The 115,343-nt window shown below is 38.7% G+C and carries 100 protein-coding genes, 3 tRNA genes and 5 pseudogenes; 57 read left to right on the top strand and 51 right to left on the bottom strand.

Annotated elements, in window-relative coordinates; genetic code table 11:
• Nucleotides 1–256 precede the first annotated feature (256 nt).
• Both H6G06_RS16155 and H6G06_RS16150 read left to right on the top strand, forming a co-directional pair.
• Entirely contained in the window at nucleotides 257–1,120 is an 864-nt protein-coding gene (locus tag H6G06_RS16155) for a M23 family metallopeptidase (protein WP_190561875.1), read from the top strand.
• A 187-nt stretch (nucleotides 1,121–1,307) separates the two neighbouring features.
• On the top strand, nucleotides 1,308–1,910 hold the full coding sequence (locus H6G06_RS16150; RefSeq protein ID WP_190561873.1) for a peptidoglycan-binding domain-containing protein: 603 nt from the start codon (nucleotides 1,308–1,310) through the stop codon (nucleotides 1,908–1,910).
• Between the two features lie 80 nt (nucleotides 1,911–1,990).
• Here the strand turns inward: H6G06_RS16150 and wecB are convergent, their stop codons facing one another.
• Together wecB and H6G06_RS16140 are read right to left on the bottom strand one after the other, a co-directional pair.
• On the bottom strand, nucleotides 1,991–3,103 hold the full coding sequence (gene wecB, locus H6G06_RS16145; RefSeq protein ID WP_190561871.1) for a non-hydrolyzing UDP-N-acetylglucosamine 2-epimerase: 1,113 nt from the start codon (nucleotides 3,101–3,103) through the stop codon (nucleotides 1,991–1,993).
• Nucleotides 3,104–3,387: 284 nt separating this feature from the next.
• The gene (locus tag H6G06_RS16140; protein WP_190561869.1) at nucleotides 3,388–3,759 is read right to left on the bottom strand and encodes a hypothetical protein; all 372 of its coding nucleotides are present in this window, start codon (nucleotides 3,757–3,759) and stop codon (nucleotides 3,388–3,390) included.
• A 749-nt stretch (nucleotides 3,760–4,508) separates the two neighbouring features.
• Here H6G06_RS16140 and H6G06_RS16135 point away from each other — a divergent pair.
• From H6G06_RS16135 to H6G06_RS16110, 6 genes are all read left to right on the top strand, one after another.
• The gene (locus tag H6G06_RS16135; RefSeq protein WP_190561867.1) at nucleotides 4,509–5,822 is read left to right on the top strand and encodes a type IV pilus twitching motility protein PilT; all 1,314 of its coding nucleotides are present in this window, start codon (nucleotides 4,509–4,511) and stop codon (nucleotides 5,820–5,822) included.
• A gap of 387 nt (nucleotides 5,823–6,209) precedes the next feature.
• Nucleotides 6,210–6,980: a circadian clock KaiB family protein gene (locus H6G06_RS16130; RefSeq protein WP_190561865.1), complete on the top strand. Its 771-nt coding sequence runs from the start codon at nucleotides 6,210–6,212 to the stop codon at nucleotides 6,978–6,980.
• A gap of 57 nt (nucleotides 6,981–7,037) precedes the next feature.
• Complete coding sequence (locus tag H6G06_RS16125) at nucleotides 7,038–7,790, top strand: MBL fold metallo-hydrolase (protein ID WP_190561863.1); 753 nt, start codon at nucleotides 7,038–7,040, stop codon at nucleotides 7,788–7,790.
• A gap of 165 nt (nucleotides 7,791–7,955) precedes the next feature.
• A complete protein-coding gene (locus tag H6G06_RS16120) occupies nucleotides 7,956–9,515 on the top strand; it encodes a tetratricopeptide repeat protein (RefSeq protein WP_190561861.1) in 1,560 nt (519 codons plus the stop codon).
• A 146-nt stretch (nucleotides 9,516–9,661) separates the two neighbouring features.
• Nucleotides 9,662–10,231, top strand: coding sequence for a hypothetical protein (locus tag H6G06_RS16115; protein WP_190561859.1), 570 nt, complete (start codon nucleotides 9,662–9,664; stop codon nucleotides 10,229–10,231).
• A gap of 539 nt (nucleotides 10,232–10,770) precedes the next feature.
• A complete protein-coding gene (locus H6G06_RS16110) occupies nucleotides 10,771–11,439 on the top strand; it encodes a pentapeptide repeat-containing protein (protein ID WP_190561857.1) in 669 nt (222 codons plus the stop codon).
• Between the two features lie 263 nt (nucleotides 11,440–11,702).
• On the opposite strand, the gene H6G06_RS16105 is transcribed toward H6G06_RS16110, so the two are convergent.
• Both H6G06_RS16105 and H6G06_RS28145 read right to left on the bottom strand, forming a co-directional pair.
• Entirely contained in the window at nucleotides 11,703–12,695 is a 993-nt protein-coding gene (locus tag H6G06_RS16105) for a PRC-barrel domain-containing protein (RefSeq protein WP_190561855.1), read from the bottom strand.
• Nucleotides 12,696–12,845: 150 nt separating this feature from the next.
• Nucleotides 12,846–13,201 (bottom strand): annotated as a pseudogene (locus tag H6G06_RS28145) (hypothetical protein); the annotation flags it as partial.
• Between the two features lie 244 nt (nucleotides 13,202–13,445).
• On the opposite strand from H6G06_RS28145, the gene H6G06_RS16090 reads away from it, so the two are divergent.
• Nucleotides 13,446–14,204, top strand: coding sequence for a Uma2 family endonuclease (locus H6G06_RS16090; RefSeq protein ID WP_190561849.1), 759 nt, complete (start codon nucleotides 13,446–13,448; stop codon nucleotides 14,202–14,204).
• A 57-nt stretch (nucleotides 14,205–14,261) separates the two neighbouring features.
• On the opposite strand, the gene H6G06_RS16085 is transcribed toward H6G06_RS16090, so the two are convergent.
• The 3 genes from H6G06_RS16085 to smc all read right to left on the bottom strand — a co-directional run bounded on the left by H6G06_RS16085 (nucleotide 14,262) and on the right by smc (nucleotide 19,829).
• Nucleotides 14,262–14,894 carry a DUF4276 family protein gene (locus H6G06_RS16085; RefSeq protein ID WP_190561847.1) on the bottom strand — a complete coding sequence of 211 codons (633 nt, stop codon included), beginning with the start codon at nucleotides 14,892–14,894 and terminating at the stop codon, nucleotides 14,262–14,264.
• Nucleotides 14,888–16,090, bottom strand: coding sequence for an AAA family ATPase (locus H6G06_RS16080; RefSeq protein WP_190561844.1), 1,203 nt, complete (start codon nucleotides 16,088–16,090; stop codon nucleotides 14,888–14,890). The genes H6G06_RS16085 and H6G06_RS16080 overlap by 7 nt, the downstream gene beginning before the upstream one ends.
• Before the next feature lie 118 nt (nucleotides 16,091–16,208).
• Nucleotides 16,209–19,829, bottom strand: a complete 3,621-nt coding sequence (gene smc / locus H6G06_RS16075; RefSeq protein WP_190561842.1) for a chromosome segregation protein SMC — start codon at nucleotides 19,827–19,829, stop codon at nucleotides 16,209–16,211.
• Nucleotides 19,830–19,998: 169 nt separating this feature from the next.
• Between smc and H6G06_RS16070 the strand changes: the two genes are divergently transcribed.
• From H6G06_RS16070 to H6G06_RS16060, 3 genes are all read left to right on the top strand, one after another.
• Nucleotides 19,999–20,484, top strand: a complete 486-nt coding sequence (locus H6G06_RS16070; protein ID WP_190561841.1) for a GNAT family N-acetyltransferase — start codon at nucleotides 19,999–20,001, stop codon at nucleotides 20,482–20,484.
• A 49-nt stretch (nucleotides 20,485–20,533) separates the two neighbouring features.
• A complete protein-coding gene (locus tag H6G06_RS16065; RefSeq protein ID WP_190561839.1) occupies nucleotides 20,534–21,205 on the top strand; it encodes a ComF family protein in 672 nt (223 codons plus the stop codon).
• Between the two features lie 74 nt (nucleotides 21,206–21,279).
• The gene (locus H6G06_RS16060; protein WP_190561837.1) at nucleotides 21,280–21,741 is read left to right on the top strand and encodes a PPC domain-containing protein; all 462 of its coding nucleotides are present in this window, start codon (nucleotides 21,280–21,282) and stop codon (nucleotides 21,739–21,741) included.
• Between the two features lie 109 nt (nucleotides 21,742–21,850).
• Here the strand turns inward: H6G06_RS16060 and H6G06_RS27450 are convergent, their stop codons facing one another.
• The 3 genes from H6G06_RS27450 to H6G06_RS16045 all read right to left on the bottom strand — a co-directional run bounded on the left by H6G06_RS27450 (nucleotide 21,851) and on the right by H6G06_RS16045 (nucleotide 23,146).
• The gene (locus H6G06_RS27450; RefSeq protein WP_338422948.1) at nucleotides 21,851–22,015 is read right to left on the bottom strand and encodes a Txe/YoeB family addiction module toxin; all 165 of its coding nucleotides are present in this window, start codon (nucleotides 22,013–22,015) and stop codon (nucleotides 21,851–21,853) included.
• 95 nt (nucleotides 22,016–22,110) lie between these two features.
• On the bottom strand, nucleotides 22,111–22,260 hold the full coding sequence (locus H6G06_RS16050; protein WP_190561835.1) for a prevent-host-death protein: 150 nt from the start codon (nucleotides 22,258–22,260) through the stop codon (nucleotides 22,111–22,113).
• A 142-nt stretch (nucleotides 22,261–22,402) separates the two neighbouring features.
• The gene (locus tag H6G06_RS16045) at nucleotides 22,403–23,146 is read right to left on the bottom strand and encodes a response regulator transcription factor (RefSeq protein WP_190561833.1); all 744 of its coding nucleotides are present in this window, start codon (nucleotides 23,144–23,146) and stop codon (nucleotides 22,403–22,405) included.
• A 155-nt stretch (nucleotides 23,147–23,301) separates the two neighbouring features.
• On the opposite strand from H6G06_RS16045, the gene H6G06_RS16040 reads away from it, so the two are divergent.
• Nucleotides 23,302–24,387: a YheT family hydrolase gene (locus tag H6G06_RS16040; RefSeq protein WP_190561830.1), complete on the top strand. Its 1,086-nt coding sequence runs from the start codon at nucleotides 23,302–23,304 to the stop codon at nucleotides 24,385–24,387.
• Between the two features lie 68 nt (nucleotides 24,388–24,455).
• Entirely contained in the window at nucleotides 24,456–25,175 is a 720-nt protein-coding gene (hetI, locus tag H6G06_RS16035; protein WP_190561828.1) for a 4'-phosphopantetheinyl transferase HetI, read from the top strand.
• Between the two features lie 192 nt (nucleotides 25,176–25,367).
• On the opposite strand, the gene H6G06_RS16030 is transcribed toward hetI, so the two are convergent.
• Nucleotides 25,368–25,571 carry a hypothetical protein gene (locus H6G06_RS16030; protein WP_190561826.1) on the bottom strand — a complete coding sequence of 68 codons (204 nt, stop codon included), beginning with the start codon at nucleotides 25,569–25,571 and terminating at the stop codon, nucleotides 25,368–25,370.
• Between the two features lie 228 nt (nucleotides 25,572–25,799).
• Between H6G06_RS16030 and H6G06_RS16025 the strand changes: the two genes are divergently transcribed.
• Nucleotides 25,800–27,710 (top strand): ATP-binding protein, encoded by a 1,911-nt coding sequence (locus tag H6G06_RS16025; protein WP_190561824.1) that lies wholly within the window; start codon nucleotides 25,800–25,802, stop codon nucleotides 27,708–27,710.
• A gap of 151 nt (nucleotides 27,711–27,861) precedes the next feature.
• On the opposite strand, the gene H6G06_RS16020 is transcribed toward H6G06_RS16025, so the two are convergent.
• The 3 genes from H6G06_RS16020 to H6G06_RS16010 form a co-directional block, all read right to left on the bottom strand.
• Entirely contained in the window at nucleotides 27,862–28,905 is a 1,044-nt protein-coding gene (locus H6G06_RS16020; RefSeq protein ID WP_190561822.1) for a 3-deoxy-7-phosphoheptulonate synthase, read from the bottom strand.
• A gap of 243 nt (nucleotides 28,906–29,148) precedes the next feature.
• Nucleotides 29,149–30,810 carry an alpha-amylase family glycosyl hydrolase gene (locus H6G06_RS16015; protein WP_190561820.1) on the bottom strand — a complete coding sequence of 554 codons (1,662 nt, stop codon included), beginning with the start codon at nucleotides 30,808–30,810 and terminating at the stop codon, nucleotides 29,149–29,151.
• A gap of 297 nt (nucleotides 30,811–31,107) precedes the next feature.
• Nucleotides 31,108–31,485, bottom strand: a complete 378-nt coding sequence (locus H6G06_RS16010; protein ID WP_190561818.1) for a DUF1823 family protein — start codon at nucleotides 31,483–31,485, stop codon at nucleotides 31,108–31,110.
• A gap of 542 nt (nucleotides 31,486–32,027) precedes the next feature.
• On the opposite strand from H6G06_RS16010, the gene H6G06_RS16005 reads away from it, so the two are divergent.
• Nucleotides 32,028–32,324, top strand: a complete 297-nt coding sequence (locus H6G06_RS16005; RefSeq protein WP_190561816.1) for an acylphosphatase — start codon at nucleotides 32,028–32,030, stop codon at nucleotides 32,322–32,324.
• A gap of 212 nt (nucleotides 32,325–32,536) precedes the next feature.
• Here H6G06_RS16005 and H6G06_RS16000 read toward each other — a convergent pair whose 3' ends face one another.
• Nucleotides 32,537–33,322: a dienelactone hydrolase family protein gene (locus tag H6G06_RS16000; RefSeq protein WP_190561814.1), complete on the bottom strand. Its 786-nt coding sequence runs from the start codon at nucleotides 33,320–33,322 to the stop codon at nucleotides 32,537–32,539.
• A gap of 248 nt (nucleotides 33,323–33,570) precedes the next feature.
• Here H6G06_RS16000 and H6G06_RS15995 point away from each other — a divergent pair, with 248 nt between their 5' ends.
• The gene (locus H6G06_RS15995) at nucleotides 33,571–35,682 is read left to right on the top strand and encodes a M3 family metallopeptidase (protein ID WP_190561812.1); all 2,112 of its coding nucleotides are present in this window, start codon (nucleotides 33,571–33,573) and stop codon (nucleotides 35,680–35,682) included.
• Nucleotides 35,683–36,219: 537 nt separating this feature from the next.
• Here the strand turns inward: H6G06_RS15995 and H6G06_RS15990 are convergent.
• Entirely contained in the window at nucleotides 36,220–39,300 is a 3,081-nt protein-coding gene (locus H6G06_RS15990; protein ID WP_199306750.1) for a CHAT domain-containing protein, read from the bottom strand.
• A gap of 986 nt (nucleotides 39,301–40,286) precedes the next feature.
• Here H6G06_RS15990 and H6G06_RS15985 point away from each other — a divergent pair.
• Nucleotides 40,287–41,138, top strand: coding sequence for a universal stress protein (locus H6G06_RS15985; RefSeq protein WP_190561810.1), 852 nt, complete (start codon nucleotides 40,287–40,289; stop codon nucleotides 41,136–41,138).
• A gap of 122 nt (nucleotides 41,139–41,260) precedes the next feature.
• On the opposite strand, the gene psbM is transcribed toward H6G06_RS15985, so the two are convergent.
• The 5 genes from psbM to H6G06_RS15960 all read right to left on the bottom strand — a co-directional run bounded on the left by psbM (nucleotide 41,261) and on the right by H6G06_RS15960 (nucleotide 43,968).
• Nucleotides 41,261–41,374, bottom strand: coding sequence for a photosystem II reaction center protein PsbM (psbM, locus tag H6G06_RS15980; protein ID WP_190561808.1), 114 nt, complete (start codon nucleotides 41,372–41,374; stop codon nucleotides 41,261–41,263).
• Between the two features lie 117 nt (nucleotides 41,375–41,491).
• Entirely contained in the window at nucleotides 41,492–41,788 is a 297-nt protein-coding gene (locus tag H6G06_RS15975) for a 2Fe-2S iron-sulfur cluster-binding protein (protein ID WP_190562005.1), read from the bottom strand.
• Nucleotides 41,789–41,973: 185 nt separating this feature from the next.
• Entirely contained in the window at nucleotides 41,974–42,111 is a 138-nt protein-coding gene (locus tag H6G06_RS15970) for a photosystem II reaction center protein K (RefSeq protein WP_006195022.1), read from the bottom strand.
• Nucleotides 42,112–42,238: 127 nt separating this feature from the next.
• Nucleotides 42,239–43,381 (bottom strand): tRNA guanosine(34) transglycosylase Tgt, encoded by a 1,143-nt coding sequence (gene tgt / locus H6G06_RS15965; protein ID WP_190561806.1) that lies wholly within the window; start codon nucleotides 43,379–43,381, stop codon nucleotides 42,239–42,241.
• Between the two features lie 134 nt (nucleotides 43,382–43,515).
• The gene (locus tag H6G06_RS15960) at nucleotides 43,516–43,968 is read right to left on the bottom strand and encodes a hypothetical protein (protein WP_190561804.1); all 453 of its coding nucleotides are present in this window, start codon (nucleotides 43,966–43,968) and stop codon (nucleotides 43,516–43,518) included.
• Nucleotides 43,969–44,179: 211 nt separating this feature from the next.
• Between H6G06_RS15960 and cobS the strand changes: the two genes are divergently transcribed.
• Nucleotides 44,180–44,944, top strand: a complete 765-nt coding sequence (gene cobS, locus H6G06_RS15955; RefSeq protein WP_190562003.1) for an adenosylcobinamide-GDP ribazoletransferase — start codon at nucleotides 44,180–44,182, stop codon at nucleotides 44,942–44,944.
• A gap of 229 nt (nucleotides 44,945–45,173) precedes the next feature.
• Nucleotides 45,174–45,656, top strand: a complete 483-nt coding sequence (locus H6G06_RS15950) for a hypothetical protein (protein WP_190561802.1) — start codon at nucleotides 45,174–45,176, stop codon at nucleotides 45,654–45,656.
• A gap of 335 nt (nucleotides 45,657–45,991) precedes the next feature.
• On the opposite strand, the gene chlP is transcribed toward H6G06_RS15950, so the two are convergent.
• On the bottom strand, nucleotides 45,992–47,248 hold the full coding sequence (gene chlP, locus H6G06_RS15945; protein ID WP_190561800.1) for a geranylgeranyl reductase: 1,257 nt from the start codon (nucleotides 47,246–47,248) through the stop codon (nucleotides 45,992–45,994).
• A gap of 177 nt (nucleotides 47,249–47,425) precedes the next feature.
• Here chlP and yidD point away from each other — a divergent pair, with 177 nt between their 5' ends.
• From yidD to H6G06_RS15930, 3 genes are all read left to right on the top strand, one after another.
• The gene (gene yidD, locus H6G06_RS15940) at nucleotides 47,426–47,932 is read left to right on the top strand and encodes a membrane protein insertion efficiency factor YidD (RefSeq protein WP_190561798.1); all 507 of its coding nucleotides are present in this window, start codon (nucleotides 47,426–47,428) and stop codon (nucleotides 47,930–47,932) included.
• A 94-nt stretch (nucleotides 47,933–48,026) separates the two neighbouring features.
• The gene (locus H6G06_RS15935; RefSeq protein ID WP_190561796.1) at nucleotides 48,027–49,043 is read left to right on the top strand and encodes a TOBE-like domain-containing protein; all 1,017 of its coding nucleotides are present in this window, start codon (nucleotides 48,027–48,029) and stop codon (nucleotides 49,041–49,043) included.
• A 194-nt stretch (nucleotides 49,044–49,237) separates the two neighbouring features.
• The gene (locus tag H6G06_RS15930) at nucleotides 49,238–51,211 is read left to right on the top strand and encodes a WD40 repeat domain-containing protein (protein ID WP_190561794.1); all 1,974 of its coding nucleotides are present in this window, start codon (nucleotides 49,238–49,240) and stop codon (nucleotides 51,209–51,211) included.
• A 226-nt stretch (nucleotides 51,212–51,437) separates the two neighbouring features.
• Here the strand turns inward: H6G06_RS15930 and H6G06_RS15925 are convergent.
• A tRNA-Gly gene (locus tag H6G06_RS15925) sits at nucleotides 51,438–51,509 on the bottom strand.
• 361 nt (nucleotides 51,510–51,870) lie between these two features.
• Here H6G06_RS15925 and H6G06_RS15920 point away from each other — a divergent pair.
• Entirely contained in the window at nucleotides 51,871–52,746 is an 876-nt protein-coding gene (locus tag H6G06_RS15920) for an Npun_R2479 family HD domain-containing metalloprotein (protein ID WP_190561792.1), read from the top strand.
• A gap of 150 nt (nucleotides 52,747–52,896) precedes the next feature.
• On the top strand, nucleotides 52,897–54,012 hold the full coding sequence (locus H6G06_RS15915; protein WP_190561791.1) for an ABC transporter permease: 1,116 nt from the start codon (nucleotides 52,897–52,899) through the stop codon (nucleotides 54,010–54,012).
• 232 nt (nucleotides 54,013–54,244) lie between these two features.
• Here H6G06_RS15915 and H6G06_RS15910 read toward each other — a convergent pair whose 3' ends face one another.
• The 5 genes and pseudogenes from H6G06_RS15910 to H6G06_RS15890 all read right to left on the bottom strand — a co-directional run bounded on the left by H6G06_RS15910 (nucleotide 54,245) and on the right by H6G06_RS15890 (nucleotide 59,534).
• Entirely contained in the window at nucleotides 54,245–55,270 is a 1,026-nt protein-coding gene (locus H6G06_RS15910; RefSeq protein ID WP_190561789.1) for an ABC transporter permease, read from the bottom strand.
• Nucleotides 55,271–55,485: 215 nt separating this feature from the next.
• The gene (locus tag H6G06_RS15905) at nucleotides 55,486–57,144 is read right to left on the bottom strand and encodes an ABC transporter substrate-binding protein (RefSeq protein WP_242039714.1); all 1,659 of its coding nucleotides are present in this window, start codon (nucleotides 57,142–57,144) and stop codon (nucleotides 55,486–55,488) included.
• 192 nt (nucleotides 57,145–57,336) lie between these two features.
• A pseudogene (locus H6G06_RS27445) lies at nucleotides 57,337–57,636 on the bottom strand (Uma2 family endonuclease); the annotation flags it as partial.
• Between the two features lie 34 nt (nucleotides 57,637–57,670).
• Nucleotides 57,671–59,005, bottom strand: coding sequence for a coiled-coil domain-containing protein (locus H6G06_RS15895; protein ID WP_190561787.1), 1,335 nt, complete (start codon nucleotides 59,003–59,005; stop codon nucleotides 57,671–57,673).
• Nucleotides 59,006–59,177: 172 nt separating this feature from the next.
• Entirely contained in the window at nucleotides 59,178–59,534 is a 357-nt protein-coding gene (locus tag H6G06_RS15890) for a hypothetical protein (protein WP_190561786.1), read from the bottom strand.
• Nucleotides 59,535–60,162: 628 nt separating this feature from the next.
• Here H6G06_RS15890 and psbB point away from each other — a divergent pair.
• The 10 genes from psbB (at nucleotide 60,163) to H6G06_RS15840 (ending at nucleotide 69,496) form a co-directional block, all read left to right on the top strand.
• Nucleotides 60,163–61,692, top strand: coding sequence for a photosystem II chlorophyll-binding protein CP47 (psbB, locus tag H6G06_RS15885; RefSeq protein ID WP_190561785.1), 1,530 nt, complete (start codon nucleotides 60,163–60,165; stop codon nucleotides 61,690–61,692).
• A 98-nt stretch (nucleotides 61,693–61,790) separates the two neighbouring features.
• Nucleotides 61,791–61,898, top strand: a complete 108-nt coding sequence (locus H6G06_RS15880; RefSeq protein ID WP_190561783.1) for a photosystem II reaction center protein T — start codon at nucleotides 61,791–61,793, stop codon at nucleotides 61,896–61,898.
• A gap of 363 nt (nucleotides 61,899–62,261) precedes the next feature.
• Entirely contained in the window at nucleotides 62,262–63,365 is a 1,104-nt protein-coding gene (locus H6G06_RS15875; protein WP_190561781.1) for a 30S ribosomal protein S1, read from the top strand.
• A 99-nt stretch (nucleotides 63,366–63,464) separates the two neighbouring features.
• A complete protein-coding gene (locus H6G06_RS15870; protein ID WP_190561779.1) occupies nucleotides 63,465–64,199 on the top strand; it encodes an HAD family hydrolase in 735 nt (244 codons plus the stop codon).
• 385 nt (nucleotides 64,200–64,584) lie between these two features.
• Complete coding sequence (locus H6G06_RS15865) at nucleotides 64,585–64,836, top strand: hypothetical protein (protein WP_190561777.1); 252 nt, start codon at nucleotides 64,585–64,587, stop codon at nucleotides 64,834–64,836.
• Nucleotides 64,837–65,198: 362 nt separating this feature from the next.
• Nucleotides 65,199–65,921 carry a Uma2 family endonuclease gene (locus H6G06_RS15860; protein WP_190561775.1) on the top strand — a complete coding sequence of 241 codons (723 nt, stop codon included), beginning with the start codon at nucleotides 65,199–65,201 and terminating at the stop codon, nucleotides 65,919–65,921.
• A 150-nt stretch (nucleotides 65,922–66,071) separates the two neighbouring features.
• Nucleotides 66,072–67,475, top strand: coding sequence for a 3-isopropylmalate dehydratase large subunit (gene leuC / locus H6G06_RS15855; RefSeq protein WP_190561773.1), 1,404 nt, complete (start codon nucleotides 66,072–66,074; stop codon nucleotides 67,473–67,475).
• A gap of 191 nt (nucleotides 67,476–67,666) precedes the next feature.
• Nucleotides 67,667–68,275: a 3-isopropylmalate dehydratase small subunit gene (gene leuD, locus H6G06_RS15850; protein WP_190561771.1), complete on the top strand. Its 609-nt coding sequence runs from the start codon at nucleotides 67,667–67,669 to the stop codon at nucleotides 68,273–68,275.
• A 70-nt stretch (nucleotides 68,276–68,345) separates the two neighbouring features.
• Nucleotides 68,346–68,798: an EVE domain-containing protein gene (locus H6G06_RS15845; protein ID WP_242039712.1), complete on the top strand. Its 453-nt coding sequence runs from the start codon at nucleotides 68,346–68,348 to the stop codon at nucleotides 68,796–68,798.
• A gap of 464 nt (nucleotides 68,799–69,262) precedes the next feature.
• Nucleotides 69,263–69,496 (top strand): DUF3134 domain-containing protein, encoded by a 234-nt coding sequence (locus tag H6G06_RS15840; protein ID WP_190561768.1) that lies wholly within the window; start codon nucleotides 69,263–69,265, stop codon nucleotides 69,494–69,496.
• Between the two features lie 493 nt (nucleotides 69,497–69,989).
• Here H6G06_RS15840 and H6G06_RS15835 read toward each other — a convergent pair whose 3' ends face one another.
• Entirely contained in the window at nucleotides 69,990–71,414 is a 1,425-nt protein-coding gene (locus H6G06_RS15835; RefSeq protein ID WP_190561766.1) for a lysophospholipid acyltransferase family protein, read from the bottom strand.
• Nucleotides 71,415–71,543: 129 nt separating this feature from the next.
• Here H6G06_RS15835 and H6G06_RS15830 point away from each other — a divergent pair, with 129 nt between their 5' ends.
• The gene (locus tag H6G06_RS15830) at nucleotides 71,544–72,176 is read left to right on the top strand and encodes a DUF938 domain-containing protein (RefSeq protein ID WP_190561764.1); all 633 of its coding nucleotides are present in this window, start codon (nucleotides 71,544–71,546) and stop codon (nucleotides 72,174–72,176) included.
• Here the strand turns inward: H6G06_RS15830 and H6G06_RS15825 are convergent.
• Nucleotides 72,177–72,249 (bottom strand) — tRNA-Ala (locus H6G06_RS15825).
• Nucleotides 72,250–72,368: 119 nt separating this feature from the next.
• Between H6G06_RS15825 and trhO the strand changes: the two genes are divergently transcribed.
• Entirely contained in the window at nucleotides 72,369–73,268 is a 900-nt protein-coding gene (gene trhO, locus H6G06_RS15820) for an oxygen-dependent tRNA uridine(34) hydroxylase TrhO (RefSeq protein ID WP_190561762.1), read from the top strand.
• 244 nt (nucleotides 73,269–73,512) lie between these two features.
• On the opposite strand, the gene H6G06_RS15815 is transcribed toward trhO, so the two are convergent.
• Nucleotides 73,513–74,199: a Crp/Fnr family transcriptional regulator gene (locus tag H6G06_RS15815; protein ID WP_190561760.1), complete on the bottom strand. Its 687-nt coding sequence runs from the start codon at nucleotides 74,197–74,199 to the stop codon at nucleotides 73,513–73,515.
• An 81-nt stretch (nucleotides 74,200–74,280) separates the two neighbouring features.
• A complete protein-coding gene (locus tag H6G06_RS15810) occupies nucleotides 74,281–75,411 on the bottom strand; it encodes a hypothetical protein (RefSeq protein ID WP_190561758.1) in 1,131 nt (376 codons plus the stop codon).
• 224 nt (nucleotides 75,412–75,635) lie between these two features.
• On the opposite strand from H6G06_RS15810, the gene hcp reads away from it, so the two are divergent.
• The gene (gene hcp, locus H6G06_RS15805; RefSeq protein WP_190561756.1) at nucleotides 75,636–77,270 is read left to right on the top strand and encodes a hydroxylamine reductase; all 1,635 of its coding nucleotides are present in this window, start codon (nucleotides 75,636–75,638) and stop codon (nucleotides 77,268–77,270) included.
• 107 nt (nucleotides 77,271–77,377) lie between these two features.
• Here hcp and H6G06_RS15800 read toward each other — a convergent pair whose 3' ends face one another.
• From H6G06_RS15800 to H6G06_RS15785, 4 genes are all read right to left on the bottom strand, one after another.
• The gene (locus H6G06_RS15800; RefSeq protein WP_190561754.1) at nucleotides 77,378–77,644 is read right to left on the bottom strand and encodes an NIL domain-containing protein; all 267 of its coding nucleotides are present in this window, start codon (nucleotides 77,642–77,644) and stop codon (nucleotides 77,378–77,380) included.
• Between the two features lie 74 nt (nucleotides 77,645–77,718).
• Nucleotides 77,719–78,558, bottom strand: coding sequence for a sulfate ABC transporter permease subunit CysW (cysW, locus tag H6G06_RS15795; protein WP_190561752.1), 840 nt, complete (start codon nucleotides 78,556–78,558; stop codon nucleotides 77,719–77,721).
• Nucleotides 78,545–79,414 (bottom strand): sulfate ABC transporter permease subunit CysT, encoded by an 870-nt coding sequence (gene cysT / locus H6G06_RS15790; RefSeq protein WP_190561750.1) that lies wholly within the window; start codon nucleotides 79,412–79,414, stop codon nucleotides 78,545–78,547. The genes cysW and cysT overlap by 14 nt, the downstream gene beginning before the upstream one ends.
• Nucleotides 79,415–79,482: 68 nt before the next feature.
• Nucleotides 79,483–80,559 carry a sulfate ABC transporter substrate-binding protein gene (locus H6G06_RS15785; protein WP_190561748.1) on the bottom strand — a complete coding sequence of 359 codons (1,077 nt, stop codon included), beginning with the start codon at nucleotides 80,557–80,559 and terminating at the stop codon, nucleotides 79,483–79,485.
• 330 nt (nucleotides 80,560–80,889) lie between these two features.
• Here H6G06_RS15785 and H6G06_RS15780 point away from each other — a divergent pair, with 330 nt between their 5' ends.
• From H6G06_RS15780 to H6G06_RS15760, 5 genes and pseudogenes are all read left to right on the top strand, one after another.
• The gene (locus H6G06_RS15780) at nucleotides 80,890–81,969 is read left to right on the top strand and encodes a sulfate ABC transporter substrate-binding protein (protein WP_190561746.1); all 1,080 of its coding nucleotides are present in this window, start codon (nucleotides 80,890–80,892) and stop codon (nucleotides 81,967–81,969) included.
• Between the two features lie 88 nt (nucleotides 81,970–82,057).
• Nucleotides 82,058–83,221 (top strand): GuaB3 family IMP dehydrogenase-related protein, encoded by a 1,164-nt coding sequence (locus H6G06_RS15775; protein WP_190561744.1) that lies wholly within the window; start codon nucleotides 82,058–82,060, stop codon nucleotides 83,219–83,221.
• A gap of 321 nt (nucleotides 83,222–83,542) precedes the next feature.
• Nucleotides 83,543–83,887: pseudogene (gene trxA / locus H6G06_RS15770) on the top strand (thioredoxin); the annotation flags it as partial.
• A gap of 561 nt (nucleotides 83,888–84,448) precedes the next feature.
• Nucleotides 84,449–85,519, top strand: coding sequence for an LOG family protein (locus H6G06_RS15765; protein WP_190561997.1), 1,071 nt, complete (start codon nucleotides 84,449–84,451; stop codon nucleotides 85,517–85,519).
• 407 nt (nucleotides 85,520–85,926) lie between these two features.
• The gene (locus tag H6G06_RS15760) at nucleotides 85,927–87,249 is read left to right on the top strand and encodes a D-alanyl-D-alanine carboxypeptidase (protein WP_190561740.1); all 1,323 of its coding nucleotides are present in this window, start codon (nucleotides 85,927–85,929) and stop codon (nucleotides 87,247–87,249) included.
• 656 nt (nucleotides 87,250–87,905) lie between these two features.
• On the opposite strand, the pseudogene H6G06_RS28140 reads toward H6G06_RS15760, so the two are convergent.
• Nucleotides 87,906–88,025: pseudogene (locus tag H6G06_RS28140) on the bottom strand (DUF7219 family protein); the annotation flags it as partial.
• Between the two features lie 305 nt (nucleotides 88,026–88,330).
• On the opposite strand from H6G06_RS28140, the gene modA reads away from it, so the two are divergent.
• Nucleotides 88,331–89,158 carry a molybdate ABC transporter substrate-binding protein gene (gene modA, locus H6G06_RS15755; protein ID WP_199306747.1) on the top strand — a complete coding sequence of 276 codons (828 nt, stop codon included), beginning with the start codon at nucleotides 88,331–88,333 and terminating at the stop codon, nucleotides 89,156–89,158.
• Between the two features lie 326 nt (nucleotides 89,159–89,484).
• On the opposite strand, the gene H6G06_RS15750 is transcribed toward modA, so the two are convergent.
• Both H6G06_RS15750 and nifH (H6G06_RS15745) read right to left on the bottom strand, forming a co-directional pair.
• Nucleotides 89,485–89,934, bottom strand: coding sequence for a phosphate-starvation-inducible PsiE family protein (locus H6G06_RS15750; protein WP_190561993.1), 450 nt, complete (start codon nucleotides 89,932–89,934; stop codon nucleotides 89,485–89,487).
• A 209-nt stretch (nucleotides 89,935–90,143) separates the two neighbouring features.
• Nucleotides 90,144–90,253: pseudogene (nifH, locus tag H6G06_RS15745) on the bottom strand (nitrogenase reductase); the annotation flags it as partial.
• Between the two features lie 415 nt (nucleotides 90,254–90,668).
• On the opposite strand from nifH (H6G06_RS15745), the gene H6G06_RS15740 reads away from it, so the two are divergent.
• Complete coding sequence (locus H6G06_RS15740) at nucleotides 90,669–91,043, top strand: hypothetical protein (protein ID WP_190561738.1); 375 nt, start codon at nucleotides 90,669–90,671, stop codon at nucleotides 91,041–91,043.
• A gap of 58 nt (nucleotides 91,044–91,101) precedes the next feature.
• Here H6G06_RS15740 and H6G06_RS15735 read toward each other — a convergent pair whose 3' ends face one another.
• The 3 genes from H6G06_RS15735 to H6G06_RS15725 all read right to left on the bottom strand — a co-directional run bounded on the left by H6G06_RS15735 (nucleotide 91,102) and on the right by H6G06_RS15725 (nucleotide 94,838).
• The gene (locus tag H6G06_RS15735) at nucleotides 91,102–93,030 is read right to left on the bottom strand and encodes an ABC-F family ATP-binding cassette domain-containing protein (RefSeq protein ID WP_190561736.1); all 1,929 of its coding nucleotides are present in this window, start codon (nucleotides 93,028–93,030) and stop codon (nucleotides 91,102–91,104) included.
• Nucleotides 93,031–93,086: 56 nt separating this feature from the next.
• A complete protein-coding gene (locus tag H6G06_RS15730; protein ID WP_190561734.1) occupies nucleotides 93,087–93,506 on the bottom strand; it encodes a DUF1824 family protein in 420 nt (139 codons plus the stop codon).
• 483 nt (nucleotides 93,507–93,989) lie between these two features.
• Nucleotides 93,990–94,838, bottom strand: coding sequence for a prohibitin family protein (locus H6G06_RS15725; protein ID WP_190561732.1), 849 nt, complete (start codon nucleotides 94,836–94,838; stop codon nucleotides 93,990–93,992).
• A 229-nt stretch (nucleotides 94,839–95,067) separates the two neighbouring features.
• On the opposite strand from H6G06_RS15725, the gene H6G06_RS15720 reads away from it, so the two are divergent.
• Together H6G06_RS15720 and ccmS are read left to right on the top strand one after the other, a co-directional pair.
• Nucleotides 95,068–96,879, top strand: a complete 1,812-nt coding sequence (locus H6G06_RS15720) for an ABC transporter transmembrane domain-containing protein (protein WP_190561730.1) — start codon at nucleotides 95,068–95,070, stop codon at nucleotides 96,877–96,879.
• Nucleotides 96,880–96,947: 68 nt separating this feature from the next.
• On the top strand, nucleotides 96,948–97,376 hold the full coding sequence (ccmS, locus tag H6G06_RS15715) for a beta-carboxysome assembly chaperone CcmS (RefSeq protein WP_190561728.1): 429 nt from the start codon (nucleotides 96,948–96,950) through the stop codon (nucleotides 97,374–97,376).
• A gap of 152 nt (nucleotides 97,377–97,528) precedes the next feature.
• Here ccmS and H6G06_RS15710 read toward each other — a convergent pair whose 3' ends face one another.
• Complete coding sequence (locus H6G06_RS15710; protein ID WP_190561726.1) at nucleotides 97,529–98,908, bottom strand: cytochrome P450; 1,380 nt, start codon at nucleotides 98,906–98,908, stop codon at nucleotides 97,529–97,531.
• 167 nt (nucleotides 98,909–99,075) lie between these two features.
• On the opposite strand from H6G06_RS15710, the gene H6G06_RS15705 reads away from it, so the two are divergent.
• Together H6G06_RS15705 and H6G06_RS15700 are read left to right on the top strand one after the other, a co-directional pair.
• A complete protein-coding gene (locus H6G06_RS15705) occupies nucleotides 99,076–99,708 on the top strand; it encodes an AAA family ATPase (protein ID WP_190561724.1) in 633 nt (210 codons plus the stop codon).
• Complete coding sequence (locus H6G06_RS15700; protein WP_190561722.1) at nucleotides 99,708–100,265, top strand: hypothetical protein; 558 nt, start codon at nucleotides 99,708–99,710, stop codon at nucleotides 100,263–100,265. Before H6G06_RS15705 ends, H6G06_RS15700 begins: the two co-directional genes overlap by 1 nt.
• A 3-nt stretch (nucleotides 100,266–100,268) precedes the next feature.
• Here H6G06_RS15700 and H6G06_RS15695 read toward each other — a convergent pair whose 3' ends face one another.
• Nucleotides 100,269–101,156 (bottom strand): alpha/beta fold hydrolase, encoded by an 888-nt coding sequence (locus H6G06_RS15695; protein WP_190561991.1) that lies wholly within the window; start codon nucleotides 101,154–101,156, stop codon nucleotides 100,269–100,271.
• Between the two features lie 127 nt (nucleotides 101,157–101,283).
• Between H6G06_RS15695 and H6G06_RS15690 the strand changes: the two genes are divergently transcribed.
• The 5 genes from H6G06_RS15690 (at nucleotide 101,284) to H6G06_RS15670 (ending at nucleotide 106,874) form a co-directional block, all read left to right on the top strand.
• The gene (locus H6G06_RS15690) at nucleotides 101,284–101,595 is read left to right on the top strand and encodes a carbon dioxide-concentrating mechanism protein CcmK (protein ID WP_190561720.1); all 312 of its coding nucleotides are present in this window, start codon (nucleotides 101,284–101,286) and stop codon (nucleotides 101,593–101,595) included.
• 82 nt (nucleotides 101,596–101,677) lie between these two features.
• Nucleotides 101,678–102,028 carry a carbon dioxide-concentrating mechanism protein CcmK gene (locus H6G06_RS15685; protein ID WP_190561718.1) on the top strand — a complete coding sequence of 117 codons (351 nt, stop codon included), beginning with the start codon at nucleotides 101,678–101,680 and terminating at the stop codon, nucleotides 102,026–102,028.
• 695 nt (nucleotides 102,029–102,723) lie between these two features.
• Nucleotides 102,724–103,911 carry a HetZ-related protein 2 gene (locus H6G06_RS15680; RefSeq protein ID WP_190561989.1) on the top strand — a complete coding sequence of 396 codons (1,188 nt, stop codon included), beginning with the start codon at nucleotides 102,724–102,726 and terminating at the stop codon, nucleotides 103,909–103,911.
• A gap of 378 nt (nucleotides 103,912–104,289) precedes the next feature.
• The gene (locus H6G06_RS15675; protein ID WP_190561716.1) at nucleotides 104,290–104,973 is read left to right on the top strand and encodes a Crp/Fnr family transcriptional regulator; all 684 of its coding nucleotides are present in this window, start codon (nucleotides 104,290–104,292) and stop codon (nucleotides 104,971–104,973) included.
• A gap of 116 nt (nucleotides 104,974–105,089) precedes the next feature.
• The gene (locus H6G06_RS15670; protein WP_190561714.1) at nucleotides 105,090–106,874 is read left to right on the top strand and encodes a M61 family metallopeptidase; all 1,785 of its coding nucleotides are present in this window, start codon (nucleotides 105,090–105,092) and stop codon (nucleotides 106,872–106,874) included.
• A 76-nt stretch (nucleotides 106,875–106,950) separates the two neighbouring features.
• On the opposite strand, the gene H6G06_RS15665 is transcribed toward H6G06_RS15670, so the two are convergent.
• Nucleotides 106,951–107,691, bottom strand: coding sequence for a 2-phosphosulfolactate phosphatase family protein (locus H6G06_RS15665; RefSeq protein ID WP_190561712.1), 741 nt, complete (start codon nucleotides 107,689–107,691; stop codon nucleotides 106,951–106,953).
• A gap of 530 nt (nucleotides 107,692–108,221) precedes the next feature.
• Here H6G06_RS15665 and H6G06_RS15660 point away from each other — a divergent pair.
• Complete coding sequence (locus H6G06_RS15660; RefSeq protein ID WP_190561710.1) at nucleotides 108,222–108,641, top strand: BlaI/MecI/CopY family transcriptional regulator; 420 nt, start codon at nucleotides 108,222–108,224, stop codon at nucleotides 108,639–108,641.
• A 4-nt stretch (nucleotides 108,642–108,645) separates the two neighbouring features.
• Entirely contained in the window at nucleotides 108,646–109,485 is an 840-nt protein-coding gene (locus tag H6G06_RS15655; protein ID WP_190561708.1) for a M56 family metallopeptidase, read from the top strand.
• A gap of 50 nt (nucleotides 109,486–109,535) precedes the next feature.
• Here the strand turns inward: H6G06_RS15655 and H6G06_RS15650 are convergent, their stop codons facing one another.
• Complete coding sequence (locus H6G06_RS15650; protein ID WP_190561706.1) at nucleotides 109,536–109,712, bottom strand: hypothetical protein; 177 nt, start codon at nucleotides 109,710–109,712, stop codon at nucleotides 109,536–109,538.
• A gap of 198 nt (nucleotides 109,713–109,910) precedes the next feature.
• On the opposite strand from H6G06_RS15650, the gene H6G06_RS15645 reads away from it, so the two are divergent.
• Complete coding sequence (locus H6G06_RS15645) at nucleotides 109,911–110,108, top strand: NblA/ycf18 family protein (protein ID WP_190561704.1); 198 nt, start codon at nucleotides 109,911–109,913, stop codon at nucleotides 110,106–110,108.
• Nucleotides 110,109–110,317: 209 nt separating this feature from the next.
• Here H6G06_RS15645 and nifH (H6G06_RS15640) read toward each other — a convergent pair whose 3' ends face one another.
• The 5 genes from nifH (H6G06_RS15640) to H6G06_RS15620 form a co-directional block, all read right to left on the bottom strand.
• Nucleotides 110,318–111,295, bottom strand: a complete 978-nt coding sequence (gene nifH / locus H6G06_RS15640) for a nitrogenase iron protein (RefSeq protein WP_338422947.1) — start codon at nucleotides 111,293–111,295, stop codon at nucleotides 110,318–110,320.
• A gap of 1,533 nt (nucleotides 111,296–112,828) precedes the next feature.
• Nucleotides 112,829–112,900 (bottom strand) — tRNA-Asn (locus H6G06_RS15635).
• A 169-nt stretch (nucleotides 112,901–113,069) separates the two neighbouring features.
• The gene (locus H6G06_RS15630; protein WP_190561700.1) at nucleotides 113,070–113,618 is read right to left on the bottom strand and encodes an NYN domain-containing protein; all 549 of its coding nucleotides are present in this window, start codon (nucleotides 113,616–113,618) and stop codon (nucleotides 113,070–113,072) included.
• 333 nt (nucleotides 113,619–113,951) lie between these two features.
• Nucleotides 113,952–114,629, bottom strand: a complete 678-nt coding sequence (locus H6G06_RS15625) for an ABC transporter ATP-binding protein (RefSeq protein WP_190561698.1) — start codon at nucleotides 114,627–114,629, stop codon at nucleotides 113,952–113,954.
• Nucleotides 114,630–114,642: 13 nt separating this feature from the next.
• The gene (locus H6G06_RS15620) at nucleotides 114,643–114,915 is read right to left on the bottom strand and encodes a UPF0367 protein family (protein WP_190561696.1); all 273 of its coding nucleotides are present in this window, start codon (nucleotides 114,913–114,915) and stop codon (nucleotides 114,643–114,645) included.
• Between the last annotated feature and the right edge of the window lie 428 nt (nucleotides 114,916–115,343).

Genomic DNA, 115,343 nt, shown 5'->3' with positions numbered 1-115,343 from the left:
GAATGTGGTGGAAAATAATGATGTGCAAAAAATAAAACTCTATATACTTGTATATATGGGCGCACAGATTCTCATTATAATAAAAGTATAATCTCTGGTAACAAATTTGTCAAGAGGTGAATCATAAATAATACAGTTGACGATAAAATTTAGACACAACAAACTTTTAACCCTGTCACCTGGGATAACGGTAACAATTTTCCTGATGTTAGCTGAGTGATGCTGAAACAGCAAATAAAGAACTCTAGAGTTTTTTATGAAAAAAAATACTCTTTCTCGGTTGTGTACTTATAGTTTGATTGGGTTTATCTCTTTAACATCTGGTTTAAGTACCACTACATCTGCGTCACCTCAGACAGTCAAAGCTTCCCCAGTTAAGCAAACACCCTTACTTGGTATTAACCTAATCTGGCCTACTCACGGCATTGTTTCTCAAGGTTTCCGCAAACATCGACACGAAGGAATTGATATTGCGGGTGCTATTGGTACTCCTATTGTTGCGGCTGCATCTGGTACAGTAGTTAAAGCTGGTTGGGATGATTGGGGTTTAGGTAATTTTATTGAAATCAAGCATCCTGATGGTAGTGTGACAGTCTATGGTCACAATAATCGTTTGTTAGTTAGCAAAGGTCAAACGGTTACTCAAGGCCAAGTGATTGCAGAAATGGGATCTACAGGTAATAGTACAGCCCCTCATTTACATTTTGAATTTTATCGAGATCGTCGGTTAGCAGTTGATCCTATGCGACTTTTATCCTCCTCAACCACTGCCAAACTACCATTAGATAAACCTGTTTCACCTTCACAACCAATTCCCGTAACTATTGCACCTGTAAAAGCTGATGCTGAATGCGCTGGGATGACAGTGATCACAGGCGAGACTGCAAAAATTCGTGTTCAAGTCTGTGAAGAAAACGGTCAACTGTTTTACATTGGACAATCAAAGCAAGATACCAGCAAACCTGTCAAGATAGCTGCTTGGAATGTTGGTACAAACAAATATCGCGCAGATAACGGTTCTTTTTCATACTTAGTTAGTCCAGAAAAGGTAGAAGTATGGCGGAATGGTAGTCAGATTCGTTCTGATAGTTTTGATACTTTCGATAACGCTGGCAATTAAAATTACTGTTTAGTTCAGTAAGTTATGATTTCGTTAAAAATACGGTATTGTGACAGTTTAAAGGGCGGTATATGGTGTCAACAATTCTGCTAATTAAAGAGTATAAAATACATCTGGATTAAATCTAGAAAAAAGCAACATCACTGTTTGCAATATCCCAAGTATTTACATAAAGGAGCAGAAAATCATGGAATATATGGCTTATTCCTATATGTACATGGCTAATGAAGAGACTCCCGTTAATGTGGAATTGAACCTACCTAAATTGCAATTTAATTGGCAAAAATTACTGAAGTCTTCTGCTTGGTTGACTTTAGCTGGTGTAACTGTCTTGCTGGCTGCGGCTTCCCAAATGCAGCAAGCTTCAGCAGAATACGTCAGAACTAATGGTAATTGTTTATATATCCGCAGGGGTCCTAGTGCTGGTAATTCATCTGTAGCTTGTGTACCTAACGGCACAAACATTGGGAGTACAGGAAATGTAACAAATGGTTTTGCTCAAATTACTTCTGGACGTTACCAAGGATATTATGTTGCGGAAAGATGGCTGGGTATGAATCCGGGGACATCTCATGGTCGTCCTGGTACTGGTGTTGGTGGTCGAGTTTTGCTAAGACAGGGAGCTAGAGGTGAGCGAGTCAGAGTCGTTCAAAGAGCTTTAGGGATAAGAGTTGATGGTGTTTATGGACCAAATACTGCTTACCAAGTCCGCAATTTTCAAAGAAGAAATGGTCTACTTGTAGATGGTGTAGTTGGTCCTTCCACTCGCAGGGCTTTGGGTATTAGTTAGTGGGAATAGGTGAGAGGTGACAGATAATAGGAAATAGCGAAGCAAAGTTTTTCCAATCACCAATCACCAATTACCAATTACTAATCACCCATTCTCAAATAATTTCTCACAATTTCCAAAATACGTTCTGCTGCATGACCATCACCAAAGGGGTTAATTGCATTAGCCATTGCTGTATATGCTTCTGGGTTACTAAGTAACTCACTTGCAGCTGCAACAATACTTTCAGTTTCGGTTCCTACTAATTTAGCTGTACCTGCGGTGACTGCTTCTGGTCTTTCTGTGGTGTCTCTAAGAACTAACACAGGTTTACCGAGACTGGGAGCTTCTTCTTGTAAACCACCGGAGTCTGTTAATAATAGGTGCGATCGCCCAATTGCCCCTACTAATTCAGCATAATCTAATGGTTCTGTCAAGAAAATTCGCGGATGATCACCTAACAGATGCTGTAACGGTTCTCTAACGGTGGGATTCCTGTGCAATGGTAGTAATAAGGCTGTATCAGGAAACTGATTTAAAATTTGTAAAAATGATTGAGCGATCGCTTGCAGTGGTTCACCCCAATTTTCCCGACGATGCACTGTGGCCAAAATAGTCCGATATTCACCCCAGTTTAAATTCGGTATATCACAAGCTGGGTTAGTTGCAGCCACATTCAACAACGCATCAATCACCGTATTACCCGTCAGGTGAATTTCCCCCAACACACCAGAAGCTTGCAAATTCTCCACCGCGAGGGAAGTAGGAGCAAAATGTAACTGCGTGATTTGGGAAATTAACCTTCTATTAGCTTCTTCTGGATAAGGGTTAAATAAGTCATCAGTTCTTAACCCTGCTTCAACGTGACCGACAGGAATTTTTTGATAAAAAGCTGCCAAAGCTGCTGCAAAAGCAGTTGTCGTATCTCCCTGGACTATAACTAAATCTAGCTTTTGTTCTCTAAATAAAGCTTCTAAACCTTGCAAACTCCGACAGGTAATATCATTCAGAGATTGTTGTGGCTGCATAATCTCTAAATTGTGATCTGCCTTGAGCTTGAACAGTTGCATTACCTGTGCAACCATCTCCCGATGTTGTCCAGTGAGAATGACCTGCACTTCCAAATCTGGAGAACTTTGGAAAACCTGAATTACTGGTGCTAGTTTAATGGCCTCTGGACGAGTACCTAAAATAATGCCAACTTTTTTAGTCATTAGTCATTAGTTATTAGTCATTAGTCATTAGACATTAGACATTAGACATTAGACAACTGACAACAATTAAAAAATAAAAAATAAAAAATAAAAAATAAAAAATAAAAAACTTCTTCCTGTTAAGAGTTCCCTGTTCCCTGTTCCCTGTTCCCTGTTCCCTAGTCATTAGACAACTGACAACAATTAAAAATTAAAAAACGTCTTCCTGTTAAGAGTTCCCTTAAAAATGAAAAAACCCGGCTTAACCGGGCAGATGCACTGTTTGTCGAATTTAGCAATGTTAACTATTTGAGTTCACAAGTTAAAGGACAAGCAGCATAAATGGTGGACTGCACTTTGTCTGCTTCACCATGCAGCCAGCTTAACCATTTAACTTCTTTGGGATGAACACCTTTAGAAGTTAGTACACCAGCCACGATCAAAACTGTCAGAACGTTGAACATTATTAAACCACCTGCTACCAGCAACACTGCACTCACAGGCATTACAGATTGCAAGATAATCGACAACAGGCATCCGACCGTAGCCATAACAACAACCAATGGAAAACCGACAACCAACAGACATACTGCCAATGTGAAAGTCCAGATTAAAAAGCTTTTAATCATCAACAAGGAGTAGGTCTTCCCTTGATTAGAGCTTTGAGCCGAAACCATGACTTTTCCTCCCAAATTACACAGCAAAGTTTAAAGTTGAATTTCAGTTGTGGCTCGCTGTTTACGAGTTAACTGTTTTGATTCAGTGAAATCCAGTATATAGAAACCTGCGGGAAAGATGAGCATTTCTTTACTAAACTTTACACTTAATTTTTTGTAATTATGAATATCAAGTCTAATACCCGTTTCTGGAGTCAGTCTTGGTTGAGCCTATATCTTGAGGAATAGACCCTTGTGGATAGAAGAAGCAAAAGCTGATCCCCAAAACCTATGTCTCACCTTGCTTAACATTTCTTATAAAAATTAGGATTGCTTCTCATAATTCTCCAACAGGGCTGGAAAAATTATTTGCTAATGATTTTGTTGGGATTTTGAGGTGAAATAGGCAAAATATTTCTCATTTAGAGTCTTATAGCTGTAGCCAGGATAATTAGGACATGATTAGTCCTTGAAACCAGAGAATAACAAGGGTTTTACTCTTGCCTATTGCCTATTGCCTCTTGCCTTCTGCTATAAAATTCCCCTAGCTTAGATTTAAGCTGTTATGAAGTACGGTCTATTGCTACAATATTTGCGTAATGCTACTGAAGATTAACCTGTGTAAAACAAGGTTATATTGATTAAAGAATTTGTATATAACTGATAAATCCTGGAATTAGCAGCGAAACAAAACACATATGGTGTTTTCTGTAGTTCACCAGGAAATTAATTCTTGATCTAATTTTTTGCCTACCCAAGTTGAAGATAATATGACAGAATCTCAATCTCGCAATCTACCACCAGTACCACCTGCACCACCAGCGCCACCAGCCCCACCTGCACCACCAGCCCCACCAATGGTAACATCTGTTACACAACGCAATACTACACAACTGTTGCAGATACCAGCAGAGAGGAGAGCTAATTCCCCTACGAACAATGCACCACCACCACCAGGGGCAACGCAACGTCCAGTGGCACCACCGCCAATGTCAAATACTCCAGCTACTCCTCCAAAGCCTTCGGGATTAACCTTATCACAGTTGATTCATGAAGCTTTTGAGCAGGGATTTTCTGACGTTCACGTGGGTATAGGTGAAATACCCCGCTTCCGTAACAAAGGAGAAATTCAAACAACGAATTATCCAGAAGTTGATAAAGCTACTTTTATCAATTGGTTGCGGGAGATCATGACAGATGCAGAAATCCAACGCTTTCAAGACAATCTGGAATTTGACGGTGCGACTCAGTACGAGTTTGCCCGTATACGGATTAATGTTTTTGACTCCCTTCGGGGCTATGCAATGGTGTTGCGGTTAATCCCGTTAAAAATATTATCAATGGATCAATTGAGATTACCGCCAGTTTTTCGGGATATTTGCCATTATCACAAAGGGTTGATTTTGGTGACTGGCCCCACTGGTTCTGGTAAATCCACGACGATGGCGGCGATGGTTGACTACATTAATAGAGAGATGCCCAAGCACATCATCACCATTGAAGATCCAATTGAATTTGTCCACCAAAGTCGCAAGTCTTTGGTTAAGCAGCGGGAAGTCGGAATGCACACCCGCAAGTTTGACAATGCCCTGAAAGCAGCCTTGCGGGAAGACCCGGATTTAATTCTGGTGGGGGAAATGCGGGATAAAGAAACTGTGAATACTGCTCTAAAAGCGGCACAAACTGGTCACTTGGTGATGGGAACATTGCACACTAATAGTGCGGTGAAAACTATTGAACGGATTCTCAATTTGTACTCTGGTGACGAACAGGATGCAATGCGGGTGGCAATTTCTGAGTCTTTGGTGGCAGTAATTGCCCAGGGTTTGTGCCGCACGACCGATGGCAAACGAGCAGCTTTCCACGACATCCTGATTAACACTGAGGCTGTCAAAGAATGGATTAAAGATGGTAAATATGATGAAATTACGGAATTGATGAAACAAGCCAGCTTTGATGGCATGATTACCATGAATCAGTCGCTATTCAATCTTTATCAAGAAGGTCGCATTACTGAGGAGACAGCTATTGAAATGTCTCCAACTTCTAATGAAATGCAGCAATTCCTCAGAGGTCGTGTTTAATGGGTAATTGGTGACAGGAGGCAGGAGGCAGAAGGCAGAAGGCAGAAGTTATTAATTTTGACTTTTGACTTAATTTATCACCCCACCTTCCCTGCTTCCCCATCACCTCACCTCCCCTGCCTCACAGGGGTAGGTTTTTAATATTAACTGTGAAGGCAGGACTAGGAAGACAAGGATGGAAGGTAGACAAGGAAGATTTGATACGCACAATGGTATTTTGACGTACTGTTCTTGTTACCAAGAGAATTTGATTTGGTACGGTTTTCCTCCCTTATCCACTGTCCTTCCTTGTCATCCAAGTCTTGCCCTCACGACAATGTAAAATACCTACCCTTGTGAGACCTCCCCACCTCCCCATCACCCCAGTCGCCAGTCCTCAAAAGAATTATGACCAAGCTAACTACAGACAAACTATCTAAACCCCAGTTGTTTAAAGGTATTGCTCTGTTTACACCAGGGGGAGATTTAATTTACTGCATTGACCCTAGTAAGCAAGGTCGATGGCATTTGCATTTGTGTGCGGCTTTGCAAGAAATCTTAGACTTATCAGAGTCGCCACATTTTTTAGTGCCTTGTTATACAGCGACTATTGATCATTGGTTAAATCCGCGCACGCAACAGGTACAAACTTTTGCGGAGGCTTATCCGGCAGTTATGCGTCATCAGTCGGTGCTGAAGGCAGTTTTTGGGACGGGGGATCTAGTATGGCAAACAGCCCCTTGGCAGGAAGGATTGTGCGATCGCATGGTGTTGGCTACTTATCGTTCTTCATTTCCCCAACTCTGGGAAGATCATGATTTAATTGTGCGCTTAGACCGTGCAGATATGACATCACGATACCAGAAGAATCAACTGAATCTGCAACAGGAAAAAATTAATGCTCAAGGGTATGTCTTGCGTTTGTTTGTTGCTGGTCATAGCATAAATACTGAACGCATTTTAGGAAATTTACACGAATTATTAGAGCGATCGCTTGGTTATCCTTACACCCTCAAGGTAATTGATGTTCTCACCCATCCAGAACAGGCTGAAATTGATCAAGTTTCGGCAACTCCAACCCTTGTTAAGGTTTGGCCTCACCCAATTCGGCGGATAGTGGGGGATTTTGATAATGTGGAAAAACTCTTACAAATGTTAGGAGCAAAGGATAATTCATAATTTGTAATTCATAAATTAATAATAAAAATAGGCGTTACTCTTACTAAATTTTTAGCTATGTACTTCACTTGGTTAGACAGCAATAGTTGGTTGATGGAAATTGGCGGACAACGGATACTCTTAGACCCTTGGTTAGTTGATTCCTTAACCTTCAGTAATTTGGATTGGTTATTTAAAGGTTCTCGAACTCAGGATCGGCCAATACCAGCAAACATAGATTTGATTTTATTATCTCAGGGTTTGGAAGATCATGCTCACCCACCAACGCTTAAGCAGCTTGGGAAGAATATCCCAGTTGTCGCTTCTCCTAATGCGGCTAAAGTAGTAAAAGAATTAGGTTATATCAATATAACCACTCTTGATCATGGTGAAATTTTTACTTTGAATAATCAAGTAGAAATTAAAGCTCTTCCTGGTTCTCAGATTGGACCGACTTTGTTAGAAAATGCTTATCTTCTCAGAGAGTTAGTCAGTGGTTTAAAACTTTATTACGAACCTCATGGAAATCATTCTCCCCAACTTCAGCAGTTTGCACCAGTAGATGTGGTGATTACACCCATTATTGATTTGAGTTTACCTTTGGGACTACCAATAATTAAAGGTATGAACAGTGCTTTAGAAATTGCTAAATGGTTAAAACCTCAAATCATGCTCCCTACAGCTGCTGGGGGGGATATCCTGTTTGAGGGACTTTTAAACAGATTTTTGCAAGCTAAGGGAAGTAGTGAAGAATTTCAGGAGTTACTAGAAAAAAACAATTTATCTACACGAGTAATTGCACCTAAACCTGGTGAACAGGTCGCTTTTTAGTCTGGAAGTCTGGAGGAGATAGATCCCCGACTTCTCAAAGAAGTCGGGGATATGGGTATTACGTTTTTTTAATTGAGCTAGTTATTTACTCACACCAGATTTTTTAATAAAATAAGTCAATCACAAGACCGCAGAAATATCATAAATATATTAAAAATATTATAAATGGATTGGATTACCTTACTGCGATCGCTACAGTCCGATTTTATTAAAAGGTTAACATCTGGTTGTCTTCTTCACTGTGAAATACCAGGACAACATAGTGAAGTAACTATCATCTCTGGACAAAGATTAAAATCATTACGGGAATTTTGCTGGTTAATGGCAGAAAAATATAAGCGTACTTCCTCAGTTCGTGACGTTTTTATTAATAACCTCAAAGGTAAATTAGGTGAAGAAGTTGTCAAAGAACGTTTAGCAGATTATATTACAGAAGTTGATTATGAAAAACGCTTTGGTGGTGATGGCAAAAGTGATTTTACTCTCACCTCTAACCCTGCTATTGGTGTGGAAATCAAATCTCGTCACGGTACTTTTGATAAAGTTAGATGGTCAGTCAGTTCTGAAGAAGTAGAAAAAAATACAGTTATTGTTTGTATTTTAATTCAAGAAGAAGTAAATGAAGCTCAATCGGAATATCATCTTTTTTTAGCTGGTTTTTTACCCACAAAAATGATTAAGTTGAAAACTGGAAGGATTGCTTTTGGGATCAACCAATTATTATATAGTGGTGGTTTATTCTCCTATTTAGAACAGTCACAAGCTTTTATAAATCATTCGCCTCAACAAAATTTATCTTTGGATAAATTCAACAGGTATCCTCTTGCTTCCGATTTAAATCTATTGTATGAAAAATTAGGTGATGAACATTTTCAAAAAGGCGATTATGCCCCAGCAATTAATAATTACAATCAAGCATTACAGCATAAACCTAATGATGCTGATATTTATTATAAGCTAGGTTTAGTTCATCACCAATTAAATGATTTTGACACGGCAATTACAAATTATAACCAAGCAATTAAAATTAATATTAATTATGGTAAAGCTTATAATAAAAGGGGTTTAGCACATTATCAATTAGGTAATTATCAGATGGCAATTGAAGATTATAATCAAGCTATGAGAATTAATCCTGATATTGCAGTTACTTACAAAAATCGTGCTGATGCTCGTTCTCGCATTGGAGATAATCAAGGAGCCATTGAAGATTATAATCAGGCCATTAAAATTAATCCTCATTATGATATTACCCAGAAAAACAGAGAAATTGCTCCTTATCTTTTAGATGATAAGCAGAAATTAATAGCACTGATCAAAGTCAAACCTAATGATGCTACGACTTACAAAAAAAGAGGTAATACTCGTTGTAACTTGGGAGATTATGAAGGAGGAATCGAAGATTATAATCAAGCCATTAAAATAAATGCTAATTATGTAGATGCCTATTACAATCGTGGTAATGCTCATTTTGATTTAGGAAACTACGAAGCCGCAATAGATGATTTTAGTAAAGTGCTTAAAATTAAATCTAATTACATAGATGCTTATTATAATCGTGGTAATGCTCGTTTAATCATAGGAGATAAACAGGGAGCAATTGAGGATTTTCAGAAAGCAGCAGATTTATATTGGCAAGATGGAAAAATAGAAGAACATAAAGATACACAAGCTATAATTTTAGATTTAGAGATAGAAAAATCATTAGATATTTTAAATTTCTGAACTTTAACTTTTTTTGTCAGAATCAGGATTGACACGATGTAAGGATTTACAGAATTATTTGAAGAATTCAGTAATTTTCTTATTGACGAATGATTGAGGATTGTTATATTTGTAATATTATTTTGTAGTCACCCAGGTGTTTGAATATGATTTTCAATTTTAAGAAAAGCAGTGTTTTGTTAGCTTTATTTTTCCTAGTTGGTAGCAGCTATTTTCATGATATTGCTCAAGCATCGGTAAAAAATAAGCCTCAGTTAATAGCAAAAGAGCAGATTAATAATAAAACTGCTCAACCACATCCAGTTTTTAAGTCTATTCTGCCCAAATTAAAGAAAAATAGTCAAATTAAGATTTTATTACCAAACTATATTCCTGGTTTGGAAGGGGAAAACCCACTTTACGCAATTATCGAGACCGCTAACAAAGACAAGTATGATATTTTACTAGGATTTAGCCCTGATTGTACTGGGGGTACAGCTTGTCGTCTGGGTATGATTAGTGCGGAAGCTATTAATAGTAAAACCCCTAAACTCACTGGTAAAGCGGTATCTTTAGCTAAGGGTACAACTGCTTATTTTGTAGATGCTAAATGTGGTGCTAATTGTTCTGATTCTACGTTAACTTGGCGACAAAAGGCTGTACAGTACACCATTGGGTTGAAAGCGGGTAAGCAGGATGAGTTGGTGAAAATGGCCAAGTCAGTAATTTCGCCATAGTTTAAATATTGATTGAACAGAAGATTAAGCTGACTTTAGGCCGAATCTAACCAATATCTCTCTAAATCTCTCTCTATCTCTATAAAACATTTCCTTGCTGGACAGGTTCAGTGCTTATCCCTCAGTATGAAGGACTTGAAGGGGGGTCGAGAGAGACTTTAAACTTAAGTTCATGAGTGCAGATGTACTAAAAAACCTTGTCAGCCTTGCTCTTATTTGACAAGCATATTAACACTCTAAAAGATGTTTACTTCGTGTATATTTGATGTGAATTTATATAATATTATTGATGAATAACCGCGTATTCACTGTAATAATCAGTGTTGTTTCCAATAGACATATACTTACAAGGTTTGTAAATTCAGAGACACAATTCATCTCCAAATTCAGAAATTGACTATTGGAATTGTCTTCATGAGGCTAACAGTCATTTTGGGTAGGGCTTAACAATGTTTAGCTCCACCTCACCCAACCTCTAAAAAAAAGACCCATCTTTGATACTGACACAATTGCAAAAATTCACAATTTTAAGGACGAATATGAATATTACATCTTGGTTTCGTAGACTTTCTAGCATCGCCCTCTCTATTATCATTAGCTTCACCATATTTAGTTTGCCTGCTAACGCTTTTGTTGCGACAGATTACCAAAAGTTGCTGATCACAAACGCCTGTGTTAACTGCGATCTATCGGGAGCAGATCTATCGAATAGAGATTTATATGGCAGCGCACTCAGTGGGGCAAATCTGTCCAAAGCCAATCTCTCTGGTGCGCTACTCAATGATGCAAAGCTTGATGGAGCCAATCTAACTGAAGCCAATCTGTCAGAAGGTATTCTGATGGGTACTAACTTCGCGGAAGCCAATCTATCAGGAGCTAATCTTTCCCAGGCAGATTTGTATAACGCCCTCATGAATAAGACAACGTTGTTGAACGCGGATTTAACCAATGCAGATCTCACAGAGGCTATTATCTCTGATGCAGATTTGTCTAATGCCGTGGTGAAAAATGCAAAGCTTAGAGGAGCAATTCTTTCTCGATCCAATTTATCGAAAGCAGATTTTTCCAGTAGCTACATGAGAAATACCAGGTTATCAGATGCGATTCTACGGGAATCCAAGTTCTATGGCGCTGATTTGTTTAATTCGCTGATGCCTGACAGGACTACTTATAACGGAGATGTCTCCCGGTTTGGGGCTAATCAGTAAGACCTGAATCCTTGTTCATTGCTGATTGTTTAATAATCTTACTGACCGCTAATAGCTTGTAAATTATTCGTCCCAAGGATGGCAGACCATCTACTAGACAAGTTAAGTTGAGGGCTTTATGGTTAATTAAAAAAGAGCAAGGATCTGGAAAATTGAGCGCCAAATTTGGAATTCAAAACCTTTGTAATTTTTACCTTTTAGGCTGATGTTAATTAACCCCCTCTTACTCTTGGTAGAGGGGGTTTACAAAACGTTTACAAAACTTAATATCCGCCTTCTTCTTCGTATTCCACCTGTCTTTCCTTGACTTTCTTAGGAATATTCACAGGTTTCGGTACATCTTCCCAAGCATCGCCTTCTACATCATCATAATCGTCGTAGTCATCAGAGTATGCTTTGCTATAGGGCTGGGGTTCGTATTTTTTGGGTGGTGCTTGATATCTATCTTGACTCGTGGCCTCACTCCAGTTATCTTCTTCTTCCTCTTCGTATTGTATCGATTCGTAGGAACGGGCTTGCATAACCCGACGTTGTGGTCTTTCTTCTTCTATATAGTCTTCAGTCCATTCTTCCTCTTCCCGTGCTACGGGTTCAGGAGTGCGAACTTTGGGCTTAGGTGGTTGTAAAGGTACTCCGCTGGGTAGTTGGTTCGCTGGGGAAACGGTGCGGGGTGCAGAATAACCATATTCTTCTTCTGCGTCTCTTTCCCAGGGCGCTCTACCAATACCCAGCCGTTCTAAAACGCCGACTGTTAACTGGTTGACTCGTTCTTCGGCACCTTCAAAAACAATTAATCTACTCGGACCAGTGCTGACGACTTCTTCTATTGAGATTTCGTAGGTACTCAAAAATTGGTCGGGTATTTGGGGTACTCCCAAGGAGGCGATGACTATAGAGTAAATTTTACCAGTTTCGCCATTGAACTTAAAGCCTCTGACCCTGCCTAATACTTCCCCTGTTTCGGTGATGACTTCCCAGTTCATCAAGTTGCTGAGGGATTCGACTTCAATATCTTCTATGACATCTTCGTTATCAACCAGGATGACATCCCCGATTTGGTTGATACTGTTAAGATACATTTGGCGAGGCAGACCAGAGATAGAGATTAGGCTGTCTCGCAAACCAAGCGCCACAACCTCTCTTTGATCAATGTCAACCCAGATTTGACTGACGATACCTAGCCTTTTGCCATTATCGCGGGTGATTACCTGGGTGTTTAATATATCGGAACGTCTAATTACTTGTTCGGAGGTCATTATATACGGAGTCCTGTTCGCTTAGCGTGCCGTAGGCAATCTCGAATCCGGTTTATCTATAAACTATTTTTAACAGAAAATCAAGGTGATTGGTAATCGGTAATCAGGAATTGCTAATGGGTAATGGGTAATTGGTAAAGTTCTTACCTGTCACCTGTCACCTAACTTAATACCCAAAACTTGAGTATAAGCACCTCTGGCTTGAGTCACCCCAATTGTACGCTGGGTTGATTCTATCATCGGACGAGGCAAACTCACAACAATAAACTGTGCTTGTTGTGCCTGTTGTTTAATCATTCTAGCTAATCGTTCCACATTTGCCCCATCTAAAAACATTAGGACTTACGCAAGATTTGACTAAAAACCTTATTCTGGCGTAGTGGTAATTCATGAATTACCGCTACTTTGGTTCTGTTTGCGTAAGTCCTGAACATATCTACTTCGTCAAAGGCATAAAATGGGGATGGACGATAGCGTTGTAGGGAAAAAATCAAACTGAAAGCTGAATACAGCATAGGCAAATAAAAATGAATTTGCTAACAGAGCTATCAATTTCGGTGATCATTCCCGTTCATAATGGTGGTGACAGTTTCTGCCTCTGTTTGCCAAGTATTAGCACATCCCAGATTATTCATTGCTGTACTGAATGTGATGTTGTAATTTCTAACTGATTTCTTATATAATACTGAAGATGATTTTGAGAGAGCGATATCCTCAATCAGCGACGCTAACGCAGGGAGCTAATTAATCATGTATCAAATAAATCCACCATTATCTCCTCAAGAAGCATTGCCAACCATGTATGATTTACCTAGTGAAAACCAGGAGGAACCAGGGTTGCCAGATGAATTTCACCTATTACAACCAGAATTATTACGCCTTACGTTTCGTCCTCCTACATACACTGAAGATAATATATTTACAGGTAGTGATTTAAACTTATATTATGATCCCCTCCATCCCCAATGGTATAAACGCCCAGATTGGTTTGCAGTATTGGGGGTGTCTCGATTTTATCAACAAACAGAACTCCGATTAAGCTACGTCACTTGGCAGGAAGGAATAAATCCTTTCGTGGCTATAGAATTGATATCACCTGGTACAGAAGCAGAGGATTTAGGCAGAAATTTACGGGAAGTTAATCAACCTCCTAATAAATGGTCAGTTTATGAACAAATCCTGAGAATCCCCTATTATTTTGTTTATAACCGTTATACAGATGAGTTTAATTGTTTTGGGTTGGTAATGAGTCGTTATCAACCTTTGTCAATAAATGGACTAGGAGTATGGTTAGAAGAAGCAGAACTGGGTTTAGGGTTATGGCATGGAGAATATCAGGGATTAACCAGATCGTGGCTACGTTGGTATGATCGAGATAATAATTGGTTGCCTACACCTGTAGAACAAGAAAAGCAGCGTGCAGAACAGGAAAAGCAGCGTGCAGATTTAGCAGAAGCAGAATTAGCTAAATTAAGACAGTTACTAGCAGAAAAAGGAGTTAATTTGTAGTATTTCCGTAAGAATTGCTAGGGTATGGCTTACGCCACTAGGAAAAGCACTAGGCTATTATTCATCTGGTAAATATCGGATTCTTGATTTTAGAGTATTAAATAGGCGATCGCAATAAGGGGAAGATTGACGAACCTTAGTGACATCTAACAATTCTAATAGTTTAGAGGCGTGCTTGATTTTGTGATATTCACCCTTGGTAGTTTTACCACTGGAAGTTTTGAGAATACGTTCTAAATTATCTTTTGGAATAGTTTCCACATTATTAGTTTTGGGAATACCATTTTCTTTAAAACCTTGTCCATAAAATTCTTTCAGAGTTGCAATATCCGCAATAAACCACGCTTCCATTGTTTGTACCATCAAATGGCAGTTATCATCATCAACTCCTGCTGGTTTATCCCAGTTATCCCTTAATTTTAAATGTTCCCAAGGAGAATCTTTTGTGACAGGTGCTTCTGCATCAACCAGCAAAATATTAAAAGCATCAGAATGAGATTTTAAAGCAATTTTAAAGTCACGAAAAGCATCATTTCTCTTCCCACACATAGTTATATTCAGTGTAAAGTTTTCACTTATTACTGTATCTAGCAATTTTTTAAAAAACTTACTGAATCCTGCTCTAAGTGCAGATAAAGTTCTTGTACTATCTCCACCACCTTCTATATAAATTCTAATTTCTTTTACCATCTATTTCCCCCTATTTCACCCATCCGCCATAAATCACCTAAAGTATAATTTTCTAACCAATCTTTCAGTTTACCAGGTTCTAATCTCCTCAAATGAGTTCCTGTATTATCTCTTTCACAAACTACCACAGATTCAGGATATTCACTCAACGCAGAAACCAAAGCATCAGAATGAGTAGTTACAACTAATTGGGTTCTTTGTGATGCTTCAATTAACAATTCTGCAATAGTTGGTAAAATATCTGGATGTAAACCTATTTCTGGTTCTTCAATACAAATTAGTGGTGGTGGAGTAGGATCTAAAAGTAAAGCCATTAAAAACAAATAACGCAGTGTTCCATCAGATAAACGAGTTGCAGGAATTGGTTGAATTAACCCTTTTTCCCGAATAAATATTTGTACTGTACCACCATATATTCTTACATCTACGTCCTCGGCTTCTTCATAGAACTTTTCTAGATATTCAATAGTTTTTCTAAGACCCAATTTATATTTTAAGTTGTTTAAACATAAACCTAAATTACTGCCATCTTCCAATAAAGGATGTTCAGGTAAATCCGTTTTTTGGGCATTTCTTGGTTCTGAATTTCGTCCCATTTGCCAATGACGATATAAACCTATTTTATGAAATTCTGTACTTACATAAGAAAGTTCAGGATATAAGTCAGGATCTTTTCTTTGAGATAAAACTGACTGATCTAAAATTAAATCTTCTCTGCGAAGAGTTCTTTTAAATCTTTCACTATCATCTGTAATTTTATTAATATTTAAAACCGGACGACCATTTTGATAACGATAATAAAAATAGACATCTTCCTGTCCTTCATAAGCTTGTTCATTTTCCAGAAATTCATCTACTAATTCTAATCTTTGTCCTACTTCTGTTATGCTTAATTTGTAATGTAGATTGTTTCTGTGTCTTTCTGAATAATTTAATATAACGTCTATATTAGCTATAGAATTACTTCCCTCACCTTTCCATAAAAATTCATTAATACCTCCACCTTGACGAAATGGTGCTGGTAAATCTGTGGGTGTTGCTTTTAAAATACTAATAGCTTCTATTAAATTAGATTTCCCTGCACTGTTACGTCCAATTAACACATTTAGAGGTTGTAATTCAGTTTCTTCCCCTTCACTTCCATAGGAGAGAAAGTTTTGTAATTTGATTTTATGAATAAATCTTTTACCTTCCATTTACTTCTCCTAATTTTAAATAAAACTATATTTTTGCTAATATTTTGGGTAACTTTACTCTAGTGAATAAATAATTATTGATCTTTTGCGATCGCTCTCTTAGTTATTCTAAACTAATTCAATGGTCAGATGATTTCAATTTAATCCCCAAAACTTGAGTATATGCACCTCTAGCTTGAGTTACACCAATTGTTCTCTGTGCTGATTCTATCATCGGACGACGCAAACTCACAACAATAAACTGTGCTTGTTCAGCTTGCTGTTTAATCATTCTCGCTAATCTTTCCACATTTGCGCCATCTAAAAACATATCAACTTCATCAAAAGCATAAAACGGTGATGGGCGATATCTTTGCAGTGAGAAAATAAAACTTAATGCAGTTAAAGATTTTTCTCCCCCAGACATGGAAGCTAGACGCTGTACGGGTTTTCCTTTGGGGTGTGCGACTAGGTTTAAACCGCTGTTAAAGGGGTCTTCTGGGTTATCCAGTTGTAAATAACCGTCACCGTCTGATAAGGTGGCAAAAATTGATTGAAAGTTCTCATTAACTGCGTCGAAAGCTTCTTTAAATGCGGTTTGACGTAAGGTGGTAAAGTTTTCAATTCTTAATAATAATTCGGTTCTTTCCCCTTCTAAGGTTTGTAATTTTTGGGTAAGTTCTTGTAAACGACTTTCTACTATTTCATAATCAGTCAAAGCTAACATATTTACAGGTTCCATTGCCTGTAAGCGTTTGCCTAAACTGCGTAGTTCTTTTTGCAATTCTTCTAAATCAACTTTATCCGGTACTTCCGGTAAAGGACTGGGTAAGTCTGCTGCTAAAGTTTGCAGATTTATTTTTAATGCGGTTAAGTCTTCTCTGCGTTTTTCTTGGGTTTCTTGCAGTTTCTCAAGTTCCCATTTTAATTGTTGTTGACGCAATAATAGCGATCGCACTTCCTGTTCTGTTGCATCTCGTTTCTTTTTCTCTTCACCTAAATTTTGCTCAAGTTCCCGTAAACTAGCTTGAGTTGCGGTAATTTGGGTGTTGAGTTCTAAAAGCTGACTGTTAACGGTTGACTGTTGAATGCTAACTGTTGCTTGTTCTTGTTGATATTCAATAACTCGCGTCTCTGATTCGGTAATTTTTTCTTGTAAACGTTGTTGTTGATTTTCAAGATTTTGCAATCTTTGTTCTACTTCCCTAACAGCAGTTTCTTTTTGTTGTAATTGCTGCTCCTGAATTTTAATGGTAGCTTGGATTTCCTGCCATTCACTAGGAGTTTGAGAAGATTCCAACTCAGCTAAAGTGTGTCGTAAATGTTGCAGTTGATTTTCCTGTCCTGGTAATTCCCGATCCAAAACTTCTAACCGAGTTTGAGCATTGTTGAATTTTCCGTTATTTTGGGATAACTGAGCGCGAGTATTTTCTAACTGCGCGGTTAAACTTTTAATATCTTTTTTTAACTGCTCTAAATATAACTGTTGTTCTCTTTTGCTTTGTCTTGCTTCCGTTAATTCCAAAGAAAGCTGTTTACTACGACTAGATAAATTAGTAATAGCTTCTGCACAACGTTCTAAAACTCTCTCAATATCTCCTAACCGCGTCCTTAAATTAATAACTTCTTCAGATTCCTTAACTTCCCCTGTAGCAAATTTTAACGCCGAACGCTGAGTATTACTTCCCCCAGACATCGCACCGCTAGTCTCTAATAATTCCCCATCCAGGGTGACAATGCGATAAAGTCCGATTTGTTTTCGCGCTTGTTCGAGAGTTGCAAAAACCACCGTATTACCGAAAACATACTTAAAAACTTCTTGATAACGGCGATCGCACTCTACCAGATTCATCGCATATTCTACAAAACCGTCAACATAACGCAAAGTTAAATCTGGGGTAAATTTCGGCGCTTTAATTTTGTTCAACGGTAAAAAAGTCGCTCTCCCCGCACGTTTTTGTTTTAACAACTCAATCCCCGCAGCAGCAACCCGATCATCTTCTACCACAATATGTCCCAATCTTGCACCCGCAGCAGTTTCTAAAGCTAAGTGATAGCGAGATTCAACCTTACCCAAATCTACCACCAACCCACACAAACCAGGTAAACCAGATTGAATAATTACCTTACTTGCTTGAGTACCTTGAACTTCTTGCTGTGCTTGGGTTTGCGCTTCCAGTTTATCTAACTGACGTTGTTTTTCTCGCTGTTCTTGTAACAAGCGTTTTTGAGTATCTTGTTGCAGTTGTAATTCCTGTTCCGTCGCTGCTAAATTCTCTGCTAAATTTTGAATAGGTGTATTAGAAGCGTTAAACTCAGCTTCTAAATTTTCGCATTCAGCTTGTTTTTCTGCCAATTGCGGTTCTAAACTAGCGATTATCTGACATTCTTCCTCAATAAGTAGCTGTAGCTGAGAATTTCTTTCTCTCAGTTGTGCTTGTTCAGTTCTTTGAGGTTCAAGAGTTTGCAGTAAAGTTTCAATTTGGCGATTTAAAGCCGTTTGTTGTTGTACCCAAGCTTCCGAAGCAGTAGCAATTTCCGCAGCAGCTTGACGAGAAGTTTCTAAATTTTCTCGTGTTTGGTTACGGTCACTTTGTAAAGACGTTAATTGCAACCTTTCTATATTTTGTTGTTGTGCAGCTTGTTGTAGAGAAACTTGATATTGTTGTATCTCTTGCTGAGTTTGATTTAACCGTTTAGTAGTTTCTTGTAAATGAGATTCTATCTCACCTTGTTGACGTTGAAGTTGCTTTCGTTCCGCTTCTTGGGTTGCAAAAGTAGACTGAACCGCCAAAAGCTCATCTTCACCCAATGATTTTACACGAGCATTAAGAGCATCAAGAGCCGTACTTTGTTCATCAATATTCTTATTAACAGCGGTTAAATTATCAGAAAGTTGAGTAAAAGAAACATCACCACTTTGAATATCTGCTACTAAATTTTCCTGCTTTGCTTGGAGAGAACGCCATGATAACACAGCTTCCCAAGATTGCTTTTCTTGAAACTCCTTTTTCAGTTGACGATATTTATCCGCTTTTAGCTTATCTTGATAAAGGCGATCGCGTTGAAGAGTTAACTCACCCTCAATAATGCGACAACTATCTTCTTTCTCCTTTACCTCATCCAACGTTCCTTTAGCTTGATGAATCTTACGATCAAACGCAGCAACACCAGCCAACTCATCAATAATTTCTCGACGTTCCCGCGCATTCATCGAGATAATGCTAGTTACATCTCCCTGCAACACCACATTATACCCTTCAGGATAAACTCTGAGATCCTCCAACTCCTGATGCAACTCCGTCAAAGTACAAGGAGAACCATTAATATAATAATTTGACGTATAACCACCCTGAGAATTAACCCGTAAACGTCGAGTAACACTCCACTCTGCGGATTTTGGATTTTCTTCCTCTTCCCCTGCTTCCCCTGCTTCCCCTACTTCCTCCCCTTCCTCACTCTGCGCCTCTGCGCCTCTGCGTGAGACAATATCCGAAATATCAAAAGTTACCGTTACACTCGCTTCAATAGCATTACGACCTTTAGCGACTTGATTATTATTCACCAAATCCGGTAGACGTTCAGCCCGCATTCCCTTAGAACTAGACAAGCCTAAGCAAAACAGCAACGCATCAAGAATATTTGATTTACCCGAACCGTTAGGACCAGATATGACAGTACACCCCGTCAGCAGAGGGACAGAAGTTGTACCACCGAAGGATTTGAAGTTAGTAAGTTCAACGCGCTTAATATGCACCATTATGGGCGCTGGTTAACCGTTAACTGGGCTGAAAGAACAAGTGTATCAATTATTTTAAGATTTGCAACTGTTGAGCAGAAGGAATTTTAGATTTATATTAGCTCATAAGTGCAAAGCAAGAAAATTTTAAGTATATTATATAACTATAGTTTAAATTTAAACATAAGTAATGAAAGAATATTACCAAAATTTTATCATTCGTAATTGGGATCAAAAAGACCGCATATCAGCCGCAGCGATAATTAGTTCTGTATTATCAGAATATGGCTTAGGTTGGGAAGCTGAGGGGGCTGATAGAGATGTGTTGCAAGTTGAGGAATTTTACTTAGTTAAAGGTGGCGAATTTTGGGTAATTGAACACGAAAATCAAATAGTAGGTACGGGGGCATATTATCCGATCCAACGAGGTGAAAAAGCTGTAGAAATCCGTAAAATGTATCTTTCACCCAATATTAGAGGTTTAGGTTTAGGGAAATATTTGTTACAGCAGTTAGAATTAGCCATAGCTAAACGCGGGTTTAAGCAAATTTGGATTGAAACTGCCAGCGTTTTAAAAGAAGCAGTGCAACTTTATGAGAATAATGGTTACATCCCCGCTACAGATGTAGAAACAAAAAGGTGCGATCGCGTGTATGTGAAATATCTTAGGGAATAGGGAATGGGGACTGGGAATAAAAATTACCAATTACCAATTACCAATTACCATGTTTAAAAATTTACTTAATCTTTTTCTACAAAGCAATTGCCCTATCTGTCAGCGCAGCACGCCAGAGCGAATTTGTCAATATTGCGCTAAACAATTACAAAGCTGTAATTTTAAAAACCCTAACTACTTATGGAAACAGGAATTATCGGTGTTTGTTTGGGGAAGTTACAGAGGAACATTAAAAAGAGCGATCGCGACAATGAAATATGAAAACCACCCGGAAATCGGGCAGCTTTTAGGACAGTATTTAGGAGAAGCATGGTTATTAAATTACCCCAAAGTGAATAAACCACCTGTAATTGTGCCGATACCACTCCACACCAAAAAGCGGCAGGAAAGAGGTTACAATCAAGCTGAACTTATAGCCCAAGGATTCTGCGAAATAACTGGGTTAAAATTAAAATCAAAAGGTTTAGCAAGAATCAAAGACACCAAAGCACAGTTTAGTGTATCCGGTTCAGAGCGAGAACAAAACTTAACAGATGCTTTTGCTATAGGAACAGATTTTAGCAGTCGTCATCCAGATGCACCAGTGCTGTTAGTGGATGATATTTATACTACAGGTGCAACTGCCAAGTCTGCTGTCTACACACTTCGTCAAAGTAGCATTTCTGTACTTGGTTTAGCCGCTGTGGCCACGACTGGTAAAGATAGATCAGTCCAGAGTTGATGGGCAAGTTGTGTCCGAAAAATCTATAATTAGCACAATTATACCCTGTGTTTAAGGGAACACTGTTTCAATTTATGAATAAAGCGTTTGCAACGGTTTTAATAAAAATCATTATCTTTCCTGTGACGATGCTGACAATGGGCATAAGCATAAATACAGGATTTGCTCAAAATCCAAATAATTTATATAAACCTATTCCCTTAAATAGTAGTGCAGAAATTGCTGATACATTAACAGCCAAAGATATTCCCACAGGTCAAGGGGGATTTGCTCGTGATTATACAGTCAAGTTAAACAAAGGTGATAATTTAGCAATTGATTTGTCATCGGAGAACTTTGACACCATGATTACACTGTTAGGTCCTGATGGTTCAACAGTGGCAGAAAATGATGATGGACCCGATGGTACAAGTAACTCTCTCTTATTTACCCGCATTAACGAAACAGGAAATTACATAGTTCGCGTCCGATCTTTTGGAGAAACTGGTGTTGGTAACTTTAAACTCAAGGTGACAAAACTGCAACCAGTGAAGTAGGTAACAGGTGACAGGTGAAATGGATAGCAATTCTTTGATTGTCATTACTAGATGAGATTTATATTTCTAGTATGGCGATAGCTCTTCCACACATCTCCAAAAGCAATTTTCAGTAGTGAAACCGACAGGCGAGAATTCTGATTTTATCATCTAGGACTTCATAAACCAGACGATGTTCTTGATCGATCCGCCGTGACCAGCAGCCAGATAGATCGTGTTTTAGTGCTTCAGGTTGTCCTGAACCTTCAAATGGATTACGTTGTACTTCACGAATCAGTTTGATGATTTTTAACGCTTTTTTACGATTCCTACGGAGCGCTTACGCTATCACTTTCGATCCACCAAGCTAAGTCCTCAAAAGCATCTGCATCAAATTCCAAGTTTCTCACAGGCTGCTTCCAAAGAAATTCCATCTTGACGTTTTCTAGCCGTAAGTAATCTCGCTTTCATGGCTGGACTGCTCAACAAATAAGCAGTTTCTCTCTCAGCCATTATTTCTTGCCAAAGGGCAATAGTCATTGTTTCAAGCCCCTTCTTGTCCTCTTCTTTGACAGTTGAGGGTGCTTAATGTGGGATAGATCCCCGACTTTTTGAAAAAATCGGAGATGTATCTTGAGAGCGCGATCGCTACGTCCCTATCATCATGAGGTAGATTGAAATATCACTCCACCAATGTAGCGGTAGTTCCCTCACTTGCTGGTGGTAGACTGGGTAACTCTAGACAGTATCCCGCGCCATACACTGTCTTGATATAGCGAGGATGGCGAGGATCTGGTTCCAGTTTAGTTCGCAAATGGCGAATATGCACCCGAATAGTTTCAATGTCATCATCAGGATCATAACCCCAAACTTCTCGCAGAATTTCGCTGGGAGAAACAGTTTGACCGTGACGTTGAAGCAAACAATGAAGTAGTTCAAACTCTAAGTGAGTCAGTTTCACAGTTTCACCAAACCAAATGGCCTCAAATCTTTCTGGAACGAGGGTAAGAGAGCCATAGTTGAGAATTTCACTGTGCTTTGCTGCTTGGGGGATGCGGTCAGTCCGACGCAACAAAGCCCGCACCCGCGCCAGCATTTCTTCCACTTCAAAAGGCTTGGTCAAGTAGTCATCTGCGCCAGCGTTGAAACCCTCAACTTTATATTGGGTTTGGCTTAAAGCCGTCAACATTAAGACGGGAATTTCAGCGGTGCGCTCATCCCGACGCAATCGTTGGCAAATGGTAAATCCATCTACTTTGGGCAACATCAGATCAAGCATGATCAAGTCGGGTTGTAGCTGGAGGGCCAGCGCCTGACCTTTGATGCCGTCTTCAGCTTGACTAACATCGTAGCCAGCCATTTCCAAGTTGACGGCAACAAGTTCTGAAATCGCTGGGTCATCGTCTATGACAAGAATCCTCGGCATTCTTAAAAAATTATGACTACTCTATTCAAGGATAAATAAGAACCTTTGAGATATACAAAGATTGTTATTTCGATTGTAAAAAGATTTTAAATCTAACATAAATATTAAGATTAAAGGATTGTGAAAACAATACTAATTTACACGAAAATTAATATATGGTGTGTAACTCTACCTACAATCCGCCCTATTTCTTGCGAAATGGCGCTGCTATGACGGCTTACACTGCTTTGTGGGCTGGACGTGATTGGGAAAGTACAACTCCACATCCAGAGCCAGTTTATCAGCAGATCGTATTTACAGGGGGGCAGGATGTGCCAATTTTTGGTTGGGTCGCTATCCCCAAAAATGCCCATAGCACAATTATTGGCACTTATGGTATTACTGGTGAGTTAGAGCAACAATGGTTTTTAAGATTGTTAGGACGTAAGGCATACGCTCAAGGGTATGCTGTGGTTCTCTTCGATTGGCGAGCGCATGGTAAAACGGCGGAGTTATCACCAACTTTAACGTCGGATGGTTTGTATGAAGGGGAAGATTTTGTGAGAATTGCCGCAGAGGCTGTAGCAATGGGTTGTCCCCCGAAATGCTGGTTTACAGGGTATTCTTTAGGGGGACAATTGGCGCTGTGGGGTATCAAAGCAGCTACGGATTTGGAAATTAAAAATATTGACATTGCTGGTGGGGCGGTGATTTGTCCGAGTTTGGATTCGTTGCGATCGCTCACTTATTTAGTCACACACCCTTTTGGTAAATACGTAGAATCCCGCATTGCTGGGGAGTTGAAAAAACTGGCCTGGAAACTACATCATACTCATCATGGTTATTTTGACCCCGCCGCAATTGCAAGAGCAAATAGCATTTGGGGATTTGATCAAGAACTGGTAATTGGACGCTTAGGATTTAGTTCTGTGGAAGAATATTACCAAGCCAGCAGTGGTTTACATCTGTTACCTCAGTTGCAAAAACCAACTTTGATTCTTTATGCTGCTGATGACCCCTTATTTCATCCAGATATTGTTACTGATTTAAAAGCTGCTAGTGCCAAAAATCCTGATATAGATTTGTTACTCACCTCCTACGGTGGTCATGTAGGTTATGTAAGTAGTAAAAAGTGTCAGCGTCAAGCTCAAGACGTTGACCAGTGGTGGGCTTGGAATCGCATTTTACAGTGGATAGGAGAAAGGTCTGATCAGCAATTAGAAATTGCAGCTAAACAGACAAAACCCACCTCCGTGGGTTGAATTTCTGCTAGTCCACGCAGGTGGACTTTGTTTGTTTTGAATTTTGAATTTTGAATTTTGAATTACTTGTGAATAAGTTTAATCATATTTGGTTACCTGCACCCCAAAATTTAATTTTGTCGTCGCGTGATGTGCATATCTGGAAAATAGACCTGAAGCAGCCGGAATTACAGCTAGAATCTTTCCAAAAAACTTTATCTAGTGATGAATTTGCCCGTGCAGAAAGGTTTTATTTTCCAGAACATCGGCAACGTTTTATTATCGGTCGTGGTAGTCTTCGTACTATTTTAGGACGCTATTTAGGTGTGGAACCATCACAGGTAGAATTTGATTATCAACAGCGAGGAAAGCCACTTTTAGCAGCTAAGTTTGCAAATTCTGGACTGTTTTTTAATTTGTCACATTCTCAAGATTTGGGTTTGTGTGGGATAAGTTATCAGCGATTAATCGGGGTGGATTTAGAATATATTCGCCCGATGTCGGATTTAGAAAATCTTGCTAAACGGTTCTTTTTAACCAGTGAATATGAAGTAATTAAATTACTTTCTCCTCAACAACAGGAACAAGCATTTTTTCGTTACTGGACTTGCAAGGAAGCTTATTTAAAAGCCACTGGAGATGGTTTAGTTCAGTTGGAACAAATTGAAGTTGATTTAACACCTACAAAATCGGCTCAATTACTTGTTTCCGGAAATTGGGAATTGAGGGAGTTAATACCAGCAGATAATTTTGCAGCTGCGGTTGTTGTAGCTAATAATGGCAGTAATTTCCAGTTTTGGCAATCATGAAAATCATCATACCCAGATCTCCAACTTCTTAAAGAAGCCGGGGATCTATAGCTGTAGCCAGGATAATTAGGACATGATTAGTCCTTGAAACCAAAGAATAACAAGGGTTTTACTCTTGCCTATTGCCTATTGCTTATTGCCTTCTGCTATATATCTGAAAATCTTGTGGGGTGAGCGTCTTGCCTGCCCTTATTAATAAATTGTACTCCTATATATTAAATCTATCAAGAAAAGACGAGCTTGCTCTAAAGATATATGTCTAGGTTTTCCTTGGTAAACAATTTGGTATTCGTTAATATCTGGTCCATCTCCATATCCTGAAATTAGCTTGCGGTGAAATGCTTCTTCAGCAAGTTCTCTAACTTCATTTCTTAAAGCAGCCCCTGTGTTATTCATAACTCCGCTGCATCCTTAATTACCTGTTTTTGTTATATTCAACAAGCAAGATCATTACCTCTTTCCCAGGTGTTATTTTTATCTTTGTTCTCTGGATAGTGATTTAAGAAACTTTAATTAAGTTGAAATTATGCCTTAGGATAGCTGAACATTCTCCATAATAGAAATAAGTTAAGATGGGATAACTAGGCTTAAAAATTGTCAAGTCTATAAATATATTGAAAATCAATGGTTCAAGAGCAAAGCACCGATGTCGTCCGCATCAATGCCAGAAGAACTGATGTATTTGATATTTTTAACTTCAGGTATTATATAGGTCCAAACCCTTATTTGGATACAGGTGCGCTAGTATTTGATTTTGCTTTGACTGAATATCGAGATCCGCTACCAATTGAAGATTATATTGCCGTTATTAGCGATTTTTACCCTCATTTAGCCGAGCAAACATATCAATTATATGCTGATTTATTTGCTCGTGTTGTTTCGGAAGTAGGCAAATTAGATATAGGTTTACACCTTCATCTTTGGAGTATCAAGCCATATCACTCTTATGTACGGATTAGCATTCAAGCACTACATGAACGTACAGCTAGAGCAGTGGTTTACTTAGTTTGGGATTGGTTTGAAAGCATTACTCAAGATGAGTATTTCCCGTTTGAGGAACGGTTAATTAAATTGCAAAATAAGTTTCGGGAATCTGTTTATGGTGGGCCAACAGTGTATGCTTTATGGCAAACCGCATATCAACAGGGTATTCCTACTTTCTATTTATGGGAAGAAGGACTAATGCAATATGGTTATGGTAAAAAACAGGTGCGGGGTGTAGCAACAAGTTTTGATATTGATAGTCATCTAGATTCCGAATTTACTACCCGCAAAGATGATTGTAAAGAATTTTTAGAACGGTTGGGGTTTCCAGTGCCAAAGGGTGATATTGTAGTTTCGGAAACAGAAGCTTTAGATGTAGTTAGAGAAATTGGCTACCCAGTTGCAATTAAACCTGTTGCGGGTCATAAAGGAATTGGTGTCACCCCTAATGTGCATAATTCTAGAGAGTTGAAATCTGCTTATGATCTGGCAGTATTAGCAATTCCAGAAGATGAATCAATCAGAGTTATTGTTGAGAAAAGTATAAGAGGAACGGATTTTCGTTTACTCTGTGTCAACGGTAAATTTGTCGCTGCTACAGAACGTCGTCCACCATCGGTTGTGGGTAATGGTTATTCAACTATTAGAGAATTAATCAGGAGAGAAAATCGCAAATCGGAACGAAGAGATACACCCACCTCACCCATGAGTAAGATTGTTATTGATGAAGCGATGGAACTATATTTAGATGCACAAAGATTAGATTTAGATAGTATAATTGATCGCGATCGCACTATTTATCTTTCCAAAGTTGCTAATATATCATCTGGTGGTATCAGTATTAATGCGACAAATAAAATTCACCCTGATAATATCATCTTAGCTCAAGACATTGCCCAACATTTTCGCCTCACTTGTTTGGGTATTGATGTCATTGCTAAAAATATTTCCCAATCTTGGCAGGCTGGTAATTTTGCTATCTTAGAAATTAACGCTGCACCAGGTATTTTAATGCATCTTAACCCCGCTATTGGTGCAAGTGTCGATGTTCCTGCTCATATTTTAGCAACCTTTTTTCAATCTGCTCAAGATGCCAAAATACCAATTATCACTTTTAATAAAATTACTTTCACCGCATTACAAGCACTAATTGATCACATTCTCTTAAAACATCCCCAATGGAAAATTGGTGCTGTGTGTCGTGAGGGAATATTTGTCAATCGTTCCGAAAAAGTTTTGAGTCAGGATTATAATCAAAATATCCAAACTTTGTTGCGTCATCCTCAACTCGATTTACTCATTGCTGAATATTCAGAAGACATTTTAGAACAAGAAGGAATGGTTTACCAAGGTAGTAATATTGTCGTTTTGGATAATCCCACTGAAATGGAAATTATCTTGTTAAGGGATGCAATAGATGGTTCGATGGCAATGATTAAAAAGAATAACAATGTTTCTATTCAACATAAAGGCTTAATTGAAGATTTGATTTTAGAATTGGAGACGGATTTTTTCAATGTTTATTTACAAAAAATTGACTCAATTTTGTAATTTTGAAATGCAGAGTTACGCAGAAACAATAATCTGCGCCTCTGCTACATTCTTGCTGGTATTTACTTAGTTGTTAAGTATTCAGAATCAAGAATTCAAAATCTAGAATAAATAAGACTTTCACTATCATGTTGACTCCTGACTCATAACTTCACTTGAGTTTCGCGTGAGCAGCCAAAATAATTCTTTCTGTTTCCTCCCAAGCAATACATTTGTCAGTTACTGAAACACCATATTGTAATTCTTCACGTTTACCCGTAATCGGTTGATTGCCTTCATATAAATTTGATTCCAGCATCATTCCCACTATTGAAGTATTACCATCGACTATTTGCTGAATCACATTTTCTAAAACAACTGGTTGTAATTTATAGTCTTTATTTGTGTTACCATGACTGCAATCAATCACTATTCTCGGTGGTAAATTTGCGGCTTTTAATTGTTCTTCTACAAATTTAACATTATCGGGATCAAAGTTAGGCTGATGACCACCACGTAAAATCACATGACCATGAGGATTACCTCTAGTTTGAAATACGCTTACCTGTCCCTTTTGATTAATTCCCAAAAAATTATGTGGGGTTCTAGCGGATTTGAGAGCATTCAAAGCTACATTAATATTCCCATCTGTACCATTTTTAAACCCCACGGGCATGGACAGACCACTAGCCATTTCTCGGTGAGTTTGTGATTCAGTTGTCCTTGCTCCAATTGCTGACCAAGAAACCAATTCACTAATATATTGAGGAATAATGGGATCAAGAGCTTCTGTTGCTGTGGGTAATCCGAATTCTGCGAGTTTTAATAACAAACTACGGGCCATTAAAATCCCACGTTCAACATGGAAAGAATCATCCATGTCTGGGTCATTAATTAGTCCTTTCCAGCCTACAGTAGTTCTAGGTTTTTCAAAATAAACCCGCATAATTAGTAGTAATTTATCATGAACTTTATCTGCTAAAATTTTCAATTTTTCAGCATATTCCATCGCTGCTTTGGGATCATGAATAGAACAAGGACCTACTACAATAAATTTTCTGTGATCTTGAAAATCAAGAATATGTTCTATTTCCTGTCTGGATTTCAAAATTGTTTGTTCAGCAGATTTGCTTAAAGGCAATTTTTCTTTGACTTGATTGGGAGTTAATAAAACGTGCGAACTCTTAATATTCGTGTTAATTAATTTGTTGATCATGGTGTAACTCTCTAGAGTTGTGTAACGCTCTCTTTGTGTAAACGAATACTATACACAGTTTTAAGCAAAAATACAAGATTCTTTAATAGAAGTTCAACAATATTATTAATTTATTTAATTATGTATATATTTATTCAAATTACCATTGATATCCAAATTATAAATCTTAAGCTTTATCTTTATAAAGGGGGTTATTTACCCCCTATTCTAGATGACTAAAATGCTATTTCAGGTAAAAATATTTCATTTCTGCCAGACAAATACTTTAGCTTCGTAAGAACCTAAGTCAGTCATGATACTATTTTCACCTGCCTCTATATCATAATCACCTGTCCATTCATGCCATGTACCACCAGAGGGAAAATTAGTAATTTCGTAGCCAGCTAGGAATTTATCAGATAAATTTGCCACGACTACTACACGAGAACCTTCATCATTCCATCGACTATAAGCCAGAACTTTTGTTTCTGGATTCTCGTGGATAAAATCAATATTTTCTGTGTAGAGTGCATGATTATTTTTACGCAGATTAATCAAACCTTTGTAGTAATCAAACAAGCTGCGATTTAGGTCATTACCTAGCAAATTCCAATCAATTTTTGATGAAGAAGGTTGTTTGGGTTTATATTCACCAAATTCTTCTCCCATCCAGATTAAAGGCACACCAACGGCTGTCATGAGAATAGCTGCTCCCAACTTAGCCCGTTTCACAGCTTCTTCATCAAAAATATTCCGATTAGCCAACTCAACCATCAGATGATCATGGTCATGATTAGTTAAGTAATTAACAACATTGGTTGTACCCATGAAGCCTTGACGTTTACAGTCAATGACATCTTTGAGATTTTCTAAATCAAAGACATCACCGCAAATATGTACTGTAATTGTGTGCCGGAAACTATCATGCCAGCAACCATCCATTGGACCATCTTGATTAGTGATACTCGTGGTTTCTGGAATATGTTCAGCGATATTATAAAAAGGCTTAACACCAGCAGTTTTTTGAGTTTCTTGAACAATCCAATGCATGAAATCGTAGTTGGCAATTTGTCTGGCGGCATCATAGCGAATACCATCTATATGATATTCTTCGATCCAAAATCTGACTGTATCACCAATAAATTTTCTAGCTGGATAAGTATCTAAATTTTCATCATAATGTTCGTAATTAAATTCTGGTCCCCAATTATTCTCTGGATCACGGGGAGAGTGATGATACCAATAGTCATGGTCAATTTGGGTTAGGGGACTCGATGCTTCTGAGTGGTTGAAGATTCCATCCATAATCACACGAATGCCTCTAGCATGACACTCGTCAATCATATTTTTTAAATCTGCTGTAGAACCATAACTAGATTCTGTGGCAAAGAAGTGGCGGGGATTATAACCCCAACTATAACTACCAGGATATTCTTTTATAGGCATCAACTCAATAGCATTGATTCCTAATTCAGATAGGTAATCTAACTTTTCAACTACGTGTTTATACTTGCCTCTGGCAAAGGGGTCATCTTCTCCACCAGAAAAATCCCCAACGTGCATTTCATAAATTACTAATTCATGGTCTGGTGATAGGTATTTATCATCATGTCTCCAAACATAGGTATCAGTAATAATCTCCCCATCTTTCACTCTCACAATACCGTTATCTTTCCCGCCCATTTCATCAATATTTGTGGCGTAGGGATCTGTTACCTCAACCCACTGTTCTGTTTCAAAAAACCAAGAATTTGATTGAACTTTGAATTTATATTTATAACTTCCGTCTGCTAATTCCACATTTGTCCGAAAATATCCATCTTCGCATTTTTCCATTGGTATTTCTTGCCAATTAGAAAAACACCCAATTAAGGCGACTCCTTTGTTATAAGGAGCAAATAATTGAAATTCAATTGACTTTGCCATGAAATTGTTGATAATTATAGAAAACAGAGATATTATCAGATGTTACAAAAAATAATACAATCAGTCTTGAGGAATATTTAAATTTGTATGTAATCTGACTTATGAGATATTTGATAAATTATTTTTTTTTGTTAGTTTAGTGTTTTTTAGACTAAATGAAATATAACTAAGCTCAGTACTCACGCATTTAGTGTAAACATAGTCTTTTTATATAAAAAAATTAATTAATGGAATTTTAAAAGCATCAGATATTTAGTGAAAAGTATGTATTTTTTCACTAAATAGCTACTATAAAACTTACTCTATTTTTCCAGTGGTGAGCAGCATATAACTTAATAACCAATTTGCTGCTGTTGCTCGACGAGTTTGTCGAGGCCCAAAATCACCGATTTTGTAACCTTTAAAACCTAGCTTTTCTTTGAGTAGTTGTTTGTTCTCTTGGGGAATAGAACGAGTCAATTTCATAGTTGCGGGACGAGAATCAAGAAAATTTATAGGTTGTGGGTATTCATCTCGCCATTCTGGTGATGCTTGAGTTGTATCCCATGTTTCAGTTGTAGAGTCATAGCGATAACCTAAGTGATACCATACCAATTGGTTAACAGTAGTATCATCAATTGTATCGTTGATAATAGCCCAAATTGTTTCTGTGTTGAGTGGTGGCAAGTTAGACATAAGCAATTTGAAATTTGTCAGTGGTCAGTGGGAAGTTGTAAACCAAGCGAGTCAATACTTGTCGGTTAAGAGGGAAAGGGGAAGATAAAACCTTTAACCTTTGCCCAAACAAACTAACAACTTTTATATTGTTAACCGAGTAGTATTGCTAAGTGAGTAACATCGAAAGATAATTTCATGCTCAGGAGATAGCGCCCTGACTTATCAAAGAAATCGGAGATCTGGGTATTACGTTTTTTTGATTTGAGTTACTTAGAAATAAGTTTAGCCTCTTGGCAGTCAGATGAATGATTTATCAGTTACAACTAGAAAATGAATTCAGGACTTACGCAAAACAGAGCGAAAGTAGGGGTAATTCATGAATTACCCCTACGCAAGAATCAGGTTTTGAGTTCAATCTTGCGTAAGTCCTAGAATTTTTGGAGGAACTATAAAATAATTAAAATTCTCAGTTTAGTTCAAAAGTCAACTAGAAATCGTAAAATATTAGTGCAGCAAGGCCAAAATGACTATACAGTAAGAATTTGAAAAAAGATTAAATTATGCAAAGTACTGCACCACTACCAAAACTAATCCGCGCCCATGTTTTCATTACTGGCCGAGTTCAAGGGGTGGGCTATCGCTACGCCACTGTAGATACTGCTACCCAGTTGGGCTTAACGGGTTGGGTGCGAAATCTCCCCGATGGTCGAGTGGAAGCAGTGTTTGAGGGTGCTAGAGAAATTGTAGAAGAAATGGTGCGCTGGTGTCATGCGGGTCCACCTGCGGCAGTGGTAAAGGAAGTGCTAGTTGAGTCTGAACACCCAGAAGGATTGCGGAGTTTTGAAGTGAGGCGTTAGCCGCTATTTTTAAGCTATTCTGGTGATCAATTCCCAAATTTGATACAGTTTCTTCCTGTGGCTTTAGCCAGCGATCGCCACTTATCACTAAGATTTAGTAATATTCAACATATTTAGTTATGGCACAATGTTTTCAGAGCTTAATATGTTTATACAAGTCTCAAAACCCGGATTTGACAAGCTACCGGGTTGTTGATGAGGTCTAAAGATTTTTAACGAAAGATTTCCGCAAAGAATTGTCTCATAGCCTGCCAAGAACGCTGATCTGCTTTTTTGTCATACAGTGCGCCTTTGATTTCACCTTTATAGACTGGATTGGTGAAAGCATGAACCGCACCACCATAAGATATTAATTGCCAGTCTACACTAGCCTGACGCATTTCATTTTCAAAACCTTGAAGTTGCTCTTTTGGCACAAAAGGATCATCTGCACCATGCAAAACTAATACCTTGGCTTTGATATTTTTCGCATCTTCCGGGTTAGGGGTGTCGAGGTTGCCATGAAAACTAACTACACCAGCGATATTCGCACCACTCCGAGCTAATTCTAAAACTGTACCACCACCAAAACAGTAGCCAATAGCAGCAATGCGTTTATTATCAGTCAGAGAAAAATTAGTTAAAACTTTTAAACCTGCATTGGCGCGTTCCCTTAATAATTTCCGATCCTGGCGATAAATTGTAGACTGTGCTGCTGACTCTTGAGCATTTTTGGGTCTCACGCCTTTACCATAAATATCAGCAGCAAAAGCAACATAACCTAGCTTTGCTAACTGCTCAGTCCGTTGTTTGGCATAAGACTGCAAGCCATTCCATTCATGAACCACTAACACACCTGGACGCTTACTCTTGATAGCGTCATCATAAGCTAAATAACCTTCTAAAACTGTGTTGCCGTGTTTATATTCGATAGTCTTTGTTCTAATGGCTCCTAGTACGTCTGTAGAAGTTAGCAACACAACTACAGGTGTAAACAGAACAGAAAGGAGAATTTTCATGAGGCTGTAAATAGTAAAACACTGATCATGGTAAATTATCCATGGAAAACCATCAAAAAACCCAGCTAGGCCTTATCTATGCCTTATAAGTTACTGCAAAAATTTTGCTTCTGCTTTCTGGCTGATTTTTATGAATTGATAAGAATGCCATTCTAGCAAGGCTAAATTGTGTAGTCACGGTACATTATTAGTTATATAAATAAAAGTCATTGTTGTTCCGCCTATTGATTGGCTACTAACATAAAACCATGAGTGCAACTGCTACTATTTCTCAAAATCCCCTACTCCAAGGCGTTGGGCTACCTCCATTTGCAGATATTACACCGGAGCAAGTAGAACCCGCATTTAAACATTTGTTAACAGAATTACATAAACAACTAGCTATATTAGAAGCTAATGTACAACCTACCTGGAGCGGTTTAGTAGAACCTCTAGAAAAATTGACAGAAAGGCTGTATTGGAGTTGGGGTATACTGAACCATTTAATGGGTGTTCAAAATAGTCCTGATTTACGGATCGCATATCAGAAGGTTCAACCACAAGTAGTGCAGTTTATTAACACCCTGGGACAAAGCAAACCTATCTACAAGGCTTTTAAAGCCCTCCGTGCTAGTGATACCTGGGAAACCTTAGAATCAGCCCAGCAACGCATTGTTGAAGCAGCTATTAGGGATGCAAAGTTGTCTGGTGTGGGTTTGGAAGGAGAAGCAAGAGAGCGTTTTAATGTTATTCAAATGCAGTTAGCAGAACTGGCTACCCAGTTTTCTAATCATCTTTTGGATGCTACCACAGCCTTTAGCTTGGTTTTAACAACTAAAGAAGAAATCGACGGTTTACCCAGCAGCTTACTCAGTTTAGCTGCCCAAGCTGCTCGGATCGCAGGGGAAGAACAGGCCACCCCAGAAAATGGACCTTGGCATATCACATTAGACTTTCCTAGTTATTTTCCCTTTATGCAACACAGTACCCGTCGGGATCTGCGGGAAAAATTATATAAAGCTTATATTACCCGTGCCTCCTCTGGGGAGTTAAATAACAACCCTTTAATTGAAAGTATTTTACAGTTACGACAAGAACTGGCAGAGTTACTGGGCTTTGAAAATTTTGCCGAACTCAGTTTAGCTAGTAAAATGGCTAAGAATGTCCCAGCGGTGGAAAAGCTGTTAGAAGAACTGCGCCAAGCTAGTTATGATGCTGCTGTTAAAGATTTAGAAGCACTTAAATATTTTGCAAAATATCATGGAGCAGTAGAAGCAGATAATTTGCAACATTGGGACATCAGCTTTTGGGCAGAACGTCAAAGAGAAGCAAAATTTGCTTTTACTGAAGAGGAATTACGTCCTTATTTCCCTCTTCCCCAGGTTCTAGATGGGTTATTTGGTCTGATTAAACGGCTATTTGGTGTGACTGTTACCCCAGCAGATGGTCAAGCCCCAGTTTGGCATGAGGATGTACGTTATTTTAAAATCTCTGATAAATACGGTAATGCGATCGCCTACTTTTATCTAGACCCCTACAGTCGTCCTGCGGAAAAACGTGGTGGTGCTTGGATGGATGCTTGTATTCATCGTAGCAAAATTACAGAACGAGGTGTAACTAATATCCGCTTACCTGTGGCTTATTTGATTTGTAACCAAACTCCCCCAGTGGATGATAAGCCTAGTTTGATGACTTTTGATGAAGTAGAAACATTGTTCCACGAGTTTGGACATGGCTTACACCATATGCTCACCAAGGTGGACTATACTGGAGCGGCAGGTATTAATAATGTTGAATGGGATGCCGTGGAATTGCCTAGTCAATTTATGGAAAACTGGTGCTATGATCGCTTGACTTTGTTTGGTATGGCTAAACACTATCAAACAGGGGAACCACTACCAGAACATTATTATCAAAAGCTTTTAGCAGCCCGTAATTACATGAGTGGTTCGGCTATGTTACGCCAAGTTCACCTCAGCAGTGTAGACCTGGAACTACACTACCATTATCGCCCTGGTAGTGATGAGACTCCTGTAGATGTACGTCAACGCATTGCTAAAACTACTACTGTTTTACCACCACTGCCTGAAGATGCTTTTTTATGTGCATTCGGTCACATTTTTGAAGGTGGTTATGCGGCTGGGTACTATAGCTATAAGTGGGCAGAAGTTCTGAGTGCGGATGCTTTTGCTGCTTTTGAAGAAGCTGGTTTAGAAGATGAAGAATCAATACACACTACTGGTAGGCGTTACCGAGATACGGTGTTAGCTATGGGTGGTAGTAAACACCCAATGGAAGTTTTTCAAGCCTTCCGGGGTCGGGAACCGAGTACAACTGCTTTACTTAAGCATAATGGCTTGTTGGCTGCTGTCAAAAATTAGAGGTAGGTTGGGTTAGCGATCGCGTAACCCAACAAAAGTACGCAGCTTCTACCTAACGGCAGGCTACGCCCTAAGCGCAGCCATGTCCGCAAGGCTTTGTAATTAACATTTGTACCGTATGGCTACACCACCCAAGCTATCGGCTGAGGCTCACGGAAGCCTCATTTACCTTCAATATGCTGTATTTAAAATCTTTAGTAACGTTGGGTCAATACTTGTCGGTTAAGCTCAAAAAATGAAATTATGTAGGTTGGGTTGAGGAATGAAACCCAACATTTACAAGGGTTTGTTGGGTTTCACTTTGTTCAACCCAACCTACAAAAATCCTTAACCGAACAGTATTGAACGTTGGGTTTCCTTGGGTCAACCCGACTTTCTCATACTACTAAGTAACTTGGCACAATTAAATATAAAACCTCTCTCCAAACCTCTCCCCTACCAGGAGAGAGGCTTTGACTCCCCCTTCCCTAGCAGGGAAGGGGGTTGGGGGGTTAGGTTTATATTATATTTTTTAACGCCCACTTACTTACTGACTATTTACAAACCATTGCCAATTAAAATAAATGCTGCCCAATAATAAGGATGTGTGAATTCACTTTTATTGCTGTCAGTTAATAAGGCAAGTTGGGCTTTGTGTAATGCTTCTGCTTTGGTGACGTTCCCTACTTTTAATACTTGATAAAATTCATTCATTAAGGCTTGTGTTCCCCCATCAGAAACACTCCATAAAGAAGCTACAGAGGCTTTTGCACCTGTGAGTTGGATCTGATATCCTAAACCCAGAATTTCTTGCCCATTACCTAATTTTTCACCTAAGCCTGTTTGACAAGCACTCAAAACTACTAAATCTACATTTGGCAAAGACCAATTTTCAATATCTCGCAGGGTTGCTTTATCTCCATCTCCAAAGATAATAAATGAATTTTCTGGTTCACCACTCACAAGTAGTCCATGTGTTGCCAAATGTACGATTTTATAATCATTCATCTGGGGAATTGTAATTTTAGGAGTAAATTCATTATCTAATAGTATTTTTGTCCCTGGAATTGTTTTAGCTAGATTTTCTACTTCCACTTTGGCGAATTCTAAACCGCTAAATTCTGCTTGACGTTCGCTTCCCAACTTGACGGTATATTTTCCTTTTGTAAAAGCTGCTGCCAAGGTGTGCAGATTTTTTTGAGGTTTGTTATCTAATTTGGTCAAACTTGCAGAGGTGATATTATTGATAATAAATCTCTGTGCTAACCAATTCTTTCCATCATATAATCCTGCTAAGGGAATATATCTTAATCGGTCATCGGGCGCATAAATGATAGCTTTTGCGTCAGCTTGTTTGAGGTCATTTTCTATGGGTTTAATAAGATAATTGTATAATTTATTGGCTGTTTCTTTGGCACTCTTGCGGGGATTAGTTATGCTTTGCCTAAATTCTGTAATTAGTTGATTTAATTCTGTTTTTTTAATTTGTACTGTACGATGAATGGGTGGTGCATCTGCACTAACTATGACTAATTCTAATCGATCATCTAAAACCAAGGGATAAAGTAATACTGCTTTTTGGTTTAATTGCCTTAAATTATCTCGAATGGAGTTAAGTTGACGTAAGTTGATGTTTTCCTGTCCTGTGCTGACAGATAATTGCTGAACTAATGAAACTACAGATGGACTTTTGCTAAATTTATTAAATTCGGCTGTAATTGTTTGTTCTAGTTTCACTAATTCAGAAATGCGTTTTTCTTGGGTTGCAGTGCGATTTTTTTGAGGAATTTTCCGCAGGTTTGTAAGTTCTTTACCCAAGGATATAGCTTTGTCTTGAATAGCACTATATTTTTGACTAATTTCTTGTTCTTGGGGTTTGAGCGGGACTGTTACTGTGGAAGTGGTTGTTATTTTTTCGGGACTTCTTTGGTTATTGTTAGATATATTATTGGTTTTTGAAGGACTTCTTTGACTATCACCCATGAAATCAGTTACTTCTTGAATTTTCAGTAAATCTAAAACTTCTTGCGCTTCTGCGGGACGATTTTGTTGCAATAATAAATCTGCAAGTTTTCGATATCTTTCTGAGACGGTTTCTGTATAAGACTTTTGGATATTTGTGGGAATGAGGCGCAGGTTTTGGCGGATGCTTTCTGTGATATTTACTGATTGTTTGTAAAATGCGATCGCTAGTTGTGGTTGCTTTTGAGTAGATAGCACATCACCCATAAATTTTAGGGTTGCAGATTCACTCACTTTATCACTAACTTCTCGATGTATGGCTAAGGCTTGTTGATATAATTCTAAAGCTTGAGCATCCTGCTTTTGTTGTTGGTAAACTTGTCCTAAATTACTAATTGTTACCCCTTCACCTGTCCTATCTCCAATTTCTCGATAATTAGTTAAAGCCTGTTGGTTTAACTCTTTGGCTTGGTCATATTTACCTTGGTTTTGGTAAATGCGTCCGATATTATTTAAGGTGAAAGCAATTCCTGATTTATAGTTATTATCTTTGTATATTTTTAAAGCTTGTTGATATACATTTAGAGCTTGATCATACTTACCTAATCCTAAATATATTTGTCCAATATTACTAAGATTTAGTGCTTCACCTTGAAATTGAAAAGAATCTTTGCCAAAGGCATCACCAACATTAGCACGACTGTTAATTTGTTGTAAAACTTGGGGATTATATCCTAAAGCACTATATAGTATTTCTATGTCTCTTTGAGTTACATTTTTATATTCACTGTTGTTAATCCTTTTGTAAATAGCTGCTGATTTTTCTAATGATTCTAAGGCTTTTTGATATTGACCTAAGTTAAAATAAACTCCTGAGACATTATTCAAAATTGCTGCTTCTAAACCCAGATAACAAGTCAATTTTTCTTTGTAGCAAAAATCTTGAACCGTATTTAAAGCTTGTTGATAATTATCTAATGCTTCAGCATAGTTACCCAAATTCAAGTAAACTACACCAATATTATTCATTATTTCGGCGCTACTAATGCGATCATTATCTGCTTTTTGCATTACTAAATTTTGTTGATAAAAATCCAACGCTTTTTGATATCGTCCCGAACGGAAATAAACAGCACCAATATCAGACAGCAAGGTTTTTTCACTGTTAGCATAGCTGTATCCCTTGGGATTTGCAGTTTTAATTTCTCGGAGAATAGCTAAAGCTGGTTGATAAAAATCCAGTGCTTTTGAATAATTATTCAAATTAACATAAGTTTCTGCTATGTAAGAAAGGGGTATCCATTCATTTTCTCTGTCCCTATTTTTGCGACGAATAGCTAAAGCTGGTTGCAAAAAATCCAATGCTTTTTGATATTCTCCTTTTTGCAAATACACATAACCAATATTAAGCAGACTGTTAGCTTCTCCGGCTGTGGCTTTGTATTTTTTGAAGATAGTTAACGCTTGCTGGAATATTTCTAAACCTGCGTTTAATTCATCTAAGCTAACTAAGTCTTTATAAACAATTCCTTCGCCTTGACTATTTAAAGTAATTGCTTTTGTAATTTCTTCTTCAGATGTTGTAGTTGGTGCTTGTGCTAGAAGTGTTTGGGAATGGGAAAAAATAAAATATGGAGAACCTAAAGAAATCAGTAAAGTTGCAACAATTAAACGCATTTGTATTAGCCTATTGTTTAGGGAATGGGGAATAGAAACTTCCAAATACTCAACTTCAAATATTTACAGCATATTACAGGTACATGAGGTACAGATATTAATGTTAAAACCCTTATAATGTGGGTATGTTGCCCGCTCTTGTGTACCACTCTATGAGCAACTACAGCAGATTGCAGGTAAATGAGGTACAAACAGGAATAATAAAAACTCTCGTGGCGCAGGCATCTTACTCGCTATGATTTTACCTCACTCAGATGAAATCCGCTGTATGTTGTAATTAGGGTTGCACCTACGTGATATTTATAGCATCTTATTTTGATAAGAGCAAAAACTTCGGAGTAGATTCGATGTTACTACGGGTATCCATTATCATCATCAATCACAGGTGATATCGAAAATTTCTATATTCAACTGTGGGAAAATAAATTACGTTACCAAAATTTGTCTCCCTGTACTCACCCTCTTGCCTATTCGTTGTTGGGAGCCACTTCAAGGTGAAAATCTGCTATTTAAAATTTATTTATGATTAGCATCAGACTTTATAATTAAATTAATTAAAGTTAAATTTTCTGTAAAGCATAATTTAATTTCACAAATTGTGTAGTTATTCTAAACCTAATAAAATTTGATTATTTTTAAGAATTCTTAACTAATTTCTAATTAAAAAAAATAAATATAGATTAAAAATCATAACTAACATCACATTTCGTAAAGTTTATTAGGCTAAATTGAGAGTATGCTTAATCTATCGAAAGCCTAGTTGCAATTTTAAGTAACTAAGCGCAAACAAACTTAAAGTTTTATTAGCTTTTTGCTTATTGGTTAATTTTAGTTGTAATGACTAAAGACTAATAACTAAAAACTAATAACTAAAGTTAATTTGTGCCTATTTACTGACTAGTTTTTTGAGCGCAGTTGAGAACATCAGTTCTGATGCTCAGTACTAGCAGCACAACCCACAGAAACCTTAAGAACAAGTACGGACGATGATACAAAAAATTTTGCTGGCTGTCTCTGGACTAGGACACGCAGAAGAAATGATGAAGACATTGAAAGAAATGCCATCTATCCAATCTGCAAAAGTTACAGTGCTGCACGTTGTACCCCCACAAAGCACTGCGGCTGCAATGACAGATAAATGGGAAGAAGGTGGTAAAATTCTAGCTAATGCGATTCAGTCTTTAGATTTAGATCCTAGCCGCGTTTCTTCTATTTTACGACAAGGTGATCCCAAAGATGTGGTTTGTCAAGTAGCTGATGAAATGGATGCAGACTTGATAATTATGGGTTCACGAGGACTGAAGCGGCTACAATCAATTTTAGCTAACTCTGTCAGTCAGTATGTTTTCCAGTTATCTTCTCGTCCGATGTTGCTGGTTAAAGATGACATTTATGTCAAAAGAATTAAGCGCATTATGGTGGCCATGGATAATTCTGATGCAGCTAAAAATTGCTTGAATTTAGCTTTATTTTTACTCAGAGGCGTAACAGGCGGCCAGTTAATTTTGGGTAATATCAATACAGATTTAGGCGGCAAATTATCAGGAATCACTGATATCAAGCCAGAAAAAAATTCGGTTTTAGGAAATGCCGTTGCGGAAGCTGAGAAACTAGGTATTCCTGTGCGTTGTGTAACTAGCAGTGGTAAACCTGGAGAAGAAATTTGCCGTTTAGCTGAAGAACTGAATATAGACTTATTAGTGCTGGGTTCTCCAGATCGTCGTCCATCTATTGCTAAGAGTTTTGTTGATTTAGACCGACTTATTGGTGCTTCTTTGTCTGACTACGTGCGAGTTAATGGGACTTGTCCAGTCTTGTTAGTACGGACAGTAGCATAAATTAGGACTGGGGACAAATCAATTCAGAATTGCAAAACTCCAGCTTCCTGCCTCCTGCCTCCTCCCAAATAAAAACCCTCTCCACCAGTGGTGCAGAGGCTTTTTATTTTATCACCAAACTATTAGTTTTTTCCACCTTCGCGGCTGGCAGTTTGGATGTAAAGAATTAATAAAAACACGGCAGGAACAAGCACAAATAAAATGCTTGCTACGAACCCCAGGTCATTAACTTGCATGGCAAGATAGCCTCTCTATAATTGATTTCTAGTCAACAGTTTTAGAATAGCATCATCGACGACAGAGTTATCTCAAATTTTCTGCTTGTGCAAATACTAAGCTTTAGTTCCACAAACTTAAGGTTTGGTACGGACACTAATAGGTCCGTTAACTAGGGTTTGACAGGCTAGGCGATAGTTATCTGGCTTGTTCTTAAACTTTCGCTTTTCTACATCGGTGCGGGGTGATAGGTTTTCCAGTCCTTCCACTATTTCGACAATACAAGTGGCACATTGTCCGTAACCACCGCAGTTGGTCATTTTTCCCCAGACTTTATAAATATCAATACCATTTTCCATTGCTTTGAGTCGGAGGTTGGCACCGTCTGCCGCCACTACTTCTTTATTCTCTTTGACAAATTTGATATTTCCCATCATCGATTCCTTTCTGAGTGCAAGTGTGGCTTTTGGCTTATTATTGGTCAAGCTCGTTACATTATTTTACTTAATTAAATGAATTTATTGCAAAATATTAAGAAATACAAATTTTAGAGAAGATAATGTCACAAAAAATAGGACAGGTGTATAATACCTGTCCACCAAAATCATGATAGATTAATTTACCTGAAACCAACGGCTGCTTGCCAAACGAAAGCAAGCAACAAGAAGAAAACAGGAATTACAGGGAGAACATCTACCAAGGGGTCGAAGATTTGGTAAGCTTCAGGCAGTTTTGCTAATAAAAGTGCGGCTTCCATGTTTGTTTATATCCACCTAATCCAACACAGCTTTCATAATTGAGAAGTATCTTAACATGGTTTGGTAATTAGTCAGTTGTCATTAGTCATTAGTCATTAGTCATTAGTCATTGGGTTATTAACTTTTTCATCTCCCCCTGCTCCCTGCTCCCTGCTCCCCATCATCTTCATCTTTCAGCCAGTGGCCAAAGTCTGTAACAAAGCGATCGCTCAAAATTGATTCTCGAATTTTTTGGGTAAAGCGGATTAGTTCGGTGATGTTGTGAATACTCAATAAGGTATAAGCCAATATTTCCTGCGATCGCACTAAATGGGAAATGTAAGCACGAGTGAAATTTTCACAAGCATAACAAGGGCAAGTTTCATCTAAGGGGGTAAAATCTTCACGAAACTTAGCATTTTTTAAGTTCCATCTTTCACCCGATACGATCGCTGTTCCATGTCGCGCCCATCTGGTGGGAATTACACAATCAAATAAATCTACTCCAGAAGCGATCGCAATAGCCATTTCTCGATAAGTACCCACACCCATCAAATAGCGCGGCTTATCATGTGGTAAAAGTGGGGCTGTGGTTTTCACAATTTCTGCCATTAACTCTGGTGGTTCACCCACACTCACCCCGCCAATGGCATATCCAGGCATATCTAACTTTGCCAAAGCTGACGCAGCACGGGCGCGTAGATCCAAATACACGCCTCCTTGCACAATGGGAAACAATGCCTGATCATCTCGCTGATGTGCCACTATACAACGTTCTAACCAGCGGTAAGTCCTATCTGTCGATGCTTCTACCTCTTGACGAGTTGCTGGATAGGGTGGACATTCATCAAAAGCCATAATCACATCCGCCCCTAAAATATTTTGAATTTCTATGGAGCGTTCCGGCGTTAATTTAATAATTTGCCCATCATGAGGTGAGCGAAAAGTCACACCTTCCTCTGTAATTTTTCGCATTTCACTCAAGCTGAAAACTTGGAAACCACCGGAATCTGTGAGCATCGGACCATTCCAGCCCATAAATTTGTGCAGTCCACCACCAGCGGCAACAATCGCTTCTCCCGGTTGCAGATGCAAATGATATGTATTAGATAAAACCATTTGCGCCCCTGTATCCTTGAGTTGAGCAGGGGTAATAGTTTTCACATTTGCTAGTGTTCCCACAGGCATAAATCTGGGAGTTTCTACAAGTCCATGAGGGGTAGAAAATACACCTGCTCTGGCTTTTGTCTGACTACAGGTAGCTAGAAGTTGAAAAGAAAAATTGGGCATTAGTCATCTGTCATTAGTCATTGGCCATTGGGTTAGATTTTTTCCTAAGTTACAATTCCTAGTACCTAGTACCCAGTGATTAGGGGTCAGACCCTGCTATATACTACCGCTCCAGTGGGTATATTATTTTTAAGTTAAAAGCAATCAGAACAATCATCATCAATTTCTGCATCCCATCTAGCTGATAGCACCTGCTCCATCATAGCTTCTATAGCTCCGGCATTAAATTGGCGATCGCATCGTTCCTGCAAGGGTGTAGAAAGGGGAATCAGGCGCAAACAAAACTCTTCTTGGATTAAATCAAAGTATGTTTCCTGTTGGGGCGATTGTTTTAGTTCTAGATAGTCAAAACTATATATATTCAGATATAGAGCATTGTTGGCGACTAATGTAGACCTTTGCGGATGGGTAAATACTTCCATCACATCTCCGTCACCCTCGCTCAGTAGCTTGTTTTCTTGGGTGTAGATGTAGTGGACTCGACCTAAATCAGTCAGCAGTCGGCGGATGTCGAGCTTATTCACAATTACGCCAGTGTTCACAATACACGGGGCTGGTATCCTGGTGTTGGGTAGATGATGACTCATAGAGAAATAGCGATTTAGGGAAGGTGAGTGACAACACAGCTGAAAAGTCAATTGCCTAGCTTTTTGACTCCCTACATTTCCAAAATATCAACTTTATATGGTGATCGTCCATGAAAACTACTCAATTTCATCTGACTTTTTACTGTAAGTTTTGATTCTGTATCGTAATGACCACTTTTTTGCTATGGTAAATTTCCATCAACTGTGGCAGTTGTGCAAACAGCAATTGTTATATGTCATTGCATCAGTAATTTTCTATACATCTATTCCTCTGCCCTACATCAACGGCTTAGAGTTCCAGAAGGTAGCGTATTTTGCTCCGGCTTTGGGGTTGATGATTGGCGGAAGTTTAGGTTTATTTGATGCAACAATCAATTGCTTGGGCATACCAGTATTAACTCGTAGTGCTTTGATAGTAATAGTTTGGATAGCAATTACAGGTGGGCTACATTTAGATGGAGCAATGGATACTGCTGATGGTTTAGCCGTAGGTGATCCAGAAAGACGTTTGCAGGTCATGGCTGATAGTGCTACAGGTGCTTTTGGGGCAATGGCAGCTGTAGCTATTTTACTACTGAAAACAGCCGCTTTGGTAGATATTTCAGAAAATCGCTATTTATTACTAATGGCCGCTTGTGGCTGGGGACGTTGGGGACAACAAGTAGCTATTTGTCGATATCCTTATCTTAAACCTACTGGTAAAGGTGCGTTTCATAAACAAGCGATTCGTTCTTACACAGATTTGTTACCAAGTTTATTTTTATTGATAGGTTTGAGTGGTTTAGTTTGGTTAATCAATCCCCAAAATCTATTTTTATCTATAGGAATGCTACTTTGGGGATGTGCGATCGCTCTTCTAACCGCAGCTTGGTTTAACTATAAATTAGGTGGACACACAGGAGATACTTATGGTGCTGTAGTTGAATGGACTGAGGCTTTGTTTTTGTGTGTGATGACTGTTTTAGGTAATGGGTAATGGGTAATTGATAAAACTAATCACTAAATATTTAGGTGCATAGAATAACATTTGTTTGTTTATAAATGAGTATTATCTTTGCTTATTTAGAGATAAAGTATAAGTCTAATATAATCATTTACTCCGCATCATTGCAGAAACAAAACATCAAAGCTGTGTTATTTTCACCAGTCGAACTAAACCCACTCAACTCACCTTACTGGAAAAATGGTCATTATCGGTGCGTTGTTTGAGGTTACTTGGTTCTTCAGAAATAGCCTTTTCCCTGCTAGAATCACAACAACTCCTGGGAACAGAACAACAAAAGTATAAGTTATGTGATTTATATGGTAATAATCCGCTCATAATTAAAATTATTACTCATACAATTGTAGAATTATTTAATAGTGATGTTGAAAAATTTCTTGCACAAAATACTCTATTAGTTAGTAATAAAATTCATAGTTTACTGGAACAGCAATTAAATTTTCTCTCAACATTAGAAAAACAAATAATGTACACTGTTGCAACTCATCAGCAGCCAGTAACAATTAATTATCTAATCAATAAATTACCTCATATTTCCATATCTCATCTTTTCCAAGCAATAAAAAATCTATATTCACGTTGTTTAATTGAGAAAACAGCAGGTAAATATACCTTACAACCCTTGATTATAGAATATGTGCAGAATAATTTTCACCAAAATCTTGACCCGTTTATGAATTTTTAGTAACAGCAAGCCAATAGTCAAAATATTAATAGTAGGGGTTTAGCATTGCTCAGTAGTGTCACCTTAAGCTAAATATGGCTTATCTGTTCGCTTCCACACCCACCAGGGAATTTATTCCCTGTCTCATAGCTCAAGTCCGTTAAAACGGACTAATAAATTTTCCTAATATTTAGTCATCTTCAGATGACTTTCGCTATTAGCAAGGAACTTGAGTTCCTTGCGGGATGGGGGCTTTACGTTTAGTTGACAACAATCAGCTTTTGCTAAACCCCTACACCAATCAGGATATCCAGGAGTGAGAACAAAAATAAATATTCTCTGTCACCTGTCACCTTTTAAGGTGCAAGGGCGTTACCACGCAACAAACTAGCAATAGTTTTGGCAGTAATTTTGAGTTGAGTGATAGGATTAGCGGGAACCACAGTTTTATACAAATAGCTATCAAAAGTTAGCCGTTGTACATCCATGTCATCACACATTTCTACAAATGCTTCGCGGGTAGCATCGGAACGATAGAACACGGTTTGGAGAATATCCAACACCTTGTAGGTGAGTCCGTATTTCTTATCCCAACGCTTCAGATAAAGTTTCAGTTCTTTTTCTGTAGGGATACGCGCACCACTGTTAGAAACTTCCACAATGGTTTCTGCACACATCCGTCCAGACTTAGCCGCAAAGTAAATACCTTCACCAGAAGACTTGGTAACGTAACCAGCAGCATCACCTACTAAAGCAATGCGACCAACTACACGACGAGGACGGGGATGTTCCGGGATGGGATGTGCCTCTACTTTGATGATTTGACCACCAGCCAGTTTTTCGGTAGCACGAGCGCGAATACCAGCTTGCAACTGCTTGATGCTGGCTTTGTTAACTTGCATTGTTCCTGTACCGACGGCTACGTGGTCATATTTTGGGAAGATCCACGCGTAGAAATCGGTAGAAACATCATTACCTACATACATTTCGGCCATGTCGTTGTAGTAGGCCATTTTATCTGCGGGTAGGCGAATCCGCTCTTGGAAAGCGATCGCATAATTGTAATCCCCAGCATCCATTTCTTTTGCAATGCGGGAATTTGCCCCATCAGCCCCGATCACTAAATCCACTTTCAGGGTTTTAGCAATACCTTGCGCTCCACCTTCATTATGGTCAACATAATGGATTGTATAGGGGTCAGTATTGTTTGTAGGTATATCAAGTTTATGAACGGTGGCGTTAATTAACGTTGCACCTAGTTTAGCCGCTCGGTTCCTTAAGAAACCATCTAAAACCTCACGGCGGCACATTCCTATATATTCTTCTTCATTTACCAGATTGATATCTACCTCACGGTTAGAGGGAGAAATCATTTTCATCTTCCGCACTCGACGGTCAATGATTTCTGGAGGTAGGTCAAACTCACTCACCATACACAGGGGAATAGCACCCCCGCATGGCTTGGCGTTATCTAGCTTGCGCTCAATTAGGTAAGTTTCAATTCCAGCTTTTGCCAGTGTCTCAGCAGCAGATGAACCAGCTGGGCCTGAACCCACAACAGCAACCCGTAGTGTCAAAGGTTTTCTCCCAATCTTCACATTTACCGAAAGCATCCTATCATGGACTTTCGGCTGATATTGCGCTTAAGTTCAAGGTTTTGACATAATTGCAATATTCCTTAACATTTCGACATAAAAACTGAGGTGATGAAGGGCTAATGAGGACTTATTACTAGATATTAGTCAATGGTAACTACATGAAATACTAATATCATAAACACCTGACAAAATATGCAAGTTTCTTTATTGGATTCTGTTGCTAGAAAAGTTGGTGTTTCTGCAATTACTGGATATCAGAAACACATTTCCCCCCATAAAGGCTTTCGGTGCGCTCATCGAGTGTTCTATGGTGGTGAATCTTGTTCCCAGTATATTAAACGGGTAATAGCTGAAGAAGGGTTAAAAGCTGCGTTTGTCAAGTCCCGTGTCAGATTTCAAAGCTGTAAGCAAGCAAACTTGATTCTGAGATCCCAAGCGGAGGAACTAGAACCAACAGAAACAGATGAAGATGAGCAGACAAAGCAACCTCAGCCAATTACTCCCAAATTATCTTGTCAAAATAGTTTTGATATGGTGGATTTAGGAATTAATTGTGCGGATCTCAGTTGTAATTGTCCAGAACTACTGAATATAACTCCTGATTGTGGTTCATTAGACTGTGGTGCTACTGATTGCAGTTCCCTAGATTGCAGTTCCCTGGATTGTAGCGCCCTTGATTGCGGGGGGTGTAGTTGGTAATTTTATGTCATTGTATGAATTAAAAATGTGATATAAATAAAAGCACAGTAATCCTACCCGTAAACCGTAGATTAATCGCAGAGGTATAAAACCAGTGGGCATAGTAGTTGAAAATGTGTCTAAGCAGTTTGGCAGCTTTCAAGCTGTTGATCAGGTGAGTCTAGAAATTAAAAGTGGTTCACTGGTTGCTTTACTTGGTCCATCGGGATCTGGTAAATCCACCCTACTGCGGTTAATATCGGGGTTGGAAATGCCAGATAGCGGCAAAATTTTGCTAACTGGGAAAGATTCTACATATCAAAGTGTGCAAGAACGTAATATTGGGTTTGTCTTTCAGCACTATGCCCTATTTAAGCATTTAAATGTGCGACAAAATATCGCCTTTGGCTTAGAAATTCGCAAAGCACCGAAAAAGAAAATTAAGGGGAAAGTAGAACAACTGCTAGAATTGGTGCAATTAAATGGATTAGGCGATCGCTATCCCTCTCAACTTTCTGGTGGACAAAGACAAAGAGTAGCTTTGGCTAGAGCTTTAGCCGTAGAACCTAATGTATTATTACTCGATGAACCATTTGGCGCATTAGATGCTAAAGTTCGTAAAGACTTACGCGCTTGGTTACGTCGTCTCCATGACGAAGTTCACGTTACCACTGTGTTCGTAACTCACGATCAGGAAGAAGCAATGGAAGTCTCCGATGAAATCGTGGTCATGAATAAAGGCAAGGTGGAACAGGTAGGAACACCCGCAGAAATTTATGATCATCCCGCATCGGCGTTTGTCATGAGTTTTATTGGACCAGTGAACGTTCTACCAAGTTCTTCTAAGATTTTCCAAAGCAGCGGTTTCGACTCAGCTAACCCACAAGTGTTCTTGCGTCCCCAAGATGTGATTGTGGAAAGAGTTGCTAATGGCACAACTGCACCTGCCACAGTCAATCGTGTGATTCATTTGGGCTGGGAAATTCAAGTAGAGTTAAAGTTAGATGACGGGCAAACGTTTACTGCCCATTTAACACGCGATCGCTTTGATGAATTAAAATTAGAGCCTCAAGAGCGTGTGTATGTCAAGCCTAAAGATGCAAAATCTTTCCCGCTCTATTATTCGATTTAGAACGAATTTCCCCCCAAACCCACTCTAGCAGAGAATTAATCAACCTTAAAGTTCCCCTCTTTCCAGTGCTTCAGAAGTGGGTTTACAGGCATTTCTTCTACTTTATACTAATAAAAATTGTTATGTACGGATACGTTGAGAAATTTAACAGATAAAATTGATTAAGTGTTATTTTTCTGAACTTTATAACTTATATGACATTTGAGATTGTTGATGCGGCTGTCGATTTTGTTACTCAGACTACTAATAGAATTGTTTCGGCATTTACCAGCCAAAGTTTTGTTAAAGAAAATCAAATTAATCTATCTACAACCATTCAAAAACTGAGACAAGATCAGCGGGTAGTTCAAGCTGAGATGGATTACTATAAGCGCAGAGAAGTTAGAAGAAAAGAATTTTTACAAATTCAGGAGACACCCATTGATGGAGATATAGAAGTAACATTAGCATCACAAAGAACCGAAAAATTGCTTAAATTAAAGCAGGAAGAAATAGAGGACAGAGGTAAGTTAAGCGCATTGTATCTAGATTTAAGTCGCAAGACAACAGCTAAAGAAATTGATATTAAGCAAAAAGAGATTCAAGGAATTTTTGACCAGCAGAAATGGCCTGGGATTTTAAGTCGTGATGAAGCACAGAGAATTTTTATAGATGAACAAAAGAAACCGCGCTTATTGATGTTAGTGCCACCACCAGATATTAGCGATGACTTTCCTATTTCATTTCGTGATAGTCTCAAAAAAGAAATTCGCAACCAACTAAAATTATTTTTAGAAAAATATTATCCCCTGCATGGTGATTTATGCCCAGTAGAATTCTATGGTAAATACTTTGAGCGTTCAATTTTTGATGCTGAAGTCAAACAGTTAGAAACTATTTTATCCGCTGTACCAACAGCAATCATTTATACTGACGTTACAGATCATGAAGTTTATTTCCATGTCAGATTTTGGGGTCTTCAAGAACCAGTATCTTTATCTTTTGAACCTTGGAACTGGGAAGAAGTTAAAGGACAACTTGAAGAAGTTGGCAATGATGAAACTAAGAGTTTGCGGGCGATTAGACAGACTATCGTTATTCTGCACAAGCTATTAGCAGCATTTTTGGCAGATTGGTATTACTTGAATATTGATCCAAATTATAAACCCCAGTTATTCAAATTAAGTTCAGATTTCCCTTCTGTCTGGACTAATGAAATGTTAGAAAAACTTAAGGTAATTCTCCAACAATATAGGGCTGCTTATAACCATGAATTGAAAACGTTAGCATCTATACAAAGAGAACAACCCAGAATTTGGCATTGCGTCAATACCCTGTATGGTCATTCCAATTATGTTTTTTCTATTGCTATTAATCCGCAAGGAAATACCTTTGCTAGTGCAAGTGCCGATAAAAATATTAAAATTTGGGACATCCAAACTGGAGAACTTCTTCACAGCTTAACTGGTCATTCCAACTATGTTTCCTCAGTCGCCTTTTCTGCTGATGGAAAAATAATTGCTACTGGCAGCTATGACAAAACATTTAAGCTATGGCATGGGTTGAAAAGTAAAACTTTTATTGAGCATTCTGGTTGTGTAACCTCTGTCGCTTTTAGCCCTGATGGTAATCTTTTTGCAACTTCCAGTATGGATAAAACTATCAAAATATGGAACTTAAGCACTGAACAATTAATATATACTCTCACCGGGCATAAAAATTATATTAATGCTCTGGTTTTCACCAGGGATGGAGAAAAGTTAATTAGCGGTGATGCTGACAAAACTATCAAAATATGGAATGCTAAAGAAGGCTCAGAAATTATTAGCATTATTGAGCATTCAGATGTGGTTAATACTATAGCTATTAGTCCTGATAATCAAACTTTTGCTACTGGGAGTCATGACAACACTATTAAACTTTGGTATCTATCCACAGGAGAACTTATTCACACGTTTAATGGACATACAGATACAGTAACAAGTGTAGCTTTCAGTCCTGATGGTAAAACCCTGGTAAGTGGCAGTCATGACAACACAATTAAGCTTTGGCATCTGTATACTAAAGAATTGATAAATACCCTTATGGAGCATTCATCAACTATCCATTCTGTTGCTTTTAGTGTTGACGGAAATCAGATAATTAGTGGTAGTGCTGATAATACAATCAAAATTTGGCAGCCCGATTAATAACTTCATCAAAAAGGTGACATATGAACTATCACCTTTTGGAAAACCAAGGATTGAAGAAGGAGTCAGGAGTCAGAATTAATTACGGGCGGATCTGAATCGCCCACTAATGAAAGACCACCAAATCTGTGATTTGGTGGGTGTCTTAAACTCAATTATACATCTGCCAGTCGTGCAGAATACTCAGATCAATTCTGACTCCTGTATTCTGTTTGATAAATTTGAAAGCGGGTGATGGGACTCGAACCCACGACATTCTGCATGGGAAGCAGACATTCTACCACTGAATTACACCCGCACTTAGCATTGAGTTTAATATTTACCAATTCCTATAATATCATAATATTTACAATCCTGTACACCCAGGAATGAACTTCATTCATGTACTAGAAAAAATTGAGATGGATCATGTAAACTTAATCCTATGGGAGTCAAAAGCACTAAAGTCTTTGAGTATTGTAGCTTTATCACTGATTCGATACGCTTCATAAACGTGAAAAATTTTATCTCTGTTAGAAAGCGATCGCCCCTTGTGCGGGTAATACACCGGGATTACTTGCAACAGCAACTTTACCCATAGCGCAACAGAGGAATTTACATTGACCGCAATTACAATCGGTAAACGCGATTATAAAAAATATATACCCTGAGAATCCTCTATGTTCAATACAACTGAAATTATCATTGATGCATTTGTAAATCAGCTGCGAACAGGTTATCAACGTACCTACGGTGGTTTAAAAACTGATTATCAAGACATCATAGCTTGGGCTGGTAACATGGCTTTGGAAAACATTGCCAACAGCGATGCTTTATATCACAATGTTGAACACTCTGTTCTCGTTACCCTCGTGGGACAGGAAATTTTGCGCGGTAGACACATTCGGGAAGGTAGAGTTTCCAGTGAAGACTGGTTGCACGTGATCATCTCCTTGTTGTGTCACGATATTGGCTATGTCAAAGGAGTTTGTCGCGACGACCAAGAATCAGAATGCTTATATGCTACAGGACAAAATGGCAACATGGTGTCTCTTCCTCCTGGTGCTTCTGATGCTAGTCTCACTCCCTATCATGTAGATCGAGCTAAACTATTTATTGATGAGAGATTTGGTGGACATCCTTTAATTGATTCGGAAGTGATTAAGAACAATATTGAATTAACAAGGTTTCCAGTTCCTAGCGCCGATGATCATCAAGATACCACTCACTTTGCCGGCTTAGTACGTGCTGCTGATTTGATTGGGCAATTAAGTGATCCCCGTTACTTGAAAAAAATCACAAGTTTATTTTACGAATTTGAAGAAACCGGAATCAATAAAGCTCTAGGCTATAAAAACCCTGGAGATTTACGCAAGAACTACGCTAAATTTTACTGGAATGGTGTTTATCCTTATATCAAAGAAGGATTACGTTATTTATCTCTCACTCAACAAGGAAAACAAGTTTTAGCTAATCTTTATTCTAATGTGTTTGTTGTTGAGCATGAAAAACAAAATGAGGAATTACGGTATTTAGCTGAACAGTTAAATGCTTAGATAGTTAGCGTTGACAAAATTTTGGATTTTCAATTTTAGATTTTGGATTGAAAATTCAAAATTTTCGTAAAATTTTCAAACTTTCACTTTCCCGATTTATTCATCCAATAAATCTAAAATCTAAAATTGTTTGATTTGTGAATAAAAATTATGAATTGGTGGCAGAGACTGAAGAAAAATCCTTTGGCTAGATTTGGTGCAACTGTGTTGTTAATATTTTATTTAGCAGTAATTGGGGCTGACTTTATAGCACCTTACAACCCTTATGATTCACAGCTAAATGGTTCACTACTGCCACCAACACGCATTTATTGGGTTTCTCCAGCGGGTAAATTTATAGGACCCCATATTTATCCGACAATTCAAGGAGACACAAGCCTAGAAACAGGGGAAAGGAAATTAATTGCAGACTTCAAAAAGCCTTCACCTTTGGGTTTATTTGTTTCCGGTCCAGAATATCGATTATTTCAACTGAGTTTACCCCTACCTCCTAAATGGGATGAAGTCACCATTATTCCTGGTATTCCTCTAAATCTGCATTTATTCGGCGCAACTGGTGAAGCAAAATGGAATATTCTAGGGACTGATGAACAAGGACGAGATCAATTTAGCCGTCTGCTTTATGGTGGTCGCATCAGTTTATTTATCGGTATTTTTGGCATCATCATTACCTATCCCCTGGGGTTAATAATAGGTGGTATTTCCGGCTATTTCGGGGGTGTGGTTGATAGTGTGATTATGCGTTTAGCAGAAGTGTTAATGACTTTTCCTAGCATTTATTTGTTAGCAGCATTATCAGGAGTTCTAAGCCCCCAATTAACCAGTACACAACGCTTTTTCTTAATTGTTGTGATTACTTCTGTAATTAGTTGGGCAGGTTTAGCCAGAGTTATTCGCGGTCAAGTTCTATCAATTAAAGAGCGGGAATTTGTACAAGCATCATTGGCCATGGGTGGTAAACCAATTTATATTATTCTCCGTCATGTTCTACCCCAAACTGCTAGTTATGTAATTATTTCTGCTACTTTGACAATTCCTAGTTTTATTAGTGCAGAAGCAGTTTTGAGTCTGATTGGTTTAGGTATTCAACAACCTGATCCTTCTTGGGGAAATATGCTTTCTTTAGCTAGTAATGCGTCAATTTTAGTATTACAACCTTGGCTGATTTTACCCCCAGCAATATTAATTATTTTCACAGTTTTAGCGTTTAATTTACTCGGTGATGGGTTACGTGATGCCCTTGATCCCCGCAGTTTACAGAAGTAAGATTAAAATGTCTGAATCAGGATTTGCAGGATTGAAGGATTAACAGGATGAAAAATTTTCACATAAAATTGGTATTAGAGGCAAAATGATCTCAGCATCAGAAATTATGGTTTACACCACGCTAACAGGATTAAAGATTGGAAAAATTAATTGATCATGATCAATACAAATCCTGTAAATCCTCAAATCCTGTAAATCCTGATTCAGACAAATACGAAATCATATTTTTCCTCTAATACCTAATTCTCGGGTCTACATAAGCATTGAGAATATCAATCAAAATACTCGCACTCACAACAATAGCCCCAAAAAATACTAATACCCCCTGCACTGTCGGATAATCCCGATCAGAAATAGCTTGATATAATCTATTTGCTAACCCAGGCCAGGAAAACGTCACTTCTGTTAAAATTGCCCCTCCTAACAGTGAAGCAAATGTTAAACCTAACACGGTAATTACAGGAATTAAGGCATTCTTTAAAGCATGAGAAACTAAAATCTTATTTTCGGAAATTCCTCGCGCCCTAGCTGCTTCTACATAATCAGCTTTTAATGTTTGTTTTAAATTCACTCGCACAATACGCTCAAAAATTCCACTCAACAAAATTCCCAAAGTCAGACTAGGTAAAGCCAAATGATGTAAAGCTGTGAGAAATTGACCGAAATTACCACTTAATAAACTATCAATTGTATATAACCCAGTCATAGATGCAGGTGCGGGAAGATTAGGGGGAAAACGGTTAGAATTAGGAAACCAACCGAGTTGAACTGAGAAAATTAATTGTAATAACATTCCCGCCCAAAACATGGGGAGTGCATAAGTAATAATTCCAAATAAACGCCCACCTACATCAAAATAAGTTCCTGGACGAGAAGCAGAAAAAGTACCAACTAAAATCCCGACAATTAAAGCTACCAGCATACTACAAACGGCTAACTCTACTGTAGCTGGGAAATATTGACCAATTATTTCTCCAACATTTTGACCACGACTGGTTAGGGAAGTTCCCAAATCAAAACGTAAAATATGTCCTAAATAATTGAGATATTGTAACCAAATAGGTAAATCTAAACCTAGTTGTTTTCTTAACTCTTCTTTCGCACTTTCTGGCGCACGTCCACCTAGAATTGCATCCGCTGGATCTCCTGGTGTTGCTCTCAATAAAAGAAAAACTATGGTGATGATAGTTAATAGTTGCAGTGGTGCAAAAAGCAACCGGGAAACAATGTAATACTGTAAAGCTTTTGAACGAGACATATTTTTATTAATTCAAAGTTCAACATTTAACTCATTCCTTGTGTCTGGCAAGGAATGCAGCCTTGAGGCTCTGCCTCATAAATTTAACCTCGTTTTTTGACTCTGACAAGGAATGTAGTCTTAAGGCTCTGCTTGATAAATTAGCATGAGGCAGAGCCTCTCAATGGCATTCCCAGCCAGAGTCTGGGAACGAGATTAAACCTCACCTCTAAAGATTATTTTTTGATGCTTTTGTAAATCAAGTTTTGGGTAGGATCAAGTTTGACATCAGTTACACCTTTTTGGGCAAATACATAATCTTTGTTTTGCCATAAAGGAACGTAAGGAACATCATTCAAAACTTGATTTTGAATGTCAGTAAATATTTTCTTTCTGGCTTCTGGGTTTTGTTCTTTACGTTGTTGAGCAATGAGTTTATTCATTGCTTCACTATAGTAAAAAGACCCTTGAATTTGACTTCCTCCATCTTCACAGCCTTTAGCCTCTGAACCTTTCGGACAATCTAAAAATGGCTGGACATAATTATCTGGATCTAAAAAGTCTGGATACCAATCTAGTAAAGCTACTGGATATAAACCATTGGAAATTTGTTTAAAAAAGGTAGCACCTTCTACGGTTTTAACTTCTAGTTGTAATATCCCATCCATTTTAGTATCAGCCAAAGATTTGAGTGTTTGTGCTGCTAAACTCCGGGTAGGTGAACTAGCGGGATACCAAACTTGTACTTTAGCGGGATTTGCTTGAGAAAAACCAGCAGTAGTTAACAATTTTTTGGCTTCTTCAAATTTACCATCACCATATTTATCTTTAAATAATGGTTGGGAAACATTAAAGGTAGTGGGAATCATGCTGTAAAGCGGATCAGCTTGACCTAATAAAACACGATCATTTAGTAATGGACGATCAATGAGTAATGCCATCGCTTTTCTAACTTCTGGTTTATCCAAAGGTTTCTGATTGCGATTCAACACCATATAACTAACTACACTACCTTGGGCGCTAATTGCTTGCCAATCTCCTTTTTTAGCACCTGCTTCTAAACTGCGAATTTGGTCTGGTTGTAAAGATAAATAAGCCACATCTACCGCCCCAGTTTTAAAAGCATTAAATAAATTAACTGGACTGGTTTGAATTTGCACATTAATACCTTTATTGGCTGGTTTTTCTCCCCAATATTTATCAAATACATCAAATCGTAGAGAATCTGTACCGTAATTAGCCAATTTATAAGGACCAGTGCCAACAAAGATATTGGGTTTAAATTTACCTGCACCCATTTCATAAGCTTTGGGGGAAACTGGACACACCCCAGGAAACGCCAACAAGGAGGGAAACGCCGCAAAAGGCTTTTTCAACTTAATTGTTAACTCATAGTCCCCTGTGGCTTTTACAGAGTCTATGGTATCGCCTAATAAGAAGGAGGGTTTACCCTTATTTTCTATAAAGCGTTGGATGCTAAATTCCATTGCTTTGGCGTTGAAGGGAGTGTCATCGTGAAAAACCACTCCTTGACGCAAAGGGATGGTATAGGTTAGACCATCTGCACTAACTTTAGGTAATGCTGTGGCCAGTTGGGGTTTTATTTCTGTGTTACCTGGTTCATAGGTGTACAAGCGATCGCTCATATTAAATACTAAACCCAAGGATGCCAACTCATACGCATCAGCCGGATCAAGGGTTCTTGGCTTTGATGTTGTACCGATAGTAATCCGTCCATCACCAGCAGGAGTATTGACTGCACCAGAATTAGGTGTAGTCGGCTGTGGACTAGGGGTGCAACTAACAGCCAACAATAAACAGATAGAGAATAAAGATAGGAATTTTGCAATTCTACCCCACCGTCTCATAGACCGAGAAACCCAAGTTATGACCATTAATTTTTTTAAATCAGCAGTTAATTATTCTAGGATATATATTTACTTAATTACATCTAGTCAAATTATCTTCACAAGAATAGCATCTCATCCCTGTAAAACTTGAGCAGCAGTCAACCTGAGATCAGGAAATAGGGGAGAAACAAATAACGGTGGTGGCATATCCATCAATACCAGTGATCGAGTAGCCTATGTCATTGCGATCGCTAACTCTTCAGAAAATACTACCAGATCAGGTACACGCACACCCACACTTCTGCTATTCACAGCCACCTAAGCCTTCATCCGCAATCTAGAGGAAGGAATTCCACAGCTTAAAAAATAAGCAACCAAAAACATTGCTATCCTTTGATTTATATCACTTTCTGAAGGCATGGAAATTAATTCTCCATTTTCCAATTCATATAAACTATCCGTACCATCGTCATAGTTGAGAAATTCCTCAAAAGTCATCTTGTTAGCAATTAAATTACCTGCACCTAAAAACTCCATAATCAGATTCTCACCCTTCGCTATATCCTGAAGCTCATTTACTTCGTCTTCTTCTGTAATATCCGCTTACAGGGGTTCCATCCTTCCGATAATAAGGTTTGACATATTCATAATCACTTTGATTAGCAATTTTTTGATATTCTTCTACTGAGATCTTTCTTTCTGTCGCTATTGGGTTATTAGTTTTTTGAGGCTGTTGTGAAGAACTATAGGTATAAGTTGATCTTTTAGCTTGATCAAGTTGTTTCTTTAGGTTAGCTATTTCATCATTTTGTTGTTGATAGCGTTGATATAAATTTCGATATTGTTGTTCTATGTCAGATTTTTGATTTTTTAGAAGAGATTTTTCTGTTTGTAATTCTTCAATTTCAGATATTTTTATTTGTGTGTAGGCAGATATATTCCTAAGCTTATTCTGTAGTTCTGATTTTTCCTGACTCAATTTAGATAACTGACTCTGTAGATTATTGATGCAATTTTGGTTTTCTTGATCAATCTCGGTTACATCTTGAATATTTATTTTCAATTTAGAGATTGTATTTTGTAGATTATTTATCTGAATCTGTTTATCTTGAATTGTTTTTGTCAGATTTTGAATATTTTCTTGTAAAGCAACTATATCTACATCACGGTTAGATATTTCTCTATGCAAATCGGAAATATTTTTTGAAAGATTAGAAATTTCATTAATACGCCTTTCGAGATCATTTTTATCATATTGATTAACTTTGAGTAAATTGTTAAACTCTTTAGACAAAAGAGTTATACGGGAGCGCAACTCCTGAATAATCGACTGGTAATTGCTATCAGTTGTCGAGTCATTATAACCTAAGACTAGCTTCGTTGATATCACCCTCATTAGTTCATCAATTCTATAAGCAAGGCGAAGGCGATAAGGGCTAATTTGATTAGTATTTTTTGCTATTTCCGCAGCTAACTTATTGATAACTTCTGAAAGAACAATCTGTGAAGCTTTCCTACTTCTTGCGAAGAAAACCAAGTTAGTTAAAATTTTCTGAAGTTGTTCATAGTCTTTTTCCGCTTGACTAGCCAAAAAAATGCGAACGGAATTCTGTAATTCCGCTAGTGCTTGATAGCTACGAGGTCTCCGAGGCTCTAATTCTTGTAAAATTTCACTCCTTTTATACTCTAAAGCCTCAAGTGTCCTTGCAATTTTTTCATGATTTGCACAAGGATCTGCACCAAGACGCTCTAATATTCCCTCATATAACCATGCTTGAGATTCTAAGTTATTTAGCTTTTTAACTTGCTGTTTATTATTTAATTGGGAAATTATATCTGTTCTTTGTAGCTGTTGTTGTAGACTATTAACCTTTGCTGAAATTTTACCCTTAAAACAAGCAAGCATTAGCTCTAGAGCCTGACTAAACGGAAAAGAGTAGTCAGCTAACCAACCAAAGAGAAACCAGAAGAATAAGGAGCATAGCAAAAAAGTAGCTACTTTAATGTAGTTGAGAAGCCTTTGAAAAAAATTACTGTTTGATTCTAAATCTGAGTTATTAAGATCAAAAAAAAGTTGGTTAACGAAAAAATTGCTGACCTATTTGCTGCCCAATTACTGTACCTGAGTTGTCAGTAACGTTGACATTCACACCTGATTCAGTGTTTTGTGAAACAGAACTATTTTGTATCTGCCGATACTGATTTACCAGCCTTTCCAGGTCTTCATGGAATTTCTTATCCCACTCAGCTTCACTTAATATAGTAGCTTCCAAAAGCTTTGGATCAGACTCTTTAATTTTAAGTTTGTCTTGAAATCTTTTTGTCAAAAATTCTAAAACATCTCCTCCCGCCTTCTCCAACGCTCCACCAGAAGCCTTATCAAGCGCCCAAAGCGTAATATTTACTGCTTGTAAAGCTAGTACAGATAATTCCATAGTGATAATGTTTCTATTTATTCCAAGTCTTTGTGAATTTATAACACATACGCATTCCAATCGTTGTGACAATACCATACTATCCATAAAGTAGGCAAATAGAGGATTTTCAATCTACTTTTATATGAATGCAATAGTAATTAATTATACATAAAATATGTTTAAAATAAAACTAGTATTTTACAACGAGTGATCGCCTATTAAAACCCCTATCTGATTTTATGCCGGACATTATGCAATTAAACAAAGTTCAGCATTTCAGATTCATCAGATGATAAGTAGCAGCATTTTAGGGATTGGTAGCGATATTTGAGCCACAAGTTAAATAATCGTATCTATTCAGACGCTTGCAAAGCGTTCCATCAATAGTTACACTTTTTAAAATATTCTCATTTTTGCTTGGCGATCGCATCGCCGCTCAAACAGCACCTTCCCAAAAGTTCACAACTCAAGGGAATAAAGCTATTTCAGCGGATAAGCATCGCTAAACCACAGGCTCATCTGTGGTAAAACTCAAGATTGGCAATAACAAAAACTCAGAGAGTTTTCTGAGAGGTGGCTTACCTCCCTCAGAACCTCAGTTAGAAAATTGCTTTGTAAACTAACTCATCTAGGAGGATTGTAGTCGATGGGACTACCCTGGTACCGAGTACATACAGTTGTTCTGAACGATCCAGGTCGGCTGATTTCTGTACACTTAATGCACACAGCCCTAGTTGCTGGCTGGGCTGGTTCAATGGCACTATACGAACTAGCTGTATACGACCCCAGTGATCCAGTTCTCAACCCCATGTGGAGACAAGGGATGTTCGTACTTCCCTTCATGTCACGTTTAGGCGTAACTGAATCCTGGGGCGGTTGGAGTGTTACTGGTGGCACAGCCGTAGATCCTGGCTTCTGGTCATTTGAAGGCGTTGCTGCTGCTCACATTGTTCTTTCCGGTTTGTTATTCCTAGCAGCCGTTTGGCACTGGGTTTACTGGGATTTGGAACTGTTCAGAGATCCCCGTACCGGCGAACCTGCCTTAGACTTGCCAAAAATGTTTGGCATCCACTTGTTCTTATCTGGTTTACTTTGCTTCGGCTTCGGTGCTTTCCACCTCACCGGACTATTTGGTCCTGGGATGTGGGTTTCCGATGCCTTTGGTGTCACTGGCAGCATTCAACCAGTAGCACCAGAATGGGGACCAGCCGGGTTTAACCCCTTTAACCCCGGTGGTATTGTGGCTCACCACATTGCAGCTGGTGTAGTTGGTATTATCGCGGGTTTATTCCACCTCACAGTTAGACCCCCCGAAAGGCTCTACAAAGCCCTACGGATGGGTAATATTGAAACCGTACTTTCCAGTAGTATTGCGGCAGTGTTCTTCGCTGCTTTCGTAGTCGCTGGTACTATGTGGTACGGTAACGCTGCCACCCCCATCGAACTGTTTGGACCTACCCGCTACCAGTGGGATCAAGGCTACTTCCGTCAAGAAATTGATCGCCGCGTGCAAACCAGTGTTGCTCAAGGTGCAAGTCTGACTGAAGCTTGGGCGCAAATTCCCGAAAAACTGGCTTTTTATGACTACGTAGGCAATAGCCCCGCTAAAGGTGGTCTATTCCGTACAGGTCCAATGGTTAAGGGTGATGGTATTGCTCAATCTTGGCAAGGCCACGCAGTCTTCACCGATGCAGAAGGACGTGAGTTAACTGTACGTCGTCTGCCTAACTTCTTTGAAACCTTTCCAGTGATTTTGACCGATAAAGATGGAGTTGTCCGCGCTGACATTCCTTTCCGTCGGGCTGAATCTAAGTACAGCTTTGAGCAAACAGGCGTTACTGTTAGCTTCTACGGCGGTGATCTCAACGGCAAGACCTTTACAGATCCTGCTGATGTGAAGAAATACGCTCGTAAAGCTCAAGGTGGAGAAATCTTTGAATTTGACCGGGAAACCTTGAACTCTGATGGTGTATTCCGTACATCTCCCAGAGGTTGGTTTACCTTTGGTCACGCTGTATTTGCTTTGCTGTTCTTCTTCGGACACCTCTGGCATGGTTCTCGGACAATCTACCGAGATGTATTTGCTGGTGTGGAAGCTGATCTAGAAGAACAAGTAGAGTGGGGTCTGTTCCAGAAAGTGGGTGACAAGACCACTCGTACACGTAAGGAAGCTTAAACTAGGATAAAGTATGAAGTATGAAGTAATCAAACTTCATACTTTTTCCCAGGCTTGGTAAACTAAGATTACTGGCTGGATAGGCAGGAACTCCTAATATGGAAAGCGTTGCATACATTTTAATTTTGACCTTGGCAATAGGTGTTCTCTTCTTTGCGATCGCATTTCGCGAACCTCCCCGCTTTGAGAGAAAAGAGAAAGAATAAGCAGTTAAATCCTAAAAACTGGCATTTTTTCTCAATATTCCCCACCTAGCAATTTTTCAAGTCAGATTCTGATCACCAGACTTGTAAAAAACCTCAAAATTCTATCCGTTGCCGCCTATTTAGGTAGCAACGGATAATATTGTGAGTCTTGTTTGCTAAAATTATGAGGCTGCAAATGCCCACAAGTGAAAAATTTTTCAGTATGTGATATAATATCCTATCTGGAAGATAATATGTGTGAACCTAGCTCTTCTGCGCTAGGATTGACAAAGATGTAAGTGTAGACTTATTTAAAAGCCACCGCATATACATCGTTAATTGTGACAAAAACTTGACGGAGACTAAAACCAGGAACAAATCAGCATGGTCAATCAGAATTTAACCGCTACAGAAATTGGATTTACTCACGAAGATTTCGCTGCTCTACTTGACAAGTATGATTATCACTTTAGCCCTGGAGATATCGTGCCAGGAACCGTCTTCAGTATAGAGCCGCGCGGCGCTCTGATTGACATAGGTGCTAAAACGGCAGCATACATACCTATACAGGAAATGTCTATTAACCGGGTCGATGCCCCGGAAGAAGTCTTACAATCAAACGAAACACGGGAATTTTTCATCCTCACTGACGAAAACGAAGATGGTCAGTTAACCCTGTCCATTCGTCGTATTGAATACATGAGGGCATGGGAAAGAGTACGGCAACTACAGGCAGAAGATGCTACTGTCCGTTCTGGCGTGTTTGCTACTAATCGTGGTGGAGCATTGGTAAGAATTGAAGGACTACGGGGATTTATACCCGGTTCTCACATTAGTACCCGTAAACCCAAAGAAGAATTAGTAGGGGAAGAACTACCCTTAAAATTCCTAGAAGTAGACGAAGAGCGTAACCGCTTAGTTCTATCTCATCGTCGGGCGCTAGTTGAGCGCAAGATGAACCGCTTGGAAGTGGGCGAAGTCGTAATTGGTACTGTTCGCGGTATTAAACCCTACGGTGCATTCATTGACATCGGCGGTGTTAGCGGACTACTCCACATTTCTGAGATTTCCCACGAGCATATTGATACACCTCACAGCGTGTTCAATGTCAATGATGAAGTGAAAGTAATGATCATTGACTTGGATGCAGAAAGAGGCCGGATTTCTCTGTCTACCAAGCAGTTGGAACCCGAACCCGGTGACATGATTAAGAACCGCGATTTGGTCTATGATAAGGCCGAAGAAATGGCAGCTAAGTATAGGGAACAAATGTTAGCTAAACAGCAAGGTATCACCGCTGCACCTGTAGAGGCTGCACCTGTGGAAGCTGTAGAAGCTGTAGAAACTGCACCAGTGGAAACTGCACCTGTAGAAGCTGTGGAAACTGTAGAAGCTGCACCTGTAGAAGCTGTGGAAACTTTAGCTGAAGCAGAAATTCCATCAGCAACTGAAACTGAAGAACAAATTCCAGCAGCTATTGAAGAGTAATATACCCGTAGTTGTAATTATCTACAACGAAGTATTTGATCAAGAGGGATTTTCCCTCTTTTTTTATATTCAAATTTGATATTAGTGGGGTGTAATCTGTTGGCGACTATTCAATGTAGAAACATGACGTTTTCTAATATTCAGGCGATTTTATTTGACAAAAATGGTACATTAGAAGACTCAGAAGCCTATTTGCGATCGCTCGGACAAAAAGGAGCGCGGATGATAGACGCGCAAATCCCCGGTATTGGCGAACCATTATTAATGGCTTTTGGCATAGAGGGCGATCGCCTAGATCCAGCGGGTTTAATAGCCGTAGCTAGTCGCAGAGAAACAGAAGTAGCCGCAGCCGCCTATATAGCCGAAACAGGTAGAGGATGGTTTGAGTCCTTAAAAATTGCCCGTCAGGCTTTAGCAGAAGCTGAACAATACCTTGGTAAAACTCCCTCACCTCTGTTCCCTGGTAGCTTAGAGGTTTTAAAATTACTATCATCAGCAGGATTAAAACTGGGTATCCTTTCAGCCGCATCAACTGGGGATGTGCAGAAATTTGTTATCACTCATCAGTTAAGGGATTACCTACAACTAGAAATGGGAGTTGATGAAGGTCCTAGTAAACCAGATCCTATTTTATTCTCACAAGCTTGTCAAGCTTTAGGTGTACAACCGGGAGCTACTTTGATGGTAGGTGATTCTGTTGGCGATATGCAAATGGCACGAGATGGAAAAGCCGCAGGTTGTATTGGTATTACTTGGATTGGTAATTTAGGAAATGTTCAAGGTGCGGATGTGGTGATTAATCAACTTGATGAAATTCAGATTTTAGAAGCATAAAAAAGACTCAGACTATTTTTCCTATCAACTCCGGTTAATTTCACCGGGGTTTTTATCACCTAATCACCACAGGTTAAACTGAAACGTGAGTTACACATTTTCAGAAACCCGACGCAGAAAGGTTATGATAGTGAGGATATTATAGGGGAAGATGGGATAGTTTCACCTTGGGAATTTCCAGATTTGCAAATTCGTTTATTTGATATTTTACCCCATGTTTAAATCTGACAAATTTCTGAAAAGTGCGAATATAATTCACCACTACACCAGTAAATTCAACCTTCATAGACTAACGGTAGTTTAATACCAAATTGATATGAAGTTGCATAGAATAAGATATCAAGAATAATTGACCGCAGATAAACGCAGATAAACACAGATAAAGATGGACAAGTCTATTAGATCTCTCCGGAAATATGGTAGAGACGTTCCGCCGGAACGTCTCTACAAGGGTTTCAAACCACGCACATTTAATTACCGGAGAGATTATGTTCCAGAAATTCAAAGCCTGAAAAACGAAGCTTTAAAATTAGAGCAGCGACTTTCTGATTTAGTCAACCAAGCTTATCAATTGACACCCGAAGAAATTGATTTAATGTGGAGAACAGCACCACCAAGAATGCCGATTTTTAGATAGTTTTAAAAATTCAAAATCCGCGTTCATCTGCCTTCATCTGCGTTTAGTTATTTTAATTGTCTGAATCAGGATATCCAGAATTAGAGGATTTACAGGATGTGTTTTTGATGAGTTAATTGTTTTGATGCTTTGATTTTTTTAATTGTCTTAATTAGTTTTTAATATAAATTTTAAAAAATACATAATTCAGATATCTTTAAATTTAGTCAAGTCAGTTGAAGATTAACATAATCTTATGATTAAAAACTGTTTAAATTTTGGGTATTCATCCTGAAGATCCTTAAATTCTGGACATCCTGATTCAGATAAATACAAATAAATGCTATAATCAATAAATTACAACTTGATGCTATATCAAAATTATGATCATTGCACAAGAACGAGAATTACAGGAAAACATCTCCGAAGATGTGATTTTTCCCCCTGGTGATTTATATAGTGATGAACCTCCCGTGGAAACAGAACTGCATCTAGAGCAAATTATGCTCTTAATTAAATGTCTTAAATGGTTGTGGAAAGATAGAAATGATTTCTATGCTACTGGAAACATGAGCATTTACTATAGTCCTAACCAGAAAAAATCAGAATATTTTCGTGGTCCAGATTTCTTTGTTGTTTTGGAAACTGAACGCAAAACCCGTAAAAGTTGGGTAGTTTGGAATGAAGATGGTAAATATCCTAATATGATTGTAGAAATTCTCTCACCAAGTACAGCAAATACAGATAGAGAATTTAAAAAACAACTTTATCAAAATACATTCCGCACTCCTGATTATTTTTGGTTTGATCCTTACACTTTAGAATTTGCAGGTTTTCATTTATTAGATGGAAAATATCAACCATTAGAAGCAAATGAAAAAGGACATTTGTGGAGTCAACAGTTAGAGTTATATTTGGGTATTCATGATTGTTTATTGCGGTATTTTACACCAGAAGGAATTTTAGTTCCTACTCCTGAGGAAAGCGCAGAACAAGAAGCTAAAAGAGCAGAACAAGAAGCAGAAGCAAGAAAAGCAGAAGCTGAAAAATCAGCACGGTTAGCGGCAAAATTGAGAGAATTAAATATTGACCCAGAGACAATTTAAAATGTGTATAGATACCCGACTTTTTTAATAAGTTGGATATCTGAGTATTCGGGAAAAAGCATACTCAATTATATTCCTATCGATTTACCGATAACATTATCGCTTTTCTGATATAATCATAAATTCGACTCCTTTAACATAGATTGACGTATGAGCAAGGGAACTCTGTTTGACAAAGTTTGGGATATACACACCGTTGGTACACTTCCATCAGGACTAACGCAACTATTTATTGGACTACATCTTATTCATGAAGTTACCAGTCCCCAAGCCTTTGCTATGCTCAAAGAAAGGGGTTTAAAAGTTTTATTTCCACAACGGACTGTGGCCACAGTTGATCATATCGTTCCCACAGAAAACCAAGCCCGTCCCTTTATGGATAGCATGGCGGAAGAAATGATTCAAGCATTAGAAAAGAGTTGTCAAGAGAATGACATAACTTTTTACAATATTGGCTCAGGAAATCAAGGGATAGTTCACGTCATCGCCCCCGAATTGGGGCTAACGCAACCGGGAATGACCATAGCTTGTGGAGATAGCCACACATCAAGTCATGGTGCATTTGGAGCGATCGCATTTGGTATTGGTACAAGCCAAGTCCGCGACGTTCTTGCCTCCCAAACCCTATCATTATCTAAACTCAAAGTCCGCAAAATCGAAGTTAACGGTAACTTAAAACCTGGAGTTTACGCCAAAGACGTAATTTTGCATATTATCCGTACCCTCGGCGTAAAAGGTGGCGTAGGCTACGCTTACGAATTTGCCGGAACCACCTTTGCACAGATGAACATGGAAGAACGGATGACCGTTTGTAACATGGCCATAGAAGGTGGTGCAAGATGCGGTTACGTCAATCCCGACAATATCACTTACGACTACCTCAAAAATAGAGACTTCGCCCCCAAAGGTACAGACTGGGACAAAGCCCTTGCTTGGTGGGAATCTCTGCGTAGTGATGCCGAAGCAGAATATGATGATGTAGTAGTATTTAATGCCGAAGATATTCCCCCCACCGTGACTTGGGGAATAACCCCCGGTCAAGGAATTGGCGTAGATGAAAAAGTCCCCACAGCTGAAGAACTTCTAGAAGAAGACCGCTTCATTGCTGAAGAAGCATATCGCTACATGGATTTATACCCAGGTCAACCGATTCAAGGGACAAAAATTGACGTTTGCTTCATAGGTAGCTGCACCAACGGACGCATCAGCGACTTAAGAGAAGCCGCCAAAATTGCCCAAGGACGCAAAGTTGCAGAGGGTGTGAAAGCCTTCGTCGTTCCCGGTTCCGAAAGAGTCAAACAAGAAGCCGAAGCCGAAGGACTAGATAAAATCTTCCAAGCTGCTGGCTTTGAATGGAGAGAACCAGGGTGTTCCATGTGTTTAGCCATGAACCCCGACAAACTGCAAGGAAGACAAATTAGCGCCTCCTCCTCCAACCGCAACTTTAAAGGAAGACAAGGTTCCGCTTCCGGTCGTACCTTACTCATGAGTCCCGCAATGGTAGCAACTGCTGCTATTAAAGGTGAAGTCGCTGACGTGCGAGAAATGTTGTAGACCCATATTCAGGTAAAAAACCACATCTTTTTTATTTCACGCAGAGGCGCAGAGGCGCAGAGAGGAATTAAAAGTTTGGTTTAAATACATGAAGTCTACAGTTAAAATCCTCTTAAACTCTTTCCTTCGTGTCCTACCCTTCGGGAAGACACCCTTCGGTTGTCTACGTGCCTTCGTGGTTCATTAATCTTATGGTAAGTGAAGTAAAACAAATATCCAGTACCGCCGTTCCCCTCATCGGTAACGACATCGACACAGATCGCATTATACCCGCCCGCTACTTAAAAGCCATCACCTTTGACGACTTAGGAGAAGGGGTATTTATCGACGACAGAAAAGGCTTAAACGGTCAACATCCCTTCGACCTACCTCAATATCAAGGAGCGAAAATATTAATAGCTAACCGCAACTTTGGCTGTGGTTCATCAAGAGAACACGCACCCCAAGCATTAGCAAAATGGGGTATAAAAGCCCTTATTGGTGAAAGCTTTGCGGAAATCTTTTTTGGTAACTGCGTTGCCATGGGTATACCTTGTGTAACAGCAGAATCTAGCATAATTAAGCAACTGCAAGAATTAGTCACTGCTAATCCCCAAGCAGTCATTACCATAGATGTGGAAAATTTGCAAGTGCAAACCAGCGGTTTTACTGTTCCAGTAGTGATGAGTGAAGGAACGAGAACCGCTTTTGTTTCTGGTACTTGGGACGCTTGCGGACAGTTGGTAGCAAATGCAGCACAGGTAAGAGCGATCGCAGCGAAATTACCTTACATCGGCTGGGGTAAATCAGTCGCGAGTTAGGATGATCCCCCCTTCAAAAGGGGGGCTAAAATTGTCTCTACAATTATGGAATTAAATGTTTAGAATTTAAATGAATGCAATTAATTATTGGTTAATGAAGTCAGAACCGGCAGTTTATAGTATTACTGACTTACAACAGCAAGGTGAGACAATTTGGGACGGTGTGCGTAATTATCAAGCGCGTAATTTCTTGAAACAAATGCAAATAGGAGACTTTGCTTTTTTCTATCATTCTAATGCTGAACCTCCTGGTATTTTTGGTTTAATGCGAATAGTTGAAATAGGTATCGCTGATCCTACACAATTTGACGCAAATAGTAAATATTATGATCCTAAATCTACTCCAGAATCTCCCCGTTGGCAAACAGTTAAAGTAGAATTTGTCAAGGAATTTTCTCAGCCTATTTCCTTATCTACACTCAAAGAAAAATTTAGCGAAGATGAATTATTAGTGGTTAAAAAAGGAAATCGCTTATCAGTAATACCTGTTTCGGAATCAGTAGCGAAAAAATTATGGACATGAATTGAATGATTATGTACGGAGTATATTCATTACTTATACACTATGAAATAAATTATGAACTATCTTAAAAGTAGTATTTTTTGTCAAGATAGATTAGACTGAAAATAGAACTAAGTTGTCATTGTTTTAAACTCACAACTTCTATTCACAAAGGAACCTCAACTACCCAGGACTTACGCAAAACAGAACGAAAGTAGGGGTAATTCATGAATTACCCCTACGCAAGAATCAGGTTTTGAGTTCAATCTTGCGTAAGTGCTACTACCAACTTATTTGACAATAGATTACATTCAAAGGCATACAGCCAAAAGTTTCAAGCAATATATAAAGAGCAAGCATTAATGGTGTTGTAGTAAATATAACCTGAAGATGCCAGTTTAGGAACTTTGTCAGAACTGAAGAAAATTTTTCTGGCAAGCTTTTGAGTTAATCTAGTTTTTTCCCTATTCAAAGAGAATTTTCTTATGCTTAACGGACCCTTGCATGAACAACCTCGTAACCAACGAGCCACTGTAATTCGTACAAGTAATGAATTTGTACTGCTGGAATGGCTAAAGTCAACTGGACGCTTAATAGCACGTGAACCTGTAGAGTCTGACCACCTCAAGGAAGTAGAAGAAATCTCAGAGATTATAGATCTCGATGATCTCACCTATGATAATGATGATGATGACTCAGATTTGGATTTAGAAGATTAGTCTAACTAGGCAGAAAGCACGAGGCAGGATGTAATCTTTTAACTGTCTGGTGTTTTCTGCGAACATAATAAATTTTACTGAATTTGCTGTTATTTAAGTATGCTATATTTAGAGCGATCGCACTCTGCACGTTATAGAAATTCCATTGAATCTTTCCTTAGCTTGAAACAGAATTCTACACAGTTTGTTCCTGTTCTATAGCAGTAAGATTTATTACTAGCTTGTAATTAAGGGCGTGATACCAAATTGATATGAAGTTGCATAGAATAAGATATCAAGAATAATTGACCGCAGATAAACGCGGATGAACACAGATAAAGACGGATAAAGACGGATAGTTCAATTGATGTCATCATTCTGTGCAGCCTCAAATAAAACTGAAAAATTTACTGTTCCAGATGATTTTGATACTCCTTTACTTGAAGATATTTGGAATAGTTTCGAGGGTAAATGAAACTATTACAAAAACCTTCTCTGCGTCTAGAGCGTGAAACTAATCCTTAATCAACTCCTCCAACGCCACCTGCAAATCTTTCGTTAAATCACTCACACCCTGTCTAGAAGCCTGTTTATTACCCTGAGAAGCTTTCCATCTTTCACTCACAGAAATCGGTTCACCAACAATAATCATTGACTGTTTTAAACCTAAACGTGGTCTTCCTGGTAAAGTAGATTCTTGAATGCGAGACAGCATATCAAACATTAATAAAGTCGTTTCAGCAAATCTATCAGCCGTCGGTTTTTCTAGTATATAATTAGCAGTAACCGCCACAAAACTTTCTGCTATTCTCATGTGTTGCATTTTCAAATCTGCTTCTTCAGCTACCCAGTCAGCAAGACCACGTTTCAAAGGTGGTAAACTCTTGATATCGGCTATATCATCACGATAAATATAATTCCAACCCGCTTCTTCTAAACGCCGACATCTATCAATAAAATTACCTTGGGGCTGCACATTAAAATATTGTTCTGTAATTTGTAACGCCGTATCCATCAAACGGTGTAATCTAGTAATTAACACATCGTTGGGTTTAGCTGTATCCTCAGAAGTAATTGCTGTAGTTATTTCTGGTAAGTTTTGATGATAGAAACGGCGGTAAAATTCTTCCATTTCCGAAATCAAATATTCAGCTAAATGTAAAATTCGCTGATATAAAATTTCTTCCTGCTTTTTACCTGTGAGACTAATTTCCGCAACTGGTAAACCGCTATCAGCTTCTAATTTAGATAACAGCCAATCTATTTTTTTCCAAGGTGGGTTAACATAACTATATTTAATGGCAATCGGGATAATAAAAACAGTTTCTTCACGGTTGGCTTTTTGTAAATCTTCCACACACCAAAAACCCAACTGTGCTACACCTGGTTCTAAAGGACTAACAACACCACTGTGACCATTTGTACCACCTTCCGGGGCGATCGCGATCGGCATTTTCGCATTTGCAAATAAATCCCGTGCCATTTGAATCGCGTTTCTGTCTACTCGTCTTCCCCTGCGAATAGGTACACCCCCAGCACGAGAGAATAACCATCCTAACCATTTTCCTGCCCATAATGTCATCCCTCTTTCATACATGAAATGACTATGGACAGGAGATTGTAAAGAAATCCCTTTTTCCCGCGCTACCTTGGGAAGGATGCGGGATAAGAGATACAACATAGACATGGGATCTTCCACTTCTGGATGACGAAAAGCAATTAAAAAACGAATTTTTCCTGCTTGAAATTCCTGGTATAATTTAGCTAAAACTTCGGCATCTTTGGCTTCAATTTTCACAATACCAGCTGGTAGCCAAGGTCTAGTTCTCACTCGAAGGACGAAAGGGAGACACCAAGACATCATCTTGAGTACCAGGGGGTTAAAACGCTGGGGAATAAATTTTAGTGGTGGTTGGGTGGAATGAATTGATTTAGGCAAATTAATCTCCAGTTATTTGACAAAAGTTACGCGCAAAGACGTAAAGGAAGAAACAAATTAATTCATGATCTAGCCCCAAAATAATATTCTGAGGGTTAACCAACGGCAATTTACTGTTAGTTTAATTATATGAACACAAACCCAGATAAAAAACAATTTGCACCAGCAACACAACGCAACCGCGAAGCTATTTTAGAGGTACTTTTACAAGTATTACCCACAAACGGCACTATCTTAGAAATAGCCAGCGGAACAGGAGAACACGCGGTATTTTTTGCACCTCATCTAGCACCACGAAAATGGCTACCTTCTGATCCAAACCCTATGTTAAGGGAAAGTATTACAGCTTGGGCAGAAGAATTTAAAAGTGATCATCTTTACCCACCTTTAGATTTAGATGCTCAGTTACCAGTCTGGCCAGTGGAGAAAGACAAAGTTACAGACTCATCAATTATCGCCATAATTAACATTAACATGATTCATATTTCCCCTTGGTCAGCCTGTCTGGGACTGATGGCTGGGGCTGGACGGATTCTTCCCCCAGGTGGTATTCTTTATTTATATGGACCTTATAAACAAAATAGACAACACACCGCACCCAGTAACGCCGCTTTTGATGAGTCTTTACAGTCACAAAACCCAGCTTGGGGAGTGCGTAATTTAGAGGATGTGGTAGAAGCAGCAAAAGCCGAAAATCTGACACTGCAAAAGGTTTACCAAATGCCAGCAAATAACTTATCACTTATATTTAAACATAATTAATGGAGGTTAGCGGACTCGAACCGCTGACATCCTGCTTGCAAAGCAGGCGCTCTACCAACTGAGCTAAACCCCCGTTTTCAAGTCTAAATTCAAAAGTGAAAGGTTAAAATTAAAAAGTTTCTTTTTCTGAAAAAACAGGTTAATTTTAAACATTGAAAATATATTACCCTAATATTCTTTTGTTGTAAACAGATGAACCAAGAAAATATTGTAGTTGTAGCTGCTCTGTATAAATTTGTCAGTTTACCTGATTATATCGAACTGCAAGCACCGCTGTTGTCTTTTTGTCAGGAACAAGGCATCAAGGGAACGATTTTACTAGCACAGGAAGGGATTAACGGCACTATTGCTGGTTCTCGTCCAGCTATTGATGCGGTTTTGGCGTTTCTCCGTGGTGATACTCGGTTAGCAGATTTGGAAAATAAAGAATCTTACACAAATACACCACCTTTTGAAAAGATGAAGGTGCGGTTAAAACGAGAAATTGTCACATTGGGAATACCGGAAGTTGACCCAAATGAACAGGTGGGAAATTACGTCAGTCCACAAGAATGGAATGATTTGATTTCTGACCCGGAAGTGACGGTAATTGATACCCGCAATGATTATGAGGTAAGTATTGGTACTTTCAAAAGAGCAGAAAATCCCCAAACGCAAATTTTCCGAGAATTTCCTGAATACGTCAGTAAAAACCTAGACCCGAATCAACACAAAAAAGTTGCTTTATTTTGTACCGGTGGTATCCGTTGCGAAAAAGCCTCATCTTATATGCTGGCTCAAGGCTTTGAGGAAGTTTATCATCTCAAAGGCGGCATTCTCAAGTATTTAGAGGAAGTACCCAAGGAAGAAAGTTTGTGGGAAGGTGAATGTTTTGTATTTGATGAACGGGTTGCGGTGCGTCACGGTTTGGAGGAAGGTAGTTATGAGTTATGTTTCTGTTGTGGTCATCCCATTTCCGACGCAGATAAGTCTTCTCCTCAGTATGAAGAAGGTATTTCTTGTCCTTACTGTTTTGATAGTTTAACCGCTGAGAAAAGAGCGCGACAGCAGGAGAAATGGAAACAGTACAGGTTACAGAATTCAAAAGTATAAAAAATACAGATCCCCGACTTCAGAAGTCGGGGATCTTTATCCTTCAAATATAAGTTTTTCAAATCTCCATTTTTCCAAAATTGTACAACTACTTTTTTTTCTCAATAATCAGTCTCTATTCTCAATACTCTTGATAATATTCTCAATAATTTTACGAAAATAGGTTTTTTCAGCCATTGATATTGACATACTCCTTTTTTGTGGTATGATTTATGTAAAATCCAAGGGTGTTTTATATCAAGCTTCAGTTACTCCTGGGTGTAAGTATTTCATCAGATAATGTAATTTTTGTTCCGTTCACTTCAATTTTTCCTTCTTGACTTAATTTATAAAAAGCACGAGATAGGGTTTCGGGAACTGTACCTAATAAAGCAGCTAATTGTGTTTTGGGTAAGTCTAATTCTATCACATTAATATTATCATTGCGTTTGCTCAATTTTAACAAGTAATTGGTTAATCTTTCTGGTACTTCCTGAAAAGAAAGAGTATCAACCAAGTGGGTTAATTGTCGCAAATGTCGCGCAAATGTTCCCAGCATGGCTATTGCTAAAGTTGGATGTTGTTGCAAAACCATTAAAAATGCAGTTCTGGGAATAAACACAACTTCAGAAGTTTCTATTGCTGCTGCTGATGCGGGAAAGTTTCCACCATCAAAAGCGGGAACTTCTGCAAAATATTCTTCTATTCCAAAGATATGTAAAATCTGTTCTTTACCGTTATTTGCAACTTTAAAAACTTTTATTCTCCCAGATTTAACAATAAAAAATCCCGTTGCTTCGTCTCCTTCCCAAAAAAGAGTTTCGTTTTTTTTGTAGGTCTGAAGAATAGCAATATTAGCGACTGCTTGTAGTTGTTCGTCGATGATGTTTTCAAAGATGGGGGTTTTTTGGAGGAAGTTTTTAACTTGTAAAACTTTTTCGGTGACAGTCATAAAAATAATGTCTGAATCAGGATATCCAGGATTTAAGGATTTACAGGATGAAATAGGGATTTTGTCCAAAAATATTAATTATTATACCCAGAAATCTCTTATTCCTTCAATTCCATATTCACTAGCGTTTCCGATTTCATGATGTAATTCAAATGAGCAACATTCGCATTTCACACGAATAGGATAAGAAGTTTCACTATAAACCACATTATCTTGATCTACTTCATAATCTACACATTTATAAATGATTAGAGAATTAACACCACAGACTGGACATATACATATTTCAGAATCATAATTATAATCATTTTGAGAAACAATAAGAGCTTTATTTTCAATTAATGATTGAGATTGGAAATACGAAATATTATCATTATAAGCTGCTCTACCTAATTCTTTTAGAAAAGCAACTTTTTCTATATTATAATCTCCCCCTTCTTTAACTTCTTCAAAGTGATTAATAATCTCTGCTATTGGGTCTATTTTACAGTGTATTTCTTTGTGATTCCACAAATTTTTATGTCCACTATAGGTTTCATGTTTTGTTACTTCATCAACAAAAGGAAGAATATACCTCCCAATAAATTCGTCTAAAGCTGCATAATTAAGAATATATAAACCACGATGCCAAATTATATTTCTTAAATCATTTAATGTTTCCAACACTTCTCTATTTGCAAGTATAAATGATATTTTATTATAATAATCATCACTCGTATTCTCAATCAGAGATACCAGTGTTGTTAAAGATTCCGAAAAGGTAATTGTTTTTAAATCCTTTTCATCTTCAAAAGATAATGAATTTTTGTTGATTTTGTGTTTCAAAACTATATCTTTTTCATTGGATTTAGAAACTACAAATAGAGGATTTTCATTTCTTAAAAAATTCTTTAATACTAATTCAGCAAAATGATGAAAATGAATTATACACTCTGTGTATGCTTCACAATATTTTGATAAAACCAACACTCCTACAATATCGCCGTATGTTAAAAAATCTGGTAAATCTTTGTAACTATCATCAGTTATCAAATGAAATTGACCACCATAACAATGATACGTAGAAAAGTAAGCCTCTAGAGCAATTTTTAAAGAAAGAAATGCTAAATCAACACTTTTATCACTTGCTTTTTCAATATTAAAACCATTACTGGTTATCTTTTTGAGATTTTCTAGTTTAATTTTTTTGTTATTTCGAGATTGTTGATTCATAAAATATATTATTTACTGAGTATTTACTGTGAGTTTTCATATTTAATCTTATTCTTTAGTATAGTATATTACTTGTGTTTTTGTGTTATTTAAGTTTAGTTAACTTTTAATAACTGTGTACTGAAAAAAACTTTACCAAACTTTACCAAGATACTTGACTTAAATCAAGGATTTTCCCTATTGAAATGAATAAGCTGAAAGCATAGAGATGAGAGGAAAGACCTATGTTCTGTAACCAGTGTGAACAAACAACCCGTGGAGATGTCTGTCATCAGTGGGGTGCGTGTGGTAAAAGTCCTGAAGTTGCTGCTTTACAAGATTTATTGGTGCATTGTTTACGCGGACTTTCGCAAGTGGTATTACAAGCAAAATCTTTAAGTATTAATACTCGTGAGACAGATGAGTTTACCTGTGAGATGCTTTTTTCCACATTAACCAATGTGAATTTTACTACTTCTGATTTTATGGCTTTTGTGAATCGTGCGATCGCACTCCGCGAAAGTCTGAAGTTACAAATTCAAGCATTAGGTAAGAAAGTTATAGAATCAGCAATTAATAAATTTCAACCTGCCAGTAATTTACAGGCACAAATTCAACAAGGTAAAGATTTAGAATTTGAATTTATTAGTCAATCTTCTCAAAATGTAGATGTTTTCTCTCTCAAACTTACAGTATTGTATGGTTTAAAAGGTTTAGCTGCTTACGCTTTCCATGCCTTAGAATTAAATCAGCATGATGAAGGCTTATATACATTCTGTCACGAAGTTTTAGCTAATTTAGATGCTCAAGATAAAACTTTACAAGATTGGTTGAATTTAGCCTTAAAAGTTGGGGAAATGAACCTCAAAGCCATGCAGCTTTTAGACGCAGGAAATACAGAAACCTTTGGACATCCCACACCTACACCTGTAATTTTAGGACATACAACTGGTAAAGCAATTCTCGTTTCTGGACATGATTTATTAGCTTTAAAAGCTATCTTAGAAAAAACCGCAGGAACAGAAATTAAGGTTTACACTCACGGGGAATTATTACCAGCACATGGTTATCCGAAATTAAAACAACAATACCCCCATCTTTATGGTCATTATGGTACAGCATGGCAAAATCAAACCCATGAATTTGAAAAATTCCCTGGTGCGATCGCCATGACCACAAATTGTCTTGTACCTCCCCATGAATCTTACAAAAATAAGGTATTTACATTAGGTCCTGTAGGTTATCCTGGTTTACAACACGTTAGTATTAACGATGTTTCACAAATTATCAATAAAGCTTTAGAATTACCAGGTTTTAGCGATGAAGAAAATAAAGGAACAATAACTACAGGCTTTGCGAGAAATGCAGTTTTGAGTGTTGCAGATACAGTAATTAATGCTGTAAAATCAGGAGATATCCGTCACTTTTTCCTAATTGGTGGTTGTGATGGTGCAAAACCAGGAAGAAACTACTATAGTGATTTAGTAGAACAGATGCCTAATGATTGTGTCGTCTTAACATTAGGCTGTGGTAAGTTCCGGTTCTTTGATAAAAATATGGGTGATATTGGAGGAATTCCTCGGTTATTAGATGTGGGACAATGTAACGATGCTTATTCTGCAATTCAAATTGCGGTAGCTTTAGCAAATGCTTTTGAAGTAGGTGTGAATGAATTACCATTATCAATGGTCTTATCTTGGTATGAGCAGAAAGCGATCGCTGTTCTTCTCACATTACTACATCTGGGTATCCAAAACATTCGCATAGGTCCTACACTTCCAGCTTTCCTATCAGCTAATGTTGTCAAGTTGCTATCAGAAACCTATCATCTGCAACTCATCACCACACCAGAACAGGACTTAGCAGCTTGTCTTGGTTGAACCTTGAAAAAATTAACAATCAGATCCCCGACTTCTTTTTCAATCTTGTCAATAAATGATCAATTGATATTAGAAGTCGGGGATATTAGAAATGCAAATCTTGGATATTACCAAGTACCTATTCTCTTTTCATCCCAAACTTCCAACTTCAACTCTTGCAGATAATTTAACCCATTTTCAATTTGATTTTCATTCCCCTGTAAATCTAAATCAAACCAACCATCGCTGATAGCATCTTGACCTAAAAATGCAGCTTTGATATTCACAGTTAAACCGTACTCAGATACTAAGCGAGAAATCACAGGTTCTTGATGATAATCTTTAGTAATTCTCACTCGAATTCTCTGACTTGTCAAAATATTTTCATCATTCATAAAAACACCTGCCAAGTAATTTACAATCTTGAACCCATATTCATAATTGCAATTCTTTAACTACGAATTACGAATTATTCAACATCCTTAATACGGGTTTTTCGTTCTAAAATCTCCTTCAAAACCAAAGTAACAACTGCTAGGAGTGCTAATAATACCGCCGCAGAAAAAGCCGCTTCCGTTTCATATTGTTTATAGGCATCTTCCACAAACAAAGGCAAAGTTTGAGTTGTATTGGCAATATTACCAGAGACAACAGAAACAGCCCCAAATTCACCCATGGCTCTAGCATTTGTTAAAATCAAACCATAGAGTAAACCCCAACGAATACTAGGTAAAGTCACACGCCAAAAAGTCTGCCAATCATTTGCACCTAGAGTTTTAGCTGCTTCCTCTTGTTCCTTACCAAATTCTTCCAAAACAGGAATAACTTCCCTAGCTACAAAAGGCATACTCACAAATGCCGTAGCTAATAACATTCCCGGAAAACCAAAAATTATCTGAATATCATGGGCCTGTAACCAACCACCAAACCATCCCTGTCTACCATAGAGTAATACCAGCATTAAACCTGCAACAACTGGAGAGATAGAAAAAGGCAGGTCAATAATACTGATAACTATAGCACGACCAGGGAATTTATGCCGAGAAATCGCCCAAGCTGCACACAGACCAAATACAGTATTTATAGGTAATGCAATTAAAGCTAGTAATAGTGTTAGCCAAGCTGCATGGAGAAATTCTGGTCTAGTAAGGTTAGAAATAAAAGGATCAAATCCCTTTTTAAAGGCTTGAAAAAATACGTTGATAGTGGGAATATACTGCACTAAAGCTAAATAAGCGATCGCAATCCCAATCAAAACACCCGGAACCCAACTTTGCTTTTTCGGATTTTTTACCTTATCTGTTGTCATATCTTCTAGCCCAAGCTTGTAAGAAATTAATTGCTAATAACAGCACCAAGGAAATAACTAGTAAAACTACACCAATCACAGTTGCACCAGCATAGTCATATTGTTCTAATCTCTGGAAAATTAGTACAGGTGCAATTAAATCTTGAAAAGGTGTATTGGAAGCAATAATTACAGTTGAACCGTATTCCCCCACCGCACGGGAAAACCCCAAAGCTACACCTGTTAAAATTGTGGGAAATAAAGGTGGTAAAATCACTTTCACAAAAGTTTCCCACTGGGAAGCACCTAAACTCCAAGCTGCTTCTTCCACTTCCTTTTCCATCTCTTGCAACACAGGTTGAACAGTTCTAATCACAAATGGCAAAGATATAAATATCATCGCCACACCTACACCCAAACGAGTAAAAGATACTTTTATTCCCAAGGGTGCAAGTAAAGAACCAATCCAACCATTATCACTGTACACAGTCGCCAAAGTTAAACCTGCTACCGAAGTAGGCAAAGCAAACGGTAAATCTACTGTCGCATCAATGATGCGTTTGAAAGGGAAATCATACCGCACGAGAACCCAAGCAATCAAAGTACCAAATACACCATTGACAGCAGCAGCCATCACAGAAGTTACAAAAGTCACATTGTATGTTGCCAGTGCCATTTCACTGGTGGCAATTTCCCAAAACTTCGCGGGTGGTACTGTACTTGCTTTCAGGAACATTGCCACAATGGGCATAAACAACATGAAAGTTAAGTATAAAATTGTAATTCGCCAAGTCCAAGGTAGACGAATCACATTATCTAAAAACACCTTCCAAACAGCAGGTTTTTTCTCAGTTTCTAAACTCGTAGATACAGCCATAATTTGCAATTCAAAATTTCAGACAATTACCAATTACCAATTACCAATTACCAATCACCAATTACCTATTACCGCTTTTTAGCTTGAATTTGATCAAATAATGCCCCATCATTAAAAAACTTTTCCTGCATAGCATCCCATCCACCTAACTCTTGAACTGTAGCCAACGTTTTTACTGGGGGATATTTATCAGCAAATTCCTTAGTTTTTGCTACGTTTTCATCCACTGGACGAAAACCAACTTTTGCAAATTCTAGTTGTGCTTCAGGAGTAAATAGGTACTTAACAAACGCCTCAGCAACCTCCCTATTACCATGCTTATCAACATTCTTATCCACAACCGCAACAGGGTTATCAATAGAAATATTCACGTCAGGAATAACATAATTTACCTTCAACCCCTTTTCCTGTGCCAAGACAATTTCATTTTCATAGTTAATTAAAGCATCAGCTTGACCTTGTTTAAAAAAAGCATCTGTGGCTTCACGTGCATCCTTAGTTAAAATAGGAACATTATTATAAACCTTGGACACAAACTCTGTAGCTTTGACCTCATCACCACCAGTTTTAATTGCAGAGTTCCAAAGAGCCAGGAAATTCCAACGCGCTACCCCTGATGTTTTTGGATCGGCAGTAATTAATTTGACACCATCTTTATCTAAATCTGCCCAAGTTTTGATCCCTTTAGGATTACCTTCACGAGTTACTAATGCAGCTACAGACTTAGAAGCAACAGCATTATTAGGAATTTCTTTTTCCCATCCAGGCTGAATTAATCCCGCTTTTTCAATTTTTTCGGTGTCTAAAGCTAATGCTAAGTGAACAATATCCGCTTGCAAACCATCAATAACGGCGCGTGTTTGGGAACCTGAACCACCATAACTTTGCTTAAAAGTGACATTTTGCCCTTGTTCTTGCTTCCACTTTTTCACAAACTTAGGAATGATGGCTTTATAAGCATCTCTGGTAACAGCAAAAGATACCAAGGTTAAATCAATATTTTGTTTTTTACCACTAGTAGAACTACTCTCTCTTCCACCTGTACAAGCGGTAAGTGCCAAACTCAAGAATGCCCCTACCAAAAACAGGGATAAAAAGCTTTTCAGCGAATTTAGCCGCAGACGTTGATGCTGCCACAAACTCATTCTTTGTTCTCCTTTAAATCTGATTTAAATCTGAATCGAGAGTAAACTTCACTTTCACGATAGAGAATATGGGGATTCTAGCAGGTTCAGGGGACATTAGTTTTTTCCGACATCAAAAATATTACCGAAAGCAGAGTAAATACATAATCAAAAATTATCATTTGTTGTTCTGCCATCATTAATCAATGATACACACATTTGTCGATAGACAATTTGTATTTTATCTCTTGATTTTCGTGATTGCATCTGATACGCTCTGTTTTTGTAAGGATATTACAGCTTTCCTAGCAAGTTACCGTAGATTTCTTAAATACCCGCAGAAAACCTCCCATGACATACAACTCCGAAAAATTAGCGAAACTCCTGCCTGTAAAAACAGCATCAACCGTACTATTAGCAATCAGTGTCAGTGCAAATACGGTATTTCCTGTATTTGCAGGAACTGCACAAAATAAACAACTAATTAGTCAAAACACTAAAAAAGTAGAAATCACCTTGGTTTCTTACGCAGTAACTAAAGCTGCTTACAGTAAAATCATTCCTCAGTTTGTGTCCAAATGGAAACGAGAAAAAGGTCAGGATGTGATTATTCGGGAAAGTTATGGTGGTTCAGGTTCTCAAACCCGTGCTGTCATTGATGGCTTACAAGCAGATGTGGTAGCCTTAGCCCTGGCCTTGGATACCAAAAAAATCGAACAAGCAGGTTTAATTAATCCTGGTTGGGAAAAAGAAGCGCCTAATAACTCTATTATTACCCGTTCCGTTGTAGCTTTAGAAACCCGTCAAGGTAATCCTAAAGGGATCAAAACTTGGACTGATTTAACTAAACCGGGAGTAAAAATAGTCACAGCTAACCCCAAGACTTCTGGTGGTGCAAGGTGGAATTTTTTAGCTTTGTGGGGAGCCGTTGCTAAAAATGGTGGTAATGAAAACCAAGCCTTGAATTTTGTCCAACAAGTATTTCGCAATGTAGTGGTATTACCCAAGGATGCCAGAGAATCTAGTGATGCTTTTTACAAAAAAAATCAAGGAGATGTCCTACTTAACTACGAAAACGAAGTAATTTTAGCAGCACAACAGGGTAAAACAGATACTACTTACGTAGTGCCTTCCACGAATATTTCTATTGAAGGACCTGTGGCTGTGGTTGATAAAAATGTAGAAAAACGCGGTACTCGTGCAGTATCGGAAGCCTTCGTCAAGTTTTTGTTTACACCAGAAGCACAGCGTGAGTTTGCAAAAGTGGGTTTTCGTCCCGTTAACTCGACTGTAGCCAAAGAAGTACAGAGTAAATTTCCCAAAATTGCCCAACTTTATACAGTGGGTAGTTTAGGGGGTTGGGATAGTGTGCAGAAGAAGTTTTTTGATGACGGTGCTATTTTTGACAAAATCCAAGGCACAAGACGCTAAATAGGTCGAAACATAATTGAAAAAAATCCCTGCCAACATCCCCACAATTTGATACCCTAGCTTAAACAGATTTGAGAAAAGTGAAAGCGTGGAAATTCAACTTGGGCGGGGAAAAATGGCTCGACGAGCCTATGGCATTGATGAAATTGCTTTAGTACCCGGTAACAGAACACTCGATCCGAGTTTAGCGGATACCAGGTGGAAAATTGGTAATATTGAGCGAGAAATCCCCATTATTGCCAGCGCCATGGATGGTGTAGTCGATGTGGAAATGGCAGTGCGCTTGTCCCAGTTAGGGGCTTTAGGAGTTCTGAATTTAGAAGGTATCCAAACTCGCTATGCTGACCCAAACCCGATTTTAGATCGGATTGCCTCAGTCGGCAAAGATGAATTTGTGTCCCTGATGCAAGAACTCTATGCCGAACCAATAAAGCCCGAACTAATTGAAAAACGTATTCAGGAAATTAAACAACAAGGCGGTATTGCGGCGGTGAGTGCTACTCCAGTAGGCGCAAGCAAATATGGTGAAGTAGTAGCCAAAGCTGGAGCAGATTTATTTTTTATCCAAGCTACGGTAGTTTCTACAGACCACCTCTCACCAGAGTCCATCACCCCACTTGACTTGTCCCAATTTTGCCGTTCTATGCCCATACCTGTGGCATTAGGCAATTGCGTTACATATCAAGTCACCTTGGATTTAATGAAAGCAGGTGCAGCCGCAGTATTAGTGGGAATTGGACCTGGTGCTGCTTGTACCTCCCGTGGCGTATTAGGTGTAGGTGTACCTCAAGCAACAGCGATCGCAGATTGTGCCGCAGCCAGAGATGATTATTATCGGGAAACTGGTAAATATATTCCTGTCATTGCCGATGGTGGTTTAATCACAGGTGGAGACATCTGTAAATGTATCGCCTGTGGTGCTGATGGCGTAATGATTGGTTCCCCCTTCGCTAGAGCCGCAGAAGCACCAGGAAGGGGTTATCATTGGGGTATGGCAACTCCTAGCCCATTGCTGCCCCGTGGTACTCGGATTCGCGTTGGTACAACCGGTACTCTAGAACAAATACTCACAGGTCCAGCCGGACTAGATGATGGTACTCATAATCTTCTAGGAGCCTTAAAAACCAGTATGGGGACTTTAGGAGCCAAAAATATCAAAGAAATGCAGCAAGTTGAAGTTGTCATTGCTCCTTCCCTCTTAACTGAAGGCAAAGTTTACCAAAAAGCCCAACAACTGGGTATGGGTAAATAAAGGGGCTGGAGACTGGGGATATGGGGAGAATAATATATTTCCTGTCTACTGCCTACTGCCTCCTGCCTCCACACTGTCCAAACCAAAAAATTTTTTCCAGCACCCTAAATAATCACTGGAAAAATCACATCTGTCGCCTACAATAGAGATAGCGGAGACGAATGTTTCCGTTCACTCCTCACACCACACTCCGCCCGGACTACTGTTCGGGCGGTTCCTTATGTTTAGGCATAAAATCCGTAGCTTCTTTGCAAATGTACATCCTTGACTTCCAAGCTGATGTTTTTGCTATGGTAGAATTTTCACAAAACTCATAAATATAATAGGCAAAGGTTTTTAGGAATGTCAGCAGCCTCACAAGTTACAGATTCTAGTTTTAAGCAGGAAGTACTCGACAGCGACGTACCCGTTTTAGTTGATTTTTGGGCTCCTTGGTGCGGTCCTTGTCGCATGGTAGCTCCTGTCGTCGAGGAAATCGCCACTCAGTATGAAGGTCAACTCAAAGTTGTGAAAGTCAACACCGATGAAAATCCTCAAGTTGCCAGTCAGTATGGTATCCGCAGCATTCCCACACTAATGATTTTTAAAGATGGGCAAAAAGTAGATATGGTTGTCGGTGCTGTGCCTAAAACTACCTTATCTAACACTTTGGAAAAGTATCTTTGAACCTGAACTGGTTACAAATTTTATAAGAAACAAGGCTGAAAAACCTTGAAGTAGAGACTACTAGCTTGGTATATGGTTTCTACTGTCCTTGATAGCCAGGTTGTACGCAAAGCTTTTCCGTTGAATAAGCCAACTAAAGCGTTTACACCTTGTGCTATTTCAGGGTAATACTGCTTTACTCCCTGAAAGGGCGTGAAAAACCCGACTAGTGGAGACAAAAAAACAAAAAGTAAAGGCAACATTGAGATTAAATCTCAGTGGAGCTATTAGAGGTGCTTTGATTACACCCTTAAGAGTCCGTTTTTTGGATACTTAAGAGTCTCCGTACCTTTAGGTCAATGAGTTGTCTAGTTTTAGGTGAATATTTGTTAATTAGTTTCAGAGGCGCAAAGTTTGCGTCTCTAGAAAACTTTCTACACAAAAGTTCATAAGGGTATTACCTCCTGCCTCCTTAACCCATCTTCTGCTAAACTATACAAACGCCTTTAGGCAAAAAAGTATCCGCTTGCGGCAGTGTAGGTAGTTCACATAAAATATAATGCCATTGTTGTGGCAGTTCTCATGACCTTCAAAGAGTCGTTTGAAATACTAGAGTCTCTCCAAGCTGATATTGCTGAATTAATAGATCGTTTACCGACCTTAAAACATCGGCAATTTATCCAGCAGGCACTTGCTACCATAGTTCGTTTAGCTGATAGTGAAATTGAGCGTCTTGATTGGAAGATACTATCTGCAGCTTTAGCAGATATGGAAAGAGGCTTCCAACTCTTTTATGGCTACCGACACGTTCGCAAAGTTACTATCTTTGGTTCTGCTCGTTTAGCACCAGAAACCCCTGATTACCAAATGGCAGTTCAATTTGCTCGCGCTGTTTCTCAACTGGGATTCATGGTGATGACAGGCGGTGGTGGTGGTATTATGCAGGCTGGTCAAGAAGGTGCAGGAAAAGACAATTCTTTTGGTTTAAATATTCAGTTGCCTTTTGAGCAACAGGCTAACCCTTTTATTGATGGTGATCCTAAGCTTATTCACTTTAAATATTTCTTTACCCGCAAGCTGTTTCTTCTCAAAGAAAGCGATGCTGTAGCTTTGTTTCCGGGTGGCTTTGGCACTCAAGATGAAGCTTTTGAATGTATGACACTCAGCCAAACAGGTAAATTTGGACCTGTTCCTGTGGTTTTAATCGATCATCCAGGTGGTGATTATTGGCACTCTTGGAACCAGTATATAAATCAGCAATTGGTGTTAAAAGGTCTTGTTAATCCAGAAGATCCCAGTCTATACACGGTGACGGATAATCTGGAAGTTGCTTGCAATGCCATTACCCGTTTTTACCAAGTTTATCACTCTAGCCGCTATGTAAGTGATCAATTGGTGATTCGTCTTAGACACGAGTTATCAGATGCTCTGGTGGATCAATTGAATGCTGACTTTAGTGACATTATTGTCCAGGGCAGAATTGAGAAAAGTCAGGTATTACCTCAAGAAGGTCAAGATGAAACATCTGATTTGCCTCGTCTTGTTTTATACTTTAATCAACGAGATTTAGGGCGTTTGTATCAGATGATTGCAGTGATTAACCAGTTAGGTGTTCCTTCCCCAGAGGAAAAAGCCCATCCAGAAAGGAAGTAGGTGCTATAGCAATACTGCACTAGGTTTTGAGCCTGGAAGTTGTAAATTGGTTTGGAAATAAGGTTAAAGGATGAAGGAAAGGGTAAAGGTTTTTTCTTTCCCTTTCCCCGCTGATTAGCATCCATGAAAGTTGTTTGGAACTATATTTAGGCTATTGATTATTGAGTTTTCCTGGTGGCAAGCTTGAAAGATAGTAAGAAGTGGAATTGAAAGGCACAATATGCCAGCACGGCAAATAATTATTAACCCAAGTTGCTAGTTATCACCGTGATGGGGAGATGGAGAAATGAGGAGAATAAGCTCCTACCTTTTGCCTCTTGCCTCCTGATAGCGGCGCGTGGCATAAGCCATACTCCGGGAGCAACTTACGTTATTAGATATATGAACAAAGATAGAGGAATTTAAAGATGCTGGAATTATTAGGTTCAGGTTTGGTTTCACTTTGGCTCGATATGGCTGGGGTCAAAATCAAGCCTTTAAATGCTTTAGATTCATTGGCTTGGCAAAGTAGTCCTGGCTTTGTAATTGCCCCTGATCCAAACCCAGCAGGAGCTATGACAGTGCAGGAATATCTCAAGGAGTTGATGACTTCTAAGCTGGTGACGGAAAATCTGATCAAGCATCAGGGAATTTGGTTGCAGTCGGGTCCGATGTTGATGGCTAATCACCAAGGTACAATACCTCTACCCGCAGCATCTTTAACTAAGGTGGCAACTTCACTAGCAGCTTTTAAAATTTGGGGTCCAGACCATCAATTTGAAACTTTGGTTAGTGCTACAGGTCCAATTGTCAATGGGGTAGTGCAGGGTGATTTGGTGATTAGTGGTGGTGGTGATCCCATGTTTGTGGGAGAGGAAGCGATCGCTCTTGGTAATGCTCTCAACAAAATCGGCATCAAGCAGGTAAAGGGAAATTTAGTAATTATTGGCAATTTCGCCATGAATTTCCAAACTCAGCCCCTTTTAGCCGGTCAATTGCTTAAACAAGCACTAGATCACAAAACTTGGAATCGTTCTGTGATTTACCAATACTCAATCATGCCCAAGGGAACACCCAAGCCCCAAATTGTTATTGCTGGTACGGTTAAAGTCGCAGCACAGCCCAACCCTCAACAAACTTTACTGATCCGTCATCGCTCCCTACCGTTAAAGCAATTGATTAAGGAGATGAATGTTTACAGTAATAACGACATAGCCGAGATGTTAGCCCTGTCGGTTGGAGGAGCAAATGTAGTTAAATCTACCGCTGCTAACCTGGCTATGGTTCCACAGTCGGAAATTCAGTTAATTAATGGTTCCGGACTGGGACGAGAAAATCGTATTTCTCCCAGAGCCGTCTGTGCTATGTTCATGGCACTACAACGGCAAGCATCTGCCCATAATTTGACTTTAGCTGACTTGTTCCCTATGTCCGGCTTTGATCATCGAGGGACAATGCAGTTTAGACATATGCCATCTGCAACTGTGATGAAAACTGGAACTCTCAGTGATGTCAGTGCTTTAGCAGGAGTTGTACCCACACGCGATCGCGGTTTAGTTTGGTTTGCGATTATCAACCGTGGTTACAATGTGTCGAGTTTTCGGACTGAACAAGACAAACTTTTACAACATCTGGTCAAACAATTGCAAGTATCCGCTGGTGTTCCTACAGCCCTTACTCCCCACTCACCAAAAAATTCTTTACCACAATTAGGCTCACCCAGCCGCAATGAAATTTTGTATAGAGGTTAAAATCGTTAAAGTCCTTAGTTATTGGTGCTTTTATTGCTTGCAAGTCCCTTATAAGAAAATAGGCTGAAAACCCCGGTAGCGTAGCGTGGTGTTAGCCATAGTGAATTCCTAAAAACCAAAAAATTTTTAGGAATGAACGTCTTTTAAGTCGGGGATAAAAGCCGACTACGGGCTTTAGCCCTCAGTAAGTTTGTGATATAAATATAATAATTAACACCTACCTTCCGCACCCTAAACTGTCACACAACGAAAATTGGTCGTTTGGAGATTTGGGATTGGCGATTGCTATCTAAAACTTCTATATTTTTGTATAAAATAGAACTTTTAATGTGTCCAAAAATCCCAAATAACCGATTGTGACACTAGAGGGTGCGGAATGTGGGCTGTAAAGCTGAATTGCGTAAAAGACTAGACATAGACCTCACACCTCAAAATCAAAAATTTCTACCAAGCTGGTTGGTAAATTTGCTATACCAACTTAAAGACGATTTCATACTGATTCCTGTGATAAATAGTGCGGTATTTATCAATCAGAATTGACATAATAGTTATATTTAAACAATTAATTTAACCTCCGAAATATTCATCTAAATTGACATTTAAATTGCACGATTTAGCTAAATATTTAGACGCTTTTTATAAATTTTTAACTGCTTTCATAGCCTTTGTATTTGAGTGTAAGCATCCTCTGGAGAAAGCTTACCGTTAGCTTGTAAATTACAGATATAGGTTACTCTCTGGGAAAATTCCTGTAAATTGGCATTAAAAGTTATATACTCCGGTTTGAACTAACCGTAATATCTATTATGAGGATAAAGAAACTCATGTAAGGTAATTAAAAAATCTTTATCTGGTGCCATATTTATTATGGTTAGTTGCGTCAAAATGAGAAAGATAACAGTGGCAATATTGGGGCAAGTTGAACTTAACCAACTTGGTTGGTAAAAATACTTTATACCAACCCTAAAAGGAAGAATGTATTGTATAATACAATTTTGAGAATAGAGTTATGTAAATATTTACCAACTTACATGGTAAAAGTTTGGTAACATTGCCAATACTCTACTGAGTATCAATTATTATGAAAGAACAGTTCTCGAAAACCTTTTTGTCAGTGAAAAGAAGAAGGTTAATAATATCAATTGCTACAGCATTAACTACCATGCTCATAGCAATTGGTTTACCAACCCTAACTTCAGCCCCTGTAGTAGCGCAGTCCAATACCAACTTACTTGTATCTGCTGCTGCAAGTTTACAAGATGCTCTAGAAGAAATTAAGCCCCTGTACCAACAAACCAACCCCAACATCAAAATTACGTATAACTTTGGCAGTTCTGGTGCATTGCAGCAACAAATAGAACAAGGTGCGCCAGTAGATGTTTTTATATCGGCTGCAAAAAGACAAGTAGATGCTTTGGATCAAAAAAATCTTTTAGTTCCTGGTAGTCGTAGCATCATCGCTAAAAACCGCCTAGTTTTGGTTGTACCCAATAATATTTCTGGTATTAGTAGCTTCTACAATCTCAAAGATGCAAAAGTTAAAAAGATTGCTATTGGTGAACCTAGAAGCGTACCCGCAGGGCAATATGCACAACAAGTTCTGGAAAAATTAAAACTTTGGGAACAGATAAAATCAAAACTGGTTTATGCTAATAATGTGCGTCAAGTTCTAGCATCTGTAGAAAGTGGAAATGCAGATGCAGGTTTAGTTTATGTGACTGATGCTAAAATTTCTAATCAAGTTAAAGTTGTAGTCGCAGCTGACGAAAAATATCACTCTGCGATTATTTATCCGTTAGCAATACTCAAACGCAGTAAAAGCGTTGATGCAGCTAAGAATTTTTCCCAATTTTTATCTAGCGATAAAGCTAAGGCTGTATTCAAAAAATATGGGTTTATCCTGCCTTAGTTACAAGTGAAATCAAACATTTTTTCACAAATTAAATATTCCTGCATGATTCATAAATGCAGGAATAAAAGTGAACAAAATCAATCTAATTAGCAAATTTTTATCACAGTAACCTGATGATATTATACAGAAAAAAATCAGTTTAGACAACTTTGCTATTTTAGTCTAATGGCAATCACAATAGTAAATTATCTCTCGTTCCCAGTCTCTGACTGGGAATGCTATTATGGAGTCTCTGACTCTGATTTAATAAAAGGCAGAGCCTTGATAATTCATTCCCATACAGAGTATGGGAACGAGAAAATTATTAAAATTAAAAATAATCCTTAATCTTCACTAATTTTGATGTGTCCAAATGATTTAGATATCCAAGGAATAGCAATAAAAATTCCTGCTAATACCAATAAAAATATAGAAATTCCAAAAATTTGGTCACGGGGAATTTCTAGCACACCTCGTAGAATTATCTCTCGTAAAGCCGAGACAATGGTAATTTCTACTGCTGCACCTACAGATATGCTATGTTCTTGGATATAATCAACCAAGAGTCTAAATAATTCCACCAGTATCAAGATAAACAAAATATCAGATGTGACTTGTCGTAAATCAAGTGGATGTAAAAAGGAAAGGAACATATCTCCTAACCTGATTAACATCACACAGAATAAGCTCACGCATAGAGAAATAACAATAATATCTTGAAAAATTTCTAAATTACGGACAATTCTATCTCGTTGAAACCAACTATTTACTTCTACAAGTATGCGCTTTGGCATAATCGCTCCAGTATATCTATGTTTATCCATTTTTATCTGCGGTAATAAATAACCTTACATGAAAATTCTAATTTGCAATGTTTATCCAAAGCATTAATAGATTTTTTAACCAACCTCTATAAATAGATATTTCACTTACCCTAATTTCTCAAGGTGTGCCGTTAAGAGGAGGACAAAAACGAATAATTGCTATTTGGCAGCTTGGTTGTGCTATCTGGTGCATACTCGTTAACAGTCATCAGGCGCAATTCTGCGTCCTGCACAATGTTGTCACGAGGGACAAAGTGTGAATCATTTGGGTACTTAATCTGGCGGCAAGTTCCCTTCCAGCCAGAACTTCACGGACAAAAGGAGTGTTATAATAAGTGCATCCCTGCAATATGAGCTTCACCTATTTATTTGTACAGCTAATGCAATTATCCTTAGTTGTTGTTTGATTCTGTTTGTAGAATTATGTAACGGTAATCAAGAATAATCAAGTTGTTCTCAAACCTGTTCTGCATAATGATTAGCAGTCAATTACAACAAAAATTCATGTAGTTTTGTATATCAATTGCTAAAGAAAATATGTGGAAAATTGCAAGACAGGAAATACCGAATATATAAACATTCATAAGGGAGTGAACGGTTATCAGATGGGAATATCTCAAAACCTGACGTAATTTAAAACCTGATCATCGAGAATGACAAAGATTACGTCAGTATCTTGTTCTTTTCAAAAAGGACTAAATTATATGACTAAACCACACCTATCTCCAGATGATTTGCCTACTTATAAAACTACGCAAATCAGTGAAGTATTAATAAGCCAACTGGAAGAAGTAACTAAAAAACGCTTTTTCCTAGCCTGCGATAATATGGTACGCGTTTTGTTATCCAGTTGCCATTGGTATTTCAAAGCTAATGGTGGTATTTTAATGTTAATCATGGTTTGTCATGATATCGAAAGTTACCAAAATATCATGACGACTGTTCCCTATTTAGCCGATAAGTTAAAGCGTTTTGCTAACAAAGCCAAAATTAGTATTAGTTCACCAGTTAATAACGGTATACCTTGGGTAATCAGCATAGATAAAGCTTGTCCTGGGGAAGATTTACCAACTACTTAATACTTATAAATTAGATCCCCGAATTCTTAAAAAAGTCGGGGATCTACTCTATCATTATTTAGGATTCCATCTCTGCTAATTCTAACCAGCGTTCTGTCCCTACATCTATAGCTTGCTTGAGTGCTTCCAGTTGTTCATATAACTTTTGAACTTGAGTGTAATTTCCAGGAGCAACGTTAACCAGTGCTTTTTCTGCGGCGGCTTTTTCTGCCTCTAATTGGGCAATTTTACCTTCTAACTGTTCAAATTCTCGTTTTTCCCAATTAGATAATCGACGACGTTTTTTAGTTTCCGTTTCTAGAGATGGTATCTTTTCCTCAGTGGGATTTTTGGGCTTTTCTTGAGTATTAGCTGCTTCTTGTTGTGCTGCTGCTTCTTCGGCTTTTTTGTAATCTAGATAAACTGAATAATTACCAGGATATTGACGTAAATTCCCACCTTCTTCTAGAGAAAAAATAGTATCTACTGTACGGTCTAAAAAGTACCGATCATGGGAAACTACAATTACAGATCCAGAAAAATCTTCTAAATAATCTTCCAGAACTGCTAATGTCTGCACATCTAAATCGTTAGTTGGTTCATCTAAAATCAAAACATTAGGCGCACTAATGAGCAAGCGTAACAGAAATAAACGCCGTTTTTCTCCACCAGAAAGTTTATGAATGGGGGCATATTGCTGATTTCCCGGAAATAAAAACCTCTCTAACATTTGAGAAGCGGTAATTTTTGTCCCGTCAGCTATTTTGATAAATTCCCCTTCTTCCTTAATGTAGTCAATGACGCGCTGATCTTCATTAACTGCTGTGAGCAATTCTTCAGAATGCTGGTCAAAATAAGCAATATGAATTGTGCTACCAATTTCTACAGTACCGGAATCTGGTTGAATAAGTCCGGTGATAATATTCATTAAGGTTGATTTACCAGCACCATTACCACCAATAATACCAATTCTGTCTTCGGGGCTAAATTCGTAAGTAAAATTATTAATTAAAGTTCTACCATTGTAAGCTTTTGTAATGTTATTGAGTTCAATAACTTTTTTACCAATACGTCGGCCAACTGTAGAAATATCAACTTTACCCTGAGCTTGTTTAAACTCTGTATCACGCAATGCATGAGCGCGTTCAATTCTGGCTTTTTGTTTGGTACTTCTAGCTTTAGGTCCGCGTTTTAGCCATTCTAATTCTCGTCGTAATACACCTTGATGTTTACGTTGACTACTCACCGCAGATTCTTCTGCTAAAGCTTTCTTTTCTAAATAATAGGAATAATTCCCTGTGTATGTGTAAATATCACCTCGATCAATTTCGATTATTCTATTAGTAACTTTATCTAAAAAATAGCGATCATGAGTAATTAAAAATAATGCTCCGCGAAAGCGATTTAAATAACTTTGTAACCATTCAACAGATAAAGCATCAAGATGGTTCGTTGGCTCATCCATCAGTAATACATCAGGTTCAGCTAACAAAGCTGTTGCTAGTGCAATACGCTTGCGATAGCCTCCCGATAATGTCCCAACTTTAACATCAAAGTCAGCAATTCCTAATTTGGTGAGAATAATTTTGGCATTGGTTTCTAGTTCCCATGCGCCGGTTGCATCCATCCGCTGCATGACGCTAGATAAGCGAGACATTAGCTGACTATCTTCTGGATAATGAGCTAATTTATCAGAAAGTTCTTCATATTCCCGCACTAAAGTTGTATGTTCACCGCTATCAGCAAATACTTGTTCTAAAACTGTGCGGTTTTCATCTACATCCGGTTGTTGGGGTAAGTAGATAATTTTAGAACCAGCGTTGCTTAAAATTTGACCGCTATCAATTGTTTCTAGTCCGGCTATCATTTTTAATAAGGTTGATTTACCGGAACCGTTAGTACCAATTAAACCAACTTTATCGTTGGCATCGATACTAAATGTGGCATCTTTTAATATTTCTTTGATACCGAAATCTTTTTTAACTGACTGTAATGTAATAATACTCATAAAATTTTAGTCATTGGTCATTGGTGATTCAGCCCTTATTCCCTATTTCCTGTTACTTATCCAACAAATAAATCAATGGGTAAATGTCCATACATTTCATTTACTCCCCCCTCCTGATAAGATTGACAAGAAACTAATACTCCGCGATGATGACCAGCATAGGAATCTAAATAACACAGTCCATTTTTACCATTTAATTTGATATAAACGGGACCTTCCGGGTGAGGTAAATTATCTGGTGCTTGATAACCGAAAGCTTGAGAATAGGTTTTCATGGCCAAAATTCCTTCTTCGGCTGTCTCAGCACAAATTCCTAAAATTTGGTAGTCAGAAAGGCTAGTGAGTAACATTATAGCCTGACGCGTTAAAGCTTTTTCCAATGGCTTCAGGACAGGTGCTATATCTAAGCAGTTGAATTTGTTGAGGATTTTTTTTGCTTCTGAGACGGTGAGGTTGGTGTGATTAGAAGTTGACATATAGCAATTGGATTTGTGAATTTACTTGTGTAGACGGGCAAAAGGTAAAAGGCAATAGGATTATAGAAGATTAAAGTATACCTAGCTTCGCAAAAATCACATAGGAATTCTATATATTTTGTTTAGTATTTCTCCAATTTTAGGTGTGTTGGTGAGGTAAGACTTGCTCACCTTACTAGTATTTTTGCCTAAGCATTCAGCGGTCAGCAGCCAGCCTTTTAAAGCTTACACCGAAACTCACTATTTGATAATTTACCGATTTATCAAACATTCTGACTCCTGAACGGCAGTTGACGGCAGTTGCTACAAGTCGGGAAACCCTTATGCCTACGGCACGCTAGGTGGTAAGCGCAGCTATGCCGAAGGCTTTACGGCAGTTCATTCTGGGGAAACCCGTCCAACGCAGTGGCTCCCCAAGACAGGACTGCCTCACCACCGCACTGCTTCCTCCTGACTCCCGAACTCTGGCATTTTTTACACAGTTCAAGATTGGTTTGACATCTTCCCTAAGTTGAAAATGAAGGGTATGCTGCCTTGGGAGCCTTCACCCATCACCAGGACATTTGGCATTTGTGCGCCACCTGTTTTCCACGCTTCAATTGCTTCTTTTTGTAAAACCAATTGTCCTCCTTGAGCTTTGAGAGTTTCTGCTAAGAGTCTTTGAGCTTCGGCTTTACCTTTAGCGCGGTTAATATCTGCTTGGGCTTCTTGTTCGGCTTCTCTTGCTATATAGACGGCTCTTTGCGCCCTCTGTTCCGCAATTTGTTTCTCTTCAACTGCTCGCGCAAATTCTGGAGAAAAGGTCAGGTCTACTACGCTCGTATCTAATACGATTATTCCATATTTATCTAAGCGATTGCCTAATGCTGTATCAAAATCTTCTTTTAATTCACTTCGTTTGGTAATTGCTTCTTCAACTGTGCGTCTTGCTGCTGCTATTTTAAATGCTTCCTGAGTCTGAGGAGCAATAATTTTGGAGACAATATTTTCTAATGTACCTTGTTTTCTTCTGACTTGAACGACTTGGATAGGATCAAGGCGAAAGTTAATAGCAAATCTGGCAGTTAAATTTTGCAAATCTTTGGTAGAACTTTCTGCGGGGACTTCAAATTTCTGCACCGTCAAATCATACACGTCTATCACTGAGATAAATGGGGGTTTGATGTGGATACCTTCTGTTAAAACACCGTCTCTGGCTTTCCCCAAGACGCTAATTACTCCTGCTTGTCCAGGGTTGATAATTACAAAAGAATTCAATCCGAGAACTATCAAGGTTGCAGCTATAATGCCGATAATTGTGCTTGGCAAATTCGCAAATTGTTGATTTTTCAAGTTTCTATCTCCTACTGATGACTGATTCTTGAGTAAAATAACACAAATCCCGTTTAAGGGAGCCTACAGCGAAATTTTTGATGCCAATTTGGCTCAAAGACCCAAGAAATCTCTGGTTATCAACAAAGTTAACAAAAATACACCTTAAAATAATTTTACTCTTGCTCAGGATTCAGGACTGATGGGCTGGATTTGTGGTAATATTGGCTGCACGCAACTGTAAACGGCTGTGGCTAAAGCATTATTTAAATTTCATCGGCTACCAAGAAGGCGGAAAAATTCTGCACATCCTCTCCAGCGTCTATTTGATTATGGACATAAATATAGGCAACAAATTTGGCTGGCTACTGGTGCTTCTATCCTCAATAAAGTTTTTGACTTAGCACCACCCGCATTAATTGGTATTGCGGTGGATGTGGTTGTTAAACAACAGAATTCTATTATTGCTCAGTTGGGTATTAAAAATATTTCTGGACAATTTGCAGTTTTATCATTTCTCACAGTCGTTACTTGGATCTTAGAGTCATTTTTTGAGTATCGCTACAAGTTACTGTGGCGTAATTTGGGACAGAATATTCAGCATAATTTACGGCTGGATGCTTATAAACACCTGCAAGAGTTGGAATTGGCTTATTTTGAAGAACGCAGTACGGGTGGTTTAATGTCTATCCTCAGTGATGATGTTAACCAACTAGAACGTTTTTTGGATGTGGGCGCAAATGATATGATCCAAGTGATTACAACTATTGTAATTATTGGTACTGCATTTTTTATTTTAGCGCCTAGTGTGGCTTGGATGGCAATGTTACCTATGCCGTTTATTCTGGGGGGTTCGGTAGCTTTTCAGAAATTACTTGCTCCCCGCTATGCTGATGTGCGGGAAAAGGTGGGTTTACTTAACGGCAGGTTGTCTAATAATTTGAGCGGCATTACTACTATTAAAAGTTTTACCTCTGAAGATTATGAAGCAGCACGTGTTGAAGTAGAAAGTAATGCCTATCGCGTTAGCAACACTAAGGCGATCGCTTTTTCTGCGGCTTATATTCCCATTATTCGGATGCTGATTTTGGCAGCATTTACGGTATTGTTGATTTTTGGGGGAATGCAAGCAGTTGCAGGCAAATTAGCTGTAGGGGCTTATAGTTCTTTAGTATTTTTGGTGCAATTGTTATTGTGGCCTTTAACCAGATTAGGAGATACCTTTGATTTATATCAAAGGGCAATGGCTTCTACTAATCGGGTGATGGATTTGTTAGATACTCCCATTGATATTCATACAGGAAATATTAATTTACCTGTGGATTTAGTGCGGGGTGCAGTGGAATTTCAAAACGTGACTTTTGCTTATAAAGATAGACCACCAGTAATTAAAAGTTTATCTTTGGAAATTCCCGCAGGAAATACGATTGCTATTGTTGGTTCTACAGGTTCTGGTAAAAGCACTTTAGTTAAACTTTTGCTGCGATTTTATGAAGCACAACACGGAAAAATTACTCTCGATGGTGTGAATTTACAAAGTTTAAATTTACGGGATTTACGCCGTTGTATTGGTTTGGTAAGTCAGGATGTGTTTTTATTTCATGGTACAGTAGCTGAAAATATCGCCTATGGCACATTTGACGCTACAGATGAAAATATCATTATGGCCGCAAAAGTAGCAGAAGCCGATGATTTTATTATGCGATTGCCCCAAGGTTATGAGACAATTGTGGGGGAGAGAGGGCAAAAGTTATCTGGTGGACAAAGACAACGAATTGCGATCGCTCGTGCAGTTTTGAAAAATCCCCCGATTTTGATATTGGATGAAGCGACATCGGCAGTGGATAATGAAACAGAAGCGGCTATTCAGCGTTCTCTAGAAAGGATAACAGTCAATCGCACGACAATTGCGATCGCACATCGTCTTTCTACTATCCGCAATGCTGATTGCATTTATGTCATGGAACACGGACAATTAGTAGAGTCGGGAACCCATGAACAACTTTTAGAGAAAGATGGTATTTATACAAGTCTCTGGCGTGTCCAGTCAGGTTTAAAATAAAAGTCTTCAATTACAAATTACGTTGGCGGTAGCCTGCTGTAAGCACTATTACGAGTTACGAATTACCTATGATGTTTGGTAGCACTCAACCGGAAACAGAAGATAACAAATGGCGGCGACAATTGGATAGATTTGTCAAAGCAAATCAGCAAGAATTGGCTGCATTATTTTGGGGATTGAGGTTAGAGAATGGTGATAGTCAAGGTACTATTGGTATTGATTTACAACCACAGCCGCATTTTGTTTATTGTCCCCAAGCCGAAATAGAAAAATTAAATGATAGGGTTGAAAATCGGTTGCAAGAACTTTTAGGAATTATTGAAAATAATAAACCAGAAACAGAAGTTGTCATGATTGGTATTGGTAAGGGGGAAGTTAAATTAATTCAATTTGCACCTGAACCAGCACCGCAAGTTTGTTTTGACCAAGTTGGTAAGGATGTAGATAGTTTGTTGGAATTGTTGGAAGAGAAGATGATTGAGCAGATTGTTTTTTAACGCATAGGTACGCTGAGGATTTATTTAGACATCTGGTGAAAAAGTAGAGACGTTCCTTCCATGGAACGTCTGTACAAGGGTTTCAAGTCACGCACATTTAATTCTCACCAGATGTCTATTAGAGAGACGTTATATACAACGTTTCCACATTTTCAAACTGTTACGGCTGTATTAGCATTCTTAATTTGATGATTTGCAATCATTTTCATTCCTCCTGGTGCAGCTAAAGTTAAACCCCGACGCACAGCTTGAACAGGACGCTTATTTAAAAGCGAAAGTTGAAAATGTGAAAGAATTGTTGCTAACACAATTTTCATTTCATACTGAGCAAATGCTAAACCAATACAACGACGATTTCCACCACCAAAAGGTAAGTATTCATAAGGTGAAAATTGTCTTTCTAAAAAACGTTCTGGTTTAAATTGCTGAGGTTGGGGATAAACGGCTTCTCGATGATGTGCAAGGTAAATACTGGGAACTATGACTGTTCCTTCGGGTAATTTATAACCCATAATCTCAATGGGATTTTTGACAACCCGCACGAAACCAGACATCACAATCGGGTAGATTCTCAGAGTTTCTTGACAAACTCCTGTTAAATAGGGCATTTTCGCAATTTGACTTGGTTCTGGGTTGACTCCCAAGGTGTTGAGTTCCTGTAGTAATTTCTCCTGTACTTCTGGTAATCTATCCAACCAGTAAAACGCCCAGGTTAACGCGGAAGCGGTGGTTTCATGTCCCGCTACCAAAACAGTCATTAACTCATCGTGTAATTCTTGATCTGACATTCCTTGACCATTTTGATCATGAGCCGCCATCATTAAACTGAGGATATCTTGGCGGTTTTGATCAGGTTCTGCTCGACGTTGCTGAATTAAAGTATAAATTAGTTTGTCGATATTTTGCTGTTGGCGCACAATCCGACCCCAAGGACTCCAAGCACCAAAGTCTTTTTGCATGAACCGAAAAAAGAAGGCGCTAGACATTATGGGTGATGTCATGAAGTCTAACATAGAAGATAGCGATCGCCTTAATTCTTCAAACATCTCTCCTTCATCCAAGCCAAAGATTACCCGTAATATTACCCGCAAGGTGATTTCTTGCATTGATTCTCGGATATTGAAGGGCTTACCCATTTGCCAATTATCACTTACTTGTCGGGTAATTTCCTGGATATCTTGACCATAAGCCCGCATTCGCTCACCATGAAAGGGAGGAGCTAATAATTGCCGTTGGCGTTGGTGGGGTTCTCCATCCATTAACATTAAAGAGTGATCGCCCAACAAAAATCTTAAACCCCTGTTACCTCTCCCCACCTCAAAATGACTAGCATCAGCCGTAAAAATCTGCTCTAATGCTTCTGGTTGGCTGAAGTACACCAAATAGCTATCCTCGGAACCTGATAGTGTAAAGCTATCACCATAGATTTTGGCAAAATCTTCCACATACTCCACTGGCTGCATGATAAATTTCATCCTTCTGAGCCATAGCGGCATTTTAATTAGCTGTGGTAAGCTGTTGGTTACTGTCATAGTCATCTGTTAAATTCACATCTTCTAAATTTTAACGAGGGGCAATTTTTTTAGATGGCAAGTCCCCAAAAAGCTGTACATTCATCTAATAACAAGTTGAAATAGTTAGTAATTTTAATCCAAAATCTAAAAACGAAATTAATATCAGGTTGGGTCGGAAGTAAACAGTGCCAAAAATCATCGCTATCCTTAATGGTAAAGGAGGAGTCGGTAAAACGACTACCGCAGTCAACTTGGCTGCTAAATTTGCCCAAGACAAAAAAGTCCTGCTGATTGACGCAGATGTTCAAGGTTCTGCTAGTTGGTGGTTTCGACGCAATCAGCAGGGGATGGGATTTGATTTGGCTCAAGATACAAATCCACAACTTTTAGGTGAATTACCCAAAATTACAAGTTACGATTTAGTAATAGTAGATACGCCTCCAGCATTGCGTTCTGAAGCTTTAGCAGCGGTAGTAGGGATTGCAGATTATCTCGTTTTGCCCACTCCCCCAGCAGCAATGGATTTAACTGTTCTCATTGATACAGTTAGACAAGCAGTTATTCATACTGGTACTCCCCATCGGGTACTCTTAACTAAAGTCGATACGCGCAGTTTAGGGGAAGCATTAGAAGCACAAAAAACTCTTTTACAATTAGGTATTCCAGTTTTTAATACTTGTATTCGTACCTATAAAGCTCATGAAAGAGCCGCCCTTGAGGGTGTAGCAATTGCTCAATGGCGAGGAAAAAATGCACGGGAAGCAGAATCTGATTACCGTCGTGTGGCTGATGAATTAATGCATGATTGGAGGAAATAATGGCTAAGAAAAATCTTTCTGACTTACTACAAGAAGAAGCACAAAAATTTACACCCCAGGTTGGTGACACAGCAATTGAAGTAACTGCACAAAAAGTTGAGGAAGAAAATTCTTCGCCAATGGAGGAAGAACCAGCATCTACTTCTACTAGACGCACAACTCCGACTAAGGCAGATTTAGAAATTACAATTAAAGAATTGACTGCTACTCTGGAAAAAGTACAAAAAAAAGAAGTTTCCCTCAAGGAGCAAATTAGCGATTTAAAAACAGATTTATCTGTACAGAAAGCTTTGGTAGAACGTTTGAATTCAGAACTTAATGAGACTAAAAAAACAGCCTTGCAATTAGCAGAATCTAACTCTAAGTTAATAGCAGAAATTAATGAATTAAAGAAAGTCAAAGAACCTGTCAAAGAAACTTTCATAGAACCTATCAAAGAAACTTCCAGATCTTTATCCATTAATCCCAAAAAATCACACAGATCGCCTGAAAGACTCCAAGAAAAGCCCAACCAATCAAATGATAATTTTGCCGACAATACTTGGTTGTACGATTAAAATCTAACCTCGAAATTCTAAAATATGTTGGGCTGTGATTTCGGGTTTTTCTAAATGTGGAATATGACCACAATCTTTAATCCAGATCAGCTGACTTTGGGGAATTGCTTTTTTAAACTTGGGAGCATCCCCAGTTCCTAAAATTCTATCGCTATCACCCCACAAAATCAGCGTTGACTGTTCAATTTTTCCCAGTTCCTGAAATTTAAAAGCACTATAACCACCGCTTTTAGTAAAAGCAATCAACGCTTGATTCCAGTTAGGCATTTTTAGATGTAAATCTCCGCAACATAAAGCATCACTGGAAATCAGATTCGGGTTTTTATAAGCAGAGCGACAAATGCGATCGCGCACTTTTGGATTTCGTAAAAACTCAGCTGCTAAAGAATATAATGGAGCAAACATTAATTTGCTTAAAGCCGAACCACCCTTCAGCCCTGCACTATCCATTAATACCAGCTTCTGCACAACTTCAGGGTAAGTCAGGGTAAAATCAATCACCGCCGCACCCCCCATAGACGCACCCACCAAAATCACAGGTTGGTTAATCAGGGTTTTCCAGAAATAATATAGATGAGTTTTAATAGCTAAGGGACTATAAGCAATATCCGGTTGTCTGTCTGTAAAACCAAAACCTAATAAATCTACAGCCCAAGTTTCATTTTCTTCAGCCAGCAGGGGTACAAGCCGCCGAAACTCTAAAATCGAACTGTCAAAACCATGAACTAATAAAATGGGTGTACCCCCACTACCTTGATGTAGGTAAGTAGTGGTGATTGATTCAGGACTTAAAGGAGTAGCAATCGCTTGACTTTGGATACTTTGAGCCAAAGCGATGGAAGTGGGTTCTGTCAGTTGCCCAACGGCAGCGGGTAAAAAACTTGGAAACATAAACATTAGTTTACATCATCTTCACCGCTGACTACTGACAAAAAGAAAATTTTCCCAAATGACAAAATGGGAACCAAAGCCTCGTACAATAAATATCACTTATTCCGGATTTCAGGAGAGTCAGGCCATGCCAATGGCGGTTGGCGTAATTGAAACTTTAGGTTTTCCCGCAGTCCTAGCAGCAGCAGACGCAATGGTTAAATCTGCCGCTGTCACAATTGTATATTATGGCATCGCAGAAAGCGGACGCTTGTTAGTCGCCGTTAGGGGACACGTTGCGGAAGTTAAAACAGCAGTTGCAGCCGGAATCGCTTCTGGAGAGGAAGTTTATGGTGGTCAAGTTATCACTCATTATATAGTTCCCAATCCCCCGGAAAATGTAGAAACGATTCTACCGATCCACTTCACTTCCAAATCTGAGCCTTTCCGTGCCTTCTAAGCAAGTTTGCTATCAAAGTTAGCAGCACAGATTCGTCAAATTAACTTGTAGCAGATAATTTTATTCATAAAGGAGATTAATAATGTCACTACAGGCAGTTGGAGCATTAGAAACAAAGGGTTTTCCCGCAGTCCTAGCAGCAGCAGACGCGATGGTAAAAGCTGGCCGAGTCACCCTGGTTGGTTACATCAGAGTTGGTAGCGCCCGGTTTACAGTCAATATTCGTGGTGACGTTTCTGAAGTCAAGGCGGCTATGGCTGCCGGTGTGGAAGCAGCAGAAAACGTTTATGGTGGTACTCTGGAATCCTGGGTAATCATTCCCCGTCCCCATGAAAACGTCGAAGCTGTTCTCCCTATTGCTTACACAGAAGAAGTCCAGCAGTATCGGGACTCTGTGGAAAATCCCATCGTTAGATCATCGAACAGCAGATAAATATAGGGAATAGGTGACAGGTGACAGGTGATAGGTGATAGGTGACAGGTAGAAAGTGATTCTCCCATCTCGCCAATCCCCAAATCCTACACCCTACACCCTGTTATTGACGACTACAGCTGATAAATTTCCAGTTCTCTTATTGCCATAGCCAGAAAGAATTACTCAAACTCTGTGATCTCGGTCACAGTACCTCTACAGCCTACTTATAGTAATATTCTGAATACTGAATTAATTAGGAGTTTGGCCATTTTACCAAAGTAGCTCCTTACCTTTGTGGAGACATTATATTTGGATTCAGAAATCTAAAGCTTTGGTTAATTTTGCTTTTCAGTTTCACTATTGGTGAAATGATTTAATTTTCAGGGTATCGATAGAATCGTTGCTTTTATGAATGAAGTGTAAACTGCCACGCTACTTTACTTTTCTTATTTTCTAACAAATATCAAGACTTGTAAAGAAGTTTAATCAAAAATAACTACAGAAAGTTGAAACTTACACAGGTAAATATCCGTCACGGTTAGTGATTAAATGATTTTTACCTGGGGATTGAAAAAGCAAAATACCTAAACTAAAAATTCATGGATAATTTTGGCGTAGCAAAACTTCATAAAAAATCCTTGTAATGATTTTTTGATAAGTAGTTTAAGGATTTTGAGAATCGGGGCAGCTATTAGTTAATTATTTAAGTTGGTATAGGGGTTGTGATGCAAACTTTAAACCAGAGTTTCGAGGAACGCAATCTCACTATGGAAACAGATGCAGCAAACCTAGCGCAATTTTGGCAAAAGCGACTCGCTGCTGAATGTCCAGAACAAAGTGAGGCTGCTAGACACAGTATTATGCTTTGGCTGTTGGGGGTAGACTTAAAACGATTTGATCTACTGACCCCAAAAGAATTAGAAATTGCTAAACAAGCAATGGAATATCGGTGGCGGATTTTACAACAGCGATACTTAGGGATGGGGCGAGAACGTGCTTATCGTAACCTGATCAGTCGATTGGCAAGTGTAATGACACTGAGAAATAAAATTCAGACTTGGGTTTCTTTGAGTCGCGATCGCCAGCGCAGTGTCGTTGATGTATTACAAGAAGTTCTCCAAGAATTGCTGCAAAGTGACTCATATATGCAGCAGCAAATGTCAGCAATTGGAGAAGTATCCACGGATAGAAGATTACAAGATACCTTGCTGTTTGCCAGCATAGAAGAGTATTGTTTGCGTCCAGTACGTAATCAACCTCTGTTAGTGTATCGCTTTGTCAACTACTTGCGGCGCATTCAGAGGGGTGGATTAACCCAAGTCCCAGCCAGCGACTTAATCAGACTTGTTTCGGATGAAGTGCTGACAGACGATACAGACAATCCACTTAACTTAGTAGATAGTCAAGCGATCGCCCAATATCAAGAAGCACAAAAATTGGAAGAGCAACAATCACTGCGTCAATCTGTACATCAAGAATTTGAACAATACCTACTCCAAAATTTAGGGCAACAAGCAGCAGACTGGCTACAATTATATCTACAAGGCAAAACTCAAGAAGAGATTGCCAAAAAACTCAATAAGCCCATTAAGGAAATATACCGACTGCGCGAAAAAATTAGCTACCATGCTGTCCGCGTTTTTGCGATCAAAGGTAAACCAGAACTTGTAGACAACTGGCTCTCAATTTCCTTGGAAGAACACAACTTCGGCTTAACACAAAACCAATGGCAGCAACTGGAGGAAAAAGTAGCTCCTCTGGGCAGACAGATTCTCAATTTACGGAGAGCAGGTCACTCCATAGAAGCAATAGCTCAAAATTTACAACTCAAAACCCATCAGGTAATAGGTGAATGGACAAAAGTCTATCTTGCCGCCCAAACCTTAAGAACTCAAGATTAGCTGTCCATCAAAAACATCTGGGAGCGTGAAAACCCCTGAATATGTTACCGACTTAGGAGGTTAATTAACGGAAAACTCTGTTTTCGATCACAATACATAATTGTTATGTTGTAATTAAAGTATAGATATCAAGCCCGGCTAACTACTTAGCTTAACTTTGACTGGGTTTTTAATTGCTAGTTGCTGCTTACCTATCACCAATTAGCAATTTGCAGCCATTACAGATATGATAGGCGTTGGCACGGAAATGATATTATTGCACTTAGTAAGTCATGGGTAACTTATGCTATTAATATTAGTTTAAGTAATGCCTCTGAAAAAACTTAAAAATTACAAACTGAGTTTTCCGCTATTGAATGAATTCCTTGTGAATATTTCATGCAAATCGAGGTTTTTAGTGATCTTTTCCCCTTGTTGAGTACAGCCAATCCCCAAACTTTGGAATGGTTACTCAACGTTGCAGTTGAACACGAATACCCATCTGGACGAGCAGTTTTGATGGAAGATGCCTGGGGTAATGCAGTCTATTTCTTGGTTTCTGGTTGGGTGAAAGTCCGGCGCACCAATGGCGACGATTCTGTAACAATAGCAATTTTAGGTCGGGGTGATTTCTTTGGAGAAATGGCGGTTTTAGATGAATCTCCACGGTCAACCGATGTCATTGCCCTTTCACCTGTTAAATTGCTAACTGTTTCTAGAGAACGTTTTATCCAAATCTTGTTTAAAGACCCACAGTTACATCACCGAATGCTGCAACTGATGGTGCGCCGAGTTCGCCAAATTAATATGCGTTTGCAAATGCGATCTTCCCCACCAGCAGTCAAACTGGCTCACACTTTAGTGAGCTTGAGTGACAACTATGGTCAGGATTTAGCCCAAGGTAAGGAAATTTTTTACATCCCCTTCAAAGATTTGGCGGAGGTGACAGAAATCAGCATTGAAGAAACTACCAAAATTATGCATAAGCTCCATGAAAAAGGATGGATTAAATTAGACACCGCTAAAAACTCGATTTATGTTGTGAACTTCAAACAGCTAGAGAATTTGGCTAATAAATTCTAATTTTCACTGAATTTATACTGAGTGCTGAGAAACCAGGCGTTAACCGAATATTGACTATTGACTATTATTTATGAACTGTTAACTATGGACTAATAACCCTAGACTCAGCAGACAAGATGAATCAAGCAATAGCAACTCGTTCCGACACTCAAGTTCAGGAACTTTATTCGTCAATTCACTACTGGGTAGCAATGCCCCAACCAGAAACTCATCTGTTTGAGGTGACTTTACACCTTGTAAACTACCCATTGCCAATTCTTGATTTGAAAATGCCAGTATGGACACCAGGATCATACTTGGTGCGAGAATACGCCAAGAATTTACAAGATTTTGCTGCCTTTGCCGGATCTGAACCTTTGTCGTGGCGGAAAATCAGTAAAAATCACTGGCAGGTAGAAAAAGGTAATGTTTCTGAAATTATCCTGCGTTACCGCGTTTTTGCCAATGAGCTATCAGTACGCACCAATCATTTAGATGCTACTCACGGTTATTTTAACGGTGCAGCCCTGTTTTTGAGAATCCCCGGCTGGGAAGAACAACCAATTCATATTACCATCGTCTCACCACACCCAGAATGGCAGGTAACAACAGGTTTACCAGCAGTTACTGAAGAAGCCAATACCTTCTTAGCTGCGGATTTTGATACTCTTGTTGATACTCCTTTTGAAATTGGTAGCCATCAATTATTTCACTTTGAGGTATTAGGAAAACCTCATGAATTAGCAGTCTGGGGACAGGGAAACTATCAACCCCAAAAACTGCTAGAGGACTTTCAGAAAATTATTGAGTTTGAAGCACAAATGTTTGGTGGTTTACCATATCAAAGATATGTGTTTATACTGCATTTATTTAACCAAGCTTATGGCGGATTAGAACATAAAAATTCCTGTTCATTAATTTATCATCGGTTTGGATTTCGTCTTCAAGATAAGTATGAACGATTTATTCAATTAGTAGCACATGAGTTTTTTCACTTGTGGAACGTTAAGCGAATTCGCCCCAAAGCGTTGGAGGTTTTTGATTACGATCAAGAAAACTATACGCCATCTCTCTGGTTTTGTGAGGGAACCACAAGTTACTATGATTTGGTAATTCCTTTCCGGGCAGGAATTTATGATGTTAAATCATATTTTAATCATTTGAATCAAGAAATCACCAAATATCTAAAAACCCCAGGGAGGATGGTACAAACACTTTCTGAATCTAGTGTTGACGCTTGGATTAAGCTATATCGTCCAGATGCTAATAGTGGCAATTCCCAAATTTCTTACTATTTAAAAGGAGAAATGTTATCACTGTTACTGGATTTGTTAATTCGCTTTCGTCATAGTAATCAGCGTTCTCTAGATGATGTGATGGTGAAAATGTGGGAGCAATTTGGTAAATCAGAAATTGGTTATACTCCAGAACAATTACAGGATGTGATTGAATTGGTAGCTGGAATAGATTTATCTGATTTCTTTAAACGCTACATTGATGGACTCGATGATTTACCATTTAATGATTATTTAGAACCTTTTGGGTTGCAATTGGTAGAAGAATGTGAGCAAGAACCTTATTTAGGTGTGAGGATAAAAACTGAAAATGGACGAGAGATAATTAAATTTGTGGAGATGAATTCACCTGCGAAGACAGCAGGAATTGATGCTGGGGATGAGCTATTAGCTCTTGATGGAATCAAAGTAGGAACAAATCAGTTAAGTGAACGTTTGCAGGATTATCAACCAAATGATTCTATCCAAATCACTGTTTTTCACCAAGACGAACTGCGTAACTATTCTGTTATTTTAGGAAAACAACATCCTCATAAATATCAGTTGCGTCCAGTAGAAAATCCTAATTCTACTCAGCAAGAAAACTTTTTAGGTTGGTTAGGTATATCATTATCGACAATTAAGTAAGGGTTCAGAGGAGATGAGGAGACGGGGAGAAATATTAATTTTGACTCCTGACTCCTGACTCCTGACTCCTTTTTAATTATTTATTCTGACTTTTTAAAACACCGGGTTCTTGCTGAATCGGTAAAACATCTAAAATATCAGTTTGGGAACAATATTTTAAATCTTCTAAACATTTCAGGCGTAATAATCGCTGACCATGACTAGCTTGGTGGAATAATCCCAATAAGTCATTTTGCCACTGAGAATAAAGAGCGATCGCACTGCTGACTTCATCATTACCAGCTAATTCTTCTAAGGGAGAATTAGTTTGTTGCCAAATGCTGTGAGCGATCGCACCCGCACAAACGGTATCTTCTAGAGAAAAACTGCCTTCCCAGCCAGAACCAACAATCCAGACTGTTTCTGGTTGTTTTTCTAGGAGAAACTGCACCACCGCAGCCCGATTGATTAAAGCAGCTGCGAGGACAATCGGGGCATCTTGTATCCGTTGTAAGGCGCGAGTACCATTAGTGGTACTAATGAATAACCGTTTTCCTTGTACCAGTTCTGCGGTGCAATCTAGGGGAGAGTTACCCAACTCAAAGCCCGCTACCTTACCACCCCCTCTTTCTCCAGCCCGTAATCGTTTTTCGGCAGGCCATTTATCGCTAACTTCCATTAGTAGGTCTAAATCGCTGAAGACTTGCACAGCCTCGCCTCCAGCCGCTAAAACTGTCGCCATTGTGCTAGTGGCTCGCAGGACATCGACGGCGATCGCGCATTCTGGCGCTTCATCAGTTGGGGTTAATTCTGGAGTATGATATACAAATATCTTCACGGGCTAGATATACCTGCTCTATACTACTGCGGTTATATTTTACCTACTTCATGTCACCAACTGGCTATACTAAACTCTATATCTTCATTAATACAAAAATACTAAGAAATTCTACAAAGCTTATTGAGCAAGGTTTTAAACTTTCAGGCTTGGTATTAGTTCTTCTAATCGAAAAGATAGAAAAAGCAGGGAATGGTCTAATAGCGTAGCGTGGCGCAAGCCATATCTTGATTTCCAGGATTTGGGGATTTACAAGATTTAGGATGTGTATTTTCTCACCTATTACTGATTACCGTCCTAAGTGGCCTATGACTCCTACGTCGTCACGCAAGCTATAGCCATAGTGTAGTGAAAAATCCTCTAAGATGCTAGAGCCTACGGCTCCCGAAGGGATACGTTCACAATTCGCTTAAGAATATGCTCCAAAAGTTCCGTTTTGTAATGTTTAATTTTGCATTTTTAATTGAAGCAAAGCGACGATCAGCTTGTAACCTAAAAATATAGAGAACATCCCCACCAAAATTATCAACATGGCTCCATTACCAGATTACCGTCCTAAACAACTATCTGTTGGTCCTTTAGAAGCAGAAATTTTGAGTATTGTCTGGGAACTGAGTTCAGCAACAGTCAAAGATGTACACGATCGCATTCTGACAGATCCTAACCGCGAATTAGCTTATACTTCCGTTACCACCGTTTTGCGTCGTCTCACAGAAAAAGGCTGGTTAGCTTGCGATAAACAGGGAAAAGCATTTTATTGGCGGCCATTGCTGACTAAGAAACAAGCAGAAATGATTAAAGCCCATGATCAATTACAGCGATTTTTAGCAGTGGGAAATCCCGATGTTGTGGCTGCCTTTGCAGATAGTTTAGATGAAGCTGCTAGTGAACAAATAGAAGCGATCGCTAAACGCATTCAAGCCGCACGGGAAGCCAGAGGAGAAAAATAGAATTATGCATCTACTCATGATCCTCACTGCTGTAACCATTGCCTACAGCTTAAGATATTTCGCCAACATACCCCAAGGTAATTGGCATTTGCGGTGGGAGCGATCGCTATTTTTATTCCTCTTTCCCCCCCTACTCATTTTCATGACGGCAACAGCAGTTGTCTGCATGGGTACACAAGGGAAAATGGGAGGAATGTATACAGATTCCTTCAGTTATCTACTAGCATTAATTTTCCTGGGCTTTTTTAATATCCTGGGCATTAAGCTGGCTTTCCAAGGTTGGAAATCTGTCAAATCAGCCCATGAATGTCCACAAATAAATCTAGCTGGTAAACAAGTCCGACTCCTAGAAACTGAGGCTTTATTTGCAGGTCAAATGGGTTTTTGGCAACCAGAACTAGTAGTTAGTCAAGGATTACTAGAAACTCTCTCCCCAGACCACCTAGAAAGCGTCTTGGCACATGAGCAAGGGCATTATCAATACAGGGATACATTCTGGTTCTTTTGGCTGGGTTGGGTGCGTTCCTGCACCGCTTGGTTGCCCAATACAGAACCTTTATGGCAAGAATTGTTAATGTTGCGAGAATTACGGGCTGATAGTTATGCAGCATCCCAAGTAGATCCGTTGGTATTAGCCGAATCTTTGTTATTAGTAGTGAGTAGTCAACCCCTAGCATCGGAAGTTTGCTGTGCAGCGTTGGGTTCTTCTGGGGTTGATCGGTTGGAACAAAGAATAGACGCTTTATTAACACCACCAGAACCAACTTCAGAAGCTCAATTACAGTCCTGGCATATCTTTCTATTTGCTTTTCTACCCTTGCTCACAGTAGTTTTTCATACTTGAATTATTTCTCCTTCACGGAATAGTGGGGAGATTAGGCAGTGTGAATAAACCTATTCATCCTCATTACCTGGAGGTCTTTCACTTAGGCTTTGTTGCGCGTGCCACTCCAAAACAATACGCTCCAACATCTCTGCCTGTGTACAGTCATTAACAGCCGCATAAAGCTTTATCAACTGTCTCACTTCAGGACTAACGTGGTGTATCACTAGTTGGTCATCTTTTTTCATGTTTATCTGACTCCCATCACGTCAGAATTGTAAATAATTCGTTATACTTGTTAACATAACTTCGTGAAAAATCAAATTCATGCGCTACACCCCTCAATAAGGGAATGCCCTCAAACTCAATGGGTGTATGACTGCTCAAAACTTAGATAGCCAGTATTGACCCTTTATTTTTGCCCCAATTGGGCATAGGAGCCAGCGATGAATCAGCCCATAAAATTATCTTTAGAGCAAGAATTTAGCCTCAGAATTTTTGGTGATCAAGTACAGCAAATGTCTCGTGAACAAGCTCAGGTATTTCTACTCAAGCTGTACGAACAGATGATGATTCAGGAAACAAGCTACCAGCAACTACTCAAGCATGAATGGAAACTAGATTCAGGAAGCATATCTGGTTAAAACAGGAAAGCAAAAAGGCTTCTAATTTGCATACATGAATAGCATATAACTCTGATGATGCAGTTATTTTGCCTAAATAATGCTCCCCTAAATAATGCAAATTAGATGTGAAAAAACAGATTTGAATTTTCACATCTTTTTGACTCTATAAATTGGGGAAAGGGTGGGAGTAACCCTCCCCAAAGTCAAGCCTTAATTACTTGTTGGTACTATTTCTTTACTGGTGCTTCAGTAGCTGCTTTACCAACTAGCTTTTCAGTATTTTCATCACTTTCAAGAATACCGAACTCAATCAACAACTCTTCTAGTTCTTCCATCTCGATAGGTGTAGGAATAGTCAGATTTTTGTTGTTGATGATCTTTTTAGCCAATGTCCGATATTCATTACCCTGATCGCTATCAGGTGCATACTCGTTAACAGTCATACGACGCAATTCCGCGTGTTGAACAATATTGTCACGAGGTACGTAGTGAATCATCTGGGTGTTCAAACGTTTTGCCAGGGTTTCGATTAATTCGATTTCCCGGTCAACGTTACGGCTGTTACAAATCAAGCCACCTAAACGTACACCACCGGAGTGAGCATATTTTAAAACACCACGAGCGATGTTGTTAGCAGCGTACATCGCCATCATTTCACCTGATGTCACGATGTAAATTTCTTGTGCTTTGCCCTCCCGAATTGGCATAGCAAAACCACCGCATACAACGTCACCTAGTACGTCATAAGATACGAAGTCTAAATCCTGGTAAGCACCGTTTTCTTCCAAGAAGTTAATAGCGGTGATAATACCACGACCTGCACAACCTACACCGGGTTCTGGACCACCAGATTCTACGCACTTAACACCACGGAAACCGGTCAACATTACTTCATGAAGTTCTAAATCTTCAACAGCACCTCTTTCAGCAGCCAAGGAAAGAACGGTGGTTTGAGCCTTAGAGTGAAGCATCAAACGGGTAGAGTCAGCTTTAGGGTCGCAACCTACAATCATGATGCGTTGACCCATTTCTGCCATAGCAGCAAGGGTATTTTGAGAAGTGGTAGATTTACCAATACCACCTTTACCGTAGAATGCAATTTGTCTAATATTTCCGTCAGTAGCCATGATGAGTTTATTCCTACAATTGTTTTGTTGATGGTCGGAAACTTGGTTTGAGATGTTTGTTGTTCGTTTAGAAAGCAGAATTTGTATAGCGACTTAAGGCATACTAAAGGCACTACCAAACGCACATTCAACTTTTTTAGGAAAACAAGAAATGGATACTGGAAATTTATTTAGAAGAAATCCACATCTCCTAATCAAGAAGTATTCAACAGCTTAAATTCGGCATGATCGCTTGTTGTTACGGCATCCTCTGAGGATGTTTAATCTTGGAGAGTGGTTACAATAGGGATTCACCTTTGAGCAGATTTTCCCCCTGAACCACCCAATCAACTAACATTGCATTTCACTCTCAATGATTGCTACCATTTCTGCGATTTTGCTTGGGTTATTGCGGTCAAAAAATTCTCATTTCCAGTCCAGCAAAAGATTTTCCTAAGTTCTGGAAAATTGCGATATTGATGTTACTTTTAGATATTTTTCAGAATCAATAAATCTCACCGTGATTGACACAGGAGGATAAATCCCATTGTGATCATAATTCACGGTTAAGAATACTTTTTCTTACTTATGCTAAGTCGCTAACAGTTCTGATGACTATATATGTACCAGACAGCCTCAAAGAGTCTTTCTTCCCAAACTCCAAGGTTAATATCATCTGATAGATAATGTTATCTCGTTAGCCAATTCTTAGTGGCACATACTCAAAGGAATTCTGATTGACTTCAAGTTGTTACGAGGGTAACTCTTCTAATTCATCTGGTTTTATCTTGACATAAAGAAAAGATAAACAATTTGAAGTGGATTTACCAGAACAAAAGAACTTAGTTGAGATTACCTCAGTTTCTACTTGAAGTCTTTTGAACTTTTATGTTTTTGATTCCTATCCTCACAATAACATAGATATCAGTTTTTTATAAGGTTCAAAAAAATATTTTTTTCTCCTATATAAATATTATTCTTACTATCTTTAATGGGCATGATTTAGCGGTCATCAGATGCAATTTAGGTAAACATTTTATCGAATAGGATTTGTGAAATTAGCTACTTTTATAATTAAGGTTATGAAGTGAGAAGTATAGCAGGAGTCAGGAGTTAGGAGTAAAGCTCTGTTGTGAAAGGAGTTTCATGATCTGTTGATGTCCTAATCACCTTGGCGGTTGCTATATGTAAAATCAATTATCTAGTTAGAAGAGGTAACAGGGAATGGGCAACAGAAATAGTATGCAGCGATTTTATTCGTCTTCACAAATAACTAAATATTTCTGCGTACATACTGTGAGGATTAAGCATACAGAGTACAGAATGCAGAATACATAAGAATTTAAGCATCATGCTTGATATTTTTTATAGAATCTCGAATCTGTTGATTCCTGATTATACAATTCTCCTGACTCCTGACTCCTTCTAAATTACGTAGTATGATCTCTCATGGTTTCAAAGCTGCTTCCCTAACTCCCAACTTTGGACTGGAACGGATTGAAATTACAGCACAGTTATTAGACTCAGCGAATGCTTAATCACGATTTCTACATCACCTTAGTAGGTATAAAAATCAAAAGCATGAAGTCGGAAATTTTTTCTTCCTTCATGCTTTATGCTCTATTTTTTCAACTCCCCAGGCCGGATTCGAACCAGCGACCAATCGATTAACAGTCGATCGCTCTACCACTGAGCTACTGAGGAACGCTCGCAACGATTACTATATTAAACTTAAAACCAGATGATGTCAACTACTTTGGAAATTTTTTTTTATTTAGTTTTTTATTTAGTTTGCAGCCTGCTGAAATATATAATTTTTTCCAGCGCAAAGCCGCTCCAAAAGAGCAATCCAGCCATTTCCTGATACTCTGAGTTACAATCCCATTCGCAATTGCGCTAACTTCTGCCTGGCCTTAGCATCAATAGCATTAGCTAAAAACCTGCTTTTGGATTGTTTGCGTGGTTGATATCTGTGACGCATCCGACAGACCGTAGAGTCTACTTCACCGCATAGTTGTTGCGCTGACAACCATTCAGCACCATACCCCTGAACCATCAATTGCTGCGCTCGGTCTGATGTAGCCACAATGACGCGAGAAATTAGACATTGTGCGATTTGGTGACGCAAACCCGCACAGGCTTTTTCTATATAAGTGTCTGCGGTTTGGCCAAAATCTGTGTAATGAACTGTGAGAAAGTCTGTAATAGTTTCTCTATTGCTGGCGGTGTTTTGATATTGGGCATCAAAAACTATTTGAGTTTCATACCCTTGGAACGCGCTATAATTGGTTATAGCTTCAACTAATTCCCCCCGTGCTGCCTCTAGTCCGGCATCATCACGAGTTTTTTTTAAGCAAGGCCAAGCACCTATAATGTTGTAGCCATCCACTAACAAAATGGATGGAATGATAGAACGGGGCATGGTTTTTAATCACAATTATCTAGAGTTAACAAAAATCATTCATAAGACTTATAGTAATTGAAGCAACACTTGTAACACTATGCTACAGAGAAGAAAAAATCCTTCATTAGGGCAGAACTAAACCTTAAGACAGAAGGCAAAAATTGGAAAAATCCCCTAAGAATAAGGCTTATCGCAGTTCTTATCCATAGAAATAAATAATTTTTCTCAGTTGTCAAAATTCCATATTGAAAAACCAGATACCTATACAGCAAACTGTTTTCTGGTATCTGGTCATTAATTTTTGATGATGAAGTTTCTTGTGAATATTGCCAAACCAGAGATTGGGTTTGTTCAGGAGGTTTCTTTGTTTGTTGTCATCAGTCGCTGTTTGAGACGTTCAGCTTCTCCAGCATCGACTAAAGAACCTCTTTCTAATAAAAAAGCGCCATCACAATAATTTAACTCATCTAAACGATGAGTTACCCACAAAGCCGTAATACCACGACTTTTAACCAAACGACGAACACTAGCTACCAAATCTAGTTGACTATCTGGATCTAATAAAGCAGTGGGTTCATCTAATAATAAGACTTCACAGTGACGAGCGATCGCACCAGCAATTGCTACTCGCTGTTTTTGTCCACCAGAAAGAGCATAGATAGGACGACGTTGTAAAGACAGCAAATTTACCGCCCCTAAAGCCTCCTCCACCCTAGCTCTTACCATAGCAGGAGGTAATTTTTCTTCCACCAATCCAAAAGCTACATCAGCACCAACAGTTGGCATAACTAATTGATGATCAGGATTTTGGAAGACAAAACCAACAGGGGGTGAAATGCCAATTTCGCCAGACTGGGGAGCTAATAACCCAGCTATCAGTCTGAGGAGAGTTGATTTTCCACTGCCATTAGTACCTAAAAGCATCCAAAATTCGCCTTTAGGGACTTTGAGAGAGCAAGATTTGATTGCTTGCTCCCCATTCGGCCATAAGAAGTTTAAATTATTAACTTCAATGCCTACTGCCGACATTTTTACACCTTGGTTACTCAGTGGCTAAGGCGAAAAATCCGGGTGGTCTAGTGCCACCGATGGCTGTACCATCTTTCTGTACAATCTGTACTCCCGAAATTTCACTAGCGCGGACAGCAATTTTTTTCTCTGTTTTGCCTTCGCACTTGAGTTCCACAATATCAGGGTTGCCAGAGCGCATAGCTGCCAGAATCAGCTGATAAACAGCTTCCGCATCTTCAGTGGACTTACGTTGTACTGATATCGGGAAAGCAGTATTTTTGATGCTTAAGTCGATGGTAAACATTTAGAATTAATCACATTTCACTGATTGTAGGACTAATTCTAGCGTTACCTGGTTGATTCGGTGTTGACTGTGAAAGGGGGGAATAATTATGAGATTTCGTTTTATATCGTTGTTTCGTTGCTCTGGCAGGCTCACAGGTTACTAACAGACGAAATTATTTCCCTCATCCCTGGAAAAATTAGAGATTTGCACCTATTATGATTAGAGAGCGTAAAAAATTGTAAACTGGATTAACAACCCGGTTAAATTTCTGCTTATAGGCGGTTATGTCATAGCCATCTATAGACAGATAAAACCTGTACTTATAAACATTTGGAGATTTTTTCTAATGACCATCGCAGTTGGACGCGCCCCCTCAAGAGGGTGGTTTGACGTACTAGACGACTGGTTAAAGCGCGATCGCTTCGTATTCGTAGGTTGGTCAGGAA

Origin of the sequence: Anabaena sphaerica FACHB-251 (genome assembly GCF_014696825.1) — a bacterium.
Classification (GTDB): domain Bacteria; phylum Cyanobacteriota; class Cyanobacteriia; order Cyanobacteriales; family Nostocaceae; genus RDYJ01.
This window is presented reverse-complemented; position numbering and strand designations above follow the sequence as displayed.

Bases quoted from the DNA above. Each gene is read 5' to 3' on its own strand.
- H6G06_RS15750 (WP_190561993.1), bottom strand. From the start codon at position 89,934: ATGCCAAAGCGCATACTTGTAGAAGTAAATAGTTGGTTTCAACGAGAT.
- H6G06_RS16135 (WP_190561867.1), top strand. From the start codon at position 4,509: ATGACAGAATCTCAATCTCGCAATCTACCACCAGTACCACCTGCACCA.
- H6G06_RS15810 (WP_190561758.1), bottom strand. From the start codon at position 75,411: ATGAATCAACAATCTCGAAATAACAAAAAAATTAAACTAGAAAATCTC.
- H6G06_RS16080 (WP_190561844.1), bottom strand. From the start codon at position 16,090: ATGGAAGGTAAAAGATTTATTCATAAAATCAAATTACAAAACTTTCTC.
- H6G06_RS15915 (WP_190561791.1), top strand. From the start codon at position 52,897: ATGAATTGGTGGCAGAGACTGAAGAAAAATCCTTTGGCTAGATTTGGT.
- chlP (WP_190561800.1), bottom strand. From the start codon at position 47,248: ATGCTTTCGGTAAATGTGAAGATTGGGAGAAAACCTTTGACACTACGG.
- H6G06_RS15785 (WP_190561748.1), bottom strand. From the start codon at position 80,559: ATGAGTTTGTGGCAGCATCAACGTCTGCGGCTAAATTCGCTGAAAAGC.
- H6G06_RS15895 (WP_190561787.1), bottom strand. From the start codon at position 59,005: ATGCTTGCTTGTTTTAAGGGTAAAATTTCAGCAAAGGTTAATAGTCTA.
- H6G06_RS16115 (WP_190561859.1), top strand. From the start codon at position 9,662: ATGATTTTCAATTTTAAGAAAAGCAGTGTTTTGTTAGCTTTATTTTTC.
- H6G06_RS15740 (WP_190561738.1), top strand. From the start codon at position 90,669: ATGACTAAACCACACCTATCTCCAGATGATTTGCCTACTTATAAAACT.
- H6G06_RS15995 (WP_190561812.1), top strand. From the start codon at position 33,571: ATGAGTGCAACTGCTACTATTTCTCAAAATCCCCTACTCCAAGGCGTT.
- H6G06_RS16020 (WP_190561822.1), bottom strand. From the start codon at position 28,905: ATGATCAACAAATTAATTAACACGAATATTAAGAGTTCGCACGTTTTA.
- tgt (WP_190561806.1), bottom strand. From the start codon at position 43,381: ATGCCCAATTTTTCTTTTCAACTTCTAGCTACCTGTAGTCAGACAAAA.
- H6G06_RS16005 (WP_190561816.1), top strand. From the start codon at position 32,028: ATGCAAAGTACTGCACCACTACCAAAACTAATCCGCGCCCATGTTTTC.
- psbM (WP_190561808.1), bottom strand. From the start codon at position 41,374: ATGCAAGTTAATGACCTGGGGTTCGTAGCAAGCATTTTATTTGTGCTT.
- H6G06_RS15960 (WP_190561804.1), bottom strand. From the start codon at position 43,968: ATGAGTCATCATCTACCCAACACCAGGATACCAGCCCCGTGTATTGTG.
- H6G06_RS16050 (WP_190561835.1), bottom strand. From the start codon at position 22,260: ATGACTATTGCCCTTTGGCAAGAAATAATGGCTGAGAGAGAAACTGCT.
- H6G06_RS16060 (WP_190561837.1), top strand. From the start codon at position 21,280: ATGAATAAAGCGTTTGCAACGGTTTTAATAAAAATCATTATCTTTCCT.
- H6G06_RS16040 (WP_190561830.1), top strand. From the start codon at position 23,302: ATGGTGTGTAACTCTACCTACAATCCGCCCTATTTCTTGCGAAATGGC.
- H6G06_RS15690 (WP_190561720.1), top strand. From the start codon at position 101,284: ATGCCAATGGCGGTTGGCGTAATTGAAACTTTAGGTTTTCCCGCAGTC.
- H6G06_RS16025 (WP_190561824.1), top strand. From the start codon at position 25,800: ATGGTTCAAGAGCAAAGCACCGATGTCGTCCGCATCAATGCCAGAAGA.
- H6G06_RS15670 (WP_190561714.1), top strand. From the start codon at position 105,090: ATGAATCAAGCAATAGCAACTCGTTCCGACACTCAAGTTCAGGAACTT.
- H6G06_RS15865 (WP_190561777.1), top strand. From the start codon at position 64,585: ATGGACAAGTCTATTAGATCTCTCCGGAAATATGGTAGAGACGTTCCG.
- H6G06_RS16000 (WP_190561814.1), bottom strand. From the start codon at position 33,322: ATGAAAATTCTCCTTTCTGTTCTGTTTACACCTGTAGTTGTGTTGCTA.
- H6G06_RS16015 (WP_190561820.1), bottom strand. From the start codon at position 30,810: ATGGCAAAGTCAATTGAATTTCAATTATTTGCTCCTTATAACAAAGGA.
- H6G06_RS15830 (WP_190561764.1), top strand. From the start codon at position 71,544: ATGAACACAAACCCAGATAAAAAACAATTTGCACCAGCAACACAACGC.
- H6G06_RS15970 (WP_006195022.1), bottom strand. From the start codon at position 42,111: ATGGAAGCCGCACTTTTATTAGCAAAACTGCCTGAAGCTTACCAAATC.
- H6G06_RS15780 (WP_190561746.1), top strand. From the start codon at position 80,890: ATGACATACAACTCCGAAAAATTAGCGAAACTCCTGCCTGTAAAAACA.
- H6G06_RS15920 (WP_190561792.1), top strand. From the start codon at position 51,871: ATGTTCAATACAACTGAAATTATCATTGATGCATTTGTAAATCAGCTG.
- hcp (WP_190561756.1), top strand. From the start codon at position 75,636: ATGTTCTGTAACCAGTGTGAACAAACAACCCGTGGAGATGTCTGTCAT.
- H6G06_RS16120 (WP_190561861.1), top strand. From the start codon at position 7,956: ATGGATTGGATTACCTTACTGCGATCGCTACAGTCCGATTTTATTAAA.
- H6G06_RS15815 (WP_190561760.1), bottom strand. From the start codon at position 74,199: ATGACTGTCACCGAAAAAGTTTTACAAGTTAAAAACTTCCTCCAAAAA.
- H6G06_RS15910 (WP_190561789.1), bottom strand. From the start codon at position 55,270: ATGTCTCGTTCAAAAGCTTTACAGTATTACATTGTTTCCCGGTTGCTT.
- H6G06_RS15700 (WP_190561722.1), top strand. From the start codon at position 99,708: ATGGCTAAGAAAAATCTTTCTGACTTACTACAAGAAGAAGCACAAAAA.
- H6G06_RS15675 (WP_190561716.1), top strand. From the start codon at position 104,290: ATGCAAATCGAGGTTTTTAGTGATCTTTTCCCCTTGTTGAGTACAGCC.
- H6G06_RS15630 (WP_190561700.1), bottom strand. From the start codon at position 113,618: ATGCCCCGTTCTATCATTCCATCCATTTTGTTAGTGGATGGCTACAAC.
- H6G06_RS15710 (WP_190561726.1), bottom strand. From the start codon at position 98,908: ATGACAGTAACCAACAGCTTACCACAGCTAATTAAAATGCCGCTATGG.
- H6G06_RS15845 (WP_242039712.1), top strand. From the start codon at position 68,346: ATGAATGCAATTAATTATTGGTTAATGAAGTCAGAACCGGCAGTTTAT.
- H6G06_RS16125 (WP_190561863.1), top strand. From the start codon at position 7,038: ATGTACTTCACTTGGTTAGACAGCAATAGTTGGTTGATGGAAATTGGC.
- H6G06_RS15860 (WP_190561775.1), top strand. From the start codon at position 65,199: ATGATCATTGCACAAGAACGAGAATTACAGGAAAACATCTCCGAAGAT.
- H6G06_RS15685 (WP_190561718.1), top strand. From the start codon at position 101,678: ATGTCACTACAGGCAGTTGGAGCATTAGAAACAAAGGGTTTTCCCGCA.
- H6G06_RS15735 (WP_190561736.1), bottom strand. From the start codon at position 93,030: ATGAGTATTATTACATTACAGTCAGTTAAAAAAGATTTCGGTATCAAA.
- H6G06_RS15765 (WP_190561997.1), top strand. From the start codon at position 84,449: ATGACCTTCAAAGAGTCGTTTGAAATACTAGAGTCTCTCCAAGCTGAT.
- H6G06_RS15655 (WP_190561708.1), top strand. From the start codon at position 108,646: ATGCATCTACTCATGATCCTCACTGCTGTAACCATTGCCTACAGCTTA.
- H6G06_RS16085 (WP_190561847.1), bottom strand. From the start codon at position 14,894: ATGGTAAAAGAAATTAGAATTTATATAGAAGGTGGTGGAGATAGTACA.
- cysT (WP_190561750.1), bottom strand. From the start codon at position 79,414: ATGGCTGTATCTACGAGTTTAGAAACTGAGAAAAAACCTGCTGTTTGG.
- H6G06_RS15660 (WP_190561710.1), top strand. From the start codon at position 108,222: ATGGCTCCATTACCAGATTACCGTCCTAAACAACTATCTGTTGGTCCT.
- H6G06_RS15800 (WP_190561754.1), bottom strand. From the start codon at position 77,644: ATGAATGATGAAAATATTTTGACAAGTCAGAGAATTCGAGTGAGAATT.
- trhO (WP_190561762.1), top strand. From the start codon at position 72,369: ATGAACCAAGAAAATATTGTAGTTGTAGCTGCTCTGTATAAATTTGTC.
- H6G06_RS16045 (WP_190561833.1), bottom strand. From the start codon at position 23,146: ATGCCGAGGATTCTTGTCATAGACGATGACCCAGCGATTTCAGAACTT.
- ccmS (WP_190561728.1), top strand. From the start codon at position 96,948: ATGATGTTTGGTAGCACTCAACCGGAAACAGAAGATAACAAATGGCGG.
- H6G06_RS15890 (WP_190561786.1), bottom strand. From the start codon at position 59,534: ATGGAATTATCTGTACTAGCTTTACAAGCAGTAAATATTACGCTTTGG.
- yidD (WP_190561798.1), top strand. From the start codon at position 47,426: ATGCAAGTTTCTTTATTGGATTCTGTTGCTAGAAAAGTTGGTGTTTCT.
- H6G06_RS15645 (WP_190561704.1), top strand. From the start codon at position 109,911: ATGAATCAGCCCATAAAATTATCTTTAGAGCAAGAATTTAGCCTCAGA.
- H6G06_RS15990 (WP_199306750.1), bottom strand. From the start codon at position 39,300: ATGCGTTTAATTGTTGCAACTTTACTGATTTCTTTAGGTTCTCCATAT.
- H6G06_RS16090 (WP_190561849.1), top strand. From the start codon at position 13,446: ATGTATCAAATAAATCCACCATTATCTCCTCAAGAAGCATTGCCAACC.
- H6G06_RS15985 (WP_190561810.1), top strand. From the start codon at position 40,287: ATGATACAAAAAATTTTGCTGGCTGTCTCTGGACTAGGACACGCAGAA.
- H6G06_RS16010 (WP_190561818.1), bottom strand. From the start codon at position 31,485: ATGTCTAACTTGCCACCACTCAACACAGAAACAATTTGGGCTATTATC.
- cysW (WP_190561752.1), bottom strand. From the start codon at position 78,558: ATGACAACAGATAAGGTAAAAAATCCGAAAAAGCAAAGTTGGGTTCCG.
- leuD (WP_190561771.1), top strand. From the start codon at position 67,667: ATGGTAAGTGAAGTAAAACAAATATCCAGTACCGCCGTTCCCCTCATC.
- H6G06_RS16065 (WP_190561839.1), top strand. From the start codon at position 20,534: ATGTTTAAAAATTTACTTAATCTTTTTCTACAAAGCAATTGCCCTATC.
- H6G06_RS16110 (WP_190561857.1), top strand. From the start codon at position 10,771: ATGAATATTACATCTTGGTTTCGTAGACTTTCTAGCATCGCCCTCTCT.
- wecB (WP_190561871.1), bottom strand. From the start codon at position 3,103: ATGACTAAAAAAGTTGGCATTATTTTAGGTACTCGTCCAGAGGCCATT.
- H6G06_RS16150 (WP_190561873.1), top strand. From the start codon at position 1,308: ATGGAATATATGGCTTATTCCTATATGTACATGGCTAATGAAGAGACT.
- H6G06_RS15760 (WP_190561740.1), top strand. From the start codon at position 85,927: ATGCTGGAATTATTAGGTTCAGGTTTGGTTTCACTTTGGCTCGATATG.
- H6G06_RS16140 (WP_190561869.1), bottom strand. From the start codon at position 3,759: ATGGTTTCGGCTCAAAGCTCTAATCAAGGGAAGACCTACTCCTTGTTG.
- H6G06_RS15840 (WP_190561768.1), top strand. From the start codon at position 69,263: ATGCTTAACGGACCCTTGCATGAACAACCTCGTAACCAACGAGCCACT.
- H6G06_RS16155 (WP_190561875.1), top strand. From the start codon at position 257: ATGAAAAAAAATACTCTTTCTCGGTTGTGTACTTATAGTTTGATTGGG.
- smc (WP_190561842.1), bottom strand. From the start codon at position 19,829: ATGGTGCATATTAAGCGCGTTGAACTTACTAACTTCAAATCCTTCGGT.
- H6G06_RS15880 (WP_190561783.1), top strand. From the start codon at position 61,791: ATGGAAAGCGTTGCATACATTTTAATTTTGACCTTGGCAATAGGTGTT.
- H6G06_RS15650 (WP_190561706.1), bottom strand. From the start codon at position 109,712: ATGAAAAAAGATGACCAACTAGTGATACACCACGTTAGTCCTGAAGTG.
- H6G06_RS15620 (WP_190561696.1), bottom strand. From the start codon at position 114,915: ATGTTTACCATCGACTTAAGCATCAAAAATACTGCTTTCCCGATATCA.
- H6G06_RS15875 (WP_190561781.1), top strand. From the start codon at position 62,262: ATGGTCAATCAGAATTTAACCGCTACAGAAATTGGATTTACTCACGAA.
- H6G06_RS16030 (WP_190561826.1), bottom strand. From the start codon at position 25,571: ATGAATAACACAGGGGCTGCTTTAAGAAATGAAGTTAGAGAACTTGCT.
- H6G06_RS16130 (WP_190561865.1), top strand. From the start codon at position 6,210: ATGACCAAGCTAACTACAGACAAACTATCTAAACCCCAGTTGTTTAAA.
- H6G06_RS15695 (WP_190561991.1), bottom strand. From the start codon at position 101,156: ATGTTTCCAAGTTTTTTACCCGCTGCCGTTGGGCAACTGACAGAACCC.
- H6G06_RS15730 (WP_190561734.1), bottom strand. From the start codon at position 93,506: ATGTCAACTTCTAATCACACCAACCTCACCGTCTCAGAAGCAAAAAAA.
- H6G06_RS16105 (WP_190561855.1), bottom strand. From the start codon at position 12,695: ATGACCTCCGAACAAGTAATTAGACGTTCCGATATATTAAACACCCAG.
- H6G06_RS16070 (WP_190561841.1), top strand. From the start codon at position 19,999: ATGAAAGAATATTACCAAAATTTTATCATTCGTAATTGGGATCAAAAA.
- leuC (WP_190561773.1), top strand. From the start codon at position 66,072: ATGAGCAAGGGAACTCTGTTTGACAAAGTTTGGGATATACACACCGTT.
- psbB (WP_190561785.1), top strand. From the start codon at position 60,163: ATGGGACTACCCTGGTACCGAGTACATACAGTTGTTCTGAACGATCCA.
- H6G06_RS15625 (WP_190561698.1), bottom strand. From the start codon at position 114,629: ATGTCGGCAGTAGGCATTGAAGTTAATAATTTAAACTTCTTATGGCCG.
- H6G06_RS15905 (WP_242039714.1), bottom strand. From the start codon at position 57,144: ATGGTCATAACTTGGGTTTCTCGGTCTATGAGACGGTGGGGTAGAATT.
- H6G06_RS15930 (WP_190561794.1), top strand. From the start codon at position 49,238: ATGACATTTGAGATTGTTGATGCGGCTGTCGATTTTGTTACTCAGACT.
- H6G06_RS15975 (WP_190562005.1), bottom strand. From the start codon at position 41,788: ATGGGAAATATCAAATTTGTCAAAGAGAATAAAGAAGTAGTGGCGGCA.
- modA (WP_199306747.1), top strand. From the start codon at position 88,331: ATGAAAGAACAGTTCTCGAAAACCTTTTTGTCAGTGAAAAGAAGAAGG.